Source organism: Niveibacterium microcysteis, from assembly GCF_017161445.1.
Lineage (GTDB): Bacteria > Pseudomonadota > Gammaproteobacteria > Burkholderiales > Rhodocyclaceae > Niveibacterium > Niveibacterium microcysteis.
The window spans coordinates 795,690-909,940 of sequence record NZ_CP071060.1 but is presented as its reverse complement, the minus strand read 5'-3'; the positions used below and the strand labels follow the sequence as shown (position 1 = coordinate 909,940).

The 114,251-nt window shown below is 64.7% G+C and carries 104 protein-coding genes, 1 tRNA gene and 2 riboswitches (2 of these 107 cut by a window edge); of the genes, 61 read left to right on the top strand and 44 right to left on the bottom strand.

Annotated features, from left to right (window positions below; translation table 11 throughout):
* Positions 1-423 carry the 5' portion of a 3',5'-nucleoside bisphosphate phosphatase gene (locus tag JY500_RS04240; RefSeq protein ID WP_206255166.1) on the bottom strand. It extends 414 nt beyond the left edge of the window, so 423 of the gene's 837 nt are visible here — the first part of the coding sequence; it begins with the start codon at positions 421-423; the stop codon falls past the left edge of the window.
* Between the two features lie 53 nt (positions 424-476).
* On the bottom strand, positions 477-1,376 hold the full coding sequence (locus JY500_RS04235; protein ID WP_246479786.1) for an alpha/beta fold hydrolase: 900 nt from the start codon (positions 1,374-1,376) through the stop codon (positions 477-479).
* A gap of 75 nt (positions 1,377-1,451) precedes the next feature.
* Positions 1,452-1,539: riboswitch (glycine riboswitch) on the top strand.
* 19 nt (positions 1,540-1,558) lie between these two features.
* Positions 1,559-1,662: riboswitch (glycine riboswitch) on the top strand.
* 101 nt (positions 1,663-1,763) lie between these two features.
* Here JY500_RS04235 and gcvT point away from each other — a divergent pair.
* From gcvT to gcvP, 3 genes are all read left to right on the top strand, one after another.
* Positions 1,764-2,855 carry a glycine cleavage system aminomethyltransferase GcvT gene (gene gcvT / locus JY500_RS04230; RefSeq protein WP_206255165.1) on the top strand — a complete coding sequence of 364 codons (1,092 nt, stop codon included), beginning with the start codon at positions 1,764-1,766 and terminating at the stop codon, positions 2,853-2,855.
* A gap of 129 nt (positions 2,856-2,984) precedes the next feature.
* Complete coding sequence (gene gcvH, locus JY500_RS04225; RefSeq protein WP_172204704.1) at positions 2,985-3,365, top strand: glycine cleavage system protein GcvH; 381 nt, start codon at positions 2,985-2,987, stop codon at positions 3,363-3,365.
* A 222-nt stretch (positions 3,366-3,587) separates the two neighbouring features.
* Positions 3,588-6,503, top strand: coding sequence for an aminomethyl-transferring glycine dehydrogenase (gene gcvP / locus JY500_RS04220; protein ID WP_206255164.1), 2,916 nt, complete (start codon positions 3,588-3,590; stop codon positions 6,501-6,503).
* Positions 6,504-6,586: 83 nt separating this feature from the next.
* On the opposite strand, the gene JY500_RS04215 is transcribed toward gcvP, so the two are convergent.
* Positions 6,587-7,234: a PEP-CTERM sorting domain-containing protein gene (locus JY500_RS04215; RefSeq protein ID WP_206255163.1), complete on the bottom strand. Its 648-nt coding sequence runs from the start codon at positions 7,232-7,234 to the stop codon at positions 6,587-6,589.
* 1,200 nt (positions 7,235-8,434) lie between these two features.
* Here JY500_RS04215 and JY500_RS04210 point away from each other — a divergent pair.
* The 3 genes from JY500_RS04210 to JY500_RS04200 all read left to right on the top strand — a co-directional run bounded on the left by JY500_RS04210 (position 8,435) and on the right by JY500_RS04200 (position 11,834).
* Positions 8,435-9,349 carry a hypothetical protein gene (locus tag JY500_RS04210; protein WP_206255162.1) on the top strand — a complete coding sequence of 305 codons (915 nt, stop codon included), beginning with the start codon at positions 8,435-8,437 and terminating at the stop codon, positions 9,347-9,349.
* 145 nt (positions 9,350-9,494) lie between these two features.
* Entirely contained in the window at positions 9,495-11,249 is a 1,755-nt protein-coding gene (locus JY500_RS04205; RefSeq protein WP_206255161.1) for a diguanylate cyclase, read from the top strand.
* Positions 11,250-11,303: 54 nt separating this feature from the next.
* Entirely contained in the window at positions 11,304-11,834 is a 531-nt protein-coding gene (locus tag JY500_RS04200; protein WP_206255160.1) for a hypothetical protein, read from the top strand.
* 19 nt (positions 11,835-11,853) lie between these two features.
* On the opposite strand, the gene JY500_RS04195 is transcribed toward JY500_RS04200, so the two are convergent.
* Entirely contained in the window at positions 11,854-12,210 is a 357-nt protein-coding gene (locus JY500_RS04195; protein WP_206255159.1) for a rhodanese-like domain-containing protein, read from the bottom strand.
* A 123-nt stretch (positions 12,211-12,333) separates the two neighbouring features.
* Between JY500_RS04195 and JY500_RS04190 the strand changes: the two genes are divergently transcribed.
* Both JY500_RS04190 and JY500_RS04185 read left to right on the top strand, forming a co-directional pair.
* Positions 12,334-13,245, top strand: coding sequence for a DMT family transporter (locus JY500_RS04190; RefSeq protein WP_206255158.1), 912 nt, complete (start codon positions 12,334-12,336; stop codon positions 13,243-13,245).
* Between the two features lie 14 nt (positions 13,246-13,259).
* Positions 13,260-13,787, top strand: coding sequence for a glycine cleavage system transcriptional repressor (locus JY500_RS04185; RefSeq protein WP_206255157.1), 528 nt, complete (start codon positions 13,260-13,262; stop codon positions 13,785-13,787).
* Between the two features lie 79 nt (positions 13,788-13,866).
* Here the strand turns inward: JY500_RS04185 and JY500_RS04180 are convergent, their stop codons facing one another.
* The 3 genes from JY500_RS04180 to JY500_RS04170 form a co-directional block, all read right to left on the bottom strand.
* Positions 13,867-15,096: a uracil-xanthine permease family protein gene (locus tag JY500_RS04180; RefSeq protein WP_172204686.1), complete on the bottom strand. Its 1,230-nt coding sequence runs from the start codon at positions 15,094-15,096 to the stop codon at positions 13,867-13,869.
* A gap of 68 nt (positions 15,097-15,164) precedes the next feature.
* Positions 15,165-15,794 (bottom strand): uracil phosphoribosyltransferase, encoded by a 630-nt coding sequence (gene upp / locus JY500_RS04175; RefSeq protein ID WP_206255156.1) that lies wholly within the window; start codon positions 15,792-15,794, stop codon positions 15,165-15,167.
* Between the two features lie 97 nt (positions 15,795-15,891).
* On the bottom strand, positions 15,892-16,059 hold the full coding sequence (locus JY500_RS04170; RefSeq protein ID WP_172204682.1) for a LiaI-LiaF-like domain-containing protein: 168 nt from the start codon (positions 16,057-16,059) through the stop codon (positions 15,892-15,894).
* Positions 16,060-16,271: 212 nt separating this feature from the next.
* Between JY500_RS04170 and JY500_RS04165 the strand changes: the two genes are divergently transcribed.
* From JY500_RS04165 to JY500_RS04150, 4 genes are all read left to right on the top strand, one after another.
* A complete protein-coding gene (locus JY500_RS04165) occupies positions 16,272-16,796 on the top strand; it encodes a gamma carbonic anhydrase family protein (protein ID WP_172204680.1) in 525 nt (174 codons plus the stop codon).
* A gap of 69 nt (positions 16,797-16,865) precedes the next feature.
* Positions 16,866-17,570, top strand: a complete 705-nt coding sequence (locus JY500_RS04160) for an SIMPL domain-containing protein (protein WP_206255155.1) — start codon at positions 16,866-16,868, stop codon at positions 17,568-17,570.
* Positions 17,567-18,004, top strand: coding sequence for a D-aminoacyl-tRNA deacylase (gene dtd / locus JY500_RS04155; protein ID WP_206255154.1), 438 nt, complete (start codon positions 17,567-17,569; stop codon positions 18,002-18,004). The genes JY500_RS04160 and dtd overlap by 4 nt, the downstream gene beginning before the upstream one ends.
* 1 nt (position 18,005) lies before the next feature.
* The gene (locus JY500_RS04150) at positions 18,006-18,506 is read left to right on the top strand and encodes a C40 family peptidase (RefSeq protein WP_374604743.1); all 501 of its coding nucleotides are present in this window, start codon (positions 18,006-18,008) and stop codon (positions 18,504-18,506) included.
* A gap of 40 nt (positions 18,507-18,546) precedes the next feature.
* Here JY500_RS04150 and JY500_RS04145 read toward each other — a convergent pair whose 3' ends face one another.
* The 8 genes from JY500_RS04145 to JY500_RS04110 form a co-directional block, all read right to left on the bottom strand.
* The gene (locus JY500_RS04145) at positions 18,547-19,263 is read right to left on the bottom strand and encodes a S1 family peptidase (protein WP_246479785.1); all 717 of its coding nucleotides are present in this window, start codon (positions 19,261-19,263) and stop codon (positions 18,547-18,549) included.
* A 61-nt stretch (positions 19,264-19,324) separates the two neighbouring features.
* Entirely contained in the window at positions 19,325-20,218 is an 894-nt protein-coding gene (locus JY500_RS04140) for a transglycosylase SLT domain-containing protein (protein ID WP_206255151.1), read from the bottom strand.
* A gap of 29 nt (positions 20,219-20,247) precedes the next feature.
* Positions 20,248-21,528 carry a nucleotide sugar dehydrogenase gene (locus tag JY500_RS04135; RefSeq protein ID WP_206255150.1) on the bottom strand — a complete coding sequence of 427 codons (1,281 nt, stop codon included), beginning with the start codon at positions 21,526-21,528 and terminating at the stop codon, positions 20,248-20,250.
* 31 nt (positions 21,529-21,559) lie between these two features.
* Positions 21,560-24,328: an XrtA/PEP-CTERM system TPR-repeat protein PrsT gene (prsT, locus tag JY500_RS04130; protein WP_206255149.1), complete on the bottom strand. Its 2,769-nt coding sequence runs from the start codon at positions 24,326-24,328 to the stop codon at positions 21,560-21,562.
* Positions 24,329-24,345: 17 nt separating this feature from the next.
* Positions 24,346-25,710, bottom strand: coding sequence for a PEP-CTERM-box response regulator transcription factor (gene prsR, locus JY500_RS04125; RefSeq protein WP_206255148.1), 1,365 nt, complete (start codon positions 25,708-25,710; stop codon positions 24,346-24,348).
* Positions 25,711-25,713: 3 nt separating this feature from the next.
* Positions 25,714-27,792, bottom strand: coding sequence for an XrtA/PEP-CTERM system histidine kinase PrsK (gene prsK, locus JY500_RS04120; protein WP_246479783.1), 2,079 nt, complete (start codon positions 27,790-27,792; stop codon positions 25,714-25,716).
* A gap of 52 nt (positions 27,793-27,844) precedes the next feature.
* Positions 27,845-29,230, bottom strand: coding sequence for a TIGR03013 family XrtA/PEP-CTERM system glycosyltransferase (locus JY500_RS04115; RefSeq protein ID WP_206256401.1), 1,386 nt, complete (start codon positions 29,228-29,230; stop codon positions 27,845-27,847).
* A 202-nt stretch (positions 29,231-29,432) separates the two neighbouring features.
* Positions 29,433-31,331, bottom strand: coding sequence for a potassium transporter Kup (locus tag JY500_RS04110; protein WP_172204661.1), 1,899 nt, complete (start codon positions 31,329-31,331; stop codon positions 29,433-29,435).
* A gap of 176 nt (positions 31,332-31,507) precedes the next feature.
* On the opposite strand from JY500_RS04110, the gene cobA reads away from it, so the two are divergent.
* A complete protein-coding gene (gene cobA, locus JY500_RS04105; protein WP_206255147.1) occupies positions 31,508-32,281 on the top strand; it encodes a uroporphyrinogen-III C-methyltransferase in 774 nt (257 codons plus the stop codon).
* 44 nt (positions 32,282-32,325) lie between these two features.
* On the opposite strand, the gene JY500_RS04100 is transcribed toward cobA, so the two are convergent.
* Entirely contained in the window at positions 32,326-32,703 is a 378-nt protein-coding gene (locus JY500_RS04100; protein WP_172204657.1) for a YbaY family lipoprotein, read from the bottom strand.
* 114 nt (positions 32,704-32,817) lie between these two features.
* Positions 32,818-32,904 (bottom strand) — tRNA-Leu (locus tag JY500_RS04095).
* Between the two features lie 52 nt (positions 32,905-32,956).
* Between JY500_RS04095 and queA the strand changes: the two genes are divergently transcribed.
* The 5 genes from queA (at position 32,957) to secF (ending at position 38,453) form a co-directional block, all read left to right on the top strand.
* A complete protein-coding gene (gene queA, locus JY500_RS04090; RefSeq protein ID WP_206255146.1) occupies positions 32,957-33,988 on the top strand; it encodes a tRNA preQ1(34) S-adenosylmethionine ribosyltransferase-isomerase QueA in 1,032 nt (343 codons plus the stop codon).
* Positions 33,985-35,097 (top strand): tRNA guanosine(34) transglycosylase Tgt, encoded by a 1,113-nt coding sequence (gene tgt / locus JY500_RS04085; RefSeq protein WP_172204653.1) that lies wholly within the window; start codon positions 33,985-33,987, stop codon positions 35,095-35,097. The genes queA and tgt overlap by 4 nt, the downstream gene beginning before the upstream one ends.
* A 105-nt stretch (positions 35,098-35,202) precedes the next feature.
* Positions 35,203-35,532, top strand: coding sequence for a preprotein translocase subunit YajC (gene yajC, locus JY500_RS04080; RefSeq protein ID WP_172204651.1), 330 nt, complete (start codon positions 35,203-35,205; stop codon positions 35,530-35,532).
* A 62-nt stretch (positions 35,533-35,594) separates the two neighbouring features.
* On the top strand, positions 35,595-37,451 hold the full coding sequence (gene secD, locus JY500_RS04075; RefSeq protein WP_206255145.1) for a protein translocase subunit SecD: 1,857 nt from the start codon (positions 35,595-35,597) through the stop codon (positions 37,449-37,451).
* Positions 37,452-37,514: 63 nt separating this feature from the next.
* Complete coding sequence (gene secF, locus JY500_RS04070) at positions 37,515-38,453, top strand: protein translocase subunit SecF (RefSeq protein ID WP_172204647.1); 939 nt, start codon at positions 37,515-37,517, stop codon at positions 38,451-38,453.
* 79 nt (positions 38,454-38,532) lie between these two features.
* On the opposite strand, the gene JY500_RS04065 is transcribed toward secF, so the two are convergent.
* Positions 38,533-39,969: a mannose-1-phosphate guanylyltransferase/mannose-6-phosphate isomerase gene (locus tag JY500_RS04065; RefSeq protein WP_206255144.1), complete on the bottom strand. Its 1,437-nt coding sequence runs from the start codon at positions 39,967-39,969 to the stop codon at positions 38,533-38,535.
* Between the two features lie 11 nt (positions 39,970-39,980).
* Positions 39,981-41,018: a UDP-glucose 4-epimerase GalE gene (gene galE, locus JY500_RS04060; protein WP_206255143.1), complete on the bottom strand. Its 1,038-nt coding sequence runs from the start codon at positions 41,016-41,018 to the stop codon at positions 39,981-39,983.
* Positions 41,019-41,179: 161 nt separating this feature from the next.
* On the opposite strand from galE, the gene JY500_RS04055 reads away from it, so the two are divergent.
* Positions 41,180-41,362 (top strand): hypothetical protein, encoded by a 183-nt coding sequence (locus JY500_RS04055; RefSeq protein WP_172204641.1) that lies wholly within the window; start codon positions 41,180-41,182, stop codon positions 41,360-41,362.
* Between the two features lie 59 nt (positions 41,363-41,421).
* Here the strand turns inward: JY500_RS04055 and phoU are convergent, their stop codons facing one another.
* Together phoU and rpiA are read right to left on the bottom strand one after the other, a co-directional pair.
* On the bottom strand, positions 41,422-42,099 hold the full coding sequence (gene phoU / locus JY500_RS04050; RefSeq protein ID WP_172204639.1) for a phosphate signaling complex protein PhoU: 678 nt from the start codon (positions 42,097-42,099) through the stop codon (positions 41,422-41,424).
* 48 nt (positions 42,100-42,147) lie between these two features.
* On the bottom strand, positions 42,148-42,822 hold the full coding sequence (gene rpiA, locus JY500_RS04045) for a ribose-5-phosphate isomerase RpiA (protein WP_206256400.1): 675 nt from the start codon (positions 42,820-42,822) through the stop codon (positions 42,148-42,150).
* A 164-nt stretch (positions 42,823-42,986) separates the two neighbouring features.
* On the opposite strand from rpiA, the gene JY500_RS04040 reads away from it, so the two are divergent.
* The 7 genes from JY500_RS04040 to JY500_RS04010 all read left to right on the top strand — a co-directional run bounded on the left by JY500_RS04040 (position 42,987) and on the right by JY500_RS04010 (position 49,871).
* Complete coding sequence (locus tag JY500_RS04040; RefSeq protein ID WP_206255142.1) at positions 42,987-43,766, top strand: UDP-2,3-diacylglucosamine diphosphatase; 780 nt, start codon at positions 42,987-42,989, stop codon at positions 43,764-43,766.
* A gap of 3 nt (positions 43,767-43,769) precedes the next feature.
* Entirely contained in the window at positions 43,770-44,978 is a 1,209-nt protein-coding gene (locus JY500_RS04035; protein WP_206255141.1) for a glycosyltransferase, read from the top strand.
* Positions 44,945-45,313, top strand: coding sequence for a diacylglycerol kinase (locus tag JY500_RS04030; protein ID WP_172204631.1), 369 nt, complete (start codon positions 44,945-44,947; stop codon positions 45,311-45,313). The genes JY500_RS04035 and JY500_RS04030 overlap by 34 nt, the downstream gene beginning before the upstream one ends.
* 9 nt (positions 45,314-45,322) lie before the next feature.
* Positions 45,323-46,471 carry a glycosyltransferase family 4 protein gene (locus JY500_RS04025; RefSeq protein WP_206255140.1) on the top strand — a complete coding sequence of 383 codons (1,149 nt, stop codon included), beginning with the start codon at positions 45,323-45,325 and terminating at the stop codon, positions 46,469-46,471.
* A gap of 60 nt (positions 46,472-46,531) precedes the next feature.
* Positions 46,532-46,924 (top strand): YidB family protein, encoded by a 393-nt coding sequence (locus JY500_RS04020; RefSeq protein ID WP_206255139.1) that lies wholly within the window; start codon positions 46,532-46,534, stop codon positions 46,922-46,924.
* 173 nt (positions 46,925-47,097) lie between these two features.
* Complete coding sequence (locus JY500_RS04015) at positions 47,098-48,912, top strand: putative bifunctional diguanylate cyclase/phosphodiesterase (RefSeq protein ID WP_206255138.1); 1,815 nt, start codon at positions 47,098-47,100, stop codon at positions 48,910-48,912.
* Positions 48,909-49,871, top strand: a complete 963-nt coding sequence (locus JY500_RS04010; RefSeq protein WP_206255137.1) for a sugar phosphate isomerase/epimerase family protein — start codon at positions 48,909-48,911, stop codon at positions 49,869-49,871. The genes JY500_RS04015 and JY500_RS04010 overlap by 4 nt, the downstream gene beginning before the upstream one ends.
* On the opposite strand, the gene JY500_RS04005 is transcribed toward JY500_RS04010, so the two are convergent.
* Positions 49,843-50,316 (bottom strand): bacteriohemerythrin, encoded by a 474-nt coding sequence (locus tag JY500_RS04005; RefSeq protein ID WP_172204621.1) that lies wholly within the window; start codon positions 50,314-50,316, stop codon positions 49,843-49,845. The two genes, JY500_RS04010 and JY500_RS04005, sit on opposite strands and share 29 nt — an antisense overlap.
* A 180-nt stretch (positions 50,317-50,496) precedes the next feature.
* Between JY500_RS04005 and JY500_RS04000 the strand changes: the two genes are divergently transcribed.
* The gene (locus tag JY500_RS04000) at positions 50,497-51,285 is read left to right on the top strand and encodes a sugar nucleotide-binding protein (protein ID WP_206255136.1); all 789 of its coding nucleotides are present in this window, start codon (positions 50,497-50,499) and stop codon (positions 51,283-51,285) included.
* 771 nt (positions 51,286-52,056) lie between these two features.
* Here the strand turns inward: JY500_RS04000 and JY500_RS03995 are convergent.
* From JY500_RS03995 to JY500_RS03975, 5 genes are all read right to left on the bottom strand, one after another.
* Positions 52,057-53,079 carry a phospholipase A gene (locus JY500_RS03995; RefSeq protein ID WP_206255135.1) on the bottom strand — a complete coding sequence of 341 codons (1,023 nt, stop codon included), beginning with the start codon at positions 53,077-53,079 and terminating at the stop codon, positions 52,057-52,059.
* A gap of 158 nt (positions 53,080-53,237) precedes the next feature.
* Complete coding sequence (locus tag JY500_RS03990; RefSeq protein ID WP_172204617.1) at positions 53,238-53,510, bottom strand: oxidative damage protection protein; 273 nt, start codon at positions 53,508-53,510, stop codon at positions 53,238-53,240.
* Positions 53,511-53,589: 79 nt separating this feature from the next.
* On the bottom strand, positions 53,590-55,296 hold the full coding sequence (locus JY500_RS03985) for a sensor domain-containing diguanylate cyclase (RefSeq protein WP_172204615.1): 1,707 nt from the start codon (positions 55,294-55,296) through the stop codon (positions 53,590-53,592).
* A 10-nt stretch (positions 55,297-55,306) separates the two neighbouring features.
* On the bottom strand, positions 55,307-56,629 hold the full coding sequence (gene argA, locus JY500_RS03980; protein WP_206256398.1) for an amino-acid N-acetyltransferase: 1,323 nt from the start codon (positions 56,627-56,629) through the stop codon (positions 55,307-55,309).
* A gap of 109 nt (positions 56,630-56,738) precedes the next feature.
* A complete protein-coding gene (locus JY500_RS03975; RefSeq protein WP_206255134.1) occupies positions 56,739-57,461 on the bottom strand; it encodes a 16S rRNA (uracil(1498)-N(3))-methyltransferase in 723 nt (240 codons plus the stop codon).
* Here JY500_RS03975 and JY500_RS03970 point away from each other — a divergent pair.
* Together JY500_RS03970 and JY500_RS03965 are read left to right on the top strand one after the other, a co-directional pair.
* On the top strand, positions 57,456-58,058 hold the full coding sequence (locus tag JY500_RS03970; protein ID WP_246479781.1) for a thioredoxin family protein: 603 nt from the start codon (positions 57,456-57,458) through the stop codon (positions 58,056-58,058). The genes JY500_RS03975 and JY500_RS03970 overlap by 6 nt on opposite strands.
* 2 nt (positions 58,059-58,060) lie before the next feature.
* Positions 58,061-58,861, top strand: a complete 801-nt coding sequence (locus tag JY500_RS03965) for an inositol monophosphatase family protein (protein WP_206255133.1) — start codon at positions 58,061-58,063, stop codon at positions 58,859-58,861.
* A 15-nt stretch (positions 58,862-58,876) separates the two neighbouring features.
* On the opposite strand, the gene JY500_RS03960 is transcribed toward JY500_RS03965, so the two are convergent.
* Complete coding sequence (locus tag JY500_RS03960; RefSeq protein ID WP_172204607.1) at positions 58,877-59,116, bottom strand: hypothetical protein; 240 nt, start codon at positions 59,114-59,116, stop codon at positions 58,877-58,879.
* A 121-nt stretch (positions 59,117-59,237) separates the two neighbouring features.
* Between JY500_RS03960 and JY500_RS03955 the strand changes: the two genes are divergently transcribed.
* From JY500_RS03955 to JY500_RS03910, 10 genes are all read left to right on the top strand, one after another.
* A complete protein-coding gene (locus JY500_RS03955; RefSeq protein WP_206255132.1) occupies positions 59,238-60,113 on the top strand; it encodes a phosphoribulokinase in 876 nt (291 codons plus the stop codon).
* Between the two features lie 179 nt (positions 60,114-60,292).
* Complete coding sequence (gene tkt, locus JY500_RS03950; protein ID WP_206255131.1) at positions 60,293-62,296, top strand: transketolase; 2,004 nt, start codon at positions 60,293-60,295, stop codon at positions 62,294-62,296.
* Positions 62,297-62,407: 111 nt separating this feature from the next.
* Positions 62,408-63,406, top strand: a complete 999-nt coding sequence (gene gap, locus JY500_RS03945) for a type I glyceraldehyde-3-phosphate dehydrogenase (protein WP_172204601.1) — start codon at positions 62,408-62,410, stop codon at positions 63,404-63,406.
* 223 nt (positions 63,407-63,629) lie between these two features.
* Positions 63,630-64,814: a phosphoglycerate kinase gene (locus JY500_RS03940; protein WP_206256397.1), complete on the top strand. Its 1,185-nt coding sequence runs from the start codon at positions 63,630-63,632 to the stop codon at positions 64,812-64,814.
* A gap of 171 nt (positions 64,815-64,985) precedes the next feature.
* On the top strand, positions 64,986-66,422 hold the full coding sequence (gene pyk, locus JY500_RS03935; protein WP_172204597.1) for a pyruvate kinase: 1,437 nt from the start codon (positions 64,986-64,988) through the stop codon (positions 66,420-66,422).
* Positions 66,423-66,461: 39 nt separating this feature from the next.
* Positions 66,462-67,538 (top strand): class II fructose-bisphosphate aldolase, encoded by a 1,077-nt coding sequence (gene fbaA, locus JY500_RS03930; protein WP_172204595.1) that lies wholly within the window; start codon positions 66,462-66,464, stop codon positions 67,536-67,538.
* 241 nt (positions 67,539-67,779) lie between these two features.
* Positions 67,780-68,844: a class II fructose-bisphosphate aldolase gene (gene fba, locus JY500_RS03925; RefSeq protein ID WP_172204593.1), complete on the top strand. Its 1,065-nt coding sequence runs from the start codon at positions 67,780-67,782 to the stop codon at positions 68,842-68,844.
* A gap of 130 nt (positions 68,845-68,974) precedes the next feature.
* On the top strand, positions 68,975-69,421 hold the full coding sequence (locus JY500_RS03920) for a phosphate-starvation-inducible protein PsiE (RefSeq protein ID WP_172204591.1): 447 nt from the start codon (positions 68,975-68,977) through the stop codon (positions 69,419-69,421).
* A gap of 146 nt (positions 69,422-69,567) precedes the next feature.
* Entirely contained in the window at positions 69,568-70,401 is an 834-nt protein-coding gene (locus JY500_RS03915; protein ID WP_206255130.1) for a caspase family protein, read from the top strand.
* 124 nt (positions 70,402-70,525) lie between these two features.
* Positions 70,526-71,725 (top strand): NnrS family protein, encoded by a 1,200-nt coding sequence (locus tag JY500_RS03910; RefSeq protein WP_206255129.1) that lies wholly within the window; start codon positions 70,526-70,528, stop codon positions 71,723-71,725.
* A 146-nt stretch (positions 71,726-71,871) separates the two neighbouring features.
* Here JY500_RS03910 and JY500_RS03905 read toward each other — a convergent pair whose 3' ends face one another.
* Positions 71,872-72,456, bottom strand: a complete 585-nt coding sequence (locus JY500_RS03905; protein ID WP_206255128.1) for a hypothetical protein — start codon at positions 72,454-72,456, stop codon at positions 71,872-71,874.
* Positions 72,457-72,617: 161 nt separating this feature from the next.
* On the opposite strand from JY500_RS03905, the gene dacB reads away from it, so the two are divergent.
* Positions 72,618-74,039, top strand: a complete 1,422-nt coding sequence (gene dacB / locus JY500_RS03900) for a D-alanyl-D-alanine carboxypeptidase/D-alanyl-D-alanine endopeptidase (protein WP_206255127.1) — start codon at positions 72,618-72,620, stop codon at positions 74,037-74,039.
* Between the two features lie 19 nt (positions 74,040-74,058).
* On the opposite strand, the gene JY500_RS03895 is transcribed toward dacB, so the two are convergent.
* Positions 74,059-74,541 (bottom strand): thioredoxin family protein, encoded by a 483-nt coding sequence (locus tag JY500_RS03895; RefSeq protein WP_206255126.1) that lies wholly within the window; start codon positions 74,539-74,541, stop codon positions 74,059-74,061.
* A 55-nt stretch (positions 74,542-74,596) separates the two neighbouring features.
* On the opposite strand from JY500_RS03895, the gene JY500_RS03890 reads away from it, so the two are divergent.
* Both JY500_RS03890 and JY500_RS03885 read left to right on the top strand, forming a co-directional pair.
* Positions 74,597-75,562, top strand: coding sequence for a potassium channel beta subunit family protein (locus tag JY500_RS03890; protein WP_206255125.1), 966 nt, complete (start codon positions 74,597-74,599; stop codon positions 75,560-75,562).
* Positions 75,563-75,574: 12 nt separating this feature from the next.
* Complete coding sequence (locus tag JY500_RS03885; RefSeq protein ID WP_206255124.1) at positions 75,575-76,447, top strand: endo alpha-1,4 polygalactosaminidase; 873 nt, start codon at positions 75,575-75,577, stop codon at positions 76,445-76,447.
* Positions 76,448-76,460: 13 nt separating this feature from the next.
* Here the strand turns inward: JY500_RS03885 and JY500_RS03880 are convergent, their stop codons facing one another.
* The 4 genes from JY500_RS03880 to JY500_RS03865 all read right to left on the bottom strand — a co-directional run bounded on the left by JY500_RS03880 (position 76,461) and on the right by JY500_RS03865 (position 80,551).
* Positions 76,461-77,489, bottom strand: coding sequence for a GTP-binding protein (locus tag JY500_RS03880; RefSeq protein WP_206255123.1), 1,029 nt, complete (start codon positions 77,487-77,489; stop codon positions 76,461-76,463).
* Between the two features lie 81 nt (positions 77,490-77,570).
* Complete coding sequence (locus JY500_RS03875) at positions 77,571-77,768, bottom strand: YbdD/YjiX family protein (protein ID WP_172204574.1); 198 nt, start codon at positions 77,766-77,768, stop codon at positions 77,571-77,573.
* Between the two features lie 16 nt (positions 77,769-77,784).
* Complete coding sequence (locus tag JY500_RS03870) at positions 77,785-79,848, bottom strand: carbon starvation CstA family protein (protein ID WP_206255122.1); 2,064 nt, start codon at positions 79,846-79,848, stop codon at positions 77,785-77,787.
* Between the two features lie 304 nt (positions 79,849-80,152).
* Positions 80,153-80,551: a hypothetical protein gene (locus tag JY500_RS03865; RefSeq protein ID WP_206255121.1), complete on the bottom strand. Its 399-nt coding sequence runs from the start codon at positions 80,549-80,551 to the stop codon at positions 80,153-80,155.
* 226 nt (positions 80,552-80,777) lie between these two features.
* Between JY500_RS03865 and JY500_RS03860 the strand changes: the two genes are divergently transcribed.
* Positions 80,778-82,142 (top strand): cache domain-containing protein, encoded by a 1,365-nt coding sequence (locus JY500_RS03860; RefSeq protein WP_206255120.1) that lies wholly within the window; start codon positions 80,778-80,780, stop codon positions 82,140-82,142.
* A gap of 4 nt (positions 82,143-82,146) precedes the next feature.
* On the top strand, positions 82,147-82,791 hold the full coding sequence (locus JY500_RS03855) for a response regulator (RefSeq protein WP_206255119.1): 645 nt from the start codon (positions 82,147-82,149) through the stop codon (positions 82,789-82,791).
* 5 nt (positions 82,792-82,796) lie between these two features.
* Here JY500_RS03855 and JY500_RS03850 read toward each other — a convergent pair whose 3' ends face one another.
* Positions 82,797-83,369 (bottom strand): phosphoribosyltransferase family protein, encoded by a 573-nt coding sequence (locus JY500_RS03850; protein WP_206255118.1) that lies wholly within the window; start codon positions 83,367-83,369, stop codon positions 82,797-82,799.
* 252 nt (positions 83,370-83,621) lie between these two features.
* Between JY500_RS03850 and JY500_RS03845 the strand changes: the two genes are divergently transcribed.
* Positions 83,622-84,611 carry a HEAT repeat domain-containing protein gene (locus tag JY500_RS03845; RefSeq protein ID WP_206255117.1) on the top strand — a complete coding sequence of 330 codons (990 nt, stop codon included), beginning with the start codon at positions 83,622-83,624 and terminating at the stop codon, positions 84,609-84,611.
* 78 nt (positions 84,612-84,689) lie between these two features.
* On the opposite strand, the gene ubiD is transcribed toward JY500_RS03845, so the two are convergent.
* Complete coding sequence (ubiD, locus tag JY500_RS03840; protein WP_206255116.1) at positions 84,690-86,171, bottom strand: 4-hydroxy-3-polyprenylbenzoate decarboxylase; 1,482 nt, start codon at positions 86,169-86,171, stop codon at positions 84,690-84,692.
* Positions 86,172-86,416: 245 nt separating this feature from the next.
* Here ubiD and JY500_RS22085 point away from each other — a divergent pair, with 245 nt between their 5' ends.
* Positions 86,417-87,442 carry a PEP-CTERM sorting domain-containing protein gene (locus JY500_RS22085; RefSeq protein WP_281391260.1) on the top strand — a complete coding sequence of 342 codons (1,026 nt, stop codon included), beginning with the start codon at positions 86,417-86,419 and terminating at the stop codon, positions 87,440-87,442.
* A gap of 84 nt (positions 87,443-87,526) precedes the next feature.
* Positions 87,527-88,816 carry a tetratricopeptide repeat protein gene (locus JY500_RS03830; protein WP_206255115.1) on the top strand — a complete coding sequence of 430 codons (1,290 nt, stop codon included), beginning with the start codon at positions 87,527-87,529 and terminating at the stop codon, positions 88,814-88,816.
* 3 nt (positions 88,817-88,819) lie between these two features.
* Here JY500_RS03830 and ubiA read toward each other — a convergent pair whose 3' ends face one another.
* Positions 88,820-89,692, bottom strand: coding sequence for a 4-hydroxybenzoate octaprenyltransferase (ubiA, locus tag JY500_RS03825; RefSeq protein WP_206255114.1), 873 nt, complete (start codon positions 89,690-89,692; stop codon positions 88,820-88,822).
* On the bottom strand, positions 89,689-90,252 hold the full coding sequence (locus JY500_RS03820) for a chorismate--pyruvate lyase family protein (protein ID WP_206255113.1): 564 nt from the start codon (positions 90,250-90,252) through the stop codon (positions 89,689-89,691). The genes ubiA and JY500_RS03820 overlap by 4 nt, the downstream gene beginning before the upstream one ends.
* Positions 90,253-90,387: 135 nt before the next feature.
* Between JY500_RS03820 and JY500_RS03815 the strand changes: the two genes are divergently transcribed.
* From JY500_RS03815 to bfr, 4 genes are all read left to right on the top strand, one after another.
* The gene (locus JY500_RS03815) at positions 90,388-90,981 is read left to right on the top strand and encodes a phosphoheptose isomerase (RefSeq protein ID WP_172204554.1); all 594 of its coding nucleotides are present in this window, start codon (positions 90,388-90,390) and stop codon (positions 90,979-90,981) included.
* Positions 90,978-91,625: a BON domain-containing protein gene (locus JY500_RS03810; RefSeq protein WP_206255112.1), complete on the top strand. Its 648-nt coding sequence runs from the start codon at positions 90,978-90,980 to the stop codon at positions 91,623-91,625. The genes JY500_RS03815 and JY500_RS03810 overlap by 4 nt, the downstream gene beginning before the upstream one ends.
* Positions 91,626-91,828: 203 nt before the next feature.
* The gene (locus JY500_RS03805; RefSeq protein ID WP_206255111.1) at positions 91,829-92,080 is read left to right on the top strand and encodes a (2Fe-2S)-binding protein; all 252 of its coding nucleotides are present in this window, start codon (positions 91,829-91,831) and stop codon (positions 92,078-92,080) included.
* On the top strand, positions 92,034-92,513 hold the full coding sequence (bfr, locus tag JY500_RS03800) for a bacterioferritin (protein WP_172204548.1): 480 nt from the start codon (positions 92,034-92,036) through the stop codon (positions 92,511-92,513). Before JY500_RS03805 ends, bfr begins: the two co-directional genes overlap by 47 nt.
* 59 nt (positions 92,514-92,572) lie before the next feature.
* Here the strand turns inward: bfr and JY500_RS03795 are convergent, their stop codons facing one another.
* Genes JY500_RS03795 through JY500_RS03785 form a run of 3 tightly spaced genes read right to left on the bottom strand, consistent with a single transcriptional unit; the run spans position 92,573 to position 97,301 of the window.
* A complete protein-coding gene (locus JY500_RS03795) occupies positions 92,573-94,147 on the bottom strand; it encodes an FGGY-family carbohydrate kinase (protein ID WP_206255110.1) in 1,575 nt (524 codons plus the stop codon).
* A complete protein-coding gene (locus JY500_RS03790; protein ID WP_206255109.1) occupies positions 94,144-95,697 on the bottom strand; it encodes a glycerol-3-phosphate dehydrogenase/oxidase in 1,554 nt (517 codons plus the stop codon). Before JY500_RS03790 ends, JY500_RS03795 begins: the two co-directional genes overlap by 4 nt.
* The gene (locus tag JY500_RS03785) at positions 95,697-97,301 is read right to left on the bottom strand and encodes an FAD-binding oxidoreductase (protein ID WP_206255108.1); all 1,605 of its coding nucleotides are present in this window, start codon (positions 97,299-97,301) and stop codon (positions 95,697-95,699) included. The genes JY500_RS03790 and JY500_RS03785 overlap by 1 nt, the downstream gene beginning before the upstream one ends.
* A 180-nt stretch (positions 97,302-97,481) precedes the next feature.
* Between JY500_RS03785 and JY500_RS03780 the strand changes: the two genes are divergently transcribed.
* Together JY500_RS03780 and JY500_RS03775 are read left to right on the top strand one after the other, a co-directional pair.
* Positions 97,482-98,564 carry an AraC family transcriptional regulator gene (locus JY500_RS03780; RefSeq protein ID WP_206255107.1) on the top strand — a complete coding sequence of 361 codons (1,083 nt, stop codon included), beginning with the start codon at positions 97,482-97,484 and terminating at the stop codon, positions 98,562-98,564.
* A 97-nt stretch (positions 98,565-98,661) separates the two neighbouring features.
* The gene (locus JY500_RS03775) at positions 98,662-98,985 is read left to right on the top strand and encodes a hypothetical protein (protein WP_172204538.1); all 324 of its coding nucleotides are present in this window, start codon (positions 98,662-98,664) and stop codon (positions 98,983-98,985) included.
* A 66-nt stretch (positions 98,986-99,051) separates the two neighbouring features.
* Here JY500_RS03775 and JY500_RS03770 read toward each other — a convergent pair whose 3' ends face one another.
* Positions 99,052-101,214 carry a UvrD-helicase domain-containing protein gene (locus JY500_RS03770; protein ID WP_206255106.1) on the bottom strand — a complete coding sequence of 721 codons (2,163 nt, stop codon included), beginning with the start codon at positions 101,212-101,214 and terminating at the stop codon, positions 99,052-99,054.
* A 96-nt stretch (positions 101,215-101,310) separates the two neighbouring features.
* On the opposite strand from JY500_RS03770, the gene JY500_RS03765 reads away from it, so the two are divergent.
* Positions 101,311-102,135: a GNAT family N-acetyltransferase gene (locus tag JY500_RS03765; RefSeq protein ID WP_206255105.1), complete on the top strand. Its 825-nt coding sequence runs from the start codon at positions 101,311-101,313 to the stop codon at positions 102,133-102,135.
* Here the strand turns inward: JY500_RS03765 and JY500_RS03760 are convergent.
* The gene (locus tag JY500_RS03760; protein ID WP_206255104.1) at positions 102,132-103,673 is read right to left on the bottom strand and encodes a hypothetical protein; all 1,542 of its coding nucleotides are present in this window, start codon (positions 103,671-103,673) and stop codon (positions 102,132-102,134) included. The genes JY500_RS03765 and JY500_RS03760 overlap by 4 nt on opposite strands.
* A gap of 171 nt (positions 103,674-103,844) precedes the next feature.
* Between JY500_RS03760 and JY500_RS03755 the strand changes: the two genes are divergently transcribed.
* The 7 genes from JY500_RS03755 (at position 103,845) to JY500_RS03725 (ending at position 112,823) form a co-directional block, all read left to right on the top strand.
* Complete coding sequence (locus JY500_RS03755; protein WP_206255103.1) at positions 103,845-104,678, top strand: hypothetical protein; 834 nt, start codon at positions 103,845-103,847, stop codon at positions 104,676-104,678.
* A gap of 37 nt (positions 104,679-104,715) precedes the next feature.
* Positions 104,716-105,291: a glycine zipper 2TM domain-containing protein gene (locus tag JY500_RS03750; protein ID WP_206255102.1), complete on the top strand. Its 576-nt coding sequence runs from the start codon at positions 104,716-104,718 to the stop codon at positions 105,289-105,291.
* 127 nt (positions 105,292-105,418) lie between these two features.
* On the top strand, positions 105,419-106,084 hold the full coding sequence (locus JY500_RS03745) for a DUF3313 family protein (protein ID WP_206255101.1): 666 nt from the start codon (positions 105,419-105,421) through the stop codon (positions 106,082-106,084).
* A 58-nt stretch (positions 106,085-106,142) separates the two neighbouring features.
* The gene (locus JY500_RS03740; protein ID WP_206255100.1) at positions 106,143-107,300 is read left to right on the top strand and encodes an efflux RND transporter periplasmic adaptor subunit; all 1,158 of its coding nucleotides are present in this window, start codon (positions 106,143-106,145) and stop codon (positions 107,298-107,300) included.
* A gap of 9 nt (positions 107,301-107,309) precedes the next feature.
* Entirely contained in the window at positions 107,310-110,441 is a 3,132-nt protein-coding gene (locus JY500_RS03735) for an efflux RND transporter permease subunit (RefSeq protein WP_206255099.1), read from the top strand.
* Complete coding sequence (locus tag JY500_RS03730; protein ID WP_206255098.1) at positions 110,434-111,837, top strand: efflux transporter outer membrane subunit; 1,404 nt, start codon at positions 110,434-110,436, stop codon at positions 111,835-111,837. The genes JY500_RS03735 and JY500_RS03730 overlap by 8 nt, the downstream gene beginning before the upstream one ends.
* Positions 111,838-112,166: 329 nt before the next feature.
* Positions 112,167-112,823 carry a hypothetical protein gene (locus JY500_RS03725; RefSeq protein WP_206255097.1) on the top strand — a complete coding sequence of 219 codons (657 nt, stop codon included), beginning with the start codon at positions 112,167-112,169 and terminating at the stop codon, positions 112,821-112,823.
* Between the two features lie 519 nt (positions 112,824-113,342).
* Here the strand turns inward: JY500_RS03725 and JY500_RS03720 are convergent.
* Positions 113,343-114,251, bottom strand: the 3' portion of a protein-coding gene (locus tag JY500_RS03720; RefSeq protein ID WP_206255096.1) for a hypothetical protein. The gene runs 444 nt beyond the window's last position; only the last 909 of its 1,353 coding nucleotides appear in the window; its start codon lies beyond the right edge, outside the window; its stop codon occupies positions 113,343-113,345.

The window sequence follows — 114,251 nt, the reverse complement described above, 5'->3', positions numbered from 1 at the left end:
ACGCGCGAAGTGCGAACGGCTGACGAGCGCCGGATTGCCGACATACTTCAAGGCACCTTCATAGGCGCCACGAATGCCGATCGCGGCAAGCGCCTCGCCCATGCGCGCCGCGCGGCCGTCGCGGCCGGCGCGGACATCGGCCAGGCCGTCCGCCAGCACGGTACACGCCGGATCTACGCCAAGGCCGACGATATGCACCGTCTGCTCGCCCCACGACACCGACACCTCCACCCCATTCACGAACGCAAGCCCGTGGATACGGGCGGCCTCGCGTGCGTCGGCCAAGCCGGCGAGCTCGTCGTGATCGGTCAGCGCAAGCAGTTCGACGCCGTTGCGCCCGGCGCGTGCGACGACCTCGGCAGGGGCAAGCAGGCCATCCGAAATGGTGGAGTGACAGTGAAGATCGGCGTTGATTGGGGGCATGCAGCAAGTGTACTCCACCGCCCCGCCGGTAACCCGGCGATCTTGCGCGGCACTCAACGCGTGTCGAAGAAGGTCTGCAGGAGGGCGGCTACGTCAGCCGGCCGCTCCAGGTGCAGGTTGTGGCCGCAATCGCGAAGGGTGGCGAGCTGCAAGTCCGGAATGACGGCCAACCGCGCGCTCACCTCATCGCGCGTCAAACCAAGCCGCTCCAGCAGCGCGGTGTCGTCGGCCAGCACCGCGAGGACGGGTGCGGCGATGCGCCGCCACACGGCGGCCGTCTCGGCGAAGCGGTAAAGCGCCGGGCTGACATGCTTGTGCGCCGGGTCCGCCGCGCGGATTACACCGCCCAGGCCATCCTCCTCACCAACATGACGGGCGAGGAACTCAGCGCGCTCCGGTGACAGACGCGGATTCTCGAAACGCAACTGGCGCGCCAGACCGGAGAAGTCCGGGTAGCTGCGAAATCGCTCCGGCTCGCGCAACTGGTGCAGCCATTTTTCGAGGCGACCAGGGGCGTCCTCCGGTTCGGCGTCGCGCAGGCCGAAGGCATCGAGGGACGCGACTGCGCGCACCCGGTTTGGCCGCACCCCGGCATACATGCAAACAAGATTGCCGCCGAGGCTGTGGCCGACCAGGCGCACCGATTCTTCCGGGCTGTAGGCCTGCAGCAAGGCGTCGAGATCACTGAGGTAGTGCGCAAAGAGGTAGCTGTCGGCGCTCCACGCGCTCTCGCCGAAACCGCGCAGGTCCGGCGCGATCACATCCCAATCGTCCGCCAGTGCATCGACAAGGAAGTGGAAGGACGCCGACACATCCATCCAGCCATGCAGCAGGAAGAGCTTGCGCGCTCCGGTACATGGCCAGCGCCGCACATGCAGGCGCAGACCACGCACATCGAGCCATTCGCTATGCGATTCACGGCGCGGCATCCACGGCATTGCAGCAGTCGGCATGGCGAGTTCCGTGCGCGAAAAGCGTAAATGTTATCAGCAGGTTGCCGTGCCTCAGCCCTTCCGGTAGAGTCCCGCCCCTGTCGCTCGGGAGAGCGCCTGCCCCGTGCAGGCCGCCGAAGGCGTAACCCCGGAACCGCTCAGGTACAAAGGACCGACGACACGCGCAGCGCGCGCCGCTGCGTGGAACACAATCTGGAGAGCAGGCGCGGCATCGACCGCGCCCACCGAAGGGGCAGCATGCCAGGCGGCATGTAATCTCTCAGGTACCAAGGACAGATGGGGCCCGCCGCACAGCGCATCGTGCGGCGGGCCCTTTTGCGTTTTTGGACTAACCTGAATTTGCCACCTTATTTAGCACCTTAGTTGCCAACACTCCGGGAGCCTCACTTGGGCAAGCAGACACCTCTTTTTGACCTCCATGTGGCCGCAGGCGCGAAGATCGTCGACTTCGCCGGCTGGGACATGCCGATCCACTACGGCTCCCAACTTGAAGAGCACCACCAGGTGCGCCGCGACGCCGGCATGTTCGACGTCTCGCACATGCTGCCGGTGGACGTTTCCGGCGCCGGTGCGCAGGCCTTCCTCAGCAAGCTGCTCGCCAACAACATCGGCAAGCTCACGCTGCCTGGCAAGGCGCTGTACTCCTGCATGCTGCAGGACGATGGCGGCGTAGTCGACGACCTGATCACCTACTTCTTCGCGCCGGACGACTACCGCATCGTCGTGAACGCCGGCACCGCCGACAAGGACATCGCGTGGATGCGCACGCAGGCGGCGAAGATGGGCGCCAACGTCACCATCGCGTCGCGTCGCGATCTGGCGATGATCGCGGTGCAAGGCCCGAATGCGCGCGCCAAGGCCTGGGCAGCCCTGCCCGGCTCGCAAGCCGCCAGCGAGGGGCTCAAGCCCTTTCAGGCCGCGAAGTGGAATGGCGGGTTCGGCGAAATCATGATCTGCCGCACCGGCTACACCGGCGAAGACGGCTTTGAACTGATCGTGCCGGCGCAACGCGCAGCCGAGATCTGGAAGGCGCTGGAAGCTGCCGGCGTGAAGCCGATCGGCCTGGGCGCGCGCGACACGCTGCGCCTGGAAGCCGGTATGAACCTCTACGGCTCGGACATGGACGAGACGAAGAACCCGCTCGAATCCGGCCTCGCCTGGACGGTGGACTTCACCGAGGGTCGCGACTTCATCGGCCGCGCCGCGCTCGAAACCTACGATCGCAGCAAGCAGTTGGTGGGTCTGTTGCTCGAAGACCGCGGCGTGCTGCGCGGCCACATGCGTGTCGTCACCCCGCATGGCGAGGGCGAGACGACCAGCGGTTCGTTTGCGCCGTCGATGAACGCCTCGATCGCGTTCGCGCGCGTCCCGGCCGCGGTGCAACTGGGCGACACCGTGGAGGTCGACATCCGCGGCAAGCTGCTGAAGGCGCGCGTCACCAAACTCTCGTTCGTGCGCAACGGCAAGGTACTGGCCTGAGCGACACGACTGCCGGCAGATTCAGACGATGCATCGCGATGTTTTGACTTCATCCCGGTGCGCAAATGAAGGCTGCGGCGACACTTGATTGGCTTTGAACATCTGAACTTCACTCACAGGAGCGAACACATGAGCACCCCGACCAGCCTGCGCTACACCGAATCGCACGAATGGGTCCGCATGGAGCCGGACGGCACCGTGACCGTCGGCATCACCGACCACGCGCAGAACGCACTGGGCGATGTGGTTTTTCTTGAGCTGCCGGATGTCGGCCGCACGCTTAAGGCCGGCGAGAACTGCGCCATCGTCGAATCGGTGAAGGCTGCGTCCGACATCTACGCCCCGATCGCGGGTGAAGTGATCGAAACCAACCAAGCCGCGGTGGATGCTCCGGAATCGGTAAACGCCGACGCCTACGCCGCGTGGCTGTTCAAGCTCAAGCCGGTGAATGCGGACGACGTGGCGAAGCTGCTCGACGCCGCGGCCTACGACAAGATCGCCGACGCCTGATTTACGCGTATCGATCTGCTGCGCGATCCAATCACGGGCCTGCGATGCTCGCCGTACTCAAGTACGGCTGCGCTTCTCGGCCCGAGCTTGGGTCGCTCGCGACGATCGCTTCGCGCAAATCCGCGTTTCTGAGCACGCGATCTACCCTGATTGCCGGCGCCCAAAAGAACAACACACCGCGCCTCTGCCCCGACCTGTACCGCATCCTGACAGAGCCAGACCATGCTGAACCTTCCGCTTTCCGCGCTTGAACAGCGCGATGACTTCATCGGCCGCCACATCGGCCCCGATGCCGCCGAGACCGCCGCGATGTGTGCCGACATCGGCGCCGCGTCGCTCGCCGCGCTGATTTCCGAGACCGTGCCTGCCGGCATCCGCCTGGCTGCGCCGCTGCCGATCGCCGCCGCCGTGCCCGAGCACGAAGCGCTCGCCAAGCTCAAGGCCATTGCCAGCAAGAGCGTGCTGAAGCGTTCGCTGATCGGTCTGGGCTACTACGACACGATCCTGCCCAAGGTCATCCTGCGCAACGTGCTGGAGAACCCGGGCTGGTACACCGCCTACACGCCCTACCAGGCCGAAATCGCACAGGGCCGCCTCGAAGCGCTGCTGAACTGGCAGCAGATGGTGATGGACCTCACCGGGCTGGAACTGGCGAACGCCTCGCTGCTCGATGAAGCCACCGCCGCCGCCGAAGCCATGGCCATGGCGCGCCGCGCGTCGAAGTCCAAGTCCAACGCCTTCTTCGTCGACAGCGCCGCCTTCCCGCAGACCATCGACGTGGTGAAGACGCGCGCCAAGTACTTCGGCTGGGATCTGGTCTTCGGCACCGCCGAGGAAGCCGCATCCGCCGACGTGTTCGGCGCGCTGCTGCAGTACCCAGACAAGACCGGCGCGGTGCGTGACCTCACCGCCACCATCGCCGCACTGAAGGCCAAGGGCGCGCTGGTGGCCGTGGCGTCGGACCTGATGGCGCTGGTGCTGCTCAAATCGCCGGGCGAAATGGGCGCGGACATCGCGCTGGGTTCGGCGCAGCGCTTCGGCGTGCCGATGGGCTTCGGCGGCCCGCACGCCGCCTTCTTCGCCACCCGCGACGAGCACAAGCGCTCGGTGCCGGGCCGCATCATCGGCGTGTCGGTCGACGCGCGCGGCAAGAAGGCGCTGCGCATGGCGCTGCAAACGCGCGAGCAGCACATCCGCCGCGAGAAGGCCAACTCCAACATCTGTACCTCGCAGGTGCTGCTGGCCAACATGGCTGGCATGTACGCGGTGTATCACGGGCCCAAGGGCCTGCAGACCATCGCCTCGCGCATCCACAAGCTCGCTGCGATCTTCGCCGCCGGCTTGAAGCAGGCCGGGTTCAAGGTGCTGGGCAGCCAGTTCTTCGACTCCTTCGATATCGCCACCGGCGCACAGACCGCGGCGATCAATGCTGCAGCGCTGGCCGCCGGCTACAACCTGCGCCAGGTTTCGCCCTCGGTGCTGGGTGTGTCCTTCGATGAGAAGACCACCCGCGCCGATGTGCTGACGCTGTTGAATGCCTTCGCCGAAGTGGGCCGGCTCGCCAATGTGTGCGAACTCGCGCGCGCCTTCGATGAATCGGACCTCGCCGCGCTGGAGCAGAGCTGCGCGATCCCCGCGTCGCTGCTGCGCACCGATGCCATCCTCACGCACCCGGTGTTCAACAGCCACCACACCGAGCACGAGATGCTGCGCTATCTGAAGAAGCTGCAGAACCGCGACCTCGCGCTCGATCACTCGATGATCTCGCTGGGCTCCTGCACCATGAAGCTCAATGCCACCAGCGAAATGATCCCGGTCACCTGGCCCGAGTTCGGCGACGTGCATCCCTTCGTGCCGCGCGAGCAGGCTGCGGGCTACCTCGAGATGATCGAAGGCCTCGCCGACTACCTGCGTGCCGTCACCGGCTTCCCCGCGATCTGCATGCAGCCGAACTCCGGCGCGCAGGGCGAGTACGCCGGCCTCGTCGCAATCCGCCGCTACCACGAGTCGCGCGGCGACGCGCACCGCAACATCTGCCTGATCCCGAAGTCCGCCCACGGCACCAACCCGGCCACCGCGCAGATGTGCGGGCTGGACGTGGTGGTGGTCGACTGCGACGAGAACGGCAACGTCGACGTCGCGGACCTCAAGGCCAAGGCGGAACAGCACAAGGACAACCTCGCCGCGCTGATGATCACCTACCCCTCGACGCACGGCGTGTTCGAGGAAGCCGTGAAGGACATCTGCGCCACGGTGCATGCCTTCGGCGGCCAGGTCTACATGGACGGCGCCAACCTCAACGCGCAGGTCGGCCTCACCTCGCCCGCCACCATCGGCGCCGACGTGAGCCACATGAACCTGCACAAGACCTTCTGCATCCCGCACGGCGGCGGCGGCCCCGGCATGGGCCCGATCGGCCTCGCGGCGCACCTCGCCCCGTTCATGGCCGACCACGCCGTGAAGCCCACCGGCGCCGACGCGCGTTCACACGCCGGCCAGGGCGCGGTCAGCGCGGCGCCGTTCGGCTCGGCCAGCATCCTCACCATCTCGTGGATGTACATCACGATGATGGGTGGCGAAGGGCTCAAGCAGGCGACCGAGTACGCGATCCTCAACGCCAACTACGTTGCCGCCAAGCTCGCGCCGCACTACCCGGTGCTCTACCGCGGCACGCACGGCCGCGTCGCGCACGAGTGCATCCTCGACATCCGCCCGATCAAGGCTGCCACCGGCATCACCGAGGTCGACATCGCCAAGCGCCTGATGGACTACGGCTTCCACGCGCCCACGATGTCCTTCCCGGTCGCCGGCACGATCATGGTCGAGCCGACCGAGTCGGAATCGAAGGGCGAGCTGGACCGCTTCATCGCCGCGATGACGCAGATCCGCGAGGAAATCCGCAAGGTCGAACAAGGCACCTGGCCCGCAGACGCCAACCCGCTCAAGCACGCCCCGCACACGCAAGCGGACGTGATGGTGGCGGAGTGGTCACGCGTGTATTCGCGTGAAGAAGCGGTCTTCCCGCTGGCTTACGTTGCCGAGAACAAGTTCTGGCCGAGCGTCAATCGGATCGATGACGTGTATGGGGATCGGAATTTGTTCTGTGCGTGTGTGCCGATGGAGGAGTATTCGGCGTAATTGCCGGAGTGCTTCTGCTGGCGCTGTGACGAGAAGGGCCGCCCGATGGGCGGCCCTTCTTCTTGGAACGCTTCGGCAGCACTTCAGTCCTTGCGCCTACGCACCGCAACACCCACTAGGAAGGTAATGCCGAGCGACATCATCGCGAAAGGAGTTGGCTCCGGCACAGCCGAAACTGTCATTGAATAGGCCAGATCACTTGTTGGTATCCAGACAAACCTGTCCGACGGCCTCCCCTGCAATGCCCCCACCCCGAGCGAAACCAGACTCGCTTCTCGGTCGGCGAAGTAAATGTACTGTGGAGCCCCAGAGCGCAATTGCAAGGTCAACGCAAAGCGGGAATTCGACGGCAACGCCAGTGCCGGAGAAAAATCCACTCGCCGAGCAAAACCCTGAATCACGCCATCCGTGGCACTGAACTCTTTTGAAAAGAGCGTAGCGCCCAGAATGCTCTGATCAGCAATTCCATAACGGCTCCACTCGCGAATGCTCGCAACGTACGACACCCCGGCGGTATCTGGAACAAAGAAGGAGAAGGACTCGACTTCAATCGCTCCGTTTTCGGAGAAATCGAATAGTTGCGCGGCTCCAGATTTGTTTAGTGACGAAAACGCGCCCGTCGAGAGTTTCCATTCATTGACAGCTCCCCCCACCGGCGCGCTATAGGTTGTCGACGCGCTTGCGGTACCAATGGTGCCAGCAAGCAAAATGCCCACCAAGATCATTCTCATCTGCACACATCTCCTTCGACGTTATTGTTGGACTTCCAACTGCGAGCCAGAGCCGCACCCAATACAAAGACGGCGGTCGCGCAACGATATGTCGCCCTCATGGGGCCATGGACACGTTCCAGCCGACGAAACCGCGAGCACACAACCAACGAACGCGCGTTTCATCACGACTCCAAGAGTAGCGAATGCACCTATCAATTCGCGGCACCCTGCTATGACGCACAAATTATGCCAATCAGGAAATCGCGCGCACTTGCGGCCCGAGACTTGGCACGAAAACAGGTTGATGTAAGTACTCCCGACATCGACGATCGCATAGCGCCGTGAGGCGCGTAGATTGGGTTGAGCGCAGCGAAGCCCAACGCCTCCGCAACCGCCGCAGCATGGCAACGGTGCGTCGACCGGGGTCCCGCCCCCGGCGGGCGTCTTACTTTCTGGCAACGGCACCAGAAAGTAAGCAAAGAATGCCGCCCGGCGTTCGCGGTCAGGCGCTTTGCGCCTGACTTCCCTCGCATGCTCGCGAAGTCGGGCGGCTGCGGAACTCGGCCCTGCGGCCTCAGACAGTCCTCGCCGTCGGCGCTGCGCGCCGATGCCCCTCCCCCGCTGCGCTACTCGGCGCTCTCGACGGGACCCAAGATCAAAACCGTCGCCATTTTCGCGCACCGTGAATTTGCAGAGAACGGTTGATGGTCGGCGCTTTTCTTCCCCCCTCTGAAACGCCGAGCAGCGCAGAAACATCGGGTTCCGACATGCGTAGCATGGCGGTGGCGAGGACTGTCTGAGCACCGAGCGCAGCGAGGGCGAGTTCCGCAGCCACTCGATGGTTCGAGCAGCGCAGGGCACCCCGACAGAGTCGGGGCGTTGAAGCGGGGCGACTTTCTTTGGGTACTTTCTTTGTTCGCACAAAGAAAGTACCCCGCCCGCCGGGGCGGGACCCGGCTTCAGCGGGAAGGCCAGCGCAAATTGCCTGCGCCATTCGCAAGCCGAAGCGTTGGGCTTAGAGATAGGCCAACGCTAGCTAACAACACCGCAGAGCCTTCCGTTTGAGCCCGCTCAACTCATTCTCACCGCTGAGAAAAAATAGCACCCCCCACTTGGTACGCTGGCAAGTACAACGAGCCGCCGCAAGAGCGGCCGACCAGCGCCGTGCCGTCCGACCGGCAACGGCCATAACGCCGCGCTGATGAAAGCTGTTTCGCCATGACTGATGTCGCCCGTGTTTCCGCCTTTGGCCGCCAGGCCGCCAACGTGGGCCGTGCCCTGCCCTTTTCCGAAAGCATCGGGTCGCCGGACGACCTGCCCGAAGCGCTTGCCGCAGCCCTGAAGACCGCGCTTGGCGCGGAGGCCGATGCGCTGCAATTGATCATCCACTCGCCGGCATTTGCCACCGTAGGGCAGAGCAGCCCGGAGAATGTGTTCGCCTTGACGAGCACGCGCTGGATCCTGGTCGCTAAGACGGCCACTGGCACCGTGACGAGCACCGCCCCCTTCGCCGCCGCAGCGGTCATCGAGCTGACGATGATCCTGCTCGGCGGGCAGTTGCGGATCGAGTCGGTGGCTGGCGCCGCGGGCTGCGCGGTGGGCTTCAACATGGTGTCGATCGAACTGTTCCGCGAAGCGCTGTTCATCATGCTCGCGGGTGCCCGGCCCGCCGCAACGAACCCTACGCGCGGCGGCAACATCGAGGCGGAGCTTTCGGTGCTGAGCTTCAAGTTCCGCACGGCACTGCAGGAGCAGACGCCAAGCGGCGTCGCGCTGCGCGATGTGCGCAGCTGGACCAGCGAGGTGTCGCCCCTCGCGCGGCTGTTGTTCATGAAGCCTGCGGCGCCGGCGGGTGTGCTGGCGGTGACCGACAGCTACCTCGGCGTGATCACCGATCCGCCGGCGGGCAAGGAGAAGCAGCACAAGGGCAAATCGCCGCACGGCAAGATCGCTACCTATGTGCTGCGGCAACACCCACTGGTATTACATCTGCCGCAGCCCCAGCGCCGCGGTGACAGCACCGTGCGGATCGCGATCGAGAGCGACGTCGGCTTCGCGCTGAGCGTGCCGGCACGGCAGATCGGTGGCATCGCGAGCCTGCTCAGCGCGCTTTTGCCGCCTGCCACCGCGTGAGTCGGCAGGGGCCCGGCCACAACACGACAGATCAGCCCCTACACGCGGCCCCAGCCCGGCTGTTACCCTGACATGTGTGCGGGTGGAGCCCGCAGTGCATTGGCGCTGCCGGGGGGCTGCGCCACCTTGGGGGCCGGGACTTCACGTGCTTGATCGGATCGTCCGTTTGCTTGAAGGCGCACTGGCAGCCGCGCTGCTCACCGGGCTTTGCCTGCTGAGCGCGTCGGCCGATGCGGCCCACGCGCTCAATGCGGAGGCGCCACCTAGTGGCCCGCTGGGGTATTACGCCGACTTCCTGCAGGAATCGGGTGTGCGCCTGACGCCGGATGAGGTCATGACTCGCCTGCGGCGCGGCGAAGGCGCTACGCCACGCCGCCCTGTGCCGGATTTCGGCATTGGGGCACGGCCGGTGTGGCTGCACTGGCGCATCGAGAACCATGCTGCGCAGGCGCTGATCCGGCGACTGAGCATGGATACGCCGTGGGTGGACGACCTCGATGTCTACGTGATCCAGGCCGGCACGGTGCAGGCGCACTGGCAGACCGGCGACGCACGACCGCAGCGCCAGCGCCCGATCGCTGGCCTGGGTTTCGCGTTCGATCTGCATCTGGAACCGGGCCGCACGGACGTACTGATGCGCGCCGCAACCGCCGACCCGATGGTGTTGCCGACCTCGCTGCAAGCGATCGAGACGGCCGGCACAGCGCATCGCTGGACGCATTACAGCCACGGCTTCGTGTATGGCTACCTGTTGGCGCTGATTGCCTACAACCTGCTGCTCTACACCGGGCTGCGCAAGCGCAGCCATCTGCTCTACGCGGTTTACCTCGCCGCCTTCATCCTGATGAATCTGGGCTACACCGGGCACGGTTACGCGTGGCTGTGGCCCGACTACCCCGGGGTACAGCGCTATGTGATTCTGATCAGCATGGTGCTGTTCGGCGTAGCAGGGCTGCAGTTCGCCGCGCGCTTTCTCGATCTTGCGCGCCATGCGCCCGCCTTGCGCAACGCGGTGCACCTGCTGTGTGTCGCCGCCATGCTCGCTGTGGGGGCCGCAGCCGCAGCAGGGCAACAGGCAATCACGGCCTGGATTGCGTTCGGCTTCGTGGTGATGTTTGCGTTGGTGATGCTGCTGCTCGGTGTGCTCGCGGTGCGCCACAGCTACACCGCGGCGCGCTATTTCCTCGCCGCAGCGGTGGCCGGCATGAGTGGCACCCTGGCGAGCTCATTGGCGGTATGGGGCTTCATCCCCTTCAACGAGTGGACCTATCGCGCCGTGGAGCTTGGCATGCTGGCAGACGCGACGCTGCTGGCGCTGGCGATTGCCCACCGCTTCCGGCAGGACCAGCAGGAGCGCATCCGGGCGGAACACCTCGCGCGTACCGACCCGCTGACCCGGTTGCCCAACCGGCGCGCATTCCGCGAACAGGCCGAGGCGATCTGGAGCACCGCACTGCGGCGCGAGCGCGACATCACCCTGGTCATGATCGACATTGATCACTTCAAGCAGCTCAACGACCGCTACGGCCACCAGCGGGGCGACGAAGCGCTCGCCGCGGTGGGCCAGATCCTGCTGGCCGCGGGGCGGCGCGGCGATGTGGCGGCACGCTGGGGTGGAGAGGAATTCGTGCTGTTGCTGCCCGAGACCAACGAAACGCAGGCGGCGGCACTGGCCGAGCGTTTGCGCCAAAAGATCGCGCTGATTCGGCTGCGCGCGGGCGATACCGAGATCTCGCTGTCAGCCAGTTTCGGCGTCGCCCAGCGTCGCGGTGAAGCCTCGCTCGATGCGCTGATCGACAACGCGGACAGGCTGCTCTACCGCGCCAAACAACTCGGGCGCGACCGCGTCGTCGCCAATTCAAGCGAGCCCGCGCAACCGCTGGTCGGCCCCACCGCCTGACAGTCCCACACCTTCGCACGTCCAAGCCCTTGTGCCCGACACAAGGAACGCAACGTGCAAGAACACATCCGAAATCTGCTGATTTGCATCGCGCTCGCGCTGGTCGCTCAACCCGTATTTGCCGGCGAAGCGCCGGCTCGCGCGCCAAGCGCTTGCGATGGCCCGGTCGTCTGCGCGGGTGACCAGGAACAAATTCGCCACCCACGCAGCGGCAAACTGATTCTGCTGCGCAGTGGCGCGCTGTTCATCCAATACCACTACGACCCGCAAGGGCTGCTGGAGATTGCCGAGGCATCTGACGGGCGAGCCGTGCGCCTTGCGTACGACACCCGGGGCCGCGTCATCCACATGTGGGCCACGACCGACGGGGCGCAGGCAAAACGCGAGTTGCGATTCGCGTACGGCGACACCGAGAGACCGATACGCATCGAACTGCTGGGCACTGGCGTGATCACGGTTCGCTACGACGCCGACGGCGAAATCGCGGCGGTGCGCTCACCGAGCGGTGCAGCCACCGCACTGGGCGTGACGCAGGCCTTTCAGGCGTTGATGGCGCTGGTGAAACCACCTTGCCCGCCGCTTTAGGCGGCTGCGCTGTGCGCGATCAGCAGTTGGTGCCGGCGGTGCAGCCGCCAGCCAGGCGTTTGCGTGCATCCTCGAAGCCGCCGTAGTTCTCGACCTTCGAATAGCCCATGTCGCGCAGTGTTTGTTGCGCGATGCCGGCACGGCGCCCGCTCTTGCAGTAGAGCACGACCGGTGTGTCCTTGCCCGGCGCCAGCGCGGCAATGCGCCCGCCGATCTGCTCGTAGGGCACGTTCATCGCGCCATCCACATGCCCCGCGGCAAACTCTTCCGGCGTGCGGACATCGATCACGACCGGCGTCGCCGCAAAGACCACCGACGCCCACAGCGCCACGCCCATACTCATCACCAAGCGGTGCAGAAAACCACGGATTTTCATTCCATCCTCCTTGAAAGACGCCGGGCCGCCACGGCAGCCGCTTGGCGGCACTGTAGCAGCCCAGGCTGGCGCACGCCCCCGGGCGGTGACATAGTGGCGGCCCGTTCGTCCGAACTGCCCGCCATGTCTCGACTCCGCTTGGACAACCCATACCTGCTGTTGTTGCTGACCGTGCTGTTCTGGTCCGGCAACTGGGTCGTCGGGCGCGGCCTGCGTGGCGATGTGCCACCGGTGGCGCTGGCCTTCTGGCGCTGGACACTCGCCTTTGCCTGCACCCTGCCCTTCGCCTGGCCCCACCGCCACCAGATCGGCGCCGCACTGCGTGGCCACCTTGGCATGTTGCTGTTGCTGTCCTTGCTGGGCATCAGCGGCTACAACACCATCACCTACATCGGTCTGCAGCAGACCACGGCCACCAATGGCGTGCTGCTGAACTCCTTCATCCCGATCGTGATCATCGGCCTTTCGTGGGCCTTCTTCGGCAAGCGGCTATCGCTGCGGGAAGGCTTCGGCGCGCTGATCTCCTTGTGCGGCGTCACCGTGATCGTGGCGCATGGCGATCTCGCCAAACTCGCGGCGCTGTCGCTGAACCCGGGCGACTTGTGGATCATGGTGTCGGTGTTCGTCTGGGCCGGCTACACGCTGCTGCTGCAATACCGGCCGGCGGGCCTGCATCCGATGGCGATGCTGTCGATCCTGACTGCACTCGGCGTGCTGATGCTCGCCCCGCTTTACGGCTGGGAGCTTGCGCAGGGGCGCCTGATTCACCCCAGCGCGGCCGCTTTTGCAGGCATTCTCTACACTGGCGTGTTCCCGGCCTTTCTCGGCTATGTGTTCTGGAACCGCGCGGTGGCGCAGGTCGGCGGGCCGGTATCCGGGCTGTTCATCCACCTGATGCCGGTGTTCACGCCGCTGCTCTCCGCCCTGTTTCTCGGTGAGGCGCCGCACGCGTACCACTTTGCCGGGATGGCACTGATCCTCGGCGGCATTCTGCTCACGACACTGCAGCGCACCGTAAAATCCACGCAAACCTAAACAGGAGTTCGCGCATGAGCACCACTTTCCTCGTTCTCACCGTGATCGGCGACGACCGCCCCGGCCTCGTCGAGCAGCTCGCTGCCGCGATCAGCGAACACCGTGGCAACTGGCTGGAATCCTCGATGGCGCATCTGGCGGGCAAGTTCGCCGGCATCGTCGAGGTCAGTGTGGCGAGCGAGGAGGTCGACGCGCTGCGCCGCGCGCTGGCGAGCCTCGGCGCGTTGAAGGTAACGGTGGAAGAAGCCGACGCCGGCGCGGAATCGCACAAGGGCCGTCGGCTGACGCTGGCGCTGATCGGGCACGACCGGATCGGCATCGTGCGCGAGGTCTCGCAAGTGCTGGCGCGCCATGCGGTGAACGTCGAGGCGCTGAACACCTTCACCGCCAGCGCGCCGATGTCGGCCGAAATCATGTTCCACGCGCAAGCCGAACTGCAGGCCGCGGACGATCTCGACGCGCGCGCGCTGAAAGCCGACCTGGAGCGCATCTCGGACGACCTGATGGTCGACATCACGCTCGACGAAGTCGTGAAGATCTGACCTGACTTCGCTGAAATAAAACCGGGGCGCCCGGTGAATCAACACCGGCGCCCCGTTTCGTTTGCGCGACCGCGCTGGGTCAGTGATCGGCCTGCACCTTCGGCAATACCAGGTTCAGCAACACCGCCAGTACGCCACACAGGCTGATGCCTTGCAGGCTGAAGCTGCCGATATGGACACCGAGCCCGCCAATGCCGGTAACCAGGGTGACCGACACGATGCACAGGTTGCGCGGGTTCATCAGCTCGACCTTGCCGTCCATGATCGTCTTGAGGCCGATGCCGGCGATCGAACCGAACAGCAGCATCATGATGCCGCCCATCACCGGCATCGGAATCGTCTGCAGCAGCGCGCCGAATTTGCCGACGAAGGCCATCAGGATCGCGAAGCCGGCGGCCCAGGTCATCACGACCGGGTTGTAGTTCTTCGTCAGCATCACTGCGCCGGTGACTTCGCCGTATGTCGTGACCGGCGGGCCGCCGAACAGGCCGGCGACGTTCACCGCGAGGCCATCGCCGAGCAGCGTGCGATGCAGGCCGGGCGAGTCGGTGTAGTCCTTGCCCACGACGGAGCCGATCGCGAGGATGCCGCCTACGTGCTCGACGATCGGCGCGATCGCGACCGGGATCATGAAGAGGATCGCGGCGATGTTGAACTCCGGGTGGCCAAACTGGGGCAGAGCCAGCCACGGTGCGTCGATCACCTTCTGGAAGTTCACGATGCCCAGGAACAGCGACAGCACGTAGCCAACCGCCACGCCAACGAGAATCGGCACCAGCTTCAGCAGGCCCTTGGCGCGGATCGCGGTCAGCATGGTGGCGATCAGCGACACCGCGGCAACGCCCAACGCGGTGCCGTACGGAACCACCTGCGCATCACCGGCCTTGCCGGAAGACATATTGACGGCCACTTGCGCGAGCCCGAGGCCGATCACCATCACGACCGGGCCGATCACCACCGGCGGCAGCAGCTTGTGAATGAAATCCACGCCACGCCATTTCACGAGGCCGGCCGCCACGTAGTAGAAGAAGCTGGCTGAAGCGAGCGCGCCCAGCGTGGCCGGCATGCCCCAGGTCTGCACCGAGTAGATCACCGGCGCGATGAAGGCGAAGCTCGATCCGAGGTAGATCGGCACCTGACGCTTGGTGCAGATCTGGAAGATCAGCGTGCCGATGCCTGCGCCAAGCAAGGCGAGGCTGGGGTTCAGGCCAGTGAGCAGCGGCACCAGCACGGTGGCGCCGAAGGCGACAAACAGGATCTGCGCGCCGGATAGCGCGGTGCGCCATACGGGCTCGGGGGTAGCGGACATGCAGGGGGCCTTTCCGGGTGACGGAGGGTGGATGAAAAAACGGCCGCGGGTGGCGGCCGATCGATGGGTCAGACTTTGGTGCCGAAGATCTTGTCTCCGGCATCCCCGAGGCCGGGGATGATGTAGCCGTGCTCGTTGAGGTGGCTGTCGATCGCGGCGGTGTAGACCGCAACGTCCGGATGCGCCGCCTCCAGTGCGCGGATGCCCTCGGGCGCCGACACCAGGGTCAGCGCGGTGATGTGGCGGCAACCGTTGCGCTTGAGCATCTCGATCGTCGCGATCAGCGAGCCGCCGGTCGCCAGCATCGGGTCGATGATCCAGGCGCTGCGCTCCGCCAGGTTGCCCACGAAGCGCTCGAAGTACGGCTCCGGCATCAGGGTTTCTTCGTTGCGCGCAATGCCGACGACCGAGACCTTGGCGCTCGGCACCATGTCCAGCACACCGTCGAGCATGCCGATGCCGGCCCGCAGGATCGGCACAACAGTCAGCTTCTTGCCCTTGATCTGGTCGATCTCGACCGGGCCGGCCCAGCCTCCGATCGTGATGCGCTCCAGCTCAAAGTCCTTCGCAGCCTCATAGGCGAGCAGGCGGGCGAGTTCAGCAGTGAGTTCGCGGAACTTCTTGGTGCTGATGTCGCCTTCCCGCATCAGGCCGATCTTGTGTTTGACGAGCGGGTGCTTTACTTCGACGACAGGCATGGGGGCTCCGGGAACAGGCGTGGGGTAGGTATGGCGGCGCACTCTAGCCGAAAGCGAGGCGGCGCCATCGCGATCAGATCAAGCGCGGCTCGGGTATTCAACGTTTGCCGCCGATCAGGCCAGCAGCACCGATCACGATCAGGATCACCGGCCACCAGGTGCCCATCTGGTGAAAAAGATCCCTCAGGTGGAAGAGGCCGAGGTTGTTCAGCAGGAACAGGATGCCCACCAGGATCAGGACGATCGGGCCAACGCGGAAGTGCATGAAACGCTCCAGAATGCGATAGCCCCGAACTGTGCCGTGCCGCCGCCATGGCCGCAAGGGGGCACGGCGCCCAGCGCGGCCAAGGGCGCCGGCAAGTTTCCGCAACGCGCGCGGCAAGCACAGCCGTCGCTTGCCACCGCCTCCCGCGAGCGCCTAAGATTGCGCCCCTCGCGCTGCAACAAGTGCAGACAAATCAATTGGATAGCATACGAATGAGCCTCTACGCACTGGACGACCGCACACCGCAGCTGGGCGAAGGCAGCTGGGTCGCCGAGAACGCCACCGTGATCGGCTCGGTCACGCTGGGCCGCAACGTCAACGTGTGGTTCGGCGCCACCCTGCGCGGCGACAATGACCCGATCACCGTCGGCGACAACAGCAACATCCAGGACGGCTCGATCCTGCACACCGACGACGGCGTGCCGCTGACGATAGGCGCCAACGTCACCGTCGGCCACATGGTCATGCTGCACGGCTGCTCGATCGGCGAGGGATCGCTGATCGGCATCAACGCCGTCGTGCTCAACCGCGCAGTGATCGGCAAGCATTGCCTGATCGGCGCCAACACCTTGATCCCGGAAGGCAAGGTGATCCCGGATCGCTCTTTGGTCGTGGGCACGCCGGGCCGCATCATCCGCGAGCTGAGCGACGAGGAAGTCGCCAACCTGGAACGCAGCGCAGCCGGCTATGTGCGCAACGCAGCCCGCTACGCCGCGGGGCTGCGCCGTATCGGGTGACACATCCGCTCACAGGCAGGCGCTGTCCGCCCTGCTAGACTGGGATCAGCCATTCTGGGAGATGAACGGATGAAACCCCTGCAAAGCCTGCTGATCGCCGCCGCCTGCGTTGCCGCCCCCGCATGGGGCCAGACAGCCGCCCCTGCTGCCCCCAGCGTGCCGACGATCGACCTGAGCGTTGAGAGCAGCCGCGCCGCGACAAACGACCTGCAACGCGCGGTCGTGTACGTCGAAGCCTCGGACGCCAACCTCAATGCGCTCACCAATCGCGTGAATCAGACGATCAACCGCGGCCTTGCTACCGCCAAGAGCGCGACCGCCGTGAAGGTACGCTCCGGCAACAGCAGCACCTGGCCGAACTATGTGCGCAACTCGCAGAAGATCGAGAGCTGGCGCATGCGCTCCGAGTTACTGCTGGAGAGCCGCGACTCGGCCGCGCTGTCCGAGCTGCTCGGCAAGCTGCAGGGCGATTTCGCGCTGGGGCAGATCAGCTTCGCGCCGTCCGTCGAAACCCGCCGCAAGGCTGAGGACGAAGCGATCGTGGACGCGCTGGCAGCCTTCAAGGCACGCGCAGAACTCGCCGCCAACGCGCTGGGTCGCAAGTACCGCATCCGGCATGTCGCGATCAACACGAACCAGAGCTTCCGCCCGATGCCGATGCCAGCAGCCAGGGCGGCGGTGATGAGCGCGGCGTCGGACAGTGGTGCTCCCGCAATGGAGGCCGGCGAAACCCAACTCAACGTGATTGCAACCGGAACCATCGAACTGCAGTGATCGCCCTGATTCAACGCGTGTTGCACGCATCCGTGGTGGTGGACGGTGAAACCGTCGGCGAAATCGGCGCAGGGCTGCTCGCGCTGGTGGGCGTGCGGCCGGAAGACGACGAGAAGAGTGCCGCACGCCTGATCGAACGCATCCTCGGATACCGGGTGTTCAGCGACGAGGCCGGCCGCATGAACCGATCGCTCGCCGATACGGCGGGCGGATTGTTGCTGGTGCCTCAGTTCACGCTGGCCGCCGATACCCGCAAAGGCACGCGGGCCAGCTTCACCTCCGCCGCGGAGCCAGTCCGCGCCCGCAGCCTGTTCGACCATGCTGTCATCGTTGCGCGGGCCAGCCACAGCCGGGTCGCCACCGGGCAGTTCGGGGCAGAGATGGCCGTCAGCCTGACCAACCATGGCCCCGTCACGTTCTGGCTGGAGTCCTGACGTGCGCGCCTGGCACCCCGCCCTGCTGCTGGCTGCGCTGATGCTCGCCGCGTGCTCCAGTTCGCCGTCCCGCACGCCGCAGCCCGACCAGAACAATCCCGCGTTCGTCCGCCTGCCCGATGCATCGCTCGCAAACGACGTCGTGGTTTTCGCGCTTGGTTTGGTGGATACCGGCTATCGCTTCGGTGGCCGCAACCCTGAAGCCGGGCTGGACTGCAGCGGCATGGTCAGCTACGTGATGGAGCAAGTTGCTGGCGTAAAACTGCCGCACAACGCGGCGCAGATCGCCGCACGGGCGCGCCCGATCGAGCGCAATCAGATCCGCCCCGGCGATCTGGTGTTCTTCAACACGATGAAGCGCCCGTTCTCACATATGGGCATCTACATCGGCGAGGGCCGATTTGTCCACGCTCCCTCAACCAGCGGTGCCGTGCGCATCGAACGCCTGGATACCGCCTACTTCGCGCAACGCTTCGAAGGCGCCCGTACGCTGCTCGATTGAGGCTGCGCGCCGTCGGCGAAAGCAGGCCCAGCGGCTCGACTCAGGGGGTGCGGTCGAGTAGCGCCTTCAAATGCATTGCCGGAATCGCATAGGTGATGCCGGATGGCTGGGTCAGCGCACTTTCCTTGCTGCCTTTGACGAACACCATATTGGCGATCGCGAGCACCAATCCGCTGTCCTGGTCGTACACCGGGCTGCCACTGTTGCCCGGGTAGGCAGTGGCATCGAGCTGAAGCACCGGGAAAGCCCCCTCCCGAATACGCCGGATCGCTTGCGGGTTGAGCTGCGAGCCGTGTTCGGTCGGCAACACGATAGGCGTGATTGCGGCCACGATGCCGCGGTGCGTGGCGGGATTCAGGCCCAGCACACCGATGATAGGGAAGCCGGTAAACGCAATCGGCTGGCCCTCGCGCGCATGCATACCGTCGTCAAGCTTGAGCGCCGGCAGCGTGACGCCCGGCAGCTTGAGCAGCGCGAGATCGTGCGCCGGATCGCTGCCAATCTTGGTGACCTTGTGGGTGCGCTGCACACCACCCTCGCCGAAGCTGATCGCAATCAGCTCTTCGAAATGCTCCGCATCGAGCGTCGGCGGCACCACATGTGAATTGGTCGCGATCCGCGTCCCGTCTCCCACGACAAAGCCGGTGCCCATCAGACGGAACTGCGGTGATCGATCGCGCTGATAGGTGCCGATCGCGACAATCGAGGGTTTGATGCGCTGAACCGTGTCGACCAGATCCGCGCGCGCTGGCGCCATGGCAAGCATCAACAAGCATATCAGCACCCGGCCGAGGCCCCGCAGCATGCTCGCGTGCCCGCTAACGCATGGCAATCGGAGACGGTGCAACCAACTGGGCGTCGTAAGGGTGGTTGGCGCGGCGGAACATGCCGTAGATGCGTTTGACATAGTCGACCGTCTCCCGATAAGGCGGAATGCCGCGGTAGCGATCGACCGCGCCCTCGCCCGCGTTGTAGGCAGCCAGCGTCAAGAGCACGTCGCCGCGGTAGTAGGCCAAGAGCCAGCGCAGGTAGGCGAGGCCGCCCTTGATGTTCTGCGCGGGGTCGTAGATGTTCCGCACCTTGAAGCGCTGGGCGGTTTCCGGAATCAACTGCATCACGCCGTACGCGTTGCGCGGGCTGCGCGCGAGCGATTCGAAATTCGACTCAGCGGCCGCCACCGCAAGCGCGAGGCGTGCATCAATCGCGTATTGCGGCGCCAGCAAGCGGATCAGCTGCGCAATCCGACGCTTGTTCGGTGGCAGCGCCGCCAGCACAGCATCGAGATCCGCTTCGTCGGAGGCCACCGGGTCGTTACGCCCTTGGGGCGCCCGCGGCATCATGCACGGCGGGAGCACCCCGGCCGACGGGCCGAAGAAGCGCTGTGCACCTTGTGCTGGCTCGAAGCCGGCCGCCGCTGCGCGCGCCATGAGCGTCGCCGCAATCCGGTCGTCCTGCTCTACGCCGCGACCGTTGCCATACATCCAGGCAAGCGCAAACAGACCTTCGGCGTCGCCGTAGCGCGCAGCATCACAGTACAGCTCCGCCGCACGGAGGGGGTCTTGCGGCATCCCCTCTCCATGCTCGTACTGCGTACCGAGCGCGACCAGCTGCCGCGCGAGCATCGCTCGCGGATCGGCCAGCGGCTCGTCGGCCGCCGCCACGGGCACGCTGACGGCGAACAGCGCCAGGAGGAGCAAACGCAGGCTACGCATGGCATCTCCCGGCACCAGACGGTACCGCGTCAAAGCCTCCAGAGGCGTGCGCCGGCGGCTTCGACTTCAGCCGGTGCATACGCGCTCTTGACGTCGGTAAACACGCCGCCCGGCAACAGCTTGGCGGTAAGCTGAGCGACGCCCATGTCGGCGTATGCCTGATGGCTTACGGCCGCAACGATCGCAGACGCCTTCGGTAGCGCATCCCACGGCGTCAACGACACGCCGTACTCATGCTCTGCCTCGCCGCTTTCGGCGATCGGGTCGTGCACATGAACGTTAACGCCAAAGCTGCGCAGTTCGCGGATCACGTCGATCACCTTGCTATTGCGTAGATCGGGGCAGTTCTCCTTGAACGTCAGGCCGAGCACGATGACGTTGGCGCCTTTGACCGGCAGGTCGTTCGCGATCATCTGCTTGACGGTCTGCTCGGCGATGTACTTGCCCATGCCGTCGTTGATGCGGCGCCCAGCAAGGATCACCTGCGGGTGGTAGCCGAGCATGTCCGCTTTGTAGGTCAGGTAATACGGGTCGACACCGATACAGTGGCCGCCAACCAGCCCCGGACGGAACGGCAGGAAGTTCCACTTCGTGCCGGCCGCTTTCAGCACTTCCAGCGTGTCGATGCCGATCTTGTGGAAGATCAGTGCCAGCTCGTTCATGAGCGCGATGTTCAAATCGCGCTGCGTGTTCTCGATCACCTTGGCGGCTTCGGCCACCTTGATGCTGGATGCCGGGTACACCCCAGCGGTAATCACTGCACCGTAGAGCGCCTGCACCTTCTCGAGGGTCGCCGGCGTATCGCCCGACACCACCTTCACGATGCGGGTGAGCGTGCGCTCTTTGTCGCCCGGATTGATCCGCTCAGGGCTATAGCCGACAAAGAAGTCCTCTTTCCACTTGAGCCCCGAGTGCTTCTCGATGATCGGAATGCAGACCTCTTCGGTCGCGCCGGGGTACACCGTCGACTCGTACACCACGATCGCACCACGCTTGATGTGCTTGCCAACCGATTCGGACGACTTGACCAGCGGCGTGAAGTCCGGCTGGTGAGCATCGTCGACCGGCGTCGGCACCGCCACGATGATGAAGTCCGCCTCGGAAATCACCTTCGGATCGGTATGGCAGGTCAGCTGCGTTGCGGCCCGCAGATCGTCGCTGGACACCTCGCCAGTCGGATCAACGAACCCGCGGTAAGCAGCAACCTTCTGTTCCGAAAGGTCGAAGCCCAGCGTGCGATACTTTTTGCCAAACTCGACGGCGAGCGGCAGGCCAACGTATCCAAGGCCAATCACAGCAACGGTAGTCATGATCTTTGCGGCGTGGAAGCCAGTAGGTTTGTCAGAGGGTCTTGAGCAGCGATTCGGCGTCGCTACGCAACGTTGAGTTTTCCGGCGCCGCTTTGGCGACCGCAGCGGCTTCGGTCTTGGCGCCGGCCTTATCACCGGCCTGGACCAGCGCTCGTGCGAGGTTCAGGCGCAAGGATGGATTATTCGGCGCACCGGCAACCGCCTTGCGCAACACGTCCACCGCAGGCTTCGCTTGGCCCGAATCGAGCAGGATCTGCGCCTTGGTATCGAGAATCGCGGGATTGTCGGGCGCGAGCTGAAGCGCCTGGTCGACATACGACATCGCCTTCGGATCTTTCACTTTGCTGCCAACCCAACCCAAGTTGTTGAGCGTGACTGCATTCTTGGGATCCAGCTCCAGCAAGGCCCGATAGGCCTTGGCCGCGGCCTCGTAGTCCTTCGCGGCGATTGCACGCTCCGCGATGTACGAACGGAACGGGATGTCCTTGGGGTTCTGCGCCAACCAGGCCGTCGCCAACTTGTCGGCCTCTGCTCGTTGCCCGGACTCAATCAGCCCACTGTGGTACTTGATCGCAACCGGACCGACCTTGGCGAGTTCGTATGCCTTGGCGTACGCCTTGTTCGCTGCAGTCCAATCCTTCGCCTGCGCATACGCATCGCCTTCGTAGATCCAGCCGGCAGCCTCTTTCGGATGCTGCTTCTGCACTTCCCTCGCGATGGTCACCGCATCGTTCGTGCTGCGCTGTTCGATCTTGAGCGCGACCAGTCGCTGTTGCGCTTCAAGCAGATCAGGGCGTTGCTTGAGCACTTTGCGAAGCGTGTCTTCGGCGGCCTGAACATCCTTCGCCACCCGCTGCAGATCGGAGAGCATCAGCCAAGGCGCAGGCAACTGGGGTTGCACGCCAATCAGCTTTTGCAGCGTCGCAATTGCCTGCTGCGTCTCACCCGCACGGGCTTGCGTCCGCGCGGCAGCCATTAAGACGTCAGGGTCGGACGGGAAGGCCGCCACGAGATCCTGCGCCACCGTCAACGCGCCCTTGTTGTCTCCGGTCCCCTGCAGTAGTTCCAACAGCGCGAGTTTGGGTGCCGCAACGGCAGGATTTGCGGCCACGGCGCGATCGAGCACCTTGCGGATCTCCTCCGGTTTGGCACCGCTATCGGCCATCTGCCGCGCCAGCAGCAAGTACGCCTCGACCGCTTTCGGATTCTTCTCGATGATCTTCTCGAAACGGGCACGGGCCTCGGCGGGTTTGCCTGCCATCACGTCCAGTCTCGCGAGATTCATCGCTGCCGCGAGATAGTTGGGCTGCAACTCAAGCGACTTCTCGAATGCCTTACGCGCCCCAGCGCTATCCTTGCCCGCAACCAAGACACCGCCAAGCAGGTTGTAGCCCAACGGGTTCTGCGGCTGGCGTTGGATCATGCGATCAACGACCGCACGCGCCTTCGGAATATTGCCGCTGCGCAGATGCGCCATGATCAGGGTTACTTCCGCCTCGTCACTGCCATCTTCGATCGACGCGGCGGCCTCAATATCGCGCATCGCGGCGTCGCTGTCGCCGGTTGCGAGTTTCGAGACCCCCAGACGCAAGCGCGACGCGGCATCCTTCGGGTCAAGCGCAGCCGCTTTCGCGAACAGCTCAGACGAGCGCGCGAAATCGCCGTTCTGCAGCGACGCCTGCCCGGCGAGCATCAGGGTCTCACGGTCCGGGCTCTTCGACAGCAAAGGGTTGAGGGTGTCAAAGGCCTTGGCCGGATCCTTGGCCGCCAGCTGCGCTCGCGCCAGCAGGCGGCGCGGCCCCGGTGCGTCCGGCGCCTTCGCGACCAGTTTTTCGAAATTTGCTTGGGCTTGCACGAAATCGCGCAGGCGCATGTGCGCCACCCCCGCCAGCATGACGGCCGGGAGATAGTCCGGCGCTGCGCTCAGCACCTGCTGCGCCGCATCCCGCGCCTTGTCGTTCTTGCCGCGATAAAGCGCAACAACACCTTCCAGATGACGAATCAGGATGTGTTTCGGCGAAACCTTCTTCGCTTCGGCAATCGTCGCCTCAGCTTTATCCAGTTGCTTCTGGTTGATGTAGATCTGCGCCAGACGCATGCGCGGCGGCACCAGTTGGGGGCGCAGCTTGATCGCGCTCTCAAGGTCCGCAATCGCCTCGTCCGCCTTGCCCGCGGCGAGTTTGAGCTCTGCACGAAGCGTAATGGCTTCGTACTCGGACGGATTCTTCGTGATGGCGTCGTCGAGGATCGCAATCGCCGCCGGAATGTCGTGCCGCGATACCTTGAGTCGAGCGAATGCGATTGCGGCCGGACCAAAGCCGGGCACCGCATCCAGCGCCTCGCGCAAAGCGGCCTCAGCACGCTCCTGCTGATTCAGCATGAGATACGCATCGGACAACCCAACCGCCACGGCGGCTTTGGCGGCCGGCTGCTGCGGCTTCATGGCGCTGTATTCGGTGACCACTTGCTGCGCCTTGTCGAGCGCAAGCAGCGCGCGGGACAGCGGCACGGCAACGGTCTCAAGCGGATAGCCCGCCTCAAGCGCCTTGCGCAGTTCCTTCTCCGCCCCCGGTGCGTCACCCGTGTCGAGCAGGATCTTGCCGAACAGATAGCGCGCTTCGGCGAGGCCGGGGTTCTTCTGCAGTGCGTTCTTCAGCTGGATCGTCGCAGCGTTGGTGTCTCCCTTAGCCAGGTAGTCGCGAGCGGAGCTCAGCATCTTCTGGGGATCGTCACCGCACCCAACGAGCAAAGCCGCCGCAAGCAACGCAGCCAGAAGGCCTGAAACACGGAACTGGGTCATGAAGGGGTCCTGTCGGATCAAACCGGGTCTTTCTTCAACCCGAAACGGTTCATCAGATCGTAGAGCGTTGGCCGGCTGATCCCGAGCACTTCGGCGGCGCGCGCAATGTTGCCGTTAACGCGAGCCAGCACCCGCACCACGGCACGCCGTTCAGCCTCGTCTCGCACCGCGCGCAGATTGAGCGCGTCAAGATCCTCGTCCGGCGCATTCAGCCCAAGGTCATCCGCCGTGATGCGACCGGCATCCGCCATGATGACCGCGCGCTTGACGCAGTTCTCCAGCTCTCGCACGTTGCCAGGCCACCGATGCGCAGCAAGCGCGGCCAGCGCATCATCGGTAAAGCCCATGGACCCGCGCCGGTGCTCATTCGCAAACCGCTGCACAAACGCGTGAGCGAGCAACAGGGCATCACCATCGCGATCCCGAACCGGCGGAATATCAACCACGATCTCGGCAAGGCGATAAAACAAATCCTCGCGGAAGCGGCCCTGCGTGATCAGGGACTTCAGATCCTGGTGCGTTGCGCAGACGATCCGCACGTCGACCGGAATTTCCTCCCGCCCACCGATGCGCTCGACCACGCGCTCCTGCAGGAAACGCAGCAACTTGGCCTGCAGCGCGATCGGAAGATCGCCTATTTCGTCGAGGAACAGCGTGCCTTTGTGCGCCAGTTCGAACTTGCCAGGCGTTTGCTTGACGGCACCGGTAAACGCGCCCTTCTCGTAGCCGAAGAGTTCGCTTTCGAGCAGGTTTTCCGGAATCGCGGCACAGTTGATCGCCACGAAACGCGCCGCGCGCCGCGGAGAGGCTTCATGCAGGCCGCGCGCGAGCACTTCCTTGCCGGTGCCACTCTCGCCAAGCAGCATGACGGTAACGTTCGCGCTCGACACCTTCTCGATCGTGCGGAGGATGCGCAGCATCGCCGCATCCCGCGTGATCACCGTGCCAAGCGGACCACCGGCGTGCTGGGTCTGAAGACGGCGGTTTTCGTGCTGCAGGTCGTAAAGACGAAACGCCCGGTCTATCGTCAGCATCAACAACTCGGGCTCGAAGGGCTTGGCGAAGAAGTCGTAAGCGCCTGCGCCGACCGCGCGCACGGCGTTCTCGCGGTCGTGCTGCCCTGTGAGCACAATCACCTTGGTGTCCGGCGCAAGTGACAGGATTTCACCCAGGAGCCTGAACCCTTCTGTGGTGTCGTCCGGCGACGGGGGCAAGCCGAGATCCATCGTAACCACAGCCGGCTCATAGCGGCGGATCTGAGCGATCGCCGACTCACGGTCGTCAGCGGTCACTACCTCATACTGGTCGAACGCCCAGCGCATTTGCTTTTGCAGCGCAGGATCGTCCTCGACGACCAGTAGCGTGCGTTTTCGGTCATTCATGTTTCATGCCGCCTCAGCCGGCGATACCGCTTCCCGTACGCACGGGAGCCATACCTGCATCGTTGTTCCGCGCCCCGGCTCGCTCTCGACGTCGATCCGGCCACCTAGTTCGGTGATGTACTGCAGGGTTTCGTAGGCACCGATGCCCATGCCGGCATCCTTTGTGCTCTGGAAAGGCTTGAACAGTCGCTCGCGCACAAACTGCACCGACATGCCACAACCGCTGTCACGGACTTCAATGCAGGCCATGCCGTCGCGCTCGAATACCCTGATTCCGACAATACCATCGTCCCCAGTGGCGTCGAGTGCATTTTGCACCACATGACCGACAACTCTTTCGATGCGCTCCGGGTGAGCCATCGCCACCGGCGCGGCATCCAACTGAACGCTGACAAGCGGACGCTGGTGTCGTTTGCCATCGGCAATCCGCTGCGCCAATTCACCCAGGCTAACCGGGCGACGCATGTCGATGGAGCGCTTCTCCTGCAGCTGCGACATCAGCCCTTTCATGCGCTCCTGCACATGACGCACGGTGTCCAGCATGTCCTGCTGAAATTCGGGGTTGTCCTTGTGGCGATCAGCATTGCGCAGCATCAGCTGCAACTGGGCCACGAGGTTCTTGAGGTCGTGCACGACAAATGCCGACATCCGATTGAACGCGTCGAACTTCTGCGCCTCCATCAAGGCCTCTGCAGCCTGATGACGCCCTAAATGCACCGCTGCCTGACGCGATGCTGTCTTGAGCAGATCGAGCACCTCCCAATCAATGTCGATGCTCGTACGTGCCGTCATCAAGACAACGAAACCGACCAGTTCAAGCTCGACAAACAAGGGCACGATCAACCAGGCATCCGGCACCTGCTCCAGCCAGGCCGGAGGCTCAAAGCCCTCGTAGATCGAGGGCTGGCTGCGCACTTCCGCCAGGTCAACCACCCAGCCACGCTGCATCAGAAAGCGCGCGAACGGGCCGTCAACCGCCTCCGACGCGTCAACCTGCACATGGTTGAGTCGTGCGTACGGCGCATAGCGGCCACTGTGATCCTTCAACCACAGCACACCACCCGGGCTTTCGACAAGGTCCGCCAAGCCCCGGATTACCGCAATCGACAGATCGGCGCTTCCCCCCGACACCGCCAGCGCCTGGGTAAAGCGCAACCATTCAGCACGGTAGTCGTATCGATAGCTGAAGAAATGCTTCGCGAGGAACACACGCAGCTTGGCGCGAAAAGCCCCGGAGAACAGCACGATCGCGCAACCCATCAAGCCGCCGAACAGCAGCAGGATCTGCAAGGCAGCGCCCCACTCACCGCCAAAGAAGCGAACCCAGTAGCCTGCGCCGGCGACAACGAGCAAGAAGAGACCCGCTACGCCAAGCGTCGCCGAGTGGAAGACGACTTCGCGCGACACGCTGATGCGGAAGTTCCAATTGCGGCTTCTGCCCGCAGAGATCGCAACCAAAACCATCGCAGCGCACCACACGAAACCGCGTACGCCCCACAAGGTCAGATCAACGCGCCGGAACATGAAGGCGTCGGCCCCGACATACACGTCGAAGAAGAAGGCGCCGAGCAGTCCCACCGCGAGGGGTTTGATGCCCCAACGGGATTGTTCCGGGAAATTTCGGTAGAGCTGCTCAATCGCAACCAGACCGGCCACCGCGCTGGCCAAGGTCAGCACAGCGACGAACTGCCCACCGAGCAGGCCAGGCACCAAGCCCGATGCGCCGAAGAGATCTGCGAGGAAACGTACCCCAACGACGCCGAGCGCAATCTGCCGCACTCGCGCGATCGACGGCGACAGCTCAGTGCCAGTCAATTCGAGCAACGAGAACAGGAACATCAGCCATGCGGCAATGCGCAGGCTGTCCAGCATTCCGCTGATGGCCCAGAGCAGCCAGGTCGCATCGAGGGCAAAAGCGAGAGACACCAACGCCCACGCCAGACTTGCCGTGATCGCATACAGCAACAGCGCGCCCTGCCGACCGCCGCGCCAGCTGAGCCGCAGGTGCAATCCGACGAGGACGAAAACAAGTGCCGCCAGACCATAGCCAGCGGCAACCATCACTGCGGGAACGGCGCTCATCGACGCCCCTTAACCATTTGCCGCGAATGCACGGCCACCAGATTTGTCACCCTCAATGGGCTCCTTCGCCGGTCAGCACTACCCGAACCGTCTCCGCAAGAATCAATACGTCGAGGAACAGCGTGTGGTTCTTGACGTAGTAGAGGTCGTATTGAAGCTTCTGGATCGCGTCGTCGACGGTCGATCCATATTGGTAGCGCACCTGCGCCCAGCCGGTCAGACCCGGCTTGACACTGTGGCGTACCGCGAAGAAGGGAATGTCACGCGCGAGTTGGTCGACAAAGTACGGCCGTTCCGGACGCGGACCAACGAGACTCATCTCGCCACGGATGACGTTGAGCAGTTGCGGGAGTTCATCAATACGCGTCTTGCGAATGATCCTGCCAACCCGCGTGACCCGATCGTCACGGGCAGAAGCCCACCGCGGCTTGCCATCTTTCTCGGCGTCGGTGCGCATGCTGCGAAACTTGATTACGTGAAAAACGCGGCCGCCGCGCCCTACGCGCTCTTGCGTGTAGAAGATCGGGAGGCCAGACTCAACCGCGATCGCGATCGCCGTCAGCGCCATGACCGGCAGAGCCAGCACCAGCATGACAGTCCCCACTACCAAGTCGAACGTGCGCTTGATCGTGGAACGGAGCCAGCCTTGACGGAACCCGTCACCGTAAATCAGCCAACTGGCTTTGAGCGCATCAATCCGCACCTGCCCACGCACGCGTTCGTAGAACGACGAGAGGTCGAGCACCTTGACGCCCGCGAGCTTGCAGTCAAGCAGCTGCTTGAGCGACATCGAGCCTCCGCGACGTTCGCGGACGGCCACGATGATTTCGTTCACATCGTGCGCCCGTACAGCCTCGAGCAGAGAAGCATTCGCCGCCAGGATCCGGTGGTTTGAGACGACCACGTCATCGTTGTTGACGGCGGGATAGAAACCAACAACCTGCAGGGCTCGGGTGCTTTGGTTGCGCAAACTCTGATCGACCGCCGCGGCTTCGTTGCCGGTTCCGATGACCAGAATGCGGCGGCGAAGGAGCGGTTCGCCGGCAGCGCCGACGACAAACCCGCGCAGGGCGAGGATCGATCCCAACAGCAAAACAACCGTCAGCTCACCACGCTGCTGATCGAAAACACCCCATGGCAGGATGCGGAAGATGGCATAGGCGATCGGGATGCTGGCAAGCAGCGACAACAGGATGCGGGCCAGGGTGTCGTACAAGCTGGAGGTCGGACCGCCGCGGTAGAGGCCCAGCGCGCTGTTAAGCGCAATCATGATGACGGCGAACACCAAGGCCGACGGCGCCAGCGCCTCTACGAGCGCAAAGCCGCCGCTGAGCTGCATGGTCGCAGCAACGAGAATCCCGGCAAACAGCAGCAGGCTATCGAAGAGCACCTGCGCAAACGCGTTGGCCGGTACGTAGTGATTGAAAAGTCGAAACATGGTGTCCCACCCTTGCGCTACGCCGCCCTGCCCGGCGGGCAACGCGCAATTGCTTTAATGGGACCGACGATACCCGAGCGCGCAGGACATTGGCGTGAAGGACGTCACATTCGACAAAGCCGTCAAATTGCGCGTTTATTCAATTAAAACAAAAGCTTGACAACATTTCACGAAAAGAAAACGCGCGCCCACGTGCGCACCGTCACAGTTCGACTTGTGTTCCGAATTCCACCACCCGGTTGGCTGGAATCCTGAAAAAGTCCGCCGCGCTGCCCGAGTTTCGGAACATGAAGATGAAAAGGCGCTCGCGCCACATCGGCATGACACCCTTGATGCGCGGAATGAGCTTCTCGCGGCCAAGGAAGAACGAGGTTTCCATCATCTCGAACTCGAAACCTTGGCTCTGCGCCTGGATCAAGGCTGCCGGGATATCCGGATCGTCCTTGAAGCCGTAGTGCACCGAAATGCGCATGAAGCCGTAGTCGAGATGCTCGACCCAGACGCGATCGATCTCGGGGACGAAGGGAACATCTTCAGTCACCACGGTCAGCAGCACGACGCGCTCATGCAGCACCTTGTTATGCAACAAGTTGTGCAGCAGCGCGCGCGGTACGCCGTCCGGGTTGGTCGTCATGAAAATGCCCGTGCCCGAGACCCGCTGTGGCGGCGAGTGAAACAGCGACTGAATGAACAGCTCAAGCGGGATCGTGTCGGTGCGGGTGCGCTCCGCAACGACTTGGCGGCCACGGCGCCAGGTCGCCAGCAGCAGAAACACGCCCAGTCCCATGGTTAGGGGGAACCAACCGCCATCGAGAATCTTGACCGAGCAGGCTGAAACAAAGGCGAGGTCGACGATCAGGAAACCGGCAAGAAAGAGCCCGCCCTGCAAGCCAGACCATCCCCACAGACTGCGCACGACGATGAAAGCCAGCACGGTATCGATCAACATCGTCAGGGTGACCGCGATGCCGTAGGCCGACGCCAGGGCACTCGACGACTTGAAGCCAATGACCAGCGCGAGCACCGCACCGAGGAGCCCCCAATTGATGCCCGGCACGTAGACTTGGCCGATTTCGCGCGCCGAGGTGTGAATCAGGCTGAAGCGCGGGCAGTAGCCGAGCTGCATCGCCTGGCGAGTCAGCGAAAAAGCGCCGGAAATGACCGCCTGTGAAGCAATGATCGCGGCCAGTGTTGCCAGCCCCACCATCGGGTAGAGCATCCAGGGCGGCGCGAGCAGGAAGAACGGATTGCGTGCCGCCGCCGGATCCGACACCAGCAGCGCACCCTGACCAAGGTAGTTCAGGTAGATGCAAGGCAAGACCAAGCCGAACCAGGCAAGCTTGATCGGCTTGCGGCCAAAATGGCCCATGTCCGCATACAGCGCCTCGGCGCCAGTCACCGCCAGCACGACCGAGCCCAGCACCAGGAAGCCGTGCAGTCGGTGCTCCGCGAGAAACTGAAAGGCGTACAACGGGTTGAGCGCCAGCAGGACGCTTGGCATCTCGATGATCTTGATCAGGCCGAGCACACCAAGCGTAATGAACCAGATGATCATGACCGGGCCGAAAAGCGCACCCACGCTCGCCGTTCCTTTGCTCTGGAACGCGAACAGCAACACGATGATGACAAGTGACAAGGGCAGGATCAATGGCGCAAAGGCTGGCTGCGTTACGGCCACCCCTTCGACCGCGGAAAGCACCGAGATCGCCGGCGTGATCACCCCGTCGCCGTAAAACAGTGCCGCCCCGAACAGACCGGCCGCCGTCAGCCACCACAAAGCCCGCGGATCCTTGGCGGCGGTGCGCTGGGCGAGCGCCATGAGGGCCATGATGCCGCCCTCGCCGCGGTTGTCGGCCCGCATGATGAAGACAACGTACTTCAGGGCCACGATGATGATCAGGGCCCAGAACACCAGCGACAGAATCCCGAGCACGTTGGCGTGTGAAGGCTCCAGCCCGTGCGAGCCAAACACCTCTTTCATCGTATACAGGGGGCTGGTGCCGATGTCCCCGAAAACCACGCCGATGGCGGCGACAGTCAGTGCCGCAAGGCGACCGGAGGATTGCTGCCCGGCGTGGGATCCGTTTGGGGTGTTCTGCATGTTCGATGGAGCGGGCCAACGAGCGCCCGGTGCTGCCCTGCAATAAAAGTGGCGCGGATTATAGGCGTGTCCCCGTTGCACCGCACCCAAGTTCGCTCAGGCACTGCGGCGTGGGCAGGCGAATGGGGTGTCGGTGCTACACTCGGCCGCAATTCAAGCGTACGAGTCACGATTGCATGGACGCCCTCCAACCACCGATTCCAGCCGGCAAGGTCTACCTAATTGGCGCGGGCCCCGGTGAAGCCGATCTGCTGACGGTGCGTGCCGCTCGCATGATCGGTCAAGCGGACGCCGTGGTCTATGACCACTTGGTCGGGGATGGCGTGATGGCGCTGATCCCGGCTGACGCAGAGAAGATCTATGTCGGCAAGGAAGCCGGCAATCACACACTGCCACAGGAGTCGATCAACACGCTCCTGGTGCGCCTCGCTCAGGCAGGCAAGCGTGTCGTGCGGCTCAAGGGCGGTGATCCGTTCATCTTCGGGCGCGGCGGGGAGGAAATCCTAGAACTGATCGGCTCCGGCATTCCGTTTGAGGTCGTACCGGGTGTGACGGCCGCGAGCGGTGCCGCCGCGTTCTCGGGGATACCGCTGACGCATCGGGAGGTAGCGCGCACCTGCGTATTCGCAACCGGCCATTTTCATGACGGCAGCTGCGATCTCGACTGGCCGGCGTTGGCACGCCCGAACCAGACGGTAGTGATCTACATGGGAATCGGCGCGTTGCCCGTTATCAGTGCGCAGCTGGTGGCGCATGGGCTCGCCGCCAGCACACCCGCCGCCGCGGTGCGGCACGCAACACTACCGACGCAACGCACCATCGTCGGCACGCTAGAGGATCTACCTGGGAAAGTGGCGCAAGCCGGCCTGAAGCCCCCCGCCCTGCTGATCATCGGCGAGGTCGTGAACTTGCGCGAGCAGCTCAACTGGTTCGAAGACCTGCCGCGCTGATGTCGGACCCGCCTGTACAGCGGATCCGACACAGAGGAAATCAATCAGGCCGCGACGCGCTCGACGCGCAGATCGACCTTGATTGGCGCACCCTGAGTCAGGACGCGATGAGTCGTGGTGTTGGTATAGAGCAACTTCCCGCCGTAGGAGATCCGAGCCGACAGCACGTAGGTGCGCTGCTGGTCGATCCGTGCGGACGGCACGGAGATTTCGAACGGGATTGGCCCATCCTCTTCAGCCGACAGCCGCATGCGCGCGAGCACCTGCGCCGGCGCGCCGGACTTGGAGATGTCGGTCAGCTCGATGTCAATCACGGCCTGCGGCGGCAGCGCCATGCCATCACCGTAGTTGATACGACCGCGAACGGTGGCGTGAGCGGTTTCCGGCAGGGAACCGACTCCGGCCATTGCGAGCGCCAGCACAGCAAAAGCGGTGCGACGCCGGGCGTTTGGTTTGCCTGCAGCCATGGGACTCAATAAAATCAGGGGTTCGACGCGTATCTGGGGGCGGGCCCTGAGATTTCAAGCGTCGTGAAGTGGTGCCGGGAGAGGGACTCGAACCCTCACAGTGTTACCACCGGCGGATTTTGAATCCGCTGCGTCTACCGATTCCGCCATCCCGGCGCGGAAAGTCAGTCATTATCCCGGAAAACCGCCCCCTCATCAAGCAAAGCTCATGCCGTTAACTGTTTCAGAGTTTGACTTCGACCTGCCGCCGACACTGATCGCGCAGTCCCCTTTGGCCGAGCGCAGCGCCAGTCGCCTGCTGCGCGTTGCTCCGGACACGCTTGAGGACCTGAGCTTCAGGGATCTGCCAAGCCTTCTCGCGCCCGGCGATCTGTTGGTTTTCAACGACAGTCGTGTGCTGCATGCACGTCTGTATGGACGGAAATCGACCGGCGGCGAAGTGGAGGTGCTGATCGAGCGCCCACTTGGCGACCATGAAGCACTGGCCATGGTGCGTGCGAGCAAGTCGCCCAAGCCCGGCAGCCGCATGACTTTGATGGACGCCTTCGATGTGGAAGTGCTCGGCCGCGTGGGCGAGTTCTTTCATCTGCGCTTTCCGCAGGAAGCGACGGTCATTGAATTGATCGAGCGCCACGGCCGTCTGCCGCTGCCGCCTTACATCGACCGCGCCGCGGCCGAAGCAGACGAGGCACGCTATCAGACGGTCTATGCACGACACCTTGGATCGGTCGCAGCGCCGACCGCCGGGCTTCACTTCGACCAGACGGTGCTCGATCAGCTGGCAGCGCGCGGCGTCAAGACCGCAGCGGTAACCTTGCACGTCGGCGCCGGTACGTTCCAGCCAGTGCGCGTCGAGCGCATCGAAGACCACGTCATGCACCGGGAGTGGTACGTGATTCCGGAAGACACCGTTGCCGCAATCACGGCAACCCGTGCGGCCGGCGGGCGCGTTGTGTGCGTCGGCACGACGAGCCTGCGTGCGCTCGAATCAGCGGCGCGCGACGGCGAATTGAAGGCTGGCGCGGAAGAGACCGACATCTTCATCACGCCGGGCTTCCAGTTCCGCGTCGCCGACCGCCTCATCACCAACTTCCACCTGCCACGCTCGACGCTGCTGATGCTCGTATCCGCCTTCGCGGGCCTCGATACGATCCGCAACGCCTACGCACACGCCATCGCAAACCGCTATCGATTCTTCAGCTATGGCGATGCCATGCTGCTCGACAAGGCTTCCACATGAAATTCGATCTTCTGCGCACGTCAGACGGCGCCCGTCGCGGCCGCCTGCAACTCAACCATGGCGTGGTGGACACGCCGGTGTTCATGCCGGTCGGCACCTACGGCACCGTCAAGGCGATGAGCCCGCACGAGCTCGACGACATCGGCGCGCAGATCTGCCTCGGCAACACCTTCCACCTTTGGCTGCGCCCCGGCATGGAGGTCATGAAGACCTTTGGCGGGTTGCACGACTTCATGGGTTGGCGCAAGCCGATCCTGACCGACTCGGGTGGATTCCAGGTCTTCTCGCTCGGGGCGTTGCGTAAGATCACCGAAGAGGGCGTGCGCTTCTCGTCACCAATCGACGGTGCGAAGCTGATGCTGACGCCGGAGGAATCGATGCGCATCCAGCGCGGACTGAACTCCGACATCGTGATGATCTTCGACGAATGCACGCCCTACCCCGCCGATCACGCCACCGCCGCCACGTCCATGCGCCTGTCGATGCGCTGGGCGCGACGCTCGCGCGACGAATTCGATCGACTGGAGAACCCCAACGCTTTGTTCGGCATCGTGCAGGGCGGCATGCATGAAGACCTGCGCGACGAATCGCTGGCCGGGCTTGCGGATATCGGCTTCCATGGTTTCGCCATCGGCGGCCTGTCGGTCGGCGAACCCAAGGAAGAGATGGAGCGCATCCTGACGCACACCGCACCAAAGCTTCCGACCGACAAGCCACGCTACCTGATGGGCGTTGGCACGCCGGAGGACCTGGTGTACGGCGTGTCGCGCGGCATCGACATGTTCGACTGCGTGATGCCGACCCGCAACGCCCGCAACGGCTGGCTGTTCACGCAATGGGGCAACCTCAAGATCCGCAACGCCAAGCACCGCAACGACCCGCGGCCGCTCGACGAGGCCTGCAGCTGCTACACCTGCCGGCACTTCTCACGCGCCTACCTGCATCACCTGGATCGCGCGACCGAAATGCTGGGCCCGCGCCTGATGACGATCCACAACCTGCACTATTACCAGCAACTGATGCGCGAGATGCGCGAGGCGATCGACGCAGACCGGTTCAACGCATTTGTTGCCGACTTCCACGCCCGCCGCGCCCGCGGCATTGACTGACGCCGCGCAAGAGCCGCGTGTTCGGCCCGGGCAGCGTCCCGGGCGCGACGCTGCGCGCTGCTATACTCGGCGGTTTGTGAATAAATCCATTCATCGGAGTGTAACGTGCTGATTTCCAACGCCTATGCCCAGACCGCGGGTGCCGCGGCTGACCCGACCGGCGGCATCATGGGCCTGCTGCCGCTGATCCTGATGTTCGGCATCCTGTGGTTCCTGATGATTCGCCCGCAGATGAAGAAGGCCAAAGAACACAAGGCCGTGCTGGAAGCGCTGCAAAAGGGCGATGAAGTCATGACCCAAGGCGGCGTCGCCGGCAAGGTGGCGAGCGTCGGCGAAAGCTATGTCCGCGTCGAGATCGCCGATGGCGTCGAAGTGCTGGTTCAGAAGGCCGCCGTGGCCACGGTTCTGCCCAAGGGCACGCTGAAGAGCGCCTGAGCCATTCATCGGCTGGGAGGCCCGAGCCTCCCGCCGCCCGCCCCCTCGCCCGGTCCCAAACCATGAACCGTTACCCCCTCTGGAAGAACCTCCTGATTCTGGTGGTTCTGCTGTTCGGCATCCTCTACACGCTGCCCAACTACTTCGGCGAAGTGCCTGCGGTGCAGGTATCGAGCGCAAAGTCGACGATCCGCCTGAGCGAATCCGCACTTGCGACCGCCGAGAAAGCGCTGTCCGACGCGCGCATCAGTCACGACGGCGTGTTCTTCGACAACAACTCGGTCCGCGTGCGTCTTGGCAGCACCGACGCGCAGATCAAAGCGAAGGATGCGCTGGAGCACGCCTTCAACCCGGATCCGAAAGACCCTGGCCATACGGTTGCGCTGAACCTGCTGTCGGCGAGCCCGAAATGGCTCACCGCGATCCATGCGCTGCCGATGTACCTCGGCCTCGATCTGCGCGGTGGCGTACACTTCCTGCTGCAGGTGGACATGAAGGGCGCGATCACGAAGCGCCTCGACTCGACCACCGGCGACATGCGCACCATGCTGCGCGAGAAGGACATCCGCCACGGCGGCATCGTGCGTGACGGCGAGTCGCTGGTTGTCCGCTTCCGCGACGTCGCGACCCGCGACAAGGCACGCAACGTGATTCGCGATCGCCTGCCCGATCTACAACTGGTCGACAAGACCGAAGCGGACGAGCAACTGATCGTCGGCACGCTGACCGAACAGGCCAAGCGCCGCATCCAGGAAGACGCGATCAAGCAGAACATCGTCACCCTGCACAACCGGATCAACGAACTCGGCGTGGCCGAACCGGTGATCCAGCAGCAGGGGGCGGACCGCATCGTGGTGCAGCTGCCGGGTGTGCAGGACGTTGCCAAGGCGAAATCGCTGATCGGCCGCACCGCAACGCTGGAAGTGCGCATGGTCGATGAAGCCGCCACGCAAAGTGGCAGCAGCGTCGGCGTGGATGTGATTCCGGAGCGCCGTCGCGATGGCTCGGTGATCCCGGTTGCAGTGAAGAAGCAGATCGTGCTGACCGGCGACCGCTTCAACGGTGCCGACGCCACCTTCGACAGCAACCAGCAACCCGCTGTTGCAGTAAGCCTGGACGCCGCCGGCGGCCGCATCATGCGCGATGTCACCCGTGACAGCGTCGGCAAGCGCATGGCGATCATCCTGTATGAACGCGGCAAGGGCGAGGCGATCTCGGTCGCCACGATTCAGGGCGAGTTCGGCAACCGCTTCCAGATCACCGGCCAGTTCTCGCCGGACGAGACGACGAGCCTGGCGATCCTGATCCGCTCTGGCTCGCTGGCTGCGCCGATGGACATCATTGAGGAACGCACGATCGGCCCGAGCCTTGGTGCCGACAACATCGCAAAGGGCTTCAAGTCCACGATGTGGGGCTTCATCGCCATCGCGATCTTCATGGTGATCTACTACATGGTGTTCGGCCTGGTATCGGTGATCGCCCTCGGCGCGAACCTGCTGCTGCTGTTGGCCTTGCTGTCCTTGCTGCAGGCAACCCTAACACTGCCTGGCATTGCGGCGATCGCCTTCACCCTGGGTATGGCGATTGACGCGAACGTGCTGATCAACGAGCGGATTCGCGAAGAACTGCGTAACGGTTCGACACCGCAAGCCGCAATCGCCGCGGGTTACGAACGCGCCTTCGGCACGATTCTCGACTCCAACGTCACGACGCTGATTGCCGGTATCGCACTGCTGATCTTTGGCAGCGGCCCGGTGCGCGGCTTCGCGGTGGTGCATTGCCTTGGCATCCTGACCTCGATGTTCAGTTCGGTGCTGGTGTCGCGCATGGTCACCAATTTCATCTACGGCGGCCGTCGCAAGCTGCAGTCGATCGCAATTGGCCAGATCTGGCGCCCCGCTGCCGACACGCAAGAGTAAGCAACAACACGCGGGCGGCCGCGGCCGCCCGCCTTTGAATCCTGTTTCATAACGGAAGCCAACATGGAATTCTTCCGCATCAAGAAAGACATCCCGTTCATGCGGCATGCGTTGATTTTCAACGTCATCTCGCTGATCACCTTCGTCGCAGCCGTATTCTTCCTCGCTACGCGCGGCCTGCACTTCTCGATCGAATTCACCGGCGGCACGGTGCTGGAGGTGAATTACGCTACCGCCCCGCAGCTTGAGCCCATCCGCAAGGCCCTGAGCAACGACGGCTTCGTCGACTTCCAGGTGCAGAACTTCGGCAGCTCGCGCGACGTGATGATCCGTCTGCCGAACCGCGAAGGCGAGTCGAGCGCGCAGATCTCGGAGCGCGTGAAAGCCACGCTGGCGAAGGTTGAAGGGCCCACCGCCGAGTTGCGCCGCGTGGAATTCGTCGGCCCGCAGGTTGGTAAGGAACTCGCTTCCGACGGTGGCCTCGCGTTGCTGCTGGTGGTGGCCGGCATCGTCGCCTATCTCGCAGTGCGCTTCGAGTGGCGCCTTGCAGTCAGCGCGATCGTCGCCAACCTGCACGACGTCGTGATCATCCTGGGCTTCTTCGCCTTCTTCCAGTGGGAGTTCTCGCTGCCGGTGCTGGCTGCGGTGCTCGCAGTGCTGGGCTATTCGGTGAACGAATCAGTGGTCGTGTTCGACCGTGTGCGCGAGACCTTCCGCAACAGCCGCAAGCGCGGCCTGTCGGTCGAGGAAGTCATCGACCACGCGATCACGTCGACGATCTCGCGAACCATGATCACGCACGGCTCGACCGAAATGATGGTGCTGTCGATGCTGGTGTTCGGCGGCCCGACGCTGTTCTACTTCGCGCTCGCGCTGACGATCGGCATCCTGTTCGGCATCTACTCCTCGGTGCTCGTCGCAGCCCCGCTTGCCAAGTGGCTGGGCGTCAAGCGCGAACAGTTCATCATTCAGCCGAAGAAGAAGGAAGAAGCCGTCGTCTGACGCACGCTTCGCAAGAAAAACAAAGGGCCGCTTATGCGGCCCTTTTCATTGCAGCCGCGCGATGCGGCGGCAGTCGGTCTCAACGCCCGTAGGTGTCCTCGAAGCGCACGATGTCGTCCTCGCCCAGATAGGAACCGGACTGCACCTCGATGATCTCGAGCGGTACCTTGCCCGGGTTGGCCAGACGATGCGTATGCCCGAGCGGGATGTAGGTGGACTGGTTCTCGGTCAGCAGGAAGACCTGATCGCCGTTGGTCACCTCGGCCGTGCCCTTGACGACAATCCAGTGCTCGGCGCGGTGATGGTGCATCTGCAGCGAAAGCTTCGCACCCGGATTCACGACGATGCGTTTGACCTGGAAGCGCTCGCCATTATCGATCGAGTCGTACCACCCCCAGGGGCGGAACACCTTCCGGTGGCTATTTGCCTGCGAGCGACCTTCCGCCTTCAGGCGGGCGACGATCTTCTTGACGTCCTGGGTGTTGCGCTTGTGCGCCACCATCACCGCGTCCGGTGTCTCGACCACCACCATGTCCTTGAGACCGATTGCAGCAACCAGGCGCGATTCGGCCATCACCATCGTGTCTTCGCTGGACTCGAACATCACGTCGCCACGACCAACGTTGCCGGCTGCGTCCTTCTCACAGACCTGCCACAGCGCATCCCAGGCACCGACGTCGGACCACCCCGCGGCCATCGGAACCACGACGCCACGGCCGAGCTCGGGAGCGGAGGGCAACTTCTCCATCACCGCGTAGTCGATCGAGTCCGACGGCGAAGTCAGGAAAGCCGCCTTGTCGGCGCGCACGAAGTCGGCGTCGTCGGTTGCGCTGTCCATCGCGCGGCGGCAGGCCGCAGCCATTTCCGGATTGAAACGCTCGATCGCAGCCAGCCAGCGCGAGGCTTTCATCATGAAGATTCCGCTGTTCCACAGATAGTCGCCGGCGGCGACATACTTCGCGGCTGTTGCCGCATCCGGCTTTTCGACGAACGCATCGATCGCGCGTGCACTGGCCGCGCCAGCGACGCTATCGCCAGTCCGTATGTAGCCGTAGCCGGTTTCGGCACGGTCGGGCACGATACCGAAGGTGACAAACGCACCGTTCGCTGCAAGACCCGCGCCCTCTGCGATCGCGGTCTGGAAACGCGCGACGTCGGGAATCACATGGTCAGCCGGCATCACGAGCAGCACCGGGTCGGCGCCATCACGCACCGCGAGCAGCGCCGCCAGCGTCAGCGCCGGCGCGGTGTTGCGGCCAGCGGGCTCCAGCACGATGCGGCCGCGCTTGCCAAGCTGGCGCAACTGCTCGGCGATCACGAAACGATATTCCTCGTTGCTGACGACGATGGTGTCGGGCGCCACGGCGGCGTCAAAGCCATCCAGCCGGCGCGCGGTCGCCTGCAGCAGCGTGTCGGTGCCTGTCAGCGCCAGCAACTGCTTCGGATACTGCTCACGGGAAGCCGGCCAGAGTCGGGTGCCGGAGCCGCCCGACAGAATTACGGATTGAATCGTCATGTTTGTTTTCCTTACGCGGGGGAGGCGACACCATCTGCGTGGGTCGCATAGCCATGGGGATTCTTCTGCTGCCAACGCCAGGTATCAGCGCACATTGCGTCAAGGTTGCGCGTCGCGCGCCAACCCAATCGTTCGGCGGCCAGTGCGGGGTCCGCATAGCAGGCGGCTACGTCACCCGCACGGCGCGGCGCGATGCGGTAAGCCACCTTGCGGCCGCTGCCGCGCTCAAATGCGGCCACCATGTCGAGCACGCTGTAGCCCTGGCCGGTGCCAAGGTTGACGGCCAGGCAGCCCGGCTCGCGACGCAGCCGCTCAAGTGCGCAAAGATGGCCCAGTGCGAGATCGACCACATGGATGTAGTCGCGCACGCCGGTGCCGTCCGGTGTCGGGTAGTCGTCGCCCCATACATTCAGGAACTCACGCCGGCCGATCGCCACCTGCGCGACGAAGGGCATCAGGTTGTTCGGGATGCCCTGTGGGTCTTCACCGATCAGGCCGCTCTCGTGCGCGCCAACTGGATTGAAGTAACGCAGGATCGCAATCCGCCAGGACGGGTCGCTGCGCTCCAAGTCGCGCAGCATGTCTTCGATCACCAGCTTGGTGCGGCCATACGGATTGGTGGCCGACAGCGGATGATCCTCGGTCAGCGGCAGGCGCTGCGGATCGCCATACACGGTGGCCGATGAGCTGAACACCAACGACTTGACCTGGCATTCGGCCATCGCCTCGAGAAGACGTAGCGTGCCAACAACGTTGTTGTCGTAGTAGCTGAGCGGTTTCTCGACCGATTCGCCAACCGCCTTCAGGCCAGCAAAGTGGATCACCGCCTCAGCGCCGGACTCACGCAATGCAGCCACGAGCGCAGCGCGGTCGCGGATGTCGCCGCGTACGTGGCGCAGCGTACGACCGGTGATGCGCTCGACACGCGCGAGCGCCTCAGGGTGGCTATTGCTGAAGTTATCGAAAACGGTAACGTCGTATCCTGCCTGCAGCAGTTCGACGCAGGTGTGGGAGCCGATGTAGCCAGCGCCACCAGTCACGAAAATCATTGAGCGTTCCTTTGACAGCCTAGCTTTCCATTGTCATGGATTCTGCTGCGCTGCAAAAGGAGAAGCATCACAGACAGATCCGCAGAACCTTCTAGCATGAAACGCGCCTGCAACACTCGGCGCCTATGGTGGCTATGCACACACACGACACGAGGCCCCAGATGATCTGTTTCTCCCCCTTGCCGGTGCCGAATCGCGGCCCCGCGGCGAACGACCCGGTCTTGCGCATCAGCGATGCCGAGTTGGCACGCGCGATGCGCCGCGCCGAACTGCACGAACATGAACTGGCCGACCCATACGGCGACGATGACGGCGACGAAGCGGGCATCAGCTGGGTCGTCTGACGTACCCCGCAATGAAAAAGGGCGGCCACAGCCGCCCTTTTCTTTTGCGCCGGCGAATATCAGCCAGCAACTGATTTCACATGGCGCACATCTTCACCGCGCGCCATGTAGAACACGTACTGCGCCATGTTCTTCGCGTGGTCGCCAATGCGTTCGAGCGCCTTGGCGACGAAGATGATGTCGATACCGCCCGAAATCGTGCGCGGGTCTTCCATCATGAAGGTGATCACCTGGCGCATCACGCCCTTGAATTCAGCGTCGATCAACTTGTCCGAACGCACCACCTCATCGGCGGCATCGGTATCGAGGCGAGCGAAGGCGTCGAGCGCCTGACGCAGTTCGTTGATCGCCATCTCGGACATATGCGACAGCTGCACCCGCGGCACCGCTAGCGCGCCGCCATGAATCGCCTTCGCCATCTTCGCGATCTTCTTCGCTTCGTCGCCGATGCGTTCCAGGTCGGTGATCGCCTTGAGCACCGCGAAGATCAGACGCAGATCTATCGCCGCCGGCTGGCGCTTCGCGATGACCTGCGAGCAGGCCTCGTCGAGGTCCATTTCGAGGGCATTGACCCGATGATCGTCCTCGATCACGCGCTCGATCAGATCCTGATTGCCGTCGATCAGGCCTTCGATCGCGCGCGAAATCTGTTGTTCTACGAGTCCGCCCATCTGCATCACGCGGGTGCGGATGCTTTCCAGCTCAAGGTCGAACTGCTTGGAAGTGTGTTCGGTCATGCCTCAATCCTTTCACGCATAACCCGGAGAGGTTACGCACCCAAGATTTCAACTGCGTGACAGTCGCTCGACACCGCTCGGGCTGCTGATCAGCAGGAGATCAACACCGCGACGGGCAAACAAGCCGCTCGTGACGACGCCAGTGATGTGGTCAATGGTACTTTCCAGCGCGGCCGGATCGGTGATGGAGAGACCATGCACGTCCAGGATGACATTGCCGTTATCGGTCACCACACCCTCACGCCAGCGCGGATCGCCGCCCAGCCTGCGCAGTTCGCGCGCCACATGTTCGCGCGCCATCGGGATCACCTCCACCGGCAGCGGGAACTTGCCGAGCACGCCGACCTTCTTGCTCGCGTCGGCGATGCAAACGAACTCGCGCGCCACGGCGGCAACGATCTTCTCGCGCGTCAGCGCTGCGCCGCCGCCCTTGATCGCGTTGAGGCCCGGGTCCACCTCATCGGCGCCATCGACATAGATCGGAATCTCAGTGACCTCGTTGAGATCCAGCACGCGGATCCCCAAGCCTTCCAGCCGCACACGGCTGGCTTCGGAACTCGCCACCGCACCGACAAAGCGCGATTTGATCGGCGCCAGCGCGTCGATGAAGAGGTTGGCCGTCGAGCCGGTGCCGACGCCCAAGACGCAGCCCTCCGGAGCGTTGGCCGCGACATAGTCCGCCGCAGCCTGTGCGACGAGTTGCTTGAGTTGATCCTGGTTCATGATGGGTTCGTGAGCATTGCAGCAGTCGGACAGCGATTGTAGCGAAGCGCGCGCAGCCTCGCCGGAAAGCCGCAGCATCGGCGCCACGCGTCGGGCAACGGCGTCATCGAAGTGGCGTGACATCGTCATGCCCCTGCAACACGCGGCCCGGAAGATCCGCCGCCATGCCGCGCGTGAGAACTCTCTTTCTATCCGACATCCACCTCGGAACCCGCGCCTGCCAAGCCGAGCAACTGCTCGACTTCCTGCGCGAACACCCCGCCGACAAAGTGTTCCTGATCGGCGACATCATCGATTTCTGGGCGATGAGCCGCAGCATTCACTGGAGCGCGGCGCAGAACACCGTGGTGCAGAAGCTGCTGCGGCGCGCCCGCCATGGCGAAGAGATCGTCTTCATCCCCGGCAACCACGACGAGGCGCTGCGCGACTACTGCGGCACCGTATTCGGTGACATCCGCGTCGAACACGAACATGTGCACACCACCGCAGACGGCCGCCGCTTCCTGCTCGTGCATGGTGACGAGTTCGATCAGGTAACCCGCTATCACCGCTGGGTCGCGGTGCTCGGCGACATGTCCTACACGCTGCTGGTGCGCCTCAACATCGTCCTGTCATGGGTGCGTCGCAGACTCGGCTGGGCCGGCTACTGGTCGCTTGCCGGCTACGCCAAGCGGCGGGTCAAGACCGCGCTGCAGTTCATCTTCGATTTCGAGGAATCGGTGATCCACGCGGCGCGCGACCGCAAGCTCGACGGCGTGATCTGCGGCCATATCCACTGGGCCGCGATTCGTGAGGTCGATGGTCTGACCTATGTGAATTGCGGCGACTGGGTGGACTCCTGCACCGGCATCGTCGAACACCTCGACGGCCGCCTTGAACTGGTGACCTGGCGCGGCGCGGCAACCGCCGCCCTGCCCAGCCCCGAACTTCTTGAGAAAGCCTGATTGATGCGCGTGCTGATGGTGTCCGATGTGTTTTTTCCACGCGTAAATGGCGTGTCGACCGCGATCGACACCCACCGTCGCGGTCTGGCCGAGCACGGCGTGGACGTGCAACTGGTGGTGCCGCGCTATGAGGATGAAGACGGCGAGCCCGGCATCACGCGCCTGCCCGGCTGGCGCGTGCCGATGGACCCGGAAGACCGCTTCGTCGCCCCCTTTCGGGTGCGGCGTGCGGTGATGACCGCCGCGCAGCACGCCGACCTGATCCACATCCAGACGCCCTTCACCGCGCATTACGCGGGTCTCGCCGCAGCACGGCGCTACGGGCTTCCGGTGGTCGCCACCTACCACACGCTGTTCGAGGAGTACCTGCACCTGTATGCACGCTTCCTGCCCGAAGCCTGGCTGCGCGGCCTGGCACGGCGACTGTCGCGCAGCCAATGCAATGCATTGAACGCGACGATCGTGCCCTCCAACGCGATGGCGCAGCGCCTGCGCGACTACGGCATCACTGCCCCGCTGCATGTGCTGCCAACCGGCGTGCCGATCAGCCAGTTCGCGCTGTGCGACCGCGCCAGCCACCGCGCACGCTTTCGCGCGCGCTACCGGATTCCACCGGATCAACCGGTCGCATTGTTCGTCGGCCGCGCCGCGCACGAAAAGAACATCGGCTTTTTGATCGAGGCGCTGGCGCACGCCCGCGTTGTCCAACCCCGCCTGCTGCTGGTGGTGGCGGGTGAAGGGCCAGCACTTGAATCGCTGCGCGAGAAGGCGCACACGCTGGGCCAGAGCGAGCATGTGCGCTTCATCGGCTACCTCGACCGCGCACGCGAGTTGCCGGACTGCTACGCCGCGGCGGATCTGTTCGCCTTCGCCTCCCGCACCGAGACCCAGGGCCTGGTGTTGATCGAGGCCATGGCGGTCGGCCTGCCGGTCGTCGCACTGGCGGAGATGGGTACTTGCGACCTGCTTGGCGCCGGCCGTGGTGCGCTGGTGCCGCCAGACGAGGTGGCCGCCTTCGGCGACGCGATGGCCCGGCTCGCCAGCGACAGCGCCTTGCGCACCCGTCTCGGCGACGAAGCCCGCGCACTCGCGCGCGACTGGTCGGACCTCACCCTCACTGCCCGTCTCGCGGCGCTATACCGCGAAGTCCGGCTCGCCCATTCCAGCCAGGAGCCCGCATGGAAAGCCCCTTCAAAGGCAAGACAGGCCTAAGGCGCTTGTGGAACGCCTTCCATTATTCGATGGAGGGTTTCCGCGCAGCCTACCGCCACGAAGACGCCTTCCGGCAGGAGGCGCTGCTCGCCGCGCTGATGATCCCCGCCGCGCTGCTATTGCCAGTGAGCATGCTGGGGCGCGCACTGATGATCGCGAGCGTGCTGCTGGTGTTGATCGTGGAACTGCTGAACTCCGCGATCGAGGCCGCGATCGACCGCATCTCGCTCGACAGCCACACGCTCTCCAAGCGCGCCAAGGACATCGGCAGCGCCGCCGTGTTCGTCGCGCTGAGCAACGTGGTCGTCGTGTGGGCCTGTGTACTGCTTGCCTGAGGATCGACCATGCCCGCTCCGCTTCGCATTGCCGTTGTCACCGAAACCCATCCGCCGGAGGTCAACGGCGTTGCCATGACGGTGCAGCGCCTGATCCACGGCATGCGCGGCCGCGGCCACCGCATCACCGTCGTACGCCCACGCCAGCAGCGGCGCGAAACACCGCTCGCCGACGAGTGGCTGGTTGGCGGCCTGCCGCTGCCCGGGTATCCGGGCCTTCGCTTTGGCCTGCCCGCCAGTGGCTACCTGCACCGCGGCTGGTCGATCCAGCGGCCGGACGCAGTCCATGTGGTCACCGAAGGCCCGCTCGGCTGGTCCGCGATCCAGGCGGCACGCAAGCTGGGCATTCCGATCAGCTCCGGCTACCACACCAACTTCGATCGCTACTCGCGCCACTACGGCGCCGGGGTGCTCAAACCGGCCATCGCCCGCTGGTTGAGGCACTTCCACCGCAGCGCGGATGCCACGCTGGTTCCAACCCCCGAACTCGCCGGCGCGCTGGGCGACCAGGGTATTCCCGGCGTACGCGTGGTGGGGCGCGGCGTGGATACCGAGCTGTACTCGCCGATGCGCCGCGACGCCTCGCTGCGCGCACGCTGGGGCGTGGCGCCGGACGGCCTCGCGGTGCTCTACGTCGGCCGCCTGGCGCCGGAGAAGAACCTTTCACTGGTTGAGGCGAGCTTCCGCCACATCAACGCCGCGATGCCGAATGCGCGCATGGTGTGGGTCGGCGACGGCCCGGCCCGCAACAGCCTCGCCCGCGCGCACCCGGATCACCACTTCGCCGGCGCCCGTTACGGCGCCGACCTTGCAACGCACTACGCGTCGGCCGACCTGTTCCTCTTCCCCAGCCTCACCGAGACCTTCGGCAATGTCACCGTCGAGGCAATGGCCAGCGGACTCACCGTCGCCGCCTACAACTGCGCCGCCGCCGCGCTGCTGATCCGCAACGGCGAGAACGGCGCCACCGTGCCCGAAGGCGACGAAGCCGGGTTCATCGCCGCCGCCGTGCGCCTTGCCCAAGACGCCGAGCTGCGCGCCACGCTGGGCGAGGCAGCACGGCGCAGCGTGCTGCCGCTGGCGTGGGAGGCCGTCGTCGCAGACTTCGAGGCGAGCTTGCGGGAGACAATCTCCCGCCGAGCATCCACCAAAGAATGAGCTTGGCAAATCACGGGATCTCGCCTTGAGTTAAGGCTGTAGACGTATGCGGAGGCAGCCATGGGACTACTCGATCAACTCGCGGGCGAACTGCTGGGCGGCAGCGACGGCGCCAGCCCGGTGCTGCAGATTGCGCAGCAGCTCTTGCAGAGTCACGAAGGCGGGCTGGCCGGCCTGTTGGCCCAGCTTAACCAGGGCGGGCTGGCCGATCAGGTGAAGTCCTGGGTGGGCACGGGCGCGAACCTGCCGGTTTCGGCTGATCAGCTGTCCGCGGCGCTTGGCCCTGCGGTGATCGGCAAACTTGCAGCCGCGCTGGGCATGGATGCCGGCACCGTGACCAACCAGCTCGCACAAGGGTTGCCACAGCTGGTCGATACGCTCACGCCGGGCGGCTCGGTGGAAGGCGCCAGCGATCTGCTCTCGCAGGGATTGGGGAGCTTGTTCGGACGCTGATCGTGCCTGCCTCGGCAGGGGCAACTCAAGTCGCACATCGAAATGACGTTTCTGTAAGATCCGTCAGATCATGGTCCGCCAGACACGCATGCCCCCCCACTGCAATCTCCCGGCGCAGCCCGCTGCACCGCTTGGCGCGTCAGCCCTTCAGCCCAGCCCGACGAGGTCGAGCCGTGTCTAGCTGGGTCCTGGCTGCATTCGTTCTGGGTATGCCCGCCGCATTCTGGATCGGGGCGCGGCGTGCCGATCATGCGATGAAGCGCGAACGCGAGGCCTCGGAGTCCGCCCGCACCGCAGCGCTTGCGGCGGTCGCGCAGCTGCGCCTGCTGCAGGCACACCAGCAGGCGCTGATGGACAGCATCGACGACCTCGCATGGCTGAAGGACACCGACTGCCGCTTCATGCTGGTGAATCGCAAGTTCGGCGAGGTCTTCAACCTGACGCCGGAATCACTGATCGGCAAGTCCGACTATGACCTTTCGCCCCCCGACATGGCAGCGCACTACCAGGCCCACGATCGCATGGTGATGACTTCGCGCCAGGTCGAACGCACCGAGGAAGAGATCCATCGCCCGGACGGCGAAATCGGCTGGGCCGAGACAATCAAGGTGCCGGTGTTCGGGGCGGATGGCGAAGTCGTCGGCACCGCCGGCATCGCGCGCGACATCACGCTGCGCAAGCGCTACCAGCGCGAAGTGGAATTCCTCGCCCGCCACGATCCGCTGACCGGGCTGTTCAACCGCCGTCACCTCGAAGAGCAGTTCGAGCCCTTCGCCGCCCGCCACCCACGCTTTGCGGCCTTGTTCCTGGATCTCGACAACTTCAAGCTGATCAACGACACCGACGGCCACTCCGTCGGCGACGAACTGCTGCGCCAGCTCGCCTCGCGCCTGAAAGGCGAAATCGACCGCAACGACCTGCTGGTGCGCCTGGGTGGCGACGAATTCCTGCTGCTCTCACCGCTCGGATCCGACAGCCCGGAAGCGCTGGATCACCTTGCCACCCGGCTCGAAGGTGCGATCGGTACGCCGTACGAGATCGGCGGCACCAAGTACGTGGTGTCGAGCAGTATCGGCATCGCGGTGCACCCGGAACACGGTCGCGACCGGCAAACGCTGATCAAGCACGCCGATATCGCGATGTATGAAGCGAAGAAGAAGGGGCGCAACCGCGTTTGCTGGTTCGAGGAAGCGCTGGCCAGCGAAACCACCGCGCGCCGCCGCATCGAACTGCGGATCCGCGATGCGCTGAAGGAAAACGCCTTCGAGCTGCACTACCAGCCGGTCAACGACGCACGCACCGGCCGCATCGTCGGTGCCGAAGCGCTGCTTCGCCTGCGTGACGCCCAAGGCAGTCCGATTTCGCCCGCGCGCTTCATCCCGATCGCCGAGCAGACAGGCTTGATCGAACAGGTCGGCGAATGGGTGCTCGACACCGGCTTGCGCCAGCTCGCCGCCTGGCGTGCGGAAGGGCATCTGAACCTGCGGCTGGCGATCAACATCTCTGGCACCCATTTCGGCAGCCCGCGCTTCGTTGAGCGCCTCAGCAGCCGGCTGCGCGAAACCGGCGTGCCCGGCAACGCGCTGGAACTCGAACTGACCGAGGGCGTGCTGATGGCCGACGCCGACGGCAACATCTCCACGCTCGCCCGAATCGCTGCGCTCGGCGTTGCGCTCGCGGTGGACGACTTCGGTACCGGCTACTCCAGTCTGGCTTACCTCAAGCAGTTGCCGATCCACCGCCTGAAGATCGACCGCAGCTTCGTGCAGGGCCTGCCGGTGCACCCGGGCGACATCGCGATCACGCGTTCGATCCTGCACCTGGCGCAGACCTTCGGTTTCGAAGTCACCGCCGAAGGGGTCGAAACGCAGGCGCAGCTTGATTTCCTGCGCGATGCCGGCTGCCCGGCGGTGCAAGGCTATCTGTTCAGCCCGGCACGCGCAGCGGCTGACTTTGCGGCACTGCTGGCACCGGAATTCAGCGCATGAAACTCGCCGCGTTCGCATCCTGCCTGCCGCACAACACCTTGGACGAAGCGCTCGACTACCTCGTCGCGCACGAAATCTACGGCCTGGAACTCGGTGTCGGCGGCTACCCGGGCACCCGCCATGCGGATGCCCGCCTGCTGGCCGGCGACAACGCGGCATGTGCGCGGCTGCGCAACACCTGCCAGTCGCACGGCGTGGAGCTGATGGCGCTGTCCTGCCACGGCAATCCACTGCACCCGGACGCCACGATCGCCGCCGCGCACGACGGCGACTTCCGCGCTGCACTCGAAGCCGCGAGCGAAATGGAGATCCCGGTGGTGGTCGGCTTCTCAGGCCAGCCGGGAACCGGCGGCGTGCTCAACTGGCCCGTGATCGGCTGGCCGCAGGAATACGCCGACCAGTTCGAGCATCAGTGGCGTGAATCGCTGATCCCCTACTGGCAACCGCTCACCGAACGCGCCCGCGCGCTCGGCGTGAAGATTGCGCTGGAACTTCATGGCGGGTTTGCGGTGCATTCCCCCGCCACGCTGCGCCGCCTGCGCGAAGCCTGCGGCCCGGCGCTCGGCGCCAATGTGGATCCGAGCCACCTCTGGTGGCAGGGTATCGACCCGGCACGCGCGATCCAGCGGCTGGGCGATGCGGTGTTCCATGTGCACCTGAAGGATGTCTGCTTCCGGCCCGACGTCATGGATGATGCGGGCCTGCTCGACTGCACGCCGCACGCCCGCATGGACGAACGTGCTTGGTACTTCGCGCCACCCGGCGAGGGACACGACGCAGCGGCGTGGCAGGGCATCCTCGATACCCTGCACGCAATCGACTATTGCGGCGCGTTATCCATCGAACACGAAGGTTACGCGCCCGCCACCGAAGCCATCGCAGCGACCGCTCGCTGGATGCGCGCGCTGTCGCTGCGCGAGCGGCGTTCGGCTACCAGAACTTCCACCACCACTTCTTAGCCTCCATCGAGCGCTTCACCTCCGGCGACCACTGCGGCGACACCCCCGCCGTAATGAAGAAGGCGCCGAAACGCTTGTCGGCTTCGTTGATGTGCCGCGTGAGCCACACCTTGAGGAAGTGCAGCAACTCGAAGGTGATGGCGGCCTGACCGCTGTCGAGCTTTTCCTGCAAGGCGTGCACCTGCGCGATCAGATCCTCGTGGTTCTGTTTGTGCTGGGCGAACTCCGGATAGTTGCTCACCCGCATCAGGCTCTCTTCCACCGCGAAGTGGGTGCGGGTGTAGTCCGCGAGCTTGTCGAGAATCGCGCGCGACGTGTCGCGGCCGTGGTGTTCGTGAATCGCTTCGTGCAACTGGTTGAGCAGGTCGACCAGCTCCTTGTGTTGCGCGTCGATCTCCTCAATGCCGACGGAAAAATCGTCGGACCAATGAAACAGTTCCGTCATGACTGCTACTCCCCCTTCCCCCGAAAGGACATGGCCCGCACAAATCACTGCCCGGGCCGCACAGGGCGAGAACCTTAGCGCTTGAGCGCTGCACCGAGTTGAGCCGCATCAAGCGGCGCGATGCGGGTACCCTTGAGGTTTTCCCCCATTTACAGCGCCTTCTCCGGCGCGCTCACCACGATGAAGATTCTGATCACCGGAAGCAAAGGCACCGTCGGCCAGGCCGTCGCGCACGCAGCGCAGACCAGCGGCCACATCGCGATCGGCTGGGACCGCAGCGCCGCAGATCCGCTTGATCTGGCGAGCCACGGCCCTTACATCGACAGCGTTGCGCCGGACGCCATCATTCATCTGGGCGTGGCCGCGACGCCGACCGGACGCGACAACGAAGGCTGGCGCACCACCGTCGACTGGTCGCTCGCGCTCGCTGACGCCGCCGCTCAGCGCAAGCTGCCGTACGTGTTCACAAGCACCGCGCTGGTGTTCGACAACAGTGTCAGCGGGCCCTTCACCCTGGCATCCGCAAGCAACGCGCGCGAAGGCTACGGTTTCGAGAAACGTTGCGCAGAACACGGCGTGCTGCTGCGCTACCCCAGTGGCACACGCGTGGCGCGCCTGGGCTGGCAGATCGACCCGGCAGGCCAGGGCAACAACATGGTCGCCCACGCGCACAGGGAGATGGCCGCACACGGCCAGGTCGGCGCCTCAACCCGCTGGCAACCCGCCTGCTCGTTCATTGACGACACCGCAGCCGCGCTGCTTCGCCTGCTGGCCACACCACCCGGTCTGTACATGCTTGATTCGAATCGCGGCGCAAACTTCGCCGACATCCTTCAGGCGCTATCCGACCAGTATCACTTCAACTGGCAGATCTCGCGCAACGAGGACTACGTCTACGACCAGCGCCTGATCGACCCACGCCCTGGACTACCCGACTTGGCGGCCCGTCTGCCGGCGCTGCACGGCTGAGGAAAGAAAACCCCACCGCACACAGGCACGGTGGGGCAAAGGGCTACGCACACAATGAAAGTCCGTCGCCGCCTCCGCTAGGAGGGCTGACGACGAGTTCATTGTGCGGCCCGCCATCGCGGGCACCCACGGCCCACAAGGCCAAGCGTTTGTCTTCGCAGCACGCAGCAGCGCGGCGGCAATCGCGCCGGCCGCGAAAAGAAGAAACCCCGCGATGCGGCGCATGGCGGGGTAAAGAAACCACTAGAGGAGAGATCAGCCAGCACACAGAGGAGACTGCGCTGACGACGGATTCATTCTCCCGCCATGGCGTCATTCCAACCATGCCCGGGGGAGCCATCGGCTTGTCCGCCGGAGCCTGAGCGGCATCTCCCGTGCCCGGCGCGCGTCCGCCGCACCACCCTCGCACGCCCCCAAGAACGCGCGCTCCGCATCCGGTGGCCGCGGCAAAAGAAAACCCCGCGGTGCTCGGCACGGCGGGGTGAAGAAACCACTAGAGGAGAGATCAGTCAGCACACAGAGGAGACTGCGGTGACGACGAGTTCATTCTCCCGCAGCGCCGTCGTGCTCACCATGGCGCGGCGGGCCAGCGTCTTGTCCCTGGCGGACACGGATCGCGCCCACCGTACGACGCAAAGAAAAAGCCCCGCGCGGAGACCGGGCGGGGCAAATTTGGGCATCAACTTCATCCCATGCAGAGGCAGGCCAAGTGTGGCGGACGGTGGCCTAACAGGCCTTGTCCGCCGCGGCCAATCACTTGACCCGCCCGCGTCACATCCACTGCGCCAGCGAGATGCCAAGGCCGAATGTGGTCTGCCGGTGGTTGTAGTCGATCAGCGATTCGCCGTAACCAGTGAAGACTTGGGCGTGGCCCTTCAGGTTGCCGTAGATCGGGAAGGACCAGTCGAACTGGACACTGCCGCGGCTCTCATCGCCACCACGCAGGCTGTGTCGCGCAAGCAGCGAGAACTCTTGCTCCTTCAGCTTGTAGATCATGTTTAGGTCGCCGCGACCAATGTAGTTCTCGATCTGCGGGTTGTCGTCGGTTTCCGGATCTTCCTGCAGGCGGTACCAGGGGCGGATCAGCACCGCAAAATTGCCCGCCTCCAGCCCGGCCTGCGCGTAGATGCGGTTCCACGAGCGCGAGATCGGCTCAGTACGGCCGTTCGACTGGTGGATCAGGCCGAGGTTGATCATGCTGAGCTTCACCCCACCCATCTGCAGGTTGGTGCGCCAGGTATTGATCAGCTCCGGCGCGTAGTTGGTCTCGCGGAACGGCGCCGAGAAATCCTTGTTGTAGAGCTGCCAGTAAGACTGTTGGGTATAGCCCATCCACAAGTCGCCGTTGTCACCAATCATGTTCTCCCACAGCTTCACCTTGAAGCCGATCTGGAACTTCACCTCGGTCGAGTCGTACGGGATCTTGCCGCCTGAGGCTTCGCGCGAATTGCTCGTCACGTAGCCGCGCGAGGGCGAATAGGGGTCGTCGTTAACATCCGTCGAATAGTGCGCCGCGAGGAAATAGATCGGCGTGTGGTAGCGGAACTGGAAGGTGCCCGTCTTGTGCTTGGGATCCAACTCCCAGCGCTCCGACAACGGCGAGGGCGCGACGCTCTCGACCGGGCGCTCGGATGCCGGCGCCAGCGCGAGGCGGGTATTGCGGCCAGACTCACGGTCGTAACAGGCGAGCCGCTCGGCATCGCCGGCAACGCCGATGCAGTCCTGAATGTCGGCCATCACCGGTGTGGCCGCGAGCATTGCGACAAGGCCGAGGCCGGTGGCGTGGGTCTTCATACGTGCTCCGTGGGGTGGATTCTTGATGTGGATGGCGGATTCTCTCGTCATGCACCGGCACTGCTCAAGCGCTTGTTCGCCTGCCGTTGCGGCGTGGCGACATGCGTGACACCAATAAAAAAGGGGCCGCAGCCCCTTTCTTGTCCGCAGAGCGTCGCTCAGGCCGACGGCGGCACGTAGCCCTGAACCTGGTCAGCCCCCGCACCGAAGAAGTATTTCTCCATCTGTTCGGCGAGGTACTTGCGCGCGCGCGCGTCCATCAGGTTGAGCCGGTTTTCATTGATCAGCATGGTCTGGTGCTTGATCCAGCCCGCCCAGGCTTCTTTCGACACCTGTTCGTAGATCTTCACCCCCAGCTCGCCGGGGTAAGGCGGGCGGTCAAGCCCTTCGGCCTCGCGGCCAAGCTTGATGCACTGAACCGTGCGCGTCATCGTAAGCGTCCTTTCTGCAAATGGGTGCGCGGCATGCGCCGCGGCAAGCGCGCCATTCTAGCTCGCCCGCCGGTTCGAATCAGGTTTGCGGCGGCTGGTAGAGCACCTGGGTGCCCTTGCCGGCAGCCTTGGCCGCGTACAACGCCGTATCCGCCGCTTCGATCAGCGCCTCGGCGTCGCGCGCGTGTTCCGGGAACAACGCGATGCCAATGCTCACGCCGACCGACGCCTCGCCGTCGTCAAAGGCAAACCGTTGCGAGGCAATGCTGCGGTTGACTCGCTGCGCAAGCGTGATCACCTCCGCCGGCTTCGCCTCAGGTACCAGCACGGCGAATTCATCGCCTCCCAGGCGGAACAGCAACTCGTTGCGCCGCACGATGGCCGCCACGCCATCGGCCACACCGATCAGCACTCGATCGCCCGCCTGGTGACCGAAGCGGTCGTTGACTGCCTTGAAGCCATCGAGATCGAAGGACAGCAACGCGACCTGCTCACCGTGCCGCTGTCCGACCGCCAGCATTCGATCCAGTTCCTCATGGAAGCGGCGACGGTTGTAGAGGCCGGTCAGTGCATCGTGTTCGGCGATTTCGATCAGCCGCTGCGCCGTCTGTTTGCGTTCGGTGATGTCTTCATACACCCACACCCGGCCGATGCGTCGCGCGCCGTCCTCCGACCTCACCAGTGCGGACACTTCTTCGAGCACCCGCCCATCGCTGAGCGGAATCTCGTACCGCGGCGAGGCCGCCTGCCGCGACAACACCGCATCGAGGTGCAAGCGGTAGGCGGTATCGTCGGCGCGCAGCGCGGCGCTGCGCTCGATCAGCGCCTCGTCGCGCAGGCCCGTAAGGTTTTCATCCGGCGAAAACCCCCACATCTCGCGCAAGGCGTGGTTGCAGTAATAGACGCGTCGATCGCGATCAACAAAGAGGATGCCGACCCGCAAGGTGTCGAGCAGTGACACAAGACGCAGGCGTTCGTCTTCGGTGCGCTGCAGATAGTGGCCTGTCAGCGCCTGCGCGCGACGCAGTTCAGCAACGGTGTCAAGCAAGCGGGCTTCGACATCCTTCCGCGCCTGGATGTCTTCAACGGATAGCCGCACACCAAGCATGCGCCCCGCCGCATTCTTCATCGCCACCCAGTGGCAGGCGACCCAGCGCAGCCCGCCGTCTTTTCGTTGGATCCGGATCTCGAAGTCGCTGCGGCCCTCACCGGCGAGCGCGCTGCGACCCAGCGACGTGAGCTGGGCGCGGTCCTTCAGCGGCACCATCAGTTCGATCAGACTCGGTGCCAGCAGGCATTCCGCGCGTGAATAGCCGCTGACGCGCTCCACCGAGCGGCTGATCCATACCAGCGCGCCGGTGCGGTCGAACCATGCTTCGACGCTGTGCGTGGAATCGGCCAGCGCACGAAAGCGCGCCTCCTGCCGCGTCAGTGCGCCAATACGAAGGGCGCGCAGGCGCGCGAGGCGATCAAACTCCGACACCACCGCGTCGAAGGCGGCCCAGCCAGCGGCTTCACCCGCCAGCGCGCCACCTGAACGATCGCTTGCGCGCACCGCATCGCGCAGGTCGTCGAACACCTGCTGCATCCAGCGCCGTGCGAGCGACAGCGCGATCAACGCGCCGAGCGAACCAAACAGCCCCGACACGATCACGACCAAGCCGAGCGGCCAGGCGCCTGGGCCGGTGACCGTCGTCGCCGCCAGCAGCGACGTCAGCGCCCCCCAGAGCGCCGCAAACGCCACCGCAGCTATCAAGGCCCGCGCGAAGCGGCTGCGGTGCGTCATGCGGCGGCGCCTAGAGCAACTTCATCAGCACCTTGGAGCGGCGCTGGAAGTTGTACAGCTCACGCTTTTCCTGCGGCAGCTGATCCGGCGAGACTTCGCGGAAACCGCGCTCACGGAACCAGTGCTCGGTCCGCGTCGTCAGCACGAACAAGCGCTCAAGCCCCGCGTTGCGAGCGCGCGCTTCGATATGCTGCATCAGCCGCTCACCCAGCCCACTGCGCCGGAACTGCTGGGTCACGGCGAGGCAGGCCATCTCCGCGGCACGCTCTTCCGAGAACGGGTAGAGCGCCGCGCAGCCGACCATCACGCCATCGTGCTCGACCACCGAGAAGCGGGTGATCTCCATTTCGATCAGCTCGCGCGAGCGCCGCACCAGCGTACCGTCGGCTTCCAGTGGCGCGATGATCGACAACAGCGCGCCGACATCTTCGATCGTCGCCTCGCGGAATCGAGCGAGCGACTCCTTCGACACCATGGTACCGACACCCTGCCGGGTAAAGAACTCCAGCAGCAGCCCACCGTCCTTGTCGCGATCGAGCAAGTGGGCACGATTGACGCCGGAGCGCACCGAGCGGATCGCGCGCGGCAGGAACAGGTGCAGGTCTTCGGTCAAGCCCCGGCCGTCGCGGAACATGCGCTCGGCCTCATCGGCGGTGATCGTCTCGATCAGCCGCCCCTGCTCGTCGAGCAGGCCCGGCGCATCGCACAGGTAGATCAGCTTCTCTGCCTTGAGTGCAATCGCCACCTGTTCGGCCACCTCTTCCATCGCGAGGTTGAAGATCTCGCCGGAGGGCGACACCCCCAGCGGCGAGATCAGCACGACATTCTGCTGGTCGAGGTCGGCGGCGATTTCATCGGCGATGACCTTGCGCACCGCGCCGGTGTATTGGTAGTCGATGCCGTCGACCACACCGATCGGCTTGGCGGTGATGAAGTTGCCGCCGGTCACGCGCATGTGTGCGCCGGCCATCGGCGTGTTCGGCAGGCCCTGCGAGAGCCTAGCCTCGACTTCGATGCGGGTGCTGCCGACCGCCGCCTTCACGCATTCAAGCGCATCGGCATCCGTCACGCGCACGCCTTCATGCAGGCGCGAGGGCAGCTTGCGGCGCGCGAGCTCTTCCTCGATCTGCGGCCGCGTGCCGTGCACCAGCACCAGGCGCACGCCCATCGCGGCAAGCAGGTTGCAGTCGTAGCAGAGCTTTTCGAGCAGGTCGCCTTCGGCGACCTCGCCGCCGAAGCCGAGTACGAAAGTCTTGCCGCGGAAGGCGTGCACGTAAGGCGCAGCACCTCGCACCCATTCAACGAATCGGATCGCATCGGACTCGCGCATCATGGTGGCGGCCGATACCTTGTCGCTGATGACCCGGGCGTCCGGGTCCGCTTGCTGATCCGACTGCGTGTGCGGCATTGATCCTTCCTCGTGCAATGGGCCAGCGGCCCGATTAGAAATCACCCCAAAGCGCCAGCATCGCAGCCATTGCGGCGATGCCAGCCGTTTCCGTACGCAGGATGCGCGGCCCAAGCGCCAGCGGCTTGCATCCCGCGGCGCGCGCAGCGGCCAGTTCGCGCTCGGACCAACCGCCCTCCGGACCAATCATCAGCGCAACCGGTGTAGTCGGTGCGGGAAGCGCGGACAAGCGCTCACCACCTTCCGGCGACAGCACCCAGCGCTCCCCCGCAAACGGCTGCGCGAGCCATTGCGGCAGTGTCAACAACCCATCCACCGGCATCACGCGATTGCGCCCGCTCTGCTCGCAAGCCGAAACCGCGACCTGACGCCAGTGCTCCACCCGTTTCTCAGCGCGCGCGCCGTCCAGTTTCAGCACGCTGCGCTCGGCCGCCACTGGCTGCACTGTGGCGAAGCCAAGCTCCACCGCCTTCTGCACGATCCAGTCCATCTTGTCGCCCGTCGCCAGTGCCTGTACCAGCGTTACCGTCAGCGGCGCCTCACGATTCAGCGCGACAACCGATTCAATCCTCGCGAGTGGGTCGCGGCCCAGTTGCAACAACACCGCCTCGGCTTCGTGCCCTGCGCCGTCAAAGAGCGTGACACGAGTGCCCGCACGCAGGCGCAGCACCCGATCCGCATGGTGGGCGACTTCCGGTGGAAGCGTGAATTCATGCCCCGCAGCGGGCAGGTCCGGGCAGAAGAAACGAGCGTGCATCGTACTATTATAAGTTTTACGCACCCCTTGGACCTCACCGTGGTCAGCACCGCAACGCCCTTGTGTGCCTTTGGCACCCCTGCGCCCGACTTCGATCTGCCCGGCACCGACGGGCAGCGGCACACGCTTGCGTCCTGCCGCGGGCCGAACGGCCTGCTGGTGATGTTCATCTGCAACCACTGCCCCTATGTGAAAGCGGTGCTCGATCGCATCATCCGTGACGCGCGCGATCTTGCGGCACTGGGTATCGGGTGCGTTGCAATCATGTCGAACGACCCGTCGGACTATCCCGAGGACGGCTGGGACGAAATGGTCCGCATCGCACAGGAGAAAGCCTTTCCTTTCCCTTACCTGCTCGATGCAGACCAATCCGTAGCGCGCGCCTATGGCGCCGTCTGTACGCCGGACTTCTTTGGCTATAACGCCAGCCTCGGCCTGCAGTACCGCGGTCGGCTGGATGCTTCGCGCAAGGACGCCGCGCCCGCCGATGCGCCGCGCGATCTGTTCGAGGCCATGCGGCTGGTCGCTGAGACCAGCCAGGGGCCGCGCGAACAGATTCCGTCGATCGGCTGTTCGATCAAGTGGCGGAGCACCTGAACATGCCGATGTTCGCTCGCGCACGCGCGCTCGAATCCGTAGTCCGTGAGGTGGCGCGCGAAGTCACCATGCCGCTCTATCTGAAAGCCGGGCGCCAGCATAAATCCGACGGCAGTTCGCTGACCGAGGCGGATGGCGCAACGCAGCGAGCCCTTGCCGAGCGCCTGATGGACGTCGTCGATGCGCCGGTGCTGGGCGAGGAAATGAGCGCCGAGCAGCAACGCGACTGCTGGGCGCAGGGCGCGCAGGGCTTGTGGGTGATCGATCCGATCGACGGCACCACCAATTTCGCCAACGGCATCCCGGTTTTCGGCCTGTCGGTCGGTTTTCTGGTCAACGGCGAAACCCAATTCGGGGTGGTCTACAACCCGATCGCCGATGAAGCCTTCTACGCCGGGCGAGGCGCCGGCGCCTGGCTCAACGGCCAACGCCTGCCGCTTCGCCAACCGCCCGACACCCTCTCCGCGGCAGTCGGCGGGGTTGATTTCAAACGCGTTCCACCCGCGCTTGCCGCGCATCTCGCGGTGAACTCGCCGTGCTTCTCGCTTCGCAACTTTGGTTCGAGCGCGCTGGAATGGTGTTTTATCGCGGCCGGCCGGCTGGATGTGTATCTGCACGGCGGCCAGATGCTGTGGGACTACGCCGCCGGCCGATTGCTGGTCGAAGAATCAGGCGGCGTCGCCAGCGCGCTGGACGGCAGTCCGTTGCGCGCGAGCCCGAGCGGCAAGCAGTCCGTCGTCGTTGCAGCCAGCCCCGCGCTACATGCGCAATGGCTCGGCTGGCTGCTGCGCGCCGGCGGCTAGACCGCCCGACGCGAACTACTTCGTGCCGCCCTCTGCCTGATCCAGGATCTGCTGGCGCTTTTCAGCTTCCTGTTCCTGGATCTTCTCAACCGCCTTACCCACCGCTTCAACCTGTTCACGTGGTGTCGCGCTTTGCGACACTTCGACGCCGGCCTGCCGCGCCGCATTGCTGACGGCCGCCCCCTGATTCTTGAGGTTGCTTGCCGCCAGCCAGCCCACGATGGCCAGCACGATCAGAATCACGATCAAACGCATGGGGGTCTCCTGGGGCCCTGATTGAGCCGCCGATTGTAGTCGGTCACACGCGCTCTGAAGGGCCTGTCCGGCCGCACCGGGCTTGCGCTAACATGGGTTCCTGACCATCGGAGGAGGCGCCGTGTCCGCGAAGCATCCGATCATCGCCGTTACCGGCTCGTCTGGCGCAGGCACGACGACCGTACAGAAGAGTTTCGAGTGGATCTTCCGGCGCGAGATGGTCGAAGCCGCCTTCGTCGCGGGGGATGCATTCCACCGCTACGACCGCGAAGGCATGCGGCGCGCCATCGCCAAGGCCGAGCGCAAGGGCGGCCCGCCCCTGTCGCACTTTGGCCCCGATGGCAATCTCTTCACCGAGCTCGAGGCCTGTTTCCGCAACTACGGGGAAAGCGGCACCGGCCAACGCCGCTGGTACCTGCACGACGAAACCGAGGCTTCGCAGTGGAAGCAACGGCCCGGCACCTTCACGCCGTGGGAGGACATCCCGCCCGATACCGACTGCCTGCTCTACGAAGGGCTGCACGGCGGCATCGTCACGGACACGATCGATCTGGTCCGCCATGTCGACCTGCTGATCGGGGTGGTGCCCATCATCAACCTTGAGTGGGTGCAGAAGGTGCTGCGCGACACCAAGGTCCGCGGATACTCGATCGACGCCGTGCAGGACACGATCCTGCGCCGGATGCCGGACTATGTGCACTACATCGTCCCCCAGTTCTCGCGCACCCACATCAACTTCCAGCGCGTGCCGCTGGTCGATACTTCAAATCCTTTTATCGCGCGCAACGTCCCGACCCTCGATGAATCGATGGTGGTGATCCGTTTTCGCGATCCGAAAAGCACCGATTTCCCCTATCTGCTGGCCATGCTGGATGGATCGTGGATGAGCCGTCCGAATACCATCGTGGTGCCGGGCGGCAAGATGGATCTAGCGATTCAGCTGATCATGACGCCGCTCGTGCTGCGCCTGATCGAACGCCGGCGCGCACTGCTCTGAGCACGGGCAGGGGCCCTTCTGCCCCGGCAGAGGGCCATAAGGAAAACCAGCTAACGCCCATAAACGGTTTTCGCTCATAATTACGGTCTTTGCTGCACCGCAACGGTGCATCGGCCGTCTGAGACGCGTCCGTCCGAAAGTCGCGCCAGGCCATCCCGGACCAACCCAGAGTGTTCAAGATGTCGACCAATCGCCCGCTTCCCGCATTCAACGCGCTGACCGGCGCCATTCGCGCGCTTGCCATGGATGCCGTTCAGAAGGCCAACTCCGGCCACCCCGGCATGCCGATGGGCATGGCCGAAATCGCCGAAGTCGTGTGGCGCCGCCACCTGCGCCACAACCCGGCCAATCCGAAGTGGGCCGATCGCGATCGCTTCATCCTCAGCAATGGCCACGGCTCGATGCTGATCTACGCGTTGTTGCACCTGACCGGCTACGACGTCTCGATCGAAGATCTGAAGAATTTCCGCCAGTTCCATTCGAAGACGCCGGGCCACCCCGAAGTCGGCTACACGCCGGGCGTCGAGACCACCACCGGCCCGCTCGGCCAGGGCGTTACGAACGCAGTGGGTTTCGCACTCGCAGAGAAACTGCTCGCCGCTGAATTCAACCGCCCCGGCCATGCGGTGGTGGATCACTACACCTACACCTTCCTTGGCGACGGCTGCCTGATGGAAGGCGTCTCGCACGAGGCCTGCTCGCTCGCCGGCACGCTGGGCCTGGGCAAGCTTATCGCGTACTACGACGATAACGGCATCTCGATCGACGGCCATGTCGAAGGCTGGTTCACCGACGACACCAAGAAGCGCTTCGAAGCCTACGGCTGGCAGGTGATTGGCCCGATCGACGGGCACGACGCTGCTGCAATCGACGCCGCCACCGTGTCGGCAAAGGCCGAGACGAGCAAGCCGACGCTGATCATCTGCAAGACGATCATCGGCATGGGCTCGCCGAACAAGGCCGACAGTCACGATTCACACGGCGCGCCGCTCGGTGCCGCGGAAATCGAAGCCACGCGCAAGGTGATCGGCTGGGACCACCCCGCATTCGAGATCCCTGCTGACGTCTACGCACAATGGAGCGCCAAGGAAGCCGGTGCCGCCCGCGAGACCGAGTGGAACACCCGCTTCGCCGCGTACAAGGCTGCCTTCCCGGAACTGGCCGCCGAGTTCGTGCGCCGCATGGCCGGCGAACTGCCCGCCGACTGGTCGGCCAAGCGCGACGCCGCGCTCGCGAAGATCGTCGAGAAGGGCGAAACCATCGCCACCCGCAAGGCCAGCCAGAACGCCATCGAGGCGCTGGCGCCGGCACTGCCCGAACTGCTGGGCGGTTCCGCCGACCTCGCCGGTTCCAACCTGACGCTGTGGTCCGGCTCCAAGAGCGTGACCCGCGACGCAGGCGGCAACTACATCAACTACGGTGTGCGCGAGTTCGGTATGACCGCGATCGCCAACGGCCTCGCACTGCACGGCGGCTTCATCCCCTACACCGCGACCTTCCTGGTGTTCTCGGACTACGCGCGCAACGCGATCCGCATGGCGGCGCTGATGAAGCAACGCCAGATCATGGTCTACACGCACGATTCGATCGGTCTCGGCGAAGACGGCCCGACGCACCAGCCGGTGGAGCATGTCGCCAGCCTGCGCATCATCCCGAACCTGGATGTCTGGCGCCCCTGCGACACGGTGGAAACCGCGGCCGGCTGGATCAACGCGCTGGAGCGTGCCGACGGCCCGACGGTGCTCGCGCTGTCGCGCCAGAACCTGCCCTTCGTTGCGCGCAGCGCCCAGCAGATCGCGGACATTCGCCGCGGCGGCTATGTGCTGTCCGACGCCGAAGGCGCCAAGGCGGTCATCATGGCCACGGGTTCGGAAGTCGCGCTCGCACTGACGGCGCAGAAGCAACTCGCCGAAGCCGGCATCCCGGTACGTGTCGTGTCGATGCCCAGCACCAATCTGTTCGACAAGCAGGACGCCGCCTACAAAGCCGCGGTTTTGCCTGCAAACCTGCCGAAAGTGGCTGTCGAAGCCGGTGTTTCAGCCCATTGGTACCGTTATGTGGGCTCAAACGGTGCCGTAATCGGCATGGACAGCTTCGGAGAGTCCGCTCCGGCTGGCGAATTGTTCAAACATTTTGGGTTTACCCCCGATTACGTCAAAAAGGCAGTCGAAGCGCTGCTGTAAAGTCGATGTGATTTCTTAGGCGCACATGGACTCCCCCGGTCCGGTGCCGGTCGCGCGCAACGCGGCAGTCGTTCAGGGACATAGCACTACCCCCTTTACCAGGAGAAAACAATGACGATCAAGGTTGGTATCAATGGTTTTGGCCGTATCGGCCGTATGGTTTTCCGCGCTGCCGTTCAGAACTTCTCTGACATCGAAATCGTTGGCATCAACGACCTGCTCGAGCCCGACTACCTCGCATACATGCTGAAGTACGACTCGGTGCACGGCCGCTTCAAAGGTGAAGTGTCGGTCGAAGGCAACACCCTGATCGTCAACGGCAAGAAGATCCGCCTGACCGCTGTCAAGGATCCGGCCGAACTGAAGTGGGACGAAGTCGGTGCGGACGTGGTCGTCGAATCGACCGGCCTGTTCCTGACCAAGGAAACCTGCCAGAAGCACATCGCCGCCGGCGCCAAGAAGGTTGTTCAATCGGCTCCGTCGAAGGATGACACCCCGATGTTCGTGTACGGCGTGAACCACACGACCTACGCGGGCCAGGACATCATCTCGAACGCCTCCTGCACCACCAACTGCCTGGCCCCGATCGCCAAGGTCATCAACGACAACTTCGGCATCAAGCGCGGCCTGATGACGACGGTGCACGCTGCTACCGCCACCCAGAAGACCGTTGACGGCCCGTCGAACAAGGACTGGCGCGGTGGCCGCGGCATCCTGGAAAACATCATCCCGTCGTCGACCGGCGCTGCCAAGGCTGTCGGCGTGGTGATCCCGGAAGTCAAGGGCAAGCTGACCGGCATGGCGTTCCGCGTTCCGACCTCCGATGTGTCCGTGGTCGACCTGACCGTGGAACTCGAAAAGTCGGCCACGTACGAAGAAATCTGCGCTGCTGTGAAGGCCGCGTCGGAAGGCCCGATGAAGGGCGTGCTCGGCTACACCACCGACAAGGTCGTTTCGACCGACTTCCGTGGCGAAGCCAACACCTCGGTGTTCGATGCTGAAGCCGGCATCGCGCTGGACGGCACCTTCGTCAAGCTCGTCGCCTGGTACGACAACGAGTGGGGCTACTCCAACAAGGTTCTGGAGATGGTTCGCGTCGTTTCCAAGTGATTGGCCTGAGCGCATGAACTGACACGGAGCTCCTGGCGCCATAGGCCGCTGGGACCTCCGTGTTTTTTCTGGCCTCGATCTCCGGTCACCGCCCCTCTACCGGTTTGAGTTTGCGCAACGTGCCACGGCACACGCGCAGGCACACTGGCAGTTGCGCAAGCGCCGACGCCATAGAGCGGTGCGCGGCCCCGGATTCTCACCCCTTGAAATCGAGAACATCGCCATGCAATTCAAGAAACTGTCCGATCTGGACCTCGCGGGCAAGCGTGTATTCATCCGCGCCGACATGAACGTCCCGCAGGACGATGCCGGCAATATCACTGACGACACCCGTATCCGCGCCTCGGTGACCGGCATCAAGCTGGCCCTGGAAAAAGGCGCCGGTGTCATGGTGACCTCGCACCTCGGTCGTCCGACCGAAGGCGAATTCAAGCCTGATGATTCCCTGGCCCCCTGCGCACAACGTCTGTCCGAGTTGCTGAACATGCCGGTGCGTCTGGTTCAGAACTGGGTCGATGGCGGTTTCGACGTGAAGCCGGGCGAAGTGGTCGTTCTCGAGAACTGCCGCGTCAACAAGGGCGAAAAGAAGAACAACGAAGAGCTGGCCGCCAAAATGGCGAAGCTCTGCGATGTTTATGCCAATGATGCCTTCGGTACTGCACACCGCGCCGAAGCCACCACGCATGCCCTGGCAATGGCCGCTCCGGTTGCCTGCGCGGGCCCGCTGATGGCCGCCGAACTGGATGCGATCGGCCGTGCACTGGGCAACCCGAAGCGCCCGCTGGTCGCGATCGTCGCGGGCTCGAAGGTTTCGACCAAGCTCACGATTCTCGACAGCCTCGCAGACAAGGTTGATCAGCTGATCGTGGGTGGCGGCATCGCCAACACCTTTATGGCGGCCTCGGGCCTGCCCGTCGGCAAGTCGCTGATGGAAGCCGATCTGGTGCCGGAAGCCAAACGCATCATCGAAAAGATGGCTGCGCGCGGTGCCGGCGTGCCGATCCCGACCGATGTCGTCGTCGCCACCGAATTCAAGGCCGATGCGGCGGCAACCACCAAAGCGGCAGCCGATGTCGGTGCTGACGAGATGATTCTCGACATCGGCCCGAACACCGCTGCGGCGCTGGCTGAACAGCTCAAGGCCGCGGGCACGATCGTCTGGAACGGCCCGGTTGGCGTGTTCGAGTTCGAACAGTTCGCCGGCGGTACGAAGGCAATTGCCGACGCGATCGCCGACTCTGAAGGTTTCTCGATCGCTGGCGGTGGCGACACCGTGGCTGCGATCGGCAAGTTCGGCATCACCGACAAGGTCAGCTACATCTCGACCGGCGGCGGTGCCTTCCTCGAGTTCCTCGAGGGCAAGACCCTGCCGGCGGTCGACGCGCTGATGAAGCGCGCCGAGGCCTGACGCAGATGAGCGCGGCGGCCTGCGTCGCCGTGCGCATTTGCGGCAGACCTTAACGCTGCAAACTAGAATCAACGGTGCGCGGGAAGTGCGTTGCGGCGCTTCCCGCTCCCGGTTCCTCTCCCCCCTGATGACGGAATGACCGTCATGACATCCCCCCAAAAAGGAGCTCGGATGCAACGCCATACCAAAATCGTCGCCACCCTCGGACCTTCGTCGTCGGATCCGGAAACGCTTGAGCGCATGATCGCTGCAGGCGTCGACGTAGTTCGCATGAACTTCTCGCACGGCAAGCCTGAAGACCATATCGCTCGCGCCAACATGGTTCGCGCAGCGGCCGCCAAGGTCGGTCGTAACGTCGGCATCCTCGGTGACCTGCAAGGCCCGAAGATCCGCGTCGGCAAGTTCGAGAAGAACAAGATCACGCTGGCTAACGGCGCGAAGTTCATCCTCGACGCCACCTGCGAAATGGGTAACCAGGATCGCGTTGGCCTCGACTACAAGGAACTGCCGCGCGACGTTTCGCCCGGCACCATCCTGCTGCTGGACGACGGCAAGATCACGCTGGAAGTGGAAAAGGTCAAGGGCACCGAGATCCACACCAAGGTCGTTCAAGGCGGCGAGCTGTCGAACAACAAGGGCATCAACCGCAAGGGTGGCGGCCTGACCGCTCCGGCGCTGACCGCCAAGGACATGGAAGACATCAAGACCGCCGCACAGATCGGCGTCGACTTCCTCGCCGTGTCCTTCCCGAAGAGCGCAGCCGACATGTACATGGCCAAGACGCTGATGCGCGCGGCCGGCGGCCATGCGCTGACGATCGCCAAGATCGAGCGTACCGAAGCCGTTGAACTGAAGGCGCTGGAAGAGATCCTGAACTCCTCCGACGGCATCATGGTTGCCCGTGGCGACCTGGCTGTTGAAGTTGGCGAAGCTGCGGTGCCGGCGCTGCAAAAGCGCATGATCCGCATCGCCCGCGAAATGAACAAGCTGACGATCACCGCGACCCAGATGATGGAATCGATGATCTCCAGCCCGGTTCCGACCCGCGCAGAAGTGTCCGACGTTGCCAACGCGGTGCTCGATGGTACCGACGCGGTGATGCTGTCGGCCGAGACCGCCGCCGGCAAGTTCCCGGTTGAAACCGTCGAGGTGATGGCGCGCGTTGCGACCGAAGCCGAGAAGTTCAACCCGATCACGCTCGACCAGCACTTCCTCGACCGTACCTTCAGCCGTATCGACCAGTCGATCGCCATGGCCGCGCTGTTCACCGCGCACCATATGGGCGCCAAGGCGATCGCCGCGCTGACGCAGTCCGGCTCGACCGCGCTGTGGATGAGCCGTCTGAACTGCGGCGTGCCGGTCTACGCACTGACGCCGGATCAGGAAACGGTTCGCAAGTGCGCGCTGATGCGCGAGGTCTATCCGATCCTGACGCCGCCGCAAGACAACGTCGATCGCGAGCGCCTGCTCCGCGATGCCGAAAAGATCCTGCTGAAGAACAAGGTTGTGCAGCCGGGCGACATCGTGGTCTTCACCTGTGGTGACCCGGTGGGCCAGTCTGGCGGAACGAACAGCCTGAAGATCGTCCGTATCGGCGAAAACAGCTGATCCGGATCTCCCCATCCAACCCAGAGATTGGAAGAATCCATGTCCAAGATTTTTGATTTCGTGAAGCCGGGTGTCATCACCGGTGACGACGTGCAGAAGGTGTTCGAAATCGCCAAGGCGAACAAGTTCGCGCTGCCCGCCGTCAACTGCGTTGGCACCGACTCGATCAACGCCGTGCTGGAAGCCGCCGCCAAGGTGAAGGCTCCGGTCATCGTTCAGTTCTCGAACGGTGGCGCACAGTTCATCGCCGGCAAGGGCCTCAAGCTCGAAGGTCAGCAAGCCGCGATCATCGGCGCGATCTCCGGTGCCAAGCATGTGCACGCCGTGGCTGCCGCCTACGGCGTGCCGGTCATCGTGCACACCGACCACGCAGCCAAGAAGCTGCTGCCGTGGATCGACGGCCTGCTCGACGCCGGTGAGAAGCACTTCGCCGAAACCGGCAAGCCGCTGTTCTCCTCGCACATGCTCGACCTGTCGGAAGAGTCGCTGGAAGAGAACATCGAGATCTGCGAGAAGTACCTCGCTCGCATGGCCAAGATGGGCATGACGCTGGAGCTCGAACTGGGCTGCACGGGCGGTGAAGAAGACGGCGTCGACAACAGCCACATGGATCAGTCGGCCCTCTACACCCAGCCGGAAGACGTGGCCTATGCCTACGAGAAGCTGATCAAGATCAGCCCGCGTTTCACCATCGCGGCCTCGTTCGGCAACGTGCACGGCGTGTACAAGCCGGGTAACGTGAAGCTGACCCCGTCGATCCTCGACAACTCGCAGAAGTACGTGTCGGAGAAGTTCGGCGTACCGGCCAAGACCCTGAACTTCGTGTTCCACGGCGGTTCGGGCTCCACGGCACAGGAAATCGCGGACTCGGTGTCCTACGGCGTCATCAAGATGAACATCGACACCGACACGCAGTGGGCATGCTGGGAAGGCATCCTGAAGTACTACAAGGCCAAGGAAGGCTACCTGCAAGGCCAGCTGGGCAACCCGGAAGGCCCGGACAGCCCGAACAAGAAGTACTACGACCCGCGCGTGTGGCTGCGCAAGGGCCAGGAAACCATGATCGCCCGCCTCGAGCAGGCCTTCAAGGAACTGAACGCGGTCGACGTGCTGTAAGCACCCGCACCCGGCTCAGCCGAAAGGCGCCGTCCCGAAAGGGCGGCGCCTTTTTTCTTGGCCGTGCGGCGGGTGACGAATTGCTGCCGCGGCCGAGTTATGGAAAATCCTGACGCGAATTCGCGCCGCAAATCAGCGAGAATGCCGGCCTCGCGATGGGCGCCCCACGGCCTGGCCCATTGATTTCGCCTGCGACATCCCCCCGTTTCGCGGCACACCCACCCTGAAATGGAGTAATCCGATGCCTCTCGTCTCGATGCGCCAGCTGCTGGATCACGCAGCGGAACACGACTACGGCCTGCCCGCCTTCAACGTCAACAACCTGGAACAGGTCCAGGCCATCATGGAGGCCGCGCAGGAAACCGGCAGCCCGGTGATCATGCAGGGCTCCGCAGGCGCGCGTAAGTACGCGGGTGAAGCCTACCTGCGCCACCTGATCCTCGCCGCGCTCGAAACCCACCCCGATATTCCGGTCGTGATGCACCAGGACCATGGCGCGAGCCCGGCGGTGTGCATCCAGGCGATCCGCTCGGGCTTCTCCAGCGTGATGATGGACGGCTCGCTGCTGGAAGACGCCAAGACGCCGTCGAGCTTCGATTACAACGTCGCGACCACGCGCAAGGTAGTTGAACTCGCGCACGCTGTGGGCGTGTCGGTCGAAGGCGAACTCGGCTGCCTCGGCTCGCTCGAAACCGGCCACGGCGAAGCGGAAGACGGCCACGGCGCCGAAGGTGCGCTGTCACACGATCAGTTGCTGACCGATCCGAACGAAGCCGCCGAGTTCGTCCGCGCAACCGGCGTCGACGCGCTGGCGATCGCGATCGGCACCTCGCACGGGGCCTACAAGTTCACCCGCCCGCCCACTGGCGCCGTGCTGCGCATCGACCGCATCAAGGAAATCCACGCCCGCATCCCCAACACCCATCTGGTGATGCACGGCTCGTCATCGGTGCCGCAGGACTGGCTCGCGATCATCAACGAATTCGGCGGCGACATGGGCAGCACCTATGGCGTGCCGGTCGAAGAGATCGTCGAAGGCATCCGCCACGGCGTGCGCAAGGTGAACATCGACACCGATCTGCGCATGGCCTCGACCGGTGCGATCCGTCGCCATCTCGCGAAGGACGGCAAGAACTTCGATCCGCGCAAGTACTTGCTGGAAGCCAAGAACGCCATGAAGGCGATCTGCAAGGCGCGCTTCGAGGCGTTCGGATCGGCCGGCCAGGCGCAAAAGATCCGTGCGTTGTCGCTCGACAGCATGGCTGCGCGCTACAAGTCCGGCGAGCTGGCGCAGAAGATCGCCTGATTCAGATGCCGACGGTGCGAGGGCGCTGGCAACAAAGCTCGCGCCTCGCAGCACCGCGGGGTGTCGCGCCCCGCCGGGGGGCGGTATAGTCGGGGCGCGCACCCCGCGCGGCCCCTCCCCCCGGCTCACCATGACACCAGTAGGTTCTCCGCTGCACCGCGCCCGCGCGGCATTCAAGTACGGCCTCGAGTGGGTCGAGTTCTTCGGCCTCGCGGTGGTCGGCGTCGCGACATCGATCGCGATGGGTGAAGAAGTCGTCGCAATGTGGCGCAACAGCCGCGTCACACTGACCGATCTGCTGTTGATGTTCCTCTACCTCGAAGTGCTGACGATGATCGCGCAGTACTTCAAGAGCGGGCAGCTGCCGGTGCGCTTTCCGCTCTACATCGGCATGGTGGCCCTCGCCCGCTACCTGATCCTCGACCTCAAGGAGCTCACCGAATGGCGCATGCTGGCCATCTCGGGCGCGATCCTGCTGCTTGCGATCGGCGTGCTGGTGATCCGCTATGGCCATGTGCGCTTCCCGTACAACGAAGACCGCGACACCCCGGCCAAGAAACCCTATGTAAGGGAATGACTCCCGCTCAACGCCCCCCGTGCATGCGGTAGTTCGCTCCCCGTCACGCGGTAAGCCTTGCGCTGCGGCCCTTGCAGGGCTATACGAATGGAATGCGCAGCGCGCATTCCTTCCCTCTGCATCCCCGAACCAGCAAGGAGCTTCCCATGGCGGGCGCCAAACGTGCACTCTGTGTCGGCATCAATCAATTCAAGAACTACCCCGGCGCGCAACTCAACGGCTGCGTGAATGACGTCGCCAGCATGCAGGACATGCTGGTCAAGTACCTGGGATTTCCTGCCGAGAACATCCAGACGCTGACGGATGCGCAAGCGACCAAGGCCAAGGTGATGGGTGCGCTGGGCAAGCTGGTCGACGCGGCAGTGGCCGGGAAGGTCTCGCACCTGGTTTTCAGCATCTCGTCGCACGGCACCCAGGTGCCAGATCTCAATGACGACGAGGCCGACAACGCCGACGAGGCCTTCTGCATGCACGACCTCGCTGAGAAGAACGGCGAATGGGACCGTGACCGCGTGATCGTCGACGATGAGCTGCGCGCACTCTTCGCCAAGGTGCCGAAGACCGTGCTGGTCGAATGTTTCTTCGACACCTGCCACAGCGGCACCGGACTCAAGGCGCTTGACCTGATCCCGACACGCAAGCCGCGCTGGCTGCCGCCGCCTACGCCGATCGCGATCGACAACATGACCGGGCGCAGCGCACCTGGGCTACGCAAGCGGCTCGATGACGCGGGGATCGATCACGCAATCCTGTGGGCCGCCTGCAAGTCGAGCCAGACGAGCGCGGACGCCAAGATCGGCAAAGCCTATGCCGGGGCGTTCACCTACTACCTGACTGCGCGGATCAAGACGGCCAAGGGCCAGATCAAGCGCAGCGAGCTGCTCAAGCAAGTGCGTGACGATCTCAAGGCCAATCGCTATACCCAGGTACCGGAACTCAACTCCGACCGCGCCACCAAAACGCGCCAACTCGGCACCTGAGCGCAGCTCGGCAGGCAAACGAACGGGGGCGCGCTTCGGCGCGCCCCGTCGCTTGATGGCAGGCAAGGCGCCGGCACCCGCGCCGGATCAAGCTCGCATCTCCCCCAAAACAGAGCACACAAAAATGGCCTTGATCCGACTGGACGAACCCACCGTCCGCCCCAAAACACCGCCCAAGGGTTTTGCCTTGTTCGCCCTGGGCTTCCGCCCCTTCTATCTGCTTGCGGCGCTATTCGCCACCTTGGCGGTACCGCTCTGGCTGGCGCAGTTTCACGGCCTGCTGCCCGCGCCGCCGTGGATGCCCGGTCTTTTCTGGCATGCGCACGAAATGGTCTTCGGTTTCGCGGTTGCCGTGATCGTCGGTTTTCTCTTAACCGCAGCGCAGAACTGGACCAGCCTGCCGACGGCGAAGGGCGCCCCGCTCGCAGCCCTCGCCGCGGTCTGGCTGCTTGGCCGCATCGGCATCTACGCGGCCCCGCCGCTACTGGCCGCCGTTCTGGACCTGGCCTTCCTGCCGCTCGCCGCGGTGTCGCTTGGTCGAGTCTTGTGGCGCGCAAAGAGCCAGCGGAATTATTTCACCGTCGCGCTGCTGCTCGCGCTCACGGTGGCAAACGGGCTGTTCCACGCCAGCGTGCATGGCCTGATCGCCGCAGATCCATTGACCGTAATGCACGCAGCGCTTGCGCTGGTGATGATGCTGGTCACGATCATCGCCGGGCGCATCGTGCCGAGCTTCACCGCGAACGCGTTGAAAGGGGTGCGGCAATTCCAGAACGACCAGATCAACGCCTGCGCGATCGGCTTTACCGGCTGCGCGTTGGCGCTGTCGGTGGGAGGCGCCAACGCCGCGCTGACCGCTATCGTCGCGCTGCTCGCAGCGGCCTTGCAGGCGATACGCACTTGGGGCTGGAACCCGTGGGCCACGCGCAAGACGCCTCTGCTGTGGGTGCTGCACCTCGGGCACCTGTGGCTGCCGGTTGGCCTGACACTGCTCGCCGTCGCGGCCCTCGGCTGGATTCCGCAATCGCCCGCATGGCATGCCTTCGGCTTTGGCGCGATGAGCGCGCTGATCCTCGGCATGATCACGCGCACCGCACTCGGCCACACCGGCCGCCTGCTGCTCGCCGGCCGCAGCGAGACGGCCGCCTATGCGCTGCTGCACGGCGGCGCCTTGATTCGCGTGATCGGGCCGCTGGTGCTACCCGGCGCAATGAGCGCGGTGCTGGGCCTTGCAATGCTGTGCTGGAGCGGTGCTTTCGCGCTGTACCTGATCAGGTATGCGCCAATCCTGATTAACCCGCGTGTGGACGGACGTCCGGGGTGAAAAAGGTTGGGGGGATCGGGTGAGGAGCGAAACCCTCACCCCCCATAAGGGATTGGAGATGCACCTGAGTGTCGTTTTGGGCTGAGCACCACGCGGCACCCGACAAGGACCGCGCAGCCCTCAGCCCCGGGAACGACGGCCCCGATTCAGTTGTGTTGCGCGTCGTGGCGCTGGCGCCAGATGTGACGCGACTGGCGGTTATCCGTACTCACCACGCGGCGCTGCTCACCTGCACCAACGTAACCATCGCTGCCAGCGCGCGCCAGCTTGCGATCGCCCGATGCCTGTTGGCGCTCCATGCGGCCCGCTTCATGGGTCGTCAGGCTGCCGTCGGCCAGGCCGTTGCGGATCCGCGTCTGTTGATTGATGTCCCGCGAGACATCGGCCTGCATGCGTTGGCTCGATACCGAATTCGGATTGCCACGTTGCGCATCGTGCTTTTCGCTACGGATCAACTCGCTCTCGGCGTTCTGCGCCTGCTTGATGCGTGCCGCTTCCTTGCTGCTGACCTGACCATCGCGCGAGGCATGCGCCTCCATCTGCTCGATCTTCGATTGCTGCTTCTCAAGGCGCGCAGCCTCGCGGGTGTTCAGCGAGCCACTCTGCAGGCCTTGTTCGATACGTTCTTGCTGTTTGACGTTGCGGTCCACCGCCGTCGTGTCGGCCGCCATCGCAGCGGCGGCAGGGAGGCCGGCGAGCAGCACGGCCAACAGGCGAAGCGTCGTGTTCATTCGAGTCTCCTTGCGCAGTGCGCGGATTTGTTGCCGTTTCGCTGACACCGCCTACCCGGTCGTCATCGCGTGACTGCATCGTGCCCGAGCACCGCCCGACAGGCGTTTCGCGGGCGTGAGGCATTGCAACGCTTTGTAAGCGCCGTGGTACGGTATGTCGCATGAAGAGCCTGATACACATTAGCCTCGCAATCGCCCTCATCGGCCTGCTGGGCCAACCCGCCCGCGCCGCACTGCCGGACGACGTTACACGCGCGCTGCGCGCCGGCAACATTCCAGAGTCCGCGGTGTCGCTATGGGTTGGCGCACCGGACGGCGGAAAGCCGCTGTGGGCGCACCGCAGCGATACGCCACGCAACCCCGCGTCCGTGATGAAGCTGCTGACCAGCCTCGCGTCGCTCGAACTGCTGGGGCCGGCGTGGACCTGGAAGACGGATGTGCTCACGCGCGGCACGCTGAGCGCCGGGGTCCTCGAGGGTGACTTGATCCTGCGCGGCGGCGGCGACCCCTTCCTGACCTGGGATCGGCTGGGCGGCCTGCTGCGCGATGTGCGCAGCCGTGGCGTACGCGAAATCCACGGCGACATCCTGCTCGACCGCAGTCTGTTCGCGCTGCCACCGCACGACCCGGCGGCCTTCGATGGCCGCGCGGTGCGCGCCTACAACGCGGCGCCCGACGCGCTGGCGGTGAACTTCAACGCGATCACGCTGCGGATCAGCCCGCGTGCGGACGGTGGCGTGGACGCTGTGCCAACGCTGCCGTTTGCCGGCCTGCAAGTCGAGAACAGTCTGCGCGCACAAGCGGGCGACGGCTGCCCCAGCTGGCGCGATCTGGTCGCGCCGGAAATCACCGCCAAGGGCGAATCGGTGAATGTGCGCCTGCCCGGCCGCTTCCCCACTGCATGTGGCGAGAAGATGCTCAACCTTGCTGCGCCCGATCCGGTGCTGATGGCCAATGGCGTGATCCGCGCGATCTGGCAGGAGCTGGGCGGCCGCTTCACCGGCCATGTGCGCAGCGCCACCACCCCGGCCGACGCAAGCCTGCTGACGAGCTGGCAGTCACCGCCGCTGGCCGATGCGCTGCGTGAGACGGACAAGTACTCCAACAACCTGATGGCAAGACAGATCTTTCTGAGCCTCGCGCTGCTGGATGGCGCTGCGCCCGCAACACCCGAGGCGGCAGCGACGCGCCTGCGCGCATGGATGCCCACGCGCGGTCTGGATCCGCAGCAGTGGGTGATCGAAAACGGCTCCGGGCTCTCGCGCCAGGAGCGCAGCACCGCAGCCCAGCTCGGCACGCTGCTGCGCGCGGCCTGGATGAGCCCGCGCATGCCTGAATTCATGGCCGCGCAGCCAATCATCGGCATCGATGGCACGATGAAGAAACGCCTGCCAGGCACCGCGGTGGCCGGACGCGGCTACGTGAAGACCGGAACGCTGGACGGCGTAAAAAGCGCCGCCGGTTATCTGCTGGATGCGCGCGGGCGCTGGATCGCATTCGCGTGGCTGATCAACCACCCGAACGCCGACGCCGGCGATGCGGCGCTGGAGGCCCTGCTGACACGGCTCTACGCTGCCGAGTAGCAGGCCTGCCCCAGCCGGCCTACTTTGCGAGCTGCGCGAACACCGCCATCAGTTCCGCGTCGCCCATGTCGCGGGCAGACGCCAGCTCGCCGGCCGAGGTCGCATGGCGCAGCTTTCCTTTCGCATCGAGCACCGCAACCGCGGGGATGCCCTTCTTGCTCGGGTTGCCATAGTCAGCGGCCACATCCTGATTGCGGTCCCAATTGCCAATATCGACCTTGGTGACGACGTACTGCCGGGAGACATGCTGGGCGAGTGAGCCCTCGCCCATCTTGCGCGCGAGCTCGCGGCAGTCCTTGCACCAATTGGCGCCGAATACCAGCAAGACATGCTTCTTCTGCTGCTTGGCCTGCTTGAGCGCGGCGGCAATATCCGCTCGCGCATTGGCGGCTTCGTCGTAGGGCATCGTGTCAGCCGCCCGGGCTGATGGGCCGAGGCAGGCCAAAAGGATGAACAGATTCAGGGCGAGGCGTGAGGCGCGTAGCATGTCGGCTTGCTTCATATCGGCTGCAAAGCGCCAATCTAGCACCGCAGGGTATCCGCAAGGAGAGCAGGAAATGGAATACCGTCGTCTCGGCCGCTCCGGCCTGCAAGTGAGCCAGCTCTCGCTCGGCTCCTGGGTGACCTATCACAACCAGGTCGACACACGCGCCGCCCGCGAACTGATGGCCGCGGCCTTCGACCATGGGGTGAACTTCTTCGATAACGCTGAGGCCTACGCCGGCGGGCAGTCAGAAACGATCATGGGCGCCGCCCTGCGCGAGCTGGGCTGGTCGCGCGTGAAGTACGTGGTGTCGACCAAGTTCTACTGGGGTTTGTCGGAGGGGCCGAACCAGCGCAACACGCTCAACCGCAAATACCTGCGCCAGGCAATCGACGGATCGCTGCAGCGCTTCGGGCTCGACTATGTCGACCTCGCGTACTGCCACCGCCCCGATCCGAACACGCCGATCGAAGAGACGGTGTGGGCGATGCACGACATGGTTGAGCAGGGCAAAGCGCTGTACTGGGGCACCTCGGAGTGGGCCGCTGACGAGATCCGCGCCGCGTGGGAGATTGCCGAACGCCACCATCTGCACAAGCCGGTGGTGGAGCAACCGCAATACAACCTGTTCCACCGCGCGCGCGTCGAGAAGGAATACGCACGCCTGTACGACGACATCGGCCTCGGTCTGACGACATGGAGCCCGCTCGCCTCCGGGCTCCTGACCGGCAAGTACCGCAACGGTGTGCCGGCCGGCAGCCGCGGCGCGCTGGAATCCATGGCTTGGCTGCGCGATGCGCTGACCGACCCCGCCAAGAACGCCATCGTCGATCGCTTCGTGGGCTTTGCGAGCAAGTTGAGCTGCACCCCGGCACAACTGGCGATTGCATGGTGCAGTGCGAACCCGCGCGTATCGAGCGTGATCACGGGCGCCTCATCCGTCGCCCAGTTGCAGGACAACCTTGGCGCGCTCGTCGTCTTGCCCAAGCTCGATGCCGACACGCTGCAACAGCTCGATGCGCTTTTCCCAAGCATCTGAGCCAGGCGCCGCATGGCTGGATTCAAACTGAGCACTCGCCGTGGCGCCAGCGTCCTGATCGGGCTCGCGCTGCTGGCGCTCGGCGCCTGTGGAGGCGGCGGCAGCGATAGCACTGCGCCGGCGCCGTCACAACCGGACCCCGCCCCGCCTGTAAGTGGACGTTGGGTGCCTGCACTGAGCGACACCTGGCAATGGCAGCTCAACGGCAGCCTGAATACCAGCTACGTTGCCAGCGTCTACGACGTCGACCTGTTCGACACCCCGCAAACCACGATCGACGCCTTGCATGCGCAGAACCGCAAGGTGGTGTGCTACTTCTCGGCGGGGAGCGGCGAAGACTGGCGGCCGGATTACGGCGGCTTCGCGGCGGCCGACCTGGGTGCCGCGCTGGCCGGCTGGGCGGGCGAACGCTGGCTCGACACGCGTTCGGCGAGCGTGCGCAGCCTCATGGCGGCGCGCCTGGATCTGGCCGTCAGCAAACGATGCGACGGCGTGGAGTCGGACAACGTGGACGGCTACGCCAACACGAGCGGCTTTCCGCTGAGTGCCGCGACGCAGCTGGACTACAACCGCTGGCTGGCGGCGCAGGCGCACGCCAGAAAGCTCGCCATCGCACTGAAGAACGATCTGGAGCAGCTGCCGGATTTGCAGGGCGACTTCGACTTCGCGATCAACGAAGAGTGCTTCGCGCTCAATGAATGCAGCGCGTACGCGAGCTTCATTGCACTCGGCAAGCCGGTGTTCAACGCAGAGTACGCGTCGCGCTATCAGCAGAACACCAATGGCGCGCGCACCGCCCTGTGTGCCGCGGCACAACAGGCGCAGATCCGCACCCTGGTACTCGCGCAACAGCTCGACGACAGCTACCGCTACGCCTGCCCCTGAACCAGCCGCGTGATCAGGCTTCGCAGCGCTCGAGCGAGAGTGCGGCGAAACGCGCCTGCAGTGCGGCGAAAGGCAGGTCGCGCCCGATCAGAACGATGCGGTTGTCGCGCTGCTCGCCATGCGCCCATTCGCGACCGTAGTCGAAGCCAGCAATGCGATGCACGCCCTGGAAGATCAGCCGGCGTGCCTCGCCTGCAATCGACAGGATGCCCTTGTAGCGCAGCAGATCGTTGGCATGCGTTTCGATCAGCGATTCAACGAAGCCCGACACGGCGTCCAGATCGAGTTCGCCGTCGGCTTCCAGCACCACCGAGCCGATCGCGGCATCGTGACGCGGCGCCTGGATGCCCTCGGCACTGGCGGCACTGCGCACGAAACGATGCACCGGCTTGCGCGGCGGCAGACCACGCTCGTCGAGTGAGAATCCGCCGATGTTCAGCAGATCGCGCCACTCCTCGTCGGCAGTGCCCGCACGCAGCAACGGGGCGCGCGCGTTGATGTTGCGCAGGATCGGGAGCAGTGTGCTGGGCGCTGCCGCATCCGCGCAGTCGGCCTTGGTCACCAGCAGGCGATCGGCGTAGGCCACCTGGGCACTGGCAACGCGCTCACGCTCCAGCTGCGATAGCGCATGGCAGGCGTCGACCAGCGTGATGACGCCGTCCAGCGCGTAGCGATCGCGCAAGGTCTCGTCCCAGAAGAAGCTCTGGATCACTGGGCCCGGGTCGGCCAGGCCAGTGGTTTCGATGACGAGCCGGTCGAACGCGATCAGCCCCATGTCACGCCGCTCCGCCAGGTCGACCAGCGCGGCGGCCAACTCCCCCTGCACGCTGCAGCAGATGCAACCGTTCGACAGCTCCACGATGGTGCTGGCGCCAGGGCCGACCAGATCGCCGTCGATACTTTCGGCGCCGAACTCGTTCTCCACCACTGCAATGCGTTGTCCGTGCGGTGCCGCGAGCAAGCGGTTGAGCAGTGTCGTCTTGCCCGCGCCGAGAAAGCCGGTAAGCAAGGTGACGGGAATGGGCGTGGTAGTCGGGTTCATGGCGGTTTCCTTTGCGGAGTGCGCGCGGGTCTGCATCGCGGCCGGTGCAGACCCCCGAGCACTCGGGGGGTGTTCAGCGACTCAGCAACACTTGCCGTTGCCCTTCGCACCGAAGCGGGCGTCCTGACGTTCGCGGAAGAATTCCTCGTAGGTCATTGGCGTCTGCTCAGGATGCGTCAGGCGCATGTGCTGAACATAGGTGTCGTAGTCGGGCTGGCCCACCATCAGGCGGGCTGCCTGACGGAGGGTTTGCCCCATGCGAGCGAGGTCGCGAAACATCGTTCGCCTGTTTCTGTTACGCAGCGCTGGCCGGCATCGGCTGGTAGGCCGATTCCTGCGCGGTCGGATGCGTGATGCGGTAGGCGCGCATGGCGGCGCGGATGCCGAACACCAGCACGGTCAGCACCACGAAGATGAAGAGGCCGCACAAGCTAGCGTCGACATAGTCGTTGAAGATCACCTGCTGCATCTGCTCGATGCTCTTCGCCGGCGCCAGCACTTCGCCGCGCTCGGCCGCACCGCTGAACTTGGCGGCATGGGCGAGGAAGCCAACCTTCGGGTTCTCGCTGAAGATCTTCAGCCAGCCGGCGGTCAGCGTGCAGGCAAGCAGCCAGATCGTCGGCACGACGGTGACCCAGGCATAGCGCTCGCGCTTCATCTTCACCAGCACCACCGTCGCCAGGATCAGCGCCACGGCAGCAAGCATCTGGTTCGCCACACCGAACAGCGGCCACAAGGTGTTGATGCCGCCAAGCGGGTCGACCACGCCCTGGTACAGGAAGTAACCCCATGCCGTCACGCAGAGGCCAGTGGCGAGCAGGTTGGCGACGAGCGACTCAGTGCGCTTGAGCGAGGGCACGAAGGTGCCCAGCAGATCCTGCAGCATGAAGCGGCCCGCACGCGTGCCCGCATCGACCGCGGTCAGGATGAACAGCGCTTCGAAGAGGATCGCGAAGTGGTACCAGAAAGCCATCATCGCCTTGCCGCCGATCGCGCCGGAAAGAATCTGCGCCATACCGACGGCGAGCGTCGGCGCGCCACCGGCACGCGAGATGATGGTCTTCTCGCCAACATCGGCCGCTACCTGCGTGAGCATCTCCGGCGTCACGACGAAGCCCCACTGCGAGATCGCCACCGCGGCGGTTTCCGCAGTCTTGCCAAGCACCGCGGCCGGGCTGTTCATTGCGAAGTACACCCCCGGTTCGACGCAAGACGCGGCAACCAGCGCCATGATCGCGACGAAGGATTCCATCAGCATGCCACCGTAGCCGATGAAGGCAGCGTGCTTCTCGGTTTCAAGCAGCTTCGGCGTGGTGCCGGACGAAATCAGCGCATGGAAGCCGGACACGGCACCGCAGGCGATGGTGATGAAGAGGAAGGGGAACAGCGGGCCTGCCCACACCGGGCCGGTGCCATCAACGAACTTGGTCAGCGCAGGCATCTTCAGATGCGGCGCAACGAACGCGATACCGATCGCCAGCCCCATGATCGTGCCGATCTTGAGGAAGGTGGAGAGGTAGTCACGCGGCGCGAGCAGCAGCCAAACCGGTAGCACCGAGGCGATGAAACCGTAGCCGATCAAGAGCCAGGTGAGTTGCTTGCCGTCGAAGGTGAACATCGGGCCCCACGTCGGGCTCGCCGCCACGTCGCCGCCGAACACGATGGCGGCCATCAGCAGCACGAAGCCGACGATCGAGATCTCGCCGATCTTGCCCGGGCGGATGAAGCGCAGGTAGACCCCCATGAAGAGCGCGATCGGGATCGTCGCAGCCACCGTGAAGGAACCCCAGGGCGAGTCCGTCAGCGCCTTCACCACGATCAGCGCGAGCACCGCGAGGATGATCACCATGATCATGAAGGTACCGAACAACGCCACCACGCCCGGGATCGGCCCGAGCTCGGACTTGATCAGGTCGCCGAGCGAACGGCCATCGCGGCGCGTCGAGATGAACAGCACCATGAAGTCCTGCACCGCGCCAGCGAAGATCACACCCGCGAGGATCCACAGCATGCCGGGCAGGTAGCCCATCTGCGCTGCGAGCACCGGGCCGACGAGCGGGCCGGCCCCTGCAATGGCCGCAAAGTGGTGGCCGTAGAGCACGTATTTGTTGGTCGGCACATAGTCCAAACCGTCGTTGTGTTTCCAGGCCGGCGTCATGCGCGAGCCATCAACACCGACCACCTTGTTGGCGATGAAGAGGCCGTAGTACCGGTAGCCAATCAGATAGACCGAAACCGCGGCCACCACCACCCACAGGGCGTTGATGGTCTCGCCACGGCTCAGCGCGACAACAGCAAGTGCGGATGCACCGAGCAGGGCTAGTGCGGCCCAGCCGAGGTGCGGCAGAAAGCGTTTCATGGTCTCCTCCAGTGCTGGCCCGAACAGAAGCCGCATGGGTTATCGATATCAGTCGACGTCAGCGCTCTAACTGCGACGTTGGCTTAAGTATCGATAAGCGGATTTGATTGCACATCCGCAGGACTACCGAGGCTCGCTACGTAGCCTTACGTAGGAAGCAACCCTGATGGCAACACGCCGCGCCTGACAATCGTCGAGACACCACGAACACTTGGTCATAGAAAACCCCGCCAAAACAACCGTCAAAAACGGTGCTTCGCGCGGGGTCATAGAAGCTCAGCAAATTGAGGCGGCGGAGGCTCAGTCAGGTGGCATCGATGTCGATGATCTCCTCGCAGGTGCTGTAGTTGTTGTCGTACGCGCCGGGGTTACCGCTGGTATGGATCAGTCGGTAGAAATGATGGTCGCTTTTCACGCCGCCTTCGCCCAGCTTGTAGATATGGACGATGCGCTTCTTCATGTCGATGCCGTTTGCATTGAAGCAGTAGTACTTAGCGCCCCACCAGCCGTTCGGAAGTCGCCGTTTGTTCTGATAGGCATACAGACCGAAACCCTTCACGTCGTAGTCAAAGCCACTGTGAAACCAGCCCGCCGGGGGGACCTTGTCGAGAGGGTAGTCGCTCGAGCGCGCCTTGCCATCGCGCAGGTCGAGCACGAGTTGCTGGTTCATCGATCCGATCTGGTTCCATTTCACGGTCGGCATTGGCTCTTCTCCTTTGAACGGGGTTGGGGGTACGACAGCTCTGATCATGCAGGATAGATAGGCTGCATGGCGACGGGCAAGGCGACTTGCGAAGTGCCAGGTGTGCGGTTTGCACTGCGCCGGTCGCTGTCGAAGCGTCGGCCGCCCTGTCTACGGCCGCGGCGCGGGGATTGCGATTCTGTGCTTCGGTGCTATAACCGGTCGATCACCAAGCCGCACCCACCGCATGCAACTCCGTCTGAAAGTCCTGATCCTTGCGGTCGCCCCGCTGCTGCTTGCCATTGCCGCGGTGGCGGCTGTCGTGCGCATCGAGTCACGGGCGCTCGCCGAGGCCGAGTTGGCGGCGGTCGAGCCGGTACTGGTGGCCGCGCGCAAAGCCGAGTTGCAGCACTACGTCGAACTGGCGCTCGGCGCGCTGACCCATCTGCACAACCAGGGCGATGACGCAGCGGCGCGCACCGCCGCGCTGGCAACGCTAGCCAAGCTGGACTACGGGCGCGACGGCTACTTCTTCGTCTATGACATGGGTGGCCGCAACCTGATGCACCCGCGCCAGCCCGAACTGGTGGGGCAAGATCTCTGGAACCTGCGCGATCCGCAGGGCACGCCGACGATCCAGCGGCTGGTCGCGCAAGCGAAGGCGGGCGGCGGATTCGTCGAGTTCATGTGGCAACGCCCTTCCACCGGAAGGCTCGAACGCAAGCTCGGCTACGTGGCGCTGGAGCCCAAGTGGGGCTGGATGGTTGGTACCGGCATCTACCTCGACGACCTGGCCGAAGCCCGCGCGCGCATCGACCGTGAGGCCTCGCGCGCGATCAACGCCACGCTGGGCGTGATCGCCGGTATTGCCGTCATTGCCGCGCTGCTGGTGGCGGTCGGCGGGCTTGCCCTGAACCTGTCGGATCAACGCGACGCCGAGGCGCGCATGCGCGCACTCGCCCACCAGGTGGTGCGCTCGCAGGAAACCGAACGCGCCCGCGTCGCGCGCGAACTGCACGACGGCGTCAGCCAGTGGCTGGTGTCGGTGAAGTACATGTTCGAGTCGGTTCAAGTTCGCCTGGAAGCACTCAAGCACGACGACCTGGCACCGGTGGCCGAGTCGCTCGCGCGCGGCATTACCCGCCTGAACGAAGTGCTGCGCGAGATACGCCGCATATCGCACGGCCTACGCCCCGCCCTGCTCGACGACCTGGGCCTCGCTCCCGCACTGTCGCAGATCGTCAACGAGTTCGGCTCCCGCACGCAAATCACAGCGCAGTGCGACGCCGACCGCGACATCGCGCTGCCGGAAGCCGTGGCGACGGCGCTCTTCCGGGTCGTGCAGGAAGCACTGGCGAATATCGAACGCCATGCCGGTGCGCACACGGTCAGGGTTGCGCTTTCAAGCGCTGACGGCGGGGTCCGCCTGCGGGTTTCGGACGACGGCAAAGGGTTCGATCTCGACGAGGTGCACGAACACCCGCGCGGCGGCCTTGGGCTCTCCAGCATGCGCGAGCGGGTGGAAACGCTGGGCGGACGTTTCGACTTGCGTTCCGGCCCGGAGGGCACGACGATTGAAGCCCTGCTTCCCGAATCTGCGCTACGGCCCTGAAACGATGTCCCATCCAACCGGCGGTTCTTCCTCCATCCGCATCCTGCTCGTCGACGACCACCCGCTGGTGCGGGATGGCGTGAGGGCAAGGCTCGAAGCAGTGCCCGGCTTCCGCGTCGTCGCCGAGGCCGGCTCGGCAGCCGAAGCGCTGACGATGGTCGAACAGCACTCGCCCGACATCGCGCTGATGGATGTCGGCCTGCCGGGCACCAATGGGGTGGAACTCGCCCGCCAATGCCACGAGCGATTCCCCGCCCTGCGCATCGTGATGCTGACCATGCACGACCAGCCGCAGGTGGTCGTCGAAGCCTTTCGCGTCGGCGCCCGCGGCTATGTACTGAAGGACAGCCCGGCGCAGGAGATCGTCGCCGCCATCGAAACCGTGATGGCCGGCCGCCGCTACTACTCGGCTGGCGTGGCAGACGCGCTGGCACACGGCGCAACGCCCGACCCGCTGCTCACGCAGCGCGAGAAGGAAGTGCTCGCCTTCATTGCGGAAGGCCTGTCGAGCAAGGAGATCGCTCAGCGGCTGGATCTATCGGTGCGCACCGTCGAGACGCATCGGCTCAACATCAAACGCAAGCTGGAACTCGACGGTTCCGCCGCACTGGCGCGCTTCGCCGTCGAACGCAAACGGACCGGGCTGTAAGCCAATCAACGGCCGCCGAAATGCGTGGGCCGCAGCAGCTCGATCTTGAACTCCGGTTCGTACGGGGGCACGTGGCATTCAACGACGTCGCGGTCTGACAACTGCAAACACAGCCCGACGACTTCGGCCTTCACCGGCAACGACGCCACACAGCGATCCGCCAACACCGCCGCATGAACCGCCGCAGCCCCGCGCTGCGTGAGGTAGCCGACAACGCGGGCGAGTGAGTGCCCCTGGTAGAGCACGTCGTCCACCACCAGCACCGTCGCGCTTGAAAGATCACGCGCAGAAAACTCGGCGTTCTCCGTCAGTTGCGTGTCGGCGTGCAACAGTGCCAGATCGTCCCCATAGCGCTTGAGTTTGATTTCGTAACGCGGCAGCGCCAGGCCGTAGATGGCCTGCAGCCGCGCCTGCAACATCGCGGACAGCGGCCCGCCGCGCCGAAGGATGCCGAGCAACAGCGGATCATCCGCCCCGGCGAGCAGCGGAAAGGCCTGCGCCGCCATCCAGTCGATCACCCGCTCAAGGCGCGGCGCATCGTAAAGCGTGAAGCGTTCCCCTGGTACCGAGGTATCCATGACATGAGCTCCGCTCACCAGAACTGTTCATAGTGTTCCGCGTGTGCCGACCCGATGCAATCCGCAACAGCGCCTTCGAGATGTGGCGGCTCTCAAGAATGCAAACTATCGCAAGATCGGCCGCCCCCATGATCTCGTCGCGCCCTCGACACGAATGTTCCAGTCCAAAGCCGGCACAATTGCCGACGCACGCTGCCGACTCGGCACCGAGACCGAAGCGGGCGCGCGAAGCCATCAAGGAGAAGAAAAGCAATGTTCCATACGTTTGTGTGCCGGCTGGCCCCCGCCATGCTGGTCGTTTCGATGCTCGCTGGCTGTGCGGCTGGTGGCCTCACTATCCCGATCAAGGATCCAGTGCCCTCAGAACACAAGTTCAGCGGCGAAGCGCGCAGCAAGCAAGATCAGTTGAACTTCGTCGACAGCCGGCCAGCAAGCGACAAGGCGAGCTTCTCGACCTGGATCGTCCCGATGAATTTCGTTGCCAAAGGCAAACCACTCGATCCGGTTGCCTTCGTTGCTGAACACACCACAAAGGAACTTGTCGCTCGCGGTATTCCTGTAACCCAGGGCGCTGGCAATCAGGCGATGGAAATCAGCATCTCCAAAGTCGGCATCGACAATCATCGCGCGACCGGATTCTCGCCAATGGTGACCTTGACCTTTCTGGTGGCCGACGTCACAACACCCGCCGGCAAGAAGCGGATGACGGCCTACGTGAAGCGCGCCAAGGTCCCGGTGTGGGGCTTCGACGAACTCAACGACCCATGCTATAGCGAGCCGTTGAGCCTGATCACCAAAGAGCTCGCGGCAAAGATCAACCGCGATGTGTACGGTCTCAAATCCGACGACTCAGAGATCGATCGCTTGGTGGCCAAGGTGAACGCGGAAGCCGCGACCAACCCCCTCAGCTACTTCGATGTCTATCAGCTTGGTTTCAGCAACAATCCGCGCGCGATTGAGCCGCTCGTCAAACTGACTGCGCACAATCAGGAATACGTGCGCCTCGCTGCGATTTCCTCGCTCGGCATCCTGAAGGCGACCAGCCAGCAAAAGTTGCTCGAGAACCTCTACAGCGGCATCGGTGCCGATATCTGGCAAGACCGGGCGATCGCGCTGAAGGCGATCGGCGATCTCGATACGCCGGAGTCCAAGGCTTTCCTTCAGGCTGAGTTCGACCGCCTGAAAGACAAGAACGATCGTGGTGCGGTCTGGACCAAGAAGCTGATCGCGCTCTACCTTTGAACGCGACACCAAATGCAGAAAGGGGCTTGACGCCCCTTTTTTCATTTCACGACCAAACCACGCGAATCAAGGCAACCACTACAGCCCAAGCTGCCCCCACATCGAGTCGACACGCTCTTTGACCGCCTCGTCCATGACGATAGGCGTACCCCACTCGCGCTGCGTTTCACCCGGCCATTTGTTGGTCGCGTCCAGGCCCATCTTGCTGCCGAGCCCCGCGACCGGTGAAGCAAAATCAAGGTAGTCGATCGGCGTGTTGTCGACCAGCGTAGTGTCGCGCGTCGCATCTACCCGCGTGGTCATCGCCCAGATCACTTCTTTCCAGTCGCGCACGTCGACATCGTCATCCACGACGATGATGAACTTGGTGTACATGAACTGGCGCAGGAAGCTCCAGATACCGAACATCACGCGTTTGGCGTGGCCCGGGTAGGCCTTCTTGATGCTCACCACCGCCAGCCGGTAGGAGCAGCCCTCCGGCGGCAGATAGAAGTCGACAATCTCCGGAAACTGCTTCTGCAACAGCGGCACGAATACTTCGTTGAGCGCGAGCCCAAGCATCGCCGGCTCATCCGGCGGTTTACCGGTGTAGGTGCTGTGGTAGATCGGGTTACGGCGCATCGTGATGCGTTCGATCGTAAACACCGGGAAGTCCGATACCTCGTTGTAGTAGCCGGTGTGGTCACCGTAGGGGCCTTCGGGCGCCATATCATCGGGGTGGATCACGCCTTCAAGCACGATCTCGGCCGACGCGGGAACCTGCAACTCGGAGCCGAGGCACTTCACCAATTCAGTCTTCGCCCCGCGCAACAGGCCGGCGAACTGGTACTCGGACAGGCTATCGGGCACAGGCGTCACCGCCCCCAGGATGGTCGCCGGATCGCAGCCGAGCACCACGGCAACCGGAAATGGTTTTCCCGGATTTGCTTGCTGATGTTCGCGAAAATCCAGCGCGCCACCTCGATGCGCCAACCAGCGCATGATGACCCGGTTAGGTCCGAGCACCTGCTGGCGGTAGATGCCAAGGTTCTGACGCTGTTTGTGCGGGCCGCGCGTCACGACCAGTCCCCAAGTGATCAGGGGCGCAGCATCACCCGGCCAGCAGTGCTGGATCGGCAGACGCGACAGGTCGACGTCCTTGCCCTCCCATACGACCTCCTGACACGGCGCAGAACCGACGACCTTCGGCGACATGTTCATCACCTGCTTGAAGATCGGCAGCTTCTCCCAGGCATCCTTAAGCCCCTTCGGTGGCTCGGGCTCCTTCAGGAAGGCGAGCAACTTGCCGACTTCGCGCAAGGCCGTCTTCCAGTCACCGTCCTCGCCCATGCCATAGGCCACGCGCTGCGGCGTACCGAAAAGGTTGGCCAGAACAGGCATCGCGCACGTACGCCCCTGCGTGTGCGCGTTCTCGAACAAGAGCGCCGGACCGCCCGCACGCAAAACGCGGTCGGCAATCTCGGTCATCTCAAGGTGTGTATCCACCGGATGGGCGATGCGCTTGAGCTCGCCGCGGCTTTCGAGTTGCGCAATGAAGTCGCGCAGATCCTTGTAACGCATCGCAGTTGGCGTCTTTCAAACTGGGTCCGATATGGCCGCGATGATACCGCCAGGGCTCCACCTCCGCCGCGTGGGCGTCGACGGATTTTCTTACACCGCATTTGTCGCAACCGACAAACAGAACAAAACCATCAACGATTTCAATTAGATAGAATCCAAACGACGGCTGGCACGAAGCCTGCTTCAATCTCTGCGAGTCAGGACATCGTCCTGCCACCCAACGACAACGAGGCTAAATCGTGAAAATGAAATCACTCGCTGCCGCCATCCTGCTGATCGGCGGTGCTGCAATCTCGACGGCCGCAAGCGCCGGCGCAGTCATCACCAACGGGACCGTCAGCCTTGGCGTTAACGACCTGGGCGCGCTGAACTACGGCGGCGTCGGCCTCAAGTACAACGTTACCGGCGGCGACAGCACGGTGTACGGCTGCACCTGCGAAGGCTGGGGTGCTGCGATTGCTTCGACCGGTGTAGCTGGCTACCAGAACACCTCCGTCGGCACTGGCGGCCTGAGCCTGGTGTCCTTCACCTCCACGGCATCGACCGCCATCTCGGTGTCGCGCGTGCTGAACGCTTCGGGCGCCGCGATTCTGGAAGTGACGCACAACTACCATCCGATTTCCACGACTTCGGCGCTCTACGCTGACGACGTGTCGATCAAGAACCTGCAGACTTTCGCGATTGCATCGGGTGACCTGCGCTATCGCCGCGTGATGGACTGGGACATCTACCCGACCGCTTTCAGCGAATTTGTGACGATCCAAGGCGTGCCGGGCGCGCTGGGTATCGCCAACGGCAGCAACCTGCTGCACACGACGCGCGACGGCTTCTCGTCTTCGAACCCGCTGGCCTCAAGCCACCGCGTACTTGGCGCGACTGCATGCGCACAAGACGATGCGAACTTCACTGACTGTGGCCCGGATGACCACGGCGCGCTGTTCGATTTCAACTTCGCAGCGGTTGGCGCGGGTGAAACGATCAAGTTCACCACCTACTACGGTGCTGCGGGGACTGAAGCCGACGCAGACCTCGCTCGCCGCATGGTCGATGGCGACGCATCCGACGTCGAAATCGGCATCTACTCATACGGCCAAGCCAACGTAGCCGGCGGCCCGACGACTGGTGTGCCGAACACCTTCATCTTCGGCTTCGGCGCCTCGGGTGGTGTGTTCATCCCGCCGGGTGGCGATGTTCCGGAACCGGGCAGCCTCGCGCTGGCTGGTCTGGGCCTTGCCGGTCTGGCAGCTGCACGCCGTCGCCGCGCGAAGTAAGTTTTCGCTGCAGCACGCACAAGTACCCCTTTCCGGTTTCCGGAAAGGGGTATTCTTTTTTTGTGTCCAGCCTCCCGCCAACAAATGAAACTCCGCCATCTCGCCGTCTTGCTCGCCACCCTGACGCCACTCGCATCGCTCGCAACGCCGATTCATAATTTTCTCGACATCCAGCCGCGCTCGGCCGCCAAGGCAACAACGCCGCTCGATAAGGGTTACGACGCGTTGAACGAAGGGAAGTACGACCAGGCGAGGCAGTTATTCAGTGAAGCCGCGAAGGCGGAACCCGCCAATCCCCTGCCCTTGCTTGGGCTGGCGGACATCGCACGCCTGCAGCACAAGGACGCTGAGGCCAGCGACTGGGTGAAGAAGGCCTACAAAGTCGCCCCGCAATCTGTGGACTCCTTGGTCGCCATGGCGCGCCTGAGCATGGCCACGAAACAGTGGAAAGAGGCCGAGCGTTTTGCGCTCGAAGCCGCCAAAGCCGGCCCCACTGCGGCAGCCCCTCAACTGGATCTGGGTGAGCTGTACCTGAACGTCCTTCACAAACCGGATCTCGCGGCAGAGGCGTTCCGAAAGGCGTCAGAACTGAAGCCAGACCATGCTGGCGCGCGCTTTGGCCTCGGGATGGCATTGCTCGCGAAGCAGAACCCGGCCGACGCAGCGCGCGCCATGAATGAGGCGGTGCGCCTGGCGCCGGAGAACCCGTTGTCGTACTACGGGCTCGGCCAGGCGGAAGCGGCACGGGGTGACTACCGGGCTGCAGCGCGCGCCTTCGACCGCGCGGTGGCACTTGATCCGAAATTTGGCTCCGCGATGGTCGCAGGGGCGGACGCCCGGCAAGCCTCTGGCGACATGAAGGGGGCCATCGAACTGATCGACAAAGCCGCCACGGTTGATCCGAATTCGGCCCAAGTCCGATTCAAGCAGGGGATGCTGCATCACGCCGCCGGCGACGCGGCCGGTGCCTATGCCGGCTACCTGGCGGCGATCAAGGCCGATCCGAAGTTCGCGCTCGCCTACAACAACGCAGCCGCGCTGGCTGCGTCGCGCAAGGAACGTCTTGACGACGCCCTGGCCTGGGGCCAAAAGGCCGTGGCACTGTCGCCGAACGAGAACACCTATCTGGATACGCTCGCCGGCGTCCAATTGGCACGTGGCAACCGAGCCGAAGCGACCAAGCTACTCGAGAAGATCGCCGCGTCGGAGCACCCTCAGGCCGACTCACTCTACCAACTCGGGCTGTTGCGGCAAGCGGCAGGGCTCAACAAGGAAGCGGTGCAGGCCTATCGCCGGGCCTTGCAGATCGACCCGGCGTTTGCGGGCGCCCGCGATGCGAACACGCGCATCGCGCAGCTCGATACGAAACGCTAGACCTCAGTGCGTCCCGCGCAGGGCGTAGTCAAGTACTAGCCCGACGAACACGGCCGCACCAAACCATGTGTTGTGCAGGAAGGCCTTGAAGCACAGGGCACGATCGCGTGCCCTGATCAAGGTGTAGTGGTACGCCGCAATGCCGGCTGCCAGCGCGAGCCCCAGGTTGAAATAGACACCACGCTGGAACAACCAGCCGACCCAAGCGAGCAAACCGATCGTGGCTGCATAACAGATCATCACAGCCGCCACATCGAAACGGCCAAAGGTGATGGCAGAAGTTTTGATGCCGATCTTCAGGTCGTCAGGTCGGTCAACCATGGCGTACTCGGTGTCATAGGCGACCGACCAGAATACGTTCGCAAGCAGCAGCCACCATGCAACCGCGGGCACTTCGTTCCAGAGCGCCGCGAAGGCCATCGGAATGCCGAAGCCGAAGGCGACGCCCAAGTAAGCCTGCGGAATCGCGAAGAAACGTTTCGTGAACGGATAGCTCGCCGCCAGGAAGACCGCCGGCACGGACATGTACCAGACCAAGCGCTCCAGCGGCAGGATCAGGCAGAAGGACAGCACCCCCAGCACCGCCGCGAGGGCCAGCGCTTCACCCGTGCCGATCGCGCCGGTTGCAAGCGGGCGCTGCGCCGTGCGCTCGACGTGACCATCAAAGTCGCGATCTGCGTAGTCGTTGATCACGCAGCCGGCTGACCGCATCAGCACGGTGCCGAGAACAAAGATCCAGACCACCCAAAGACTCGGCTTACCAGCCCCGGCGAACCATAGCCCCCAGAGCGTCGGCCACAGCAGCAACAGAATCCCGATGGGTTTGTCGAGCCGCATCAGGCGTTCATATGTTCGCAGGCGTTCGTACAGGGTCACTTGAAAAGCCTCGGAAGCGTCGGCAAAAAGACCTCGGTTACAAGAAGCGGGCGACCAGCGCGCTTGAACACGCTACGACGCGCCCACAATGCTCCGTTCGGCGCGACGCCGCTCGCCGCGATCGCGCGTTGCCAGCGCGGATCCCGCGCATCGAGCGCCTTGAGATGCAGTTGCCCGCGCTGCACCGAGCGATCCGCGAACAGTACTGCCCCCAGCGGGCGGGTACCGAGCCCCGCGACGAGGTGCCACGCGCCACGTAGATGCTGGGGCAGTACCACCGAATGGGCGAACACGACCGGCACACCATCGGCACACAGCAGCACTTCACGCACAAGCGCCGACGCATGCCAGCGCAGACCGATCAGACGGCGTTCATCCGGCAACGGCAGACCGAGGCGTTGCTGCAGGACGCGGACCTCAAACGCGTCACAGCGGGCACGGATACGGGCGGTCAGCGACCCCCTGCCAGTAAGCCAGGTTCGCATCTCGCTGCGCGGGACACAGGGCGTGTTCGCCAGCCAGCGCTCGTGACGCGAATGGCGCAAGGTTCTAGGCATCATGCTGGGCGCGGATGATACCCGGATGAGCGCGGTTTCATCCTGTTTCAGATCCGCGAAAGGGGGCTTGTGGGTGCATGCTAAACTCCGCCGCATCCTAGGGCGCACGCCCATTCAGACACCGACCAGGGGGCCACGATGGACTTGATTGCCCATATCGCGCAGCAGTTCGAAGACAGCGCCAACGCGAAAATCGCTGCGGTCGACGCCATGGCCGCGCCAATCGCAGGCGCGATCGAAGCGATGACCCATGCGCTGATGAACGGCGGGAAGATTCTCGCTTGCGGTAACGGCGGCTCAGCAGCCGACTGCCAACACTTCGCCGCCGAGCTGATTGGCCGTTTCGAGCGCGAACGGCCAGAGCTGGCCGCGGTCGCGCTGACCACCGACACCTCGGCAATCACAGCGATCGCGAACGACTACTCCTACGAACAGATTTTCGCCAAGCAAGTCCGCGGCCTCGGCCAGGCGGGCGACGTGTTGCTGGCGATCTCGACCTCGGGCAACTCCGGCAACGTGATGGCTGCGATCGAGGCAGCCCACCAGCGCGACATCCGGGTCGTGGCGCTGACCGGCAAGGGTGGCGGCAAGATCGGCGCAATGCTGCGCGACGGCGACGTGCACCTGTGCGTGCCGCACGACCGCACTGCTCGCATCCAGGAAGTCCACATCCTGGCGATCCACTGCATCTGCGATGGCATCGACTGCCTGTTGCTGGGGTCTGAGGCATGAGTCTGCGCAGCATCGCATTGGTGCTGGCAGTGGCGACGTCGCTGCCGGCCTGCGTCCCGATGGTTGTCACCGGCGCAGCCGTGGGCGTGACGGCGACCATGGATCGCCGCTCCTACGGCGTACAGGTGGAGGATTCGACGATCGAGGCGAAGGCCTCTTCCGCCATCAGCAACAAGCTCGGGCCGACCGCCCGCGTGTCGGTGACAAGCTTCAACCGCGTCGTGTTGCTGAGCGGCGAAGTGGCGGACGAGGCAGCGAAAGCCGAAGCGGAACGGCAGCTGCGCGCATTGCCGCACCTGATCCGGACGGTGCACAACGAACTGACGATCGGCCCGCGTTCGAGCTTCTCGCAGCAGAGCGGCGATGCGCTGACGACGTCGAAGGTCAAAGCACGACTGGTCGAGACCAAGGAAATCTCCTCGACTCAGGTCAAGGTCGTGACCGAATCGGGTGTCGCGTATCTGATGGGTATGGTTTCGCCGCGTGAGCAAGAAGTCGCGACCTTCGTGGCGAGCACCACCACCGGGGTACGCAAGGTTGTCCGCCTGTTCGAAGTGATGACGCCGGAGCAGATCCGCCAACTCGACGTGGTACAGGAATCGCTGAACAGCAGCATGCCGGCGCCCACCAAGCCGGCACAGTAGTTGCACCGCCGCTTGCAGCGGAATGCTGCTGCGCACATCACGGGCCGCCTCTGCGGCCCGTTTTCATTGGAGTCCCCCGAGCGCACGTGGACGCAATTGACCTTTTGCGTCCGCAAGAGCAGAATGCGAACCATTCCTATTCATGTTGCCACAGCCGTTTTTCAAACATGGGCTTGTGGCAACGCTCTCCGCGGGACTAGGCTATGTACGTGTGTGTCTGCAATGCCGTCACTGAACGGCAAGTCCAGCAAGCCGCCGGCAATGGCGCGCGTCGTTTGCGCGACCTGAGCGCGACGCTGGGCGTAGCCACGCAATGCGGTCGTTGCGCGCAGCACGCCCTTGCGTGCCTGCGCGATTGCCATGCCTGCCCCAACGCACAAGCCCCAGCGCAAGAACGGAGAGTCCGACATGAAAGGCGACAAGAAGGTCATCCAGTTGCTCAACAAGCAGCTTAAGCACGAACTCACCGCAATCAATCAGTACTTCCTCCACGCCCGGATCTACAAGAACTGGGGCTTCGACCGGCTTGGCTCGCACGAGTATCACGAGTCGATCGAAGAGATGAAACACGCCGACAAGCTGATCGAGCGCATCCTGATGATCGAGGGCCTGCCGAACCTGCAGGACCTCGGCAAGCTGATGATCGGCGAGAACGTCGTTGAATGCATGCAGGGCGACCTGAAGCTCGAGACGACCGCCCACGGCGACCTGAAGGACGCGATCGCCCACTGCGAATCGGTGCGCGACTATGTGTCGCGCGACATCCTGCAGGAGATCCTCGACGACACCGAGGAACACATCGACTATCTCGAAACCCAGCTCGAACTGGTCGAGAAGGTCGGCCTGCAGAACTACCTGCAGTCGCAGATGAAGCCGGCGGATTCCTGATACGCCTCGCGCTCATACCAACGCCCCGCCTCGCGCGGGGCGTTTTCGTTTCAACGTCTTCAGTCGAGTCTGGGATAGCCGGTAATGCGCTGGATCTCGGTGTAGAGCGGCGCGAGGCGTTCGTACATGTGGCGGTAGACGCGCGTGTAGAGCGCCTCGTAGAGCGCCGCATTGGCGTGGATCGGTTCGAAGGTCCGCGCGACGCGCGTCATCGCAGCCACCGCCGAATCGAAGTCGCGGTGCAGACCCAGCCCCACCGCGCAGTCGATCGCCGCGCCGAGACCGGAGGTCTCGTAGGTATGCGGACGCGAGGTCGGCAGATTGAAGATATCGGCAGTCAGTTGCATCGCCGCGTCGGATTGCGAACCGCCACCCGACACCCGCAGCTCGCGCATCGCCACCCCGCTCCGCTTCTCGATGCGCTCGCGGCCGTCGCGCAGCGCGTAGGCCAAGCCCTCGAGGATCGCGCGGTACAGGTGGGCCTTGGTATGCACATCGCCGAAGCCGATGACCGCGCCCTTGGCATCCGGCCCGGGGTGGCGGATGCCCGGCGACCAAAAGGGCTGCAGCATCAGGCCCATCGAGCCGGGCGGCACGGTAGCGACCATCTCGTCGAAGAGCGACTCGGGCACGATGCCGGCCTGCTCTGCCGCCAGTTGCTCCGCCTGCCCGAACTGCTCCTTGAACCAGCGCACCATCCAGTAGCCGCGGAAGATCTGCACTTCGCTGCTGTACTGGCCCGGCACCGCGGCCGGATACGGCGGCACCCAAGGAAGCGCCTCGAAGTAGCGCCGCGTGGTGACGTTCACCGTCGCCGTCGTGCCGTAGGAGAGCGCGCCGACCTCCGGCGTCGGCGCGCCGGCACCGAGGATCTCGCAGGCCTTGTCCGCCGCCGCGGCAATTACCGGCAGACCTTCCGGGATACCGGTGTCGGCGGCCGCCGCCCGCGTCACCTGCCCCAGCGTCGCACCCACCGGCAGGAGCTCGGGCAACACATCGGGCGCCAGCGCGAGCGCCTGCCATTTCCAGTCCCACGCCCGCGCCCAGGCGAGCCGCTTGAAATCGAAGGGCAGATAGCCGACCTGCGCGCCGACCGAATCCACATGGCGCCCGGTCAGGCGGAAATTGAGCCAGCCCGACAGCAGCAGGAACTTGTGCGTCTTCGCCCACAGCGCCGGCTCGCACTCGGCGAACCAGTTGGCCTCAGCCTCGCGCTGGAAGTAGCGGATCGTGTCGGCCACGCCGGCCGCCTTGAACGCCGCCCGCCACCATGGCGCGACAGTCGGCACGCGCTGCGCCTTGCGCTGGTCGAGCCAGATCAACGCGGGATGCAGCGCTTTGCCCTCGGCATCGATCGGGATCACGGTGCCGCGTTGGGTCGTGACAGCCACGCCGCGCAGCGCGGGCTTCAGATGGCCGTACGAGGCCCAAAGCTGCCGGCAGGCCTGCGCCGTCGCCGCCCAGAAGCCCTCGGCATCGTGCTCCAGCCAACCGGGTTGCGGCGCGCGGTAGTCGTCGAAATGCACCTGCGCCTTGCCAACGAGTGCCCCCTGCAGATCGAACAGCAGCGCGCGCACGCTCTGCGTGCCGCAATCGAGCGAGAGCAGAAGATCATCCGGGGCCGGCATCGTCATGCGTGCTCCAATCCTGGCGTGGCTTCGCGCGGCAGCGCATGGCAGCGCTGCACAATGTCCAGATAACGCGCCACCTCGGCCCGCCAACGCGTCGCGTCCCAGCCGAGCAGCGGGCGCGCGATCTGTTCGACGCGCGGCAGGATCTCCGCGGCACCATGGCGCAGCAGCAAGCCAAGCCGGGTGCGCCGCAGCAGCAGGTCGTCGAGGTGTTGCACCTGTTCCGCCTGCGCAGCGTAACGCAGCTCGGCCCACAGCGTGGGCGTGCCGCAGATCCGCGCCAGTTCGCCCGGCGCGGCGCACGCGACCAGTGCCTCGGTAGCCACGCCGTGGCGCCCGATCAAACGCTCGCATAGCGCGGGCGGCAGCGCAGCCAGCGCGGCGGACTTGGCGACCGGCGCAAAGATGCTGCCCGTAGCGCTTCGGCCGGCGGCTGGCAGGCGTGGCGCCAGACGCGCCAGCGCATCCACCGCAATCGCGCGGAAGGTGGTCAGCTTGCCGCCGGTCACGGTCAGCAGCCCGGCTTCGTCCAGCACAATGTGATCGCGGGTCTCCTTCGACGGGTCCGCCCGCCCGCTGGCCACCACCGGCCGCACACCGGCGTAGGCCGACAACACATCCGCATCGCACAGCGCGAGCGACGGAAACTGCCAGGCCAGCGCCTCGAACAGATAGTCCGCCTCGCCGCGCGTGATGCCAGGCTCAAGGGCGAGGTCGGCGGCGTGGTCCTCATCGGTGGTGCCTACCAGCGCTATGCCTTCCCACGGATAGGCAAACACCGGCCGGCCGTCGCGCGGGTGCATGAACGCCACCGCCTGCGCCAAGGGCAGCCGCCAGAGCGGAAACAGCAGATGGCTACCGCGTAGCGGACGCAGCTTGGGTGCGGCCCCCAGGGTGGCGCGCAGGCCGTCGGCCCACACGCCGGTGGCGTTCACGACGCAACGGGCGCGCAGCACGTAGGCGGCGCCCGCCTCCGGCTGCAGCCGCGCGCCGCACACACCAGTCGCGTCGCGCAGCAGCGATTCGACCCGGGTGTAGTTCATCAGCCGCGCGCCATGCACACGCGCTTCCTGCAGCACCCGCAGCACCAGCCGGGCGTCATCGGTCTTCGCGTCGAGATAAGTGCTTGCGCCCTGAAGACCAGCCCGGCCGAGGTGGGGCGCAAGCCAGGCGGCACGGTCGGCGGCGTGGTAGCGGCGGCTGCGCACACCGGCGAAGGCGTCGTAGATCGCAAGTCCCGCACCGAGCAACCAGCGGCCCGGCGAACGACCGCGGTAGTGCGCCATCAGGAAGCCTTGCGGCTCGACCAGCCCGGCGGCGTCGCGCATCAGTGCGGCGCGTTCGTGCACCGATTCGCGGGTCAGCCCGGGCTTACCCTCGCGCAAATAGCGCAGGCCACCGTGCACCAGCTTCGACGAGCGCGACGAGGTGCCCCAGGCAAAGTCGCGCGCTTCGACCAGCGTCACCGACAAGCCGCGACGCGCCGCCTCCAGCGCGATGCCAGCGCCGGTGATGCCGCCGCCGATCACCAGCAGGTCGCAATCGGTATTCATCAATCGCGGTCGCCGAAGAGGTTGCCGGGCGTCATCACGCCGTGAGGATCGAGTTGCCGACGCACCGCGTCGAGCATTGCGAGCCCCGCAGCACCCTTCTCCGCGGCGAGCCAGGGCGCATGGTCCTGGCCGACACCATGCTGGTGGGTGATGGTGCCGCCTCGCGCGACGATGGCCTGCGACACCGCGCGCTTGAGTGCTTGCCAGCGCGCGAAGCTGGTTTCGAAATCCGGCCCGACGCGGAACACGAATGTCGAGTAGACGCTGGAGCCCTGCGGGTAGACATGCGAGAGGTGGGTATAGCAGTGCGTGCGCTCGCCGAAGGTCGCCAGTGCGTCGCGCCCGGCCGTCTCGATAGCCGCCATCATCGGCGCCACACGCGGCCAGTCGCAGGCGGTTTCCATGGTGTCGACCGCGTAGCCGGCGGTCCACAGGCTGTTGCGCAGATACACGCCACGGAAGCGGTTGGCACGCCACTTCTCGCCCAGCAACTGGCCGGTCGAGACGCCGCCGTGCGCGCGGATGATCGCGCCGGCCTGCCGCCGCATCGCGCGCAGCTGCGCCTTGCTGCCGGTGAAGCCGGCGAACAGCAGGCATTTGTCGGCGCCAGCGCCGCGCAACGCGAGGTAGCGTTCCAGCCAGCCGATCGCGGCAGCGTGGCCGGCGAGCTTCAGCGTGGTCAGGGTCTCGATCGGGTTAGCCAGGCGCATCATCGACAGCCCGATGCGGGCCTGCGCCAGCGCCTGCACCGCGGCCTGGGCGCGCGCCCAGTCGGGGAAGAACACGCCGATGAACTGTTCGGCTTCGAGCAAGCGGGTGACCCGAACCGTCGCCTCGGTCAGCACACCGAAACGGCCTTCGGAACCGAGCACCCATTCGCGCAGATCCGGCCCCGCCGCCGAGGCCGGAAAGGTGGGCAGATCAAGCGGCCCGGAGGGCGTTTCCAGATGCCCGCCGGCGAACAACTGTTCAATGCGCCCGAAGCGCGAGGACTGCTGACCGGACGATCGGGTGACCACCCAGCCGCCCAGCGTCGAATACTCGAAACTCTGCGGGAAGTGGCCCAGCGTGTAGCCATGGGCGCGCAATTGGGCTTCGAGGTCGGGGCCGAGCACGCCAGCCTCGAAGGTGGCGAGCTGGGCGTCGCGGTCCAGCGCGGTGAGCCGCATCATGCGGGTGAGGTTCATGGTCAGCACCGGCTTGTCGCCGGCCGGCGAAAGATGCCCGACCACCGAGCTGGCACCGCCGCAGGGACGCACCGACACGCCGTGCGCCTGCGCCCAGCCGAGCAGTTCGCGCACCGTCTCGCGCGTTTCAGGGAAGGCGACCCCGTCGCTGACGCGGCCGAGCGCGCCGAAACGCAGGCGCAGCCAGTCCGCGCACGATTGGCCAAAGCTCGCCGCCAAGCGCGCCCCAGGTGAGGTATCGATCAGCGGATGCGGCGGCAAGCGGCTCGCTTGTGCCGCCACCTGCGCCAGCGCTGCCTCGTAGGCGGCATCGTTCGGCGCCGTGCCCGGGCCGACGATGTCGGCCAGGAAACCCAGAGCCTCCGGTTTGAGGGGCTGTTCGATGGCGGTATCGCCCCAGCCGTTCCAGCGTCGCATGTAGTCACTCCCTGTCGATGTCGGCCCCCGGGCGCGTGCCGGCCCGGGTCTTCCGCCGCTTAGCCCCCTGCGCGGAGAAAGTCCGGCGAACGGATGACCACACGCGGCGGCGACAGGTAGGATTGTCTGCAGAGCCCAACGCCAGCGCTTGTCGCCTGCTGACAGCCGCCTTGTGAATCCATGACAGAACTCGCAACACCCGAAACGCAACCCGCCGCAGCGATTCCGCCACTGGCGCAGGCACGTGTGGTCGGCCCTTACGCACAAACGGCAATCGACACCGCAGCCGAACGGGGGCTATCGCCCGCACGGCTGGCGGTGACGCTCGGGCTGCCCGCGGAATCGCTGGCGCCGGCCACCGACAACCTGCCGGTCGAGCGCTACATCCGCCTGCTGGAAGTGGCTGCCGAGGCCTGTGGCGATCCGCTGTTCGGCTTGCACGTGGGCGAACGCACGCGGCTATCGACCTTTGCGGTCTATGGCCTAGTGCTGTGTTCCTGTCGCAGCTTCCGCGCTGCGACCGAGCAGACGCGCCGCTTCGAAGGACTGGCGCATGACCTGGGGCGCTCACGCATCGAAGAGCACGGCGCAATTGCGCATTACGTGTGGGAGTCGCCCTGGCTCACCACGCTGCCCAGCCGCCATCTGCCCGAGAGCGTGATGGCGGGCATCCTGAGCTTTGCGAACTGGCTGGCCCACACCCGGGTGCCGGTGATCGACGTGGCCTTCGCGCATGCGGCGCCCGACCCCGCGCTGATACCCGCCTACGAACAGTTCTTCGGCGCGCCGGTGCGTTTCGATGCGCCGCAGAACTGCGCGCGCTTCCCGGCCGAAATCCTCGACTGGCCGGTACCCAACGCCGACACCAGCCTGTTCCCGGTGCTCGCCCGCCATGCCGAGCAACTGCTCGCCGCGCGCGAACGCGAAGCGCGGCAGCCGGAGATCATCAACGCGGTACGCGAAAAGATCGTCGCACTGCTGGCGCACGACAGCGCACGCCTTGGCGATGTAGCCGATGCGCTGGGCAGCACGCCGCGCACGCTGCAGCGCAAACTGGCGGAGGCCGGCACCAGCTACCAGACCGTACTCGATGCAACCCGGCGCGAACTGGCCGAGCAATATCTGCGCGAGCCCGGCATGACGATGACCGAGGTCGCCTTCCTGCTCGGTTACCGCGAGCAAAGCTCGTTCAATCACGCCTTTCGCGACTGGTACGGCATGACGCCAGCCGCATGGCGCGAGCGGGCACGCAGCGGCAGCTGACAGGTCGCCTCGACACAATCAGTTGCCGACCTGGCGCAAGTTCCGCCCCCGGTGGCCGGAGTAGGATGCAGTTTTTCGCTCTCACAAGGAGACACCCGTGAACATCCGCCTGATCGCCGCGACCGCGCTGGCACTGTCGGCCACCATCGCCCACGCCGACCCGGTCACCATCAATCCGCCGCCCAAGCACGAGTGCAAGCAGCCGAGCCCGCTGGGCATGGAGCCCTCCACCGCGCAGATCAAGAGCTACAACAAGGCTTTCGACGCCTACAAGGCCTGCATGTCGGCTTACATCGCCGACCGCCAGGCCGCCGGCAACAAAATCGCCGAGCTTTACAAGGCCGAAGTCGAAGCGGGCAATGCTGCGATCAAGGAATTCAACGACTGGGCGAACACCGTCAAGTCGGACAAGGACAAGTAAGCACCGCAACCGTGCTGAAACGCAAAAGGCCACCGCAAGGTGGCCTTTTCATTGGTTGGCGCAGCGCTACGCGGCTTCGAGCTTTGCCATCGCCAGCATCAGCCATTTGATGCCGTGCGCACCGCCGAAGTTGATCTGCACTTTCGCATCGCCCCCGCTGCCTTCGGCGGAGACGATCACGCCTTCGCCGAACTTCGCATGCCGCACCAGCTGGCCAATGCGGAATCCCCCCAGATCACGCGAGGGCACTGACGACGCGCGCGGCGGGGTGCGGTGTGCCGATTCCTGCGACGGCTCGTAGTAACGCGCAGCCGCCTGCCGTGGCGTGAGCCACTTGATCAGCTGCGGCGGGATCTCGTCGATGAAGCGCGACTTCAGCGAGTAGCGGGTCTGCCCGTGCAGCATGCGGCTTTGCGCCAGCGTGAGGTAGAGCCGCTTTCTCGCGCGGGTGACCGCGACGTACATCAGGCGTCGTTCTTCTTCGAGGCCGTCGGTTTCCTGGATGCTGTTCTCGTGCGGGAACAGCCCTTCCTCAACCCCGGTGAGGAAGACCGCGTCGAACTCCAGGCCCTTGGCCGCGTGCACCGTCATCAGCTGGATCGCCTCCTGCCCGGCATCGGCCTGGTGCTCGCCGGCCTCAAGCGAGGCATGAGCGAGGAAGCCCGTGAGCGTCGGGTCTTCGGCTTCCGAAATGAAGTTCGCGCCGGCGTTCAGCAGTTCATCGAGGTTGGCGAGACGCTCTTCGCCTTCACGCTCGGCGCGGTAGTGCGCGCGCAGGCCGGAGTGTTCCAGCACATGGTCGATCACTTCCGGCAGCGGCAGATCGCGCGTGGCCTGTCGCATGTCTTCAATCAGGCGCACGAACACCGCGAGCGAGGCCGCCGGCCGCCCGGCCAGATGCGGCACCGTGGCGTAGAGGCTGGTGTTGTAGGTGCGCGCCGAGTCGGCGAGCAATTCCAGCGAGCGGGCGCCAATCCCCCGCGTGGGGAAGTTCACCACGCGTGCAAACGCGGTGTCGTCGTCCGCATTCGCGATCAGCCGCAGGTAGGCCAGCGCATGCTTGATCTCCTGCCGCTCAAAGAAGCGCAGGCCGCCGTATACCCGGTACGGAATGCCGGTGGAAAAGAGCTGGTGCTCCAGCACCCGCGACTGCGCGTTGCTGCGGTAAAGCAGCGCGATGTCGGATCGCGCCGCGCCGTCTCTGATCAGCGATTGGATCTCTTCCACGATCCAGCGCGCCTCGTCCATGTCGGTCAGCGCCTCGTACAGCCGGATCGGCTCGCCCGCGCCGGCCTCGGTCCACAGGTTCTTGCCCAGGCGGCGGCTGTTGTTCGCGATGATCGCGTTGGCCGCGTCGAGGATGTTGCCGTGCGAGCGGTAGTTCTGCTCCAGCCGGATCACGCTCTTCACCGCGAACTCGCGCTCGAAGTCGCGCATGTTGCCGACGTCCGCGCCGCGGAAAGCGTAGATCGACTGGTCGTCGTCGCCCACCGCGAACACCGCTGCCGGCTCGGCGCCACCGTGGCCCGCCAGCAACTTCAGCCACAGGTACTGCAGGCGGTTCGTATCCTGGAACTCGTCGACCAGGATGTGGCGGAAGCGGCTCTGGTAATGCGCACGCAGCGGTTCATTACGGGTCAGCAACTCGTAGGCGCGCAGCAGCAGTTCGGCGAAGTCGACCACGCCCTCCTTCTGGCACTGGCGTTCGTACTCGGCGTACAGCGCGACCTTTTTGCGCGTCCAGTCGTCCCAGGCCTCGGCGGCGTCTGCGCGCACGCCGGCCTCCTTGTTGCCGTTGATGAAGTGCTGCAGATCGCGCGGCGGATACTTTTCGTCATCCACGTTGAGCGCCTTCAACAGCCGCTTGATCGCTGCGAGCTGGTCGGCGGAATCAAGAATCTGGAAGGTCTCCGGCAGGCCGGCGTCGCGGTAGTGCGCGCGCAGCAGCCGGTTGCACAGGCCGTGGAAGGTGCCGATCCACATGCCGCGGGTATTGATCGGCAACATTGCCGACAGGCGCGCGAGCATCTCCCTCGCCGCCTTGTTGGTGAAGGTCACCGCCAGGAGGCCGTGCGGCGTGGTCTGACCGGTGGAGATCAACCAGGCGATGCGTGTGGTCAGCACCCGCGTCTTGCCCGAGCCGGCCCCGGCAAGAATCAGCGCCGGCTGCGGCGGCAGCGTCACGGCGGCGAGCTGTTCGGGGTTGAGGTTGTCGAGAAGCGAAGTCATGGGGCACGGCCGGGCAGGAAAGCCGACATTGTACCGGCCCGCCACAGCCCCACTGTTGCGGGACAAGGCGGGCCGACGGCGCTACCCTTGCTCGCCATGAACACCACCGACCACCCCTTCACGCGGGCCACCGCCAGCACGCTCGGCGCCGAGGCCCTGCTCGCGGTCTGGAACGAGGCCTACCGCGGCTACTTCGTCCCATTCCAGTTCGATGCGGCGATGCTGCAGCGTCACATGTTGCTGGGCAGTATCGACCTCGACCGATCCTGCGTCTGGTTCGACGGCAAGACGCCGATGGCGGTGGCGCTGGCCGGCGTGCGCGGCACGCGCGCCTGGCTCGGCGGCTGGGGCATCGCGCCGGACTGGCGCGGCAAACGACATTCACTGCCGCTGGTGCGGGATTTCATGCAGGTGCAAGTCGCCGCCGGCGCGCGCGAGATCGCGCTCGAAGCCCTCGAACAGAACTGGGCGTTGCGCACCTACGAGCAGGCCGGGTTCGCTTACACCCGGCGCCTGCTGGTGCTGGAAGGCGGCTTGAACTGTGCCCCGCGGCCCGGCCAGAGCGCGTCTACCGACACCGTGCTGACGGCGCTTGCCACCCTGCCACGCGCGCCAGCCTGCTGGCAGCGCGACATCGCGGCGCTGCGCGCACAAGCAGATCTGCAACCCGTGTGCATCGGCTCGGCCAACGCCATCACTGGCGCTGCACTGGTCCGCATCGACGGCGACTGGCTGCGCGTCACCGACATCGCCAGCAGCCCGGATGCCACGGACGCCTTGCTGGCCGCACTCGCCGCCGCAGCGGACGGCCGGCAGGTGCGCCTGGTGAACGAGCCGGAGGGCACGCTGGCGGAAGCGCTTTGTGCAGCGGGGCTTGCTATCGCCAACGCACAGCGTGAGATGGCCTGGCGGCCAGGTTAGCCCGCAGGCTCGCGCGGCAGACCCGCCTTTTCAAGCGCTGCCAGCAGCCGCGCCTGCCAGTCGCGGCGATAAAGGCTCACGGCAAGATAGCGTGCCGGCGCACGGGCGAAGGCCGGGTTGATCGCCAGCGTGCTGCTCAAACTCCTGCGCGCCGCGGCAAGCTCGCCACACTCGGCAAGGCTGACGGTCAGCACCAGGCCGCCCCAGAAGTTGCTCGCCAGCAGGTCACGCGACACCGCCGCCAAAGCCCCGGCGTAGTCACCGCGAAACCAGGCGAGCAAGGCGAGGCCGACACCGATCACCGGCGACGCATCGCCGGGCGATTTGGCACATTCGGCCAGCAGTGCCTCGGCGCGTTCGGCCTCGCCGAGCATGATCAGCTTGACCGCAGCGATCGCCCGCGCCGAGTGCCCGGTCTGGTTCAAACGCACGCTGCGCTCGATCGCCTGCAACGCGCGGTCGTTCTGCCCGAGCGCAATGCAGGCATTGGTCAGTGCAGCCAGCGCGTGCTGGCTTTCGGGTTCGAGCCGTACGGCCTCGGTGGCGTGATCCAAGGCGCGTTGCATCGCATCGTGGTCCGCCTCGCCGAGCAGGAAGGCGTCGTGCAGCGCTTTGGACAGCGCCGCCCGCGCCGCCGCAAATGCCGGCTGCGCGGCGACCAGCGCCTCAAGTGATTCCCGTGCTTCGCGTTGCCATGCAGAGTCGTTCAGACGCCGCATGTGCTCGGTGTTGAAGCGCGCGACGATTGCCTCGGGCGAGGGCGCTTGCGCGCCCTCCGCCGACCCGCCGAGCGCACGGAACATTTCGCCGGCGTTCGGATCGGCGATGCGGTTGACGATGCGCCGCGCCAGTTCGTCCTCCAGCGCGAACAGATCATTGGCCGCCTCGGTGTAGGTGTCGGCCCAAACCTGCAACCCCCGAAGGCGGTCTTCAAGCTGCACGGCGACGCGGAGTCGCTGGCTGTCACCGCGTACGCTCGCCGTGAGCAAGAAACGGGCGCTGGCCGCATCTTCGAGGTCGGGCGAGAGTACGTACACGTCGTCAAGACGATTCAACAGTGCTGCCAGCTGATGCGCCAGGCCACCCGCGAAATCGTCCGCCACGCCAGCCGCCTGCGGCCCCGTGCAGCGGATCACCACCGACGCGCGGCCAAGCAGGGGCTGACCATCTTGCGCGGGCGCGGTGTCTTCGCTGACTGGCGTTTCGAGTGCGCCGCAGAACTGCGGCTGGTAGTTGCCCTTGGCCAGTTCCACCCGCAGCGAATCCTTGCGGCCGGCGGTGAGGTAGTAGTGCTCCAGCGCGCGCCGCAGCTTGCCCATTTCGATGCGCACGATCGGGTCGACCAGCGGATCGAAGTCCACACCGCGGCCGAGAAATTCGCACGCGATATAGAAACCCTTCAAGCGGTCGCCGCGCCCCGCGAGCGTCTCGTTCGTGAGGAACTCAAGCAGGCGGCGACTGCGCTGTGAGGCCACGAAGCCCTCGCTGGCGGTAATGGCTGCGACCTGCTGACGAACCTGCTCAGGCGTGAACGGCATGCGGCCCCCTAGTTGGATCGGGCGATTTTCCGCTGCGAATGATGCCTCAAGCCTGCAGCGAACCCCTCCGGCTGCATCAACACATCGCAGCAGCGGTTTACCGTAAATCACTCTGGCGGCGGCATCGCGCTGACCAGAATGCGCCGCATGTCACCGACTGAAAGACACGCGATGCAACCCGCCCTTCCCCGCCCCACCCAACTGCTTGTGTTCGCCGGCACGCCGCAACGCCTTGGCGTCAGTACCGATCTGCTTTCCCAGCTGTACCAGGAGAGGCCCGCCTTTCGCACGCTTTGGGACGACTACGTGCTGGCCCAACTGGGCCTCAAATACTGGATCAGCGACAACAGCGCCAAGGCCGAATTGCGGCGCTTCGAATACCTGCAAACGCTCGGCGAACTGGAATCGGAGATCCGCGCCTACCTGCGTCATGCCTGGGACATCACACGCGAGGGTCACTCGACGCAAGCCGAGGACACACCTGCAGAAATCCTCCAGACGCTTCGCGACGAGCATGGGCTCAAGGGGCCCTCCGTCTATTTTGCGCCGTTGTTGCCACTGGTCGAGATTGCGTGGCTTGAGCGCAGTCCCAACGACAGGGTCATCAAGTTCCTGCTCACCAGCGCAGAGTATCTCTGCAAGCGTCTGAGCGATCTCGCCAGCGGGCTCGACGTGGTGCCGACACGGCATCTGCTCGCCTTCGTCGGCCGTTTCATGTGCCCCGAACACCGGCCGCCGGAGCTTCAACGCCTCGCAGGCCTTGGGCGCGCCTACATCAAAGGCCACAGCAGCCCGCGACTTGTGCGCGGTCGCGAGCGCCTGCTGTGGCGCTGCGCCTACCAGGTTGCTCACAGCAATAACGAGCGCCGCCCGAATTGGGCGCAGTGGTACCGATTGCTCGACCTGCTTCCCCGCGAAACCAACGGCCTCGAATCCGAAGCCCTGGCGCACACCCCGCTTCCCGCGCTGCTGGCCGATCTTGAGCGCGCCAACGTCAACCGATGAACGACACCCCACCCCCTCGATAAGGAAGGACCCCGTCATGCACACCAAAGCCAAGCTCGCCGTGATCACCCTAGTACTGATCTCGACCACTGCCAACGCGCAGGCGGCCAACCCCCAGACCCAGCAACCCGCAAAAGGCAGCACCTATCGCGACACCGCCCACATTACCGAGATCCGCATCCTGACCCAGCGCGTCAATCAACCACAGCAGATCTGCAACCAGGTACCGGGCGCGCCCGCACAGGCCAAGGCACAGCCCAAGCACCCGTATGGCGGTGCGGTGATCGGCGGCGTCGCCGGTGGCCTGATCGGCCATACAGCCGGTGAGGGATCGGGCAAGGACGCGGCCACCGCTGGCGGTGCAGTGATCGGCGCGATGGTTGGCGAGCACATGCAGAAGCAAGCAGCGGCCGCCCAAGCGCAAGCGCAGGCACCGACGATGGTGACGCAGTGCTACTACGTCGATAGCTGGGTCGAGCGCCAAAGCGGCGCGATCGTCACCTACACCTGGCGCGGTCGCACGATGACCGAAACCCTGCCCTATGTGCCGACCTTCCACGCTGGCGACGACGTGCCGCTGAGTGTCAGCACGGCGCTCGCCGGCCACGCGTAACGCTGGCGCTTACCGTAAATCACTGCCGCGTCGTCAGGGGCCTTCGCAGAATGCAATCCATCAAGTCCGCCGCGGCAGGCGTCGCGGCAGACCCACAAGGCCCCTGAATTCCAGAAAGGAAATCATCATGAAACGGCAAACCCTCAAAGCAATTCTGTCCGTAGTCTGCATGGCCGTCATGGCCCATGAATGCATGGCGATCGCCAGCACCGCGGCCCCGGCGCAACGCCTCAGCCACTACAGCCAGGTGCAGCTCGACACGGTCGACATCACGGCGGCCGGAAACGGTCGATGGGACGGCGTCACTGACACGCAACGGCAACAAGCGCTGGCGCTGGCACGCGAGAGCTTTGCCCGTGCCGCGGCAGGTGCGGGCGCACAAATCACCGCGACCGAAGGCGAAACGCTGCGCCTGAGCCTGACGTTGGAGGACATGAAGCCCGCCAACACCACTCGATCGGTGATCAACCATGTGTTGCCAATCGGTTTGGTCGCAAACGTCGGCAAGAGCGTATCGGGTGCCGGCGCCTCGCGAACGATGGGCTCGGTCACCATCGCAGGCGAACTGCGTGACGCCCGTAGCGGCACCCTCGTCGCTTCCTTCCGCGCGGAAACCAGCCCCGACCCGATGAACCTCAATGCGGTGATCAGCCAGGACGCCGCGATGAAGGCGGCCATCGAACGCAGCGCCGAGGCCTTCGCCACGGCGCTCAGCAAAGCGCGCAAGGGTGAAGACCCCTGCGCTGGTTCAAGCACCTGCCGACTCACGCTGCAGCCGGTCGCAGCCGGCTGATACGCCGCCCCTTTCCGTCGCAGCGAACACTGCCCCAACCCGCCCCATCAAGGCCCCCATGAAAGCCCAATCTGCATTCCTGTCGGCGTTGCTTGCCGGCCCGCTTATCGCCGCCAGTCTTGGTGGCTGCAAGTCGCCGGAAGCGCCCAAAGCCGGCACACCCGAAGTCGTCGTCGAGACGGTCGTCCGGCGCAACATCGCCATCGAAGCCACTTACCCGGCCCAGACCATGGGCTCGCGCGAAGTCGAAGTCCGCCCGCGCCTGACCGGCATCCTGCTCAAGCGCAGCTACCAGGAAGGCCACCCGGTCAACGAGGGCCAGCCGCTCTACCAGATCGACCCGGCCGAGTTCAGGACCGCGCTGGACCAGGCGGAATCGCAGTACGCGCAGCAGAAGGCGGTGCTCGACAAGGCCCGCCGCGATCTGGCCCGCGTCGAACCGCTGCTGAAGGAAAAGGCCGTCGCGCAGAAGGATGTCGATGACGCCCGCTCGGCGATGGAGCAGGCGCAAGCCGCGCTTCTCACCGCGCAGGCCAACGTCACCAAGGCGCGCCTGAACCTGGACTACACCCGCGTCGCCTCGCCGGTGTCCGGCATCGCGAGCCTGTCGCTGATGTCCGAAGGCTCGCTGGTGAACGGCCCCAGTTCGCTGCTGACCAAGGTCGTCCAGATCGACCCGATGTATGTGATGTTCAGCCTGCCCGAGCGCGAGAAGCTGTACTTCGAACGCAAGCGCGCCGCCGGCATGCTCGACCTGCCGCACAAGGCACCGCTCGAGGTGCAGCTCACGCTGGCCGACGGCACGGTGTACCCGGTGAGCGGGCGCCTGAACTTCTCCGACACGCTGATCTCCACCTCCACCGGCACGCTGCAACTGCGCGCCGAACTGCCGAACGCGAAGGCGCAGCTGATGCCGGGGCAGTTCGTGAAGGTCACGCTCAAGGGCATCGAGGCGAAGGACGCGATCGTGATCCCGCAGAAGGCTGTCGGCACCTCGGCGCAAGGGCAGTTCGTCTACGTCGTCGGCAAGGACGGTGTGGCGCGTAGCCGCCCGGTCGAGACCGCCGGCACGCAGGGCGATCGCTTCTTCATCAGCAAGGGCCTGGAGGCCGGCGACCAGGTCGTCGTCGAAGGGCTCGCCAAGGTGCGTGCAGACAAGCCGGTGAAGCTGGTCGCGGCCGACCAGCCCGCCAAGCCCACCACCGCTGCACGCTGAGGAACGACGATGATTTCCAGAACCTTCATCGACCGCCCGATCCTCGCATCGGTGCTGTCCATCCTGATCATGCTGGCCGGCGCGGCCGCGATCTTCAAGCTGCCGGTCGCGCAGTTCCCCGACATCACGCCGCCGGTCGTCTCGGTCACCGCGCAATACAGCGGCGCCAATGCCGACACCTTGCAGAAGACCGTCGCTGCGCCGATCGAGGACAAGGTCAACGGCGTGGAGAACATGATTTACATGGAATCCACCAGTGCCGCCAACGGCACGATGACGCTGAACGTCTACTTCGACATCGGCACCGACCCGGACCAGGCCGCGACCAACGTCAACAACCGGGTGCAAACCGCCCTGCCGGTGCTGCCGGACAGCGTGAAGCAGAACGGCGTGATCGTGCAGAAGAAGTCCACGAACATGCTGCAGATCGTCACCCTGTCGTCGCCCGAGGGGAAGTACGACACGGTGTTCCTCTCCAACTACGCCTACCTGAACGTGGTCAACGCGCTCAAGCGCCTGCCCGGCGTGGGTGACGCCACCATTCTTGGCGCGCAGGACTACGCGATGCGCGTGTGGCTCAAACCCGACCGCCTCGCCGAGCTGAAGATGACCACCGCCGACGTGGTGCAGGCGATCAAGGAGCAGAACGCGCAGTTCGCGGTCGGCAAGATCGGCGACACGCCCAACGACGGCAGTCCGCAATTCACCTACACGATGAGCGCCCAGGGCCGCATGACCGACCCGGAGGCCTTCGAGAACATCATCCTGCGCGCCAATCCGGACGGCTCGAGCGTGCGCATCCGCGACGTCGCCCGCGTCGAACTCGGCGCGCGCGACTATTCGATGTCCGGCACGCTCAACGGCAAGCCGGGTGTGATGGTCGCGACCTACCTGCAGCCGGGCGCCAATGCGCTGGACGTGGCCAACGCGGTGAAGGCCACGATGGCGCAGCTGTCGACCAGCTTCCCCGAAGGCGTGAGCTACAGCGTGCCCTACGACACCACGCCCTTCGTGAAGGGCTCGATTCACGAAGTGGTGAAGACCCTGCTCGAAGCAATCGTGCTGGTCTTCCTCGTGGTGTTCCTGTTCCTGCAGAACTTCCGTGCCACGCTGATCCCCTGCATCGCGGTGCCGGTGTCGCTGGTCGGCACCTTTGCCGGCATGTACCTGCTCGGCTTCTCGATCAACACGCTGACGCTGTTCGGCCTGGTGCTGGCGATCGGCATCGTCGTCGACGACGCGATCGTGGTGCTGGAAAACGTCGAGCGGATCATGCGCGACGAACATCTGCCGCCCCGCGAAGCCACGTTGCGCGCGATGCAGGAAGTCACCGGCCCGGTCGTCGCGATCGTGCTGGTGCTGTGCGCGGTGTTCGTGCCGATCGGCTTCCTCGGCGGCCTCACTGGCCAGCTCTACAAGCAGTTCGCGATCACCATCGCGGTGTCGGTCACCCTCTCCGGCTTCGTCGCGCTGACGCTCACCCCGGCGCTGTGCGCGCTGCTGCTCAAGCCCGGCCACACCGAGCCGGCGGCGTTCTTCCGCTGGTTCAACCGCCTGTTCGACAAGGCCACCGAGCGCTTCGGCGCCGCGGTCGCTGCGATCATCCGCCGCTGGGCGCTGGCGCTGCTCTGCGCCGGTGGTGTGCTGCTGATGCTGGGCGGCCTGGTGAAGACGGTGCCGACCGCGCTGATTCCGCCGGAAGACCAGGGCTACTACCTCGCCACCGTACAGCTGCCGGACGCCGCCTCGCTCGCGCGCACGAAGCAGGTCGCCGCACAGGCGGGCGACGCCGCCAAGGGCTTCGAAGGCAATGCGGATGTGGTGGTGCTCTCCGGCTACGACATCCTCACCGGCAACCTGAAGACTTCCGCCGCGACGGTGTTCTCGGTGATGAAGCCGTGGGAGGAACGCGGCGTCGCGCTCAACATCCGCAACGCGATCTACGACTTCATGCACGGCACGCAAGGCAACCGCGAAGCCATGATCCTCGGCTTCAACCCGCCGCCGATTCCGGGCCTGGGCACCACCGGCGGCGCCGAGTTCTACATCCAGAACCGCGGCGAGGGCGACATCCAGCAGCTCGCCAAGGTCACGCAGGACTTCATCACCAAAGCCGGCCAGCAGCCGGAACTCACCGGCGTCACCACGCTGATGCGCGCCAACGTGCCGCAGGTTTATGTGGATGTGAATCGCGACCGCGCCAAGGCGCTGGGCGTGCCGATCAACAGCATCTTCGATGCGCTGCAGGCCACCTTCGGCAGCCTCTACGTGAACGACTTCAACAAGTTCGGCCAGACCTACCGCGTGCTGCTGCAGTCCGAAGCGGATGCCCGAATGCGGCCGGAAGACGTGGGCAAGGTGTATGTGCGTTCGAGCGGCGGCCAGATGATTCCGCTCGGTGCGGTCGCCGACGTGCGGCAGATCAGCGGGCCGGAGATCATCAACCGCTTCAACGGCTTCATGGGCGCCAAGCTCATGGCCAACCCGGCGGCGGGGCACAGCTCGGGCCAAGCGATTGCCGCCATCGAGCGCGTCGCCAAGGAAGTGCTGCCCGAAGGCTACGCGCTGGCCTGGACCGGCACCGCCTTCCAGGAAAAGCGCGCCGGTAGCGCCGCCACGCTGGCCTTCGCGTTCGGCCTGGTGGTGGTGTTCCTGATCCTCGCCGCGCAGTACGAGAGCTGGAAGCTGCCGCTGGTGGTGGTGACCGCCGTGCCCTTCGCGATCTTCGGCGCCTTCGCCGCGGTGTGGCTGCGCGGGCTCAACTGCGACATCTACTTCCAGATCGGCCTGATCACGCTGATCGGGCTGGCCGCGAAGAACGCGATCCTGATCGTCGAGTTCGCGCACCAGCTCCACCAGCAAGGCCACAGTGCCCGCGACGCCGCGCTGCAGGCCGCCCGCCTGCGCTTCCGCCCGATCGTGATGACCTCGATGGCCTTCATCCTCGGCGTGGTGCCGCTGGCGATCAGCTTCGGCGCGGGCGCCAACAGCCAGCACTCGATCGGCACCGGCGTCATCGGCGGCATGCTCGCCGCCACCTTCCTCGCCGTGCTGTTCGTTCCGATGTTCTTTTCCCTGCTGTCCGGCAAGGGTGCGGCCAAGCAGCCCGCCGCCGCGACGAAGGAGCATGACCATGCGTAAGACAAGCTTTGCGATCCTGCCGCTGCTGCTGAGCCTCACCGCCTGCAACATGGCCCCGGTGTATCTGCGCCCGGATGTGGAAGCGCCCCCGCAATGGGGCCAGGCCGAGCACACCGGCGCCCGCAGCGAGGCCGCTGTGCCCAGCGAATGGTGGAAGCTCTTCGGCGACGACGCGCTGAACCAGCTGATCGACACCGCGCTCGCCGAGAACAAGGACATGAAGGTCGCCTACGCCCGCATCGAGCAGGCCCGCGCGCAACTGGGCATCACCGATGCGCAGCGCTATCCGCAGGTCACCGCCGGCCTCAGCGACCAGCACACGATGCGCAGCGCCGAAGCCGCGCCGCGGTTGCCCGGCGACCGGCACGGCGAAGACATCAAGGCGACCATCGGTGTGTCCTACGAGCTGGACCTGTGGGGCCGCCTGCGCAACGCCAGCGATGCCGCACGCGAGAAGCTGCTGTCCAGCGAGTACAACCAGCAGGCGCTGCGCATCTCGCTCGAATCGCAGGTCGCCACCGCCTACTTCAAGCTGCTTGCGCTCGATCGCCAGCTTGAGATCGCGCGCCGCAACCTCGCCACGCAGGAAGAAACGCTGCACATGACGCAGCGCCGCTTCGAAGGCGGCGTGGCCTCGGGCTACGACTACGCCCAGGCGCGCGCGCAAACCCAGCAGACCCGCAGCAGCATCCCCGACCTGGAGCGCCAGATCACGCTGCAGGAGAACGCACTGAGCACCTTGCTCGGCCGCAACCCGGGGCCGGTGCCGCGCGGGCGCAGCATCGACACGCTGACCGCCGATCTCGACATCCCGCCCGGCCTGCCCTCGCAACTGCTCGAACGCCGGCCCGACATTCTCGCCGCCGAAGCGCAGCTGCGCGCCGCCAACGCGAATATCGGCGCCGCCCGCGCCGCCTTCTTCCCGAAGATCTCGCTCACCGGCGCCACCGGCTACGAGAGCAGCGAGCTGCACACGCTCGGCGACCCCGGCAGCGCGCTGTGGAGCCTCGCCGCCGGCCTCGCGCAACCGATCTTCATGGGCGGCCAGCTGAAAAACCAGCTGCGACAAGCCGAAGCCAGCGAGCGCGAGATGGTCGCCACCTACCAGAAGACCGTGCAGACCGCCTTCCGCGAAACCGAAGACGGCCTCGTCAACCTGCGCGAGACCCGCGAGCAGGCCGACAGCAAACGCCAGCGCGCCACCGCCCTCGGCGAAGCGCAGCACATCTCCTTCCTGCGCTACCAGGAAGGCCTCACCAGTTTCATGGACGTGCTCGACGCCGAACGCAACCAGCTGCAGGCAGAACTCGACGTCGTCACGCTGCAGAACCAGCAGCTCGCCTACACGGTGAGCCTGTTCGCAGCGCTGGGCGGTGGCTGGGCGCAGCAGCCGTGACTGCGAGTCAGGCGAGTGCATCGCTCGACGCCATTCGCCGGCGCCACAACGGCGGCCCGGCAAATGCTCGGCAGCTGCGACGCGAAGTCACCGAGACAAATGCCGGGCTTCGAGAATCAAAGCCCATTCAAGACGTTTTGCAGTTCTCACGTTGTCGTGGTGGCGAGTGAAATAGCGCACATCATGCAAATCGGGTGCAACCGCACGCCCCGAATCGCGCAATAGACTATGAACACCACGGGATCGCCGAAGAACCGAATGCCCCCTCCGAAGCATCGTCCCTGTTCGATCGATCCACCCGGCTTCATGACTACGAAAGCGTACAAATCATGAGCATTAGGCTCTTCCGCTGTTTTTTGGTCTGCGCACTTTGCGTTGCATCTTCCTTTGCATCCGCGTCAATCGTCTACAACACACTATCCCCTGCTGATTCCGAGGCGATCGGGTTAGGTTGGTTTGCGGGCAATCCCGGCAACGGAGCCAACTACATCACCGCCGACGAATTTGTGCCAAGCCAATCGGGCTTTGCATCCCGGGCATATGCGCCCGTCTGGTATGTGCAAGGTGCCGTGGCGCCAATCCAATTCCAGATTCGCTCCGATGTCGGCGGTGGGCCAGGTGCTGTCTTGGGTGCCGGAATTGTTGACCCACTCGTTCCAGGTGGCCTCGTCGCAGCAGACTTCCTCAGTGATCTCTGGCTTGACGAAGGAACCAAATACTGGTTCTCGATAGCTACGACAGACGCATCGACAATGCTGACCTGGAACATCAATTCTCAGGGGTTCCGTGGAGCGCATTCATTTACTGGCGCGCTGTTTCAGGGCCCCGATGAGTGGCTCACGCAAGCAGACTCCGACCTCGGCGCGCTTCGGATCGATGTGAGAGATCCAGCGAGCGTTCCCGAGCCCAACGTCCTTGGGCTCGCACTAGTTTCCCTCGCACTCTCGACCGGCATGATTCGGCGCCGCGGCCGCACTGCCGCTTAACGCAGGGCGTTGAATCAGCAAACCGCGCGAACACCTCGGGCGCCATGTTGGCAGCCAACACGGCGCTCATAGCTCCCGAGGCGCGGCGCCCGACGACGGCGTTTCCAACAGCAGCGACTAGCAGACCTTGGACAAGTCGATCGGATAACGTGCGACGTTCGGATAGCGTTGCTGCACAAACGCAACCGGGTCGGGGCTCCCGTCGTAGAAGTTATCCGGCAACAGAGTCCGGTGACGTGGCCGAACTAGACCACCGCCCGCCATGCTGAACGTTCGTAACCGAAGTGATGCCTGAATACGATGGTCTACAAACAGTCGGCGTTACCCCACGCTGAAACCTTGTTTCGTGTTCTCGGACCAGACATCAAACGCTCCCTCGGCCTGTGCGGCAACATGAAACAATGTCCGATCGGCACGGAGGCCACGGGTATCTTGACGCGCTTCGCACCCTAGATGTCCCCTGCGGCCTGTTGCCGCCCGGAAGGTCAGTCCGAGCACTCGTCGCGATTCGACAGCAGCTCAAGACGGGCGCCAATACCAGGCAATTGCATCGCGGCGGTAGCGGTCGCCCGAACTGCCGACCGCCACGGCGCGCCCGCATTGATCCAGAGCCACGCGCCCGGCGCGTTCGTCGTCTGCAGTACCCCACTGACGGGTGGCGAGCACGCGGCCGTCGTTACCCGCGATCTTCATCATGAAGAGATCATTACCGCCCGCATTGGATTGCCCCGCGACCACGCTGCCGGTTGTCTCGCCGAACAGGACGATGTTGCCCTCACGGTCAATCTGCAGATCGGCCAGCCATTCAGCGCCGGATGACCCGAGCTGCCAACTGCGCAGCACTCGCCCGTCGGCCGCACTGACGCGAGCGACGAAGACATCCTGCTGGCCCAGCCCGACCGCACCTGGAAAGCTGCCGTAGACCGAGCCGCCGATCAGCAGATCGCCGCCCGCCAACGGCCGGATCACGGCAACATGATCGAGTGGCACCGCACTGTAGCGGGTGGTCCACGTTGCCTGCCCTAAGCCATCCAGCCTGCGCAGGTACATCCCGCGCTGGGTGCCGCTCTGCACCGCACCGCTGACAAAGGTGGCAGCGCCATCGGCCGTTTCGAGGCTCGCCAACCCGCCGCCGATGTCGGGTTCGGTGCTGTTCGATCGATGGGTCCACGCCGCGGTCAGGCGGTCGTCGGCAGTGCCCGCGCCCTGACGGTCGAGCCGCATTGCGAACGCATCGCTCCACGCCTCGACGTAGTTGGTCGGCACGTACTCATCGTCGTGTCCGGCGATCAGCAGGTTGCCGCGCGCATCCACGGCGGCGCGGCGTGGATGCTGGGGTCGATCGGTGCCGATCTGAAAGGTCCGCCACGGCGTGGCCAACCCGGCGCGCTCGGCCCAGGCGACAAAGGTGTCGAACTGGCCTGCGTT

Coding starts and splice junctions, on each gene's coding strand:
- bfr (WP_172204548.1), top strand. CDS start 92,034: ATGAAAGGCGACAAGAAGGTCATCCAGTTGCTCAACAAGCAGCTTAAG.
- JY500_RS04170 (WP_172204682.1), bottom strand. CDS start 16,059: ATGCACTTCCGCGTTGGCCCGATCGTCCTGATCCTGGTGGGCATCCTG.
- JY500_RS04020 (WP_206255139.1), top strand. CDS start 46,532: ATGGGACTACTCGATCAACTCGCGGGCGAACTGCTGGGCGGCAGCGAC.
- JY500_RS03880 (WP_206255123.1), bottom strand. CDS start 77,489: ATGAACCCGACTACCACGCCCATTCCCGTCACCTTGCTTACCGGCTTT.
- JY500_RS03725 (WP_206255097.1), top strand. CDS start 112,167: ATGAGCATTAGGCTCTTCCGCTGTTTTTTGGTCTGCGCACTTTGCGTT.
- JY500_RS03855 (WP_206255119.1), top strand. CDS start 82,147: ATGTCCCATCCAACCGGCGGTTCTTCCTCCATCCGCATCCTGCTCGTC.
- JY500_RS04210 (WP_206255162.1), top strand. CDS start 8,435: ATGACTGATGTCGCCCGTGTTTCCGCCTTTGGCCGCCAGGCCGCCAAC.
- gcvH (WP_172204704.1), top strand. CDS start 2,985: ATGAGCACCCCGACCAGCCTGCGCTACACCGAATCGCACGAATGGGTC.
- galE (WP_206255143.1), bottom strand. CDS start 41,018: ATGATTTTCGTGACTGGTGGCGCTGGCTACATCGGCTCCCACACCTGC.
- JY500_RS03885 (WP_206255124.1), top strand. CDS start 75,575: ATGGCTGGATTCAAACTGAGCACTCGCCGTGGCGCCAGCGTCCTGATC.
- JY500_RS03845 (WP_206255117.1), top strand. CDS start 83,622: ATGTTCCATACGTTTGTGTGCCGGCTGGCCCCCGCCATGCTGGTCGTT.
- JY500_RS03760 (WP_206255104.1), bottom strand. CDS start 103,673: ATGCCGTTCACGCCTGAGCAGGTTCGTCAGCAGGTCGCAGCCATTACC.
- JY500_RS03750 (WP_206255102.1), top strand. CDS start 104,716: ATGCACACCAAAGCCAAGCTCGCCGTGATCACCCTAGTACTGATCTCG.
- cobA (WP_206255147.1), top strand. CDS start 31,508: ATGGACGCCCTCCAACCACCGATTCCAGCCGGCAAGGTCTACCTAATT.
- prsR (WP_206255148.1), bottom strand. CDS start 25,710: ATGAATGACCGAAAACGCACGCTACTGGTCGTCGAGGACGATCCTGCG.
- argA (WP_206256398.1), bottom strand. CDS start 56,629: ATGATGCGCGAGTCCGATGCGATCCGATTCGTTGAATGGGTGCGAGGT.
- JY500_RS03780 (WP_206255107.1), top strand. CDS start 97,482: ATGACAGAACTCGCAACACCCGAAACGCAACCCGCCGCAGCGATTCCG.
- JY500_RS03895 (WP_206255126.1), bottom strand. CDS start 74,541: ATGAAGCAAGCCGACATGCTACGCGCCTCACGCCTCGCCCTGAATCTG.
- JY500_RS03740 (WP_206255100.1), top strand. CDS start 106,143: ATGAAAGCCCAATCTGCATTCCTGTCGGCGTTGCTTGCCGGCCCGCTT.
- queA (WP_206255146.1), top strand. CDS start 32,957: ATGCCGTTAACTGTTTCAGAGTTTGACTTCGACCTGCCGCCGACACTG.
- JY500_RS03975 (WP_206255134.1), bottom strand. CDS start 57,461: ATGCACGCTCGTTTCTTCTGCCCGGACCTGCCCGCTGCGGGGCATGAA.
- ubiD (WP_206255116.1), bottom strand. CDS start 86,171: ATGCGTTACAAGGATCTGCGCGACTTCATTGCGCAACTCGAAAGCCGC.
- JY500_RS04055 (WP_172204641.1), top strand. CDS start 41,180: ATGATCTGTTTCTCCCCCTTGCCGGTGCCGAATCGCGGCCCCGCGGCG.
- tgt (WP_172204653.1), top strand. CDS start 33,985: ATGAAATTCGATCTTCTGCGCACGTCAGACGGCGCCCGTCGCGGCCGC.
- fbaA (WP_172204595.1), top strand. CDS start 66,462: ATGTCCAAGATTTTTGATTTCGTGAAGCCGGGTGTCATCACCGGTGAC.
- JY500_RS03940 (WP_206256397.1), top strand. CDS start 63,630: ATGCAATTCAAGAAACTGTCCGATCTGGACCTCGCGGGCAAGCGTGTA.
- JY500_RS03875 (WP_172204574.1), bottom strand. CDS start 77,768: ATGTTTCGCGACCTCGCTCGCATGGGGCAAACCCTCCGTCAGGCAGCC.
- JY500_RS04180 (WP_172204686.1), bottom strand. CDS start 15,096: ATGTCCGCTACCCCCGAGCCCGTATGGCGCACCGCGCTATCCGGCGCG.
- dacB (WP_206255127.1), top strand. CDS start 72,618: ATGAAGAGCCTGATACACATTAGCCTCGCAATCGCCCTCATCGGCCTG.
- JY500_RS04215 (WP_206255163.1), bottom strand. CDS start 7,234: ATGAGAATGATCTTGGTGGGCATTTTGCTTGCTGGCACCATTGGTACC.
- JY500_RS04135 (WP_206255150.1), bottom strand. CDS start 21,528: ATGACTACCGTTGCTGTGATTGGCCTTGGATACGTTGGCCTGCCGCTC.
- JY500_RS04195 (WP_206255159.1), bottom strand. CDS start 12,210: ATGAAAATCCGTGGTTTTCTGCACCGCTTGGTGATGAGTATGGGCGTG.
- JY500_RS04140 (WP_206255151.1), bottom strand. CDS start 20,218: ATGCGTAGCCTGCGTTTGCTCCTCCTGGCGCTGTTCGCCGTCAGCGTG.
- JY500_RS03830 (WP_206255115.1), top strand. CDS start 87,527: ATGAAACTCCGCCATCTCGCCGTCTTGCTCGCCACCCTGACGCCACTC.
- JY500_RS03920 (WP_172204591.1), top strand. CDS start 68,975: ATGACACCAGTAGGTTCTCCGCTGCACCGCGCCCGCGCGGCATTCAAG.
- JY500_RS04110 (WP_172204661.1), bottom strand. CDS start 31,331: ATGCAGAACACCCCAAACGGATCCCACGCCGGGCAGCAATCCTCCGGT.
- JY500_RS04025 (WP_206255140.1), top strand. CDS start 45,323: ATGCCCGCTCCGCTTCGCATTGCCGTTGTCACCGAAACCCATCCGCCG.
- JY500_RS03790 (WP_206255109.1), bottom strand. CDS start 95,697: ATGAATACCGATTGCGACCTGCTGGTGATCGGCGGCGGCATCACCGGC.
- JY500_RS04035 (WP_206255141.1), top strand. CDS start 43,770: ATGCGCGTGCTGATGGTGTCCGATGTGTTTTTTCCACGCGTAAATGGC.
- upp (WP_206255156.1), bottom strand. CDS start 15,794: ATGCCTGTCGTCGAAGTAAAGCACCCGCTCGTCAAACACAAGATCGGC.
- gap (WP_172204601.1), top strand. CDS start 62,408: ATGACGATCAAGGTTGGTATCAATGGTTTTGGCCGTATCGGCCGTATG.
- JY500_RS03810 (WP_206255112.1), top strand. CDS start 90,978: ATGAGTCTGCGCAGCATCGCATTGGTGCTGGCAGTGGCGACGTCGCTG.
- JY500_RS03805 (WP_206255111.1), top strand. CDS start 91,829: ATGTACGTGTGTGTCTGCAATGCCGTCACTGAACGGCAAGTCCAGCAA.
- JY500_RS03905 (WP_206255128.1), bottom strand. CDS start 72,456: ATGAACACGACGCTTCGCCTGTTGGCCGTGCTGCTCGCCGGCCTCCCT.
- JY500_RS03755 (WP_206255103.1), top strand. CDS start 103,845: ATGCAACCCGCCCTTCCCCGCCCCACCCAACTGCTTGTGTTCGCCGGC.
- JY500_RS04190 (WP_206255158.1), top strand. CDS start 12,334: ATGTCTCGACTCCGCTTGGACAACCCATACCTGCTGTTGTTGCTGACC.
- JY500_RS22085 (WP_281391260.1), top strand. CDS start 86,417: ATGAAATCACTCGCTGCCGCCATCCTGCTGATCGGCGGTGCTGCAATC.
- JY500_RS03770 (WP_206255106.1), bottom strand. CDS start 101,214: ATGACTTCGCTTCTCGACAACCTCAACCCCGAACAGCTCGCCGCCGTG.
- JY500_RS04065 (WP_206255144.1), bottom strand. CDS start 39,969: ATGACGATTCAATCCGTAATTCTGTCGGGCGGCTCCGGCACCCGACTC.
- JY500_RS03915 (WP_206255130.1), top strand. CDS start 69,568: ATGGCGGGCGCCAAACGTGCACTCTGTGTCGGCATCAATCAATTCAAG.
- JY500_RS04165 (WP_172204680.1), top strand. CDS start 16,272: ATGAGCCTCTACGCACTGGACGACCGCACACCGCAGCTGGGCGAAGGC.
- prsK (WP_246479783.1), bottom strand. CDS start 27,792: ATGAGCGCCGTTCCCGCAGTGATGGTTGCCGCTGGCTATGGTCTGGCG.
- JY500_RS04185 (WP_206255157.1), top strand. CDS start 13,260: ATGAGCACCACTTTCCTCGTTCTCACCGTGATCGGCGACGACCGCCCC.
- prsT (WP_206255149.1), bottom strand. CDS start 24,328: ATGACCCAGTTCCGTGTTTCAGGCCTTCTGGCTGCGTTGCTTGCGGCG.
- JY500_RS03860 (WP_206255120.1), top strand. CDS start 80,778: ATGCAACTCCGTCTGAAAGTCCTGATCCTTGCGGTCGCCCCGCTGCTG.
- JY500_RS04030 (WP_172204631.1), top strand. CDS start 44,945: ATGGAAAGCCCCTTCAAAGGCAAGACAGGCCTAAGGCGCTTGTGGAAC.
- JY500_RS03960 (WP_172204607.1), bottom strand. CDS start 59,116: ATGCGTTTGATCGTGATTCTGATCGTGCTGGCCATCGTGGGCTGGCTG.
- JY500_RS03730 (WP_206255098.1), top strand. CDS start 110,434: ATGCGTAAGACAAGCTTTGCGATCCTGCCGCTGCTGCTGAGCCTCACC.
- JY500_RS03995 (WP_206255135.1), bottom strand. CDS start 53,079: ATGAAGACCCACGCCACCGGCCTCGGCCTTGTCGCAATGCTCGCGGCC.
- phoU (WP_172204639.1), bottom strand. CDS start 42,099: ATGACCGAACACACTTCCAAGCAGTTCGACCTTGAGCTGGAAAGCATC.
- secF (WP_172204647.1), top strand. CDS start 37,515: ATGGAATTCTTCCGCATCAAGAAAGACATCCCGTTCATGCGGCATGCG.
- tkt (WP_206255131.1), top strand. CDS start 60,293: ATGTCGACCAATCGCCCGCTTCCCGCATTCAACGCGCTGACCGGCGCC.
- JY500_RS03785 (WP_206255108.1), bottom strand. CDS start 97,301: ATGCGACGCTGGAACGGCTGGGGCGATACCGCCATCGAACAGCCCCTC.
- JY500_RS03735 (WP_206255099.1), top strand. CDS start 107,310: ATGATTTCCAGAACCTTCATCGACCGCCCGATCCTCGCATCGGTGCTG.
- rpiA (WP_206256400.1), bottom strand. CDS start 42,822: ATGAACCAGGATCAACTCAAGCAACTCGTCGCACAGGCTGCGGCGGAC.
- pyk (WP_172204597.1), top strand. CDS start 64,986: ATGCAACGCCATACCAAAATCGTCGCCACCCTCGGACCTTCGTCGTCG.
- JY500_RS04145 (WP_246479785.1), bottom strand. CDS start 19,263: ATGGCGCCAGCGCGCGCGGATCTGGTCGACACGGTTCAGCGCATCAAA.
- JY500_RS03870 (WP_206255122.1), bottom strand. CDS start 79,848: ATGAAACGCTTTCTGCCGCACCTCGGCTGGGCCGCACTAGCCCTGCTC.
- JY500_RS04005 (WP_172204621.1), bottom strand. CDS start 50,316: ATGACGGAACTGTTTCATTGGTCCGACGATTTTTCCGTCGGCATTGAG.
- JY500_RS03865 (WP_206255121.1), bottom strand. CDS start 80,551: ATGCCGACCGTGAAATGGAACCAGATCGGATCGATGAACCAGCAACTC.
- JY500_RS04000 (WP_206255136.1), top strand. CDS start 50,497: ATGAAGATTCTGATCACCGGAAGCAAAGGCACCGTCGGCCAGGCCGTC.
- JY500_RS03815 (WP_172204554.1), top strand. CDS start 90,388: ATGGACTTGATTGCCCATATCGCGCAGCAGTTCGAAGACAGCGCCAAC.
- JY500_RS03890 (WP_206255125.1), top strand. CDS start 74,597: ATGGAATACCGTCGTCTCGGCCGCTCCGGCCTGCAAGTGAGCCAGCTC.
- JY500_RS03910 (WP_206255129.1), top strand. CDS start 70,526: ATGGCCTTGATCCGACTGGACGAACCCACCGTCCGCCCCAAAACACCG.
- JY500_RS03795 (WP_206255110.1), bottom strand. CDS start 94,147: ATGACGATGCCGGCCCCGGATGATCTTCTGCTCTCGCTCGATTGCGGC.
- JY500_RS03850 (WP_206255118.1), bottom strand. CDS start 83,369: ATGGATACCTCGGTACCAGGGGAACGCTTCACGCTTTACGATGCGCCG.
- JY500_RS03965 (WP_206255133.1), top strand. CDS start 58,061: ATGCCGATGTTCGCTCGCGCACGCGCGCTCGAATCCGTAGTCCGTGAG.
- JY500_RS04010 (WP_206255137.1), top strand. CDS start 48,909: ATGAAACTCGCCGCGTTCGCATCCTGCCTGCCGCACAACACCTTGGAC.
- secD (WP_206255145.1), top strand. CDS start 35,595: ATGAACCGTTACCCCCTCTGGAAGAACCTCCTGATTCTGGTGGTTCTG.
- JY500_RS04115 (WP_206256401.1), bottom strand. CDS start 29,230: ATGTTTCGACTTTTCAATCACTACGTACCGGCCAACGCGTTTGCGCAG.
- JY500_RS03765 (WP_206255105.1), top strand. CDS start 101,311: ATGAACACCACCGACCACCCCTTCACGCGGGCCACCGCCAGCACGCTC.
- JY500_RS04235 (WP_246479786.1), bottom strand. CDS start 1,376: ATGCCGACTGCTGCAATGCCGTGGATGCCGCGCCGTGAATCGCATAGC.
- gcvP (WP_206255164.1), top strand. CDS start 3,588: ATGCTGAACCTTCCGCTTTCCGCGCTTGAACAGCGCGATGACTTCATC.
- JY500_RS03820 (WP_206255113.1), bottom strand. CDS start 90,252: ATGATGCCTAGAACCTTGCGCCATTCGCGTCACGAGCGCTGGCTGGCG.
- JY500_RS04040 (WP_206255142.1), top strand. CDS start 42,987: ATGCCGCGCGTGAGAACTCTCTTTCTATCCGACATCCACCTCGGAACC.
- JY500_RS03985 (WP_172204615.1), bottom strand. CDS start 55,296: ATGACGCACCGCAGCCGCTTCGCGCGGGCCTTGATAGCTGCGGTGGCG.
- JY500_RS03990 (WP_172204617.1), bottom strand. CDS start 53,510: ATGACGCGCACGGTTCAGTGCATCAAGCTTGGCCGCGAGGCCGAAGGG.
- JY500_RS03745 (WP_206255101.1), top strand. CDS start 105,419: ATGAAACGGCAAACCCTCAAAGCAATTCTGTCCGTAGTCTGCATGGCC.
- fba (WP_172204593.1), top strand. CDS start 67,780: ATGCCTCTCGTCTCGATGCGCCAGCTGCTGGATCACGCAGCGGAACAC.
- JY500_RS04160 (WP_206255155.1), top strand. CDS start 16,866: ATGAAACCCCTGCAAAGCCTGCTGATCGCCGCCGCCTGCGTTGCCGCC.